Here is a 115343-nt window from a genome sequence, read left to right as displayed (position 1 = left end):
ATCAATATCATCGATTGAAAATACCTATTGGTTACGAGTATTGATAGGCAACTACGCGGTATTTTAAAGGTCAAATATAAGTATTTACTCAAGGTTGGTTCCTTATATTTCAATGTCTTATGTAGACATAATGTGTTCATTAATTATTTATAAATACCTTTGAAATAGTTTTAAAATATTTTCAAATGCATTTTAAAAAGGGAAGAAAATGAGATTTAAAAAGTCAATAATCATGTCTACGCTAGGATTATCGCTCACAGCTTGTGGTGGAGGAGGCAGTGATTCAGGAGGTAATTCTAATAATTCAACGGCAACGGATAAACCAACCAATGGTGATGGAGATGTGATTTTTGTACCCCCTACTGTGGAAAATAAAACCATTACTGTTGCGGGCTCTGTTTATGCGGGTAAAGATCATCTTTATGCTGTTAGTTTATGTTCAGGAAATATTTGTGAAACTACGGTTTCTGATCCTATTGATGGGTCCTACGAATTTGATGTTGATTTTAGCCAATGGCCGACAGATCAACCCGTTACATTGAGTGCAAATTTACAAAGTAATGAAGCAATTAAGCTCAGTAATAATTTGGGAAATTTAGCCGAAGTCGATAATTATGACGTTAATAATGACCAACTAATCGATTCTGATGAGTTTTCTGACTTGTTGCTAACACCTGTCACAATGGCCTTTAATTTAGTGGCTAAAGAAGTATTAGCTGCGGATGAGACTAATCGTTCTACTCGAACAGTGATCACTCCTGCAGAATTAAATCGTGCCAAGGAATTGATTGCCGAGCAAAGTGAAAATAGCGTTATAAACATAACAGAAGAGCAAGTTGTATTATTCAGAGATGTACTAGATCTTTTAAATGCAAGCAAAGAAAGCGATGAGTCTAAAGCTTACCCCGAGAGCTACAAAGTTAATTTAACAGCAGAACAAATAGCCAGTATTAGCGGAAAGCCTGAAGGCGGTAATATATTCATGCTTAGTCCTGATCTGATGAAACATATCTATGAAACTAAAAAGGGGGATAAAAACTTTGACATTAAACTCAACCACCAACAACTCAGTAAATACCGCGATAAATTAGTATTAAATCAAACGTTTGTACTCGAACTAACCGCGCTAGCATTAGCAACCCTGCCTGCTGAGAAAGTGTTTGATGAGCAAGGTGTGGAGATTGCAACCAACCCTTCTCTTCCTGTTATTAATACCGACATTAACAATTTACTTGAAGGGGTGATTAGTAAACTTAAAAGCCGTACTGTTAATTCTGTTTTTGACGCTTATACCTCCATAGCAATTGATAAAAGTATTGTTTTACCTGCCGTTGATGATCTACAGAAAAGCTTCCAAGGCAAAATAAGCGTGCTTGAAAATAGCGATTATGAATCGCCTTTAAAAGCGCTATTACTTACGCTTAATAACGAGAAAAAATTAACCATTAAAGGTAATTTTCCGGCTGTTTTTACTAATGCCAAAGTGAGTGTCTTGTTGGGTGTTAAACCCACCGTTACAGAAAAAGACTCTTATTATAATGCTGACTTTCCACCCAGGATTATTGAAGCGGTTCTTTTAGATAACAATAATCGACGTCATTTAAAAATAGATGTCGCAGGTAAAAGTACGTATCAATTAACCATTCCTTTATTTGATGACGCGGGCTCTTTTGAAAGCTGTCAACCGGGTAGTAAAGATGGCTCAAGTTTTCTCACCAACGATAATATGCAAGATACCTTAACGCTGGTTGTAGAAGATCCGGTGACTGGTGCCCAGGTTCGCTCAGTGCTTGGGTCATTCTGTGAAATTGCACAGCTGGATAATAATGCTGATGGTATTGTTGATAGCGATGAACATGCGCCGTTAAATGCAGGTTATATGAGCACAGCGCAAGCAGTATTATTGCTTAAAACAAATTTAGTTAGCTATGGCAGTATGTATGAGTTAACACCACTCACGTTACTTGAATTAAAAGAACAATCGGCCGCTTTGCCAAGAGAAGCGACTGAGTTTTTAGCGGGATTAACTGCATTGCAAGCTCAAGGTCATTTGTTTGGGCAAGATGTTGATTTAATAGAAGGTGTTGATTTTCACCAAACGCTATTATCAACCATTGGCATTAATATGAAAGCTAAATACGGTATGATATCCAATAATAATCAGGTGCCAGAATTACTAAAATTGTATGAAAAACTAAGCGAAAATTCAGGGCTAGGTGCTGTGATGCGTGAAAATCATGATAAAAACGTATCACATGTTGTTCAGGCCAGCATTGATCTTATTAATGACTCGCAGGTGGATAACCCCTTTTTCACGGATAATAACCAAGCGGGTAATTGGTTAACGGTTTATCCAAATTCACATTTATCGCCAGTTTGTATGAAAGAGGTATTAAATGATCAAGTGATTGGTTTAGGTTTATTAGGCCAAGGCATTGATGAACAAGGCATGCACTGGGTGACGGTTGGTTGGTCTGCGCAATCTAAAGCTAATAGCTATACGGTTGCATGGGCAACTGAAGCTTTTAACAATATTAACAGCGCGTCGGCGAGTATTGATATCAGTGAAACGCAAGCGACCATTACAGGGTTAACAAAATGGCAAGCATACCAAATTCGTGTGCAGTCAGATTCTGGCAGTATTAGTGCGCCTTTAAGTTATAAACCTGGTCAAAAATTTGTTGCTGATACGCGTGTGACTAGTGGTACAGGTGACGCCACACGTGGTCGCGATGTAAATAGTAACTGTGATCCATTATCTGGCTTAGCGACAAATAGTGATCGCGATGGCATAAAAGGGGCGCGTTACTTGAAGTTGGACAACAGCGGTGCACCAATCTCTCGCCAAGATTTATCACATAAACTCTTAGAGTTTTCTTGTGTCAGCGATTTAAATTCAGGATTGGTATGGGAAACGAAAAAGAAAGTAACCGAAGAGCATCCTTTTTCTTTGCATGATGATCAAAGTTACTTTGCACAACAACCTTTTAATATTTCTGAACCTGTCAGCCCATTTAACGGCAGCTGTTATAATCCTGAAACCGATGAGTTCTCGAGTGATGCACAGGTTTGCCATTCAGAAAATCAGGTGAAATGGGTTAATGAAAGCCAATTATGCGGTTTAACTAACTGGCGATTACCTACTATGGAAGAGTTATATTCTCTGGTTGATCATCGTGTTGAAAATAAAATCAACTGGGATACGCGTTACTTCCCATTTGATTCAGGCCTAGATTATACCTACAGCATCAAGTGGGTCGATATTAATGGCACGGATAAATACGAATCATATTATTACGGATTTTGGGCAAGTGATACTGCGACTCATCAGAGGTATTCCCAAACCCCCGCTTCAGACGCGAATCCACATCCCGCAGATCATTATCCTAAAATGCGCAAACTTAGACCAACGAGACAACCTATCGGGGATGCTTATGAAATATGGAAACCAGGTAGTGTGATGTTAGTGAGTGATGGATTTAAAGCCACCACAGAAGTGATCGCTGGGAGTGCACAATAATGAACAAATTAACATTGATATTACCTTTTGCATTGATTAGCCAAGTCGTATTTGCAGAAGTTGCACCCGTATTAGTGCCTGAATGTTATGAAGGTACTAGTGCATTAGATCAAACTGGTCGTTTTGAAAATACAATACTACCAACGGATGATGGTGACTTTAAAGTCGTTAACGACTTAGCAACTGGATTGCAGTGGGCTTACTGCCCTTATGGGCAAACAGTCACTGCAGAAGGAGCATGTTCAGGTTCGCAGCACTTGTTATCTGGAAATTGGAAAACCAATTACCCTCTTGAAGTGAGTAAGATAATTAACAAAGAAAATACGCGTTTAGGTGAGTACGCTCAACCTTGGCGTGCACCAAATTTTAACGAAGCAATGAGCATTTATAATAAAGATTGTACGCCGAATATTTATACTAACTTTTATTATTCACAGCTTAGCCAAGCAACGTTAGATGAAATGCTGGCGCTTAGGATTGCAGATAACCATCAATATAAAATGTGGTGGGTTTTGAGTAATCTATTTATCTTCGCGACGGAAACACAAAGTAAGGATGCCAAAAAAATTCATAGCATTAACTATGGATACTCAACTGGTGTTTTGGGTAACCAAAGTGGGGGTAATGTACGTTTGGTTAGAGAAATCCCAAGCGAATAATGAGCTTTAAATAACGCTAGAAAGGCATACATTATAAAATGCATGCCTCCTTATATACGTATTGTTTTTCAGTTTTCTATTTTTATGAAGAAGGTATTTCATGATAAAAAAATATACTTATATGACGCTTGGTTTTATGTCATTAACGATGGGAATCATAGGAATCATTGTTCCTGGTTTACCGACAACCTCATTTGCATTGTTAGCGCTGTTCTTTTTTAGTCGTAGTTCTAAAAAATTTCATGATAAATTACTGGCAAATAAAGTGATGGGTCCACTTATCGATAAGTTTAGAAGTGGCAATGGATTAACTAAAAAAGATAAAGTTAATATTCTATTATTAACTTGGTTATCGATTAGTATATCGGTTTATTTCTTTATCAGTAATATCCACTTGCAGCTACTTTTATTCGCTATTCTACTATTTAAAACCTGGTTTATTGTGCGTTATAAAAGTAAAAAAATAAATTTAGATATGGAAGCTAATAGTTAGCAAAGAATAAAGGTGGGGGGAAATCTCCCCTTTTTATAAAAGCCTTATTAAATCGAGATACTCGCTAATTTTACTGACCATTCAGGCAACTCTTGTTTGCCCTTTTTTGATAACTGATAGACACCTCTGTCTACTTTTTCAAACCATCCATAATAATCCTTACTTAAAAAACTAGTGGCTTGTTCTTCTCCAATTTTTTTTTTAATCTCAGCACCTTTGGCTGATGGTTTATCAACGAGATATTCAGCCACACGAATACATCGCTGGCGATAAGCCGTTAAGCCGGCTTTAGCGCGTGTTGAACCGCCTTTTTGTGTATCTCCAATACGTAATGAAAACTCTTTTAACAATGCGCCCTGCTTGCGTTTATTGGTTCTTGGCGTGTAATCCTGTGGGTCAAAAACAACTTCCACATATTGTGCTGTTTTTTGTATATCCACGATCATTAAACCAATGCCTAAACGTTTGATGAGTTTTTTTACCTGCTTACTTTGTTTTTTATATAAGGAGCACTGCTTAGGGATTGCTATATAGACGATATCAGACAGTGAAAAGCGATCCACAGCTTGCAATAACAGAGTGATATTAAGGTTTAATTTAAGCTCAATAATAATTAACTGATCATCTTTTTGAGCGACAATATCACAATCTTTTATTTCTCCTTTTACCTCAAAACCTAATTTTTCTAGGTGATCTTTGATAGGTAAATAGAGGTCACTCTCTTGCAGTTTATTAGGCATGTTAATCAATCAATAACAGTGAATAGAGGCGAATATTATGCAGCACTTTATGCATACTGGCTTTAGTTAATTAATGTTTTTAGCGGTTATGTTGAGCAACGTAATGCATTTTTTCGCAATCGTTACATCACCACTGACATAAGCGGTGCTAATTGCCCCCTCTTTCATCAGACATATCGCATCCAATAATGAAGCATCTTTATTTGTTAGAGACTGGCCAATAAGGTCACGGCATTGCTGTTTATGTTGCTTGCAAAACAATGAAATTTGACCACCTTGATCGCTAAACTCTGCTGAGCTATTAATAAAAAAACAGCCTCTAAAATCACCCAAAATAGGATCACAATGAGTGAACCACTGCGCTAGTGCAGTAAATAATTGAGTAATGACCTGTTGATCAGAATCTGCACCTTCTAGCTTTGAAGTTAACCATTCGATAAACAGCGTGTGCCGTTGTTCAAGTGTTGCAATGATTAACGCTTCTTTACTCTCAAAATGATTATAAAGTGTATTTTTGGCTACCCCTGAAACGCTAAGCACCTCGTTAATGCCAGTGTGATTAATCCCCTTTGCATAAAAAAGTGTTAACGCGGTATCAATCAATAACTGACGTTTTTTATTCATATTCTCATCCATAATCATGCAGTTGACAGCAGGTAATCATTTTGTTTATTCTAAATAGGACAAGTCTGTCCTTTTTTTTGGTTTTGTGGAGTTTCACATGAATAAATTATTATTACCACTTTTTTCGGGTGTTGGCGTGGCGCTAGCGATTGCAGTACTTTCATATTCAAATGAAATATTAAGCGATGCAGTGTTGCTGATGGCGCCTTTTGGGGCAACCGCAGTATTGGTTTTTGGCTTACCAGATAGCCCGTTGGCACAACCTAAAAATGTTATTTTAGGGCATTTAATTACTGCTTTTATTGGTGTGTTTTTTGTTCAGGTTGTAGGCGTTAATTCCTTTACATTAGCGTTTGCGACAGGGCTTGGCGTTAGCGCAATGTTACTATCAAAAACGACGCATCCGCCGGCGGGAGCAAATCCAATATTGATTATGATTGCAGGACAAGGTTGGATGTTTTTGCTAACTCCAGTCTTCATCGGCGCTGTGGTTATTGTCATTATGGGCAAGCTAATACAACCAATTCAAAAGCGATTAATAGAAAAATAGTATCATCACAAAATGTGATAAAGTGTGTTTTATGTCTGTTTTTTAGCCTGCCTACTCGTCTTTTAAGATTGAAAACATGGTATGTTTTGATAGATACATATCGATTTTAACTTTATAGGCAGGGAGCATGATGAGTCGTATTTATCTATTTGATTGGGGTGATACCCTGATGATTAATTTTCCCAATGAGCCGGGGCATATGAAAGACTGGCCTAAGGTAGAGGAGGTTTCTGGCGCATATGAAGTGCTTAAAACACTCTCGTTAAACGCTAAAATATTTGTTGCGACAGGTTCTCAAGGCACCTCATCTACATTAATGCAGATCGCCTTTGCTCGGACAAGGTTAGCGCCATATATATGCGCTTATTTCTGTCCCGATAATATTGGTTATGAAAAACCATCTGCCGATTTTTACAAGACGATTGCTAATAAAGTCGGCGCTGAAATGGCGGAGATTACTATGGTTGGGGATAATTTGGTGCGTGATGCTTTACCCGCTTTATCGGTTGGAATGAGTGCAATTTGGTTAAATACCACCCATCAAGAAAACACGAATAAAGTTGATGAAATTAGTGGCTTAATTGAGCTTGTTAATAAGCGTTAATCTGTTTTCTACTGCGTATATCAGAAATCATAGGCACGACTCTGGATATTTTAGACTTCTGGTTTTAGGGTGTTTTTATCGGGGCTTGGCACCCACAGTTGTAATTTTTCAACTAACAATGCTATATCCAATGGTTTGCTGAGGTAATCATTCATTCCCGCTGCAAAACATTTATCTTTATCCCCGACCATCGCATTTGCGGTCATGGCAATAATGGTTATTTGGCTATTTGATTGTCCCGCTTCGCCTGCGCGTATTCTTCTGGTTGCTTCATATCCATCCATGATTGGCATTTGGCAGTCCATGAACACTAAATGATAAGGATAAGCACGTAATTTAGTGATTGCTTCACCACCGTGTTCAGCGATGTCGACGGAAAAGTTATATTCTTCTAAGACCGCTTTTGCCACCATTTGATTTACTTTATTATCTTCGACTATCAATATATGCGTTGATTTTGTCCAGCTGGTTTTTGGTGTTGGCTGGCGCGGGGTTAGGCTTTTAATATATTGGCTGGTGACCAGTGGCTGAGCGCGCTCTAAAGTATCGCCACCTGCCATAATGATAGAGAGTGCAGAAAAGAGATCTGAGGTAGTGGTCGGTTTAGTAAAATAAGCACTAAATCCAATATTAGAAAAGTACTCGTTATCACCCTGCTCGCCAATTGAGGTCATCATCACTAATTTCATTTTTGCGAAATCTTTATTACTTTGTAATTTTTTACCTAAATCTGCTCCATCCATTTCAGGCATTTGCATATCTAAAAAAGCGATATCAAAGAATTTTTTATGGGCTTGTTGGCTACGTTGCTGGCAAATCTGTAAGGCTTCTTTAGCACTTACGGCTTCAACAATAATTGCCCCCCAGCTTTCTAATAACCCCTGTAATACCTCTCGATTAGTTTTATTATCATCGACAATTAATATTTCTAGGCCCTCTATATTAATATTAGGTATTTCAAGAGGTTGATTATGTTCAACTTCAAAGGGTATGTTAATCGTAAAGATACTGCCTTTTCCTGGTTTACTGCTGATAGAGACTTTACCTGACATTAATTCAGTTAGGCGCTTACAAATAGTAAGCCCTAACCCAGTGCCACCATATTTTCTCGTTGTTGAGGAGTCCGCTTGGGTGAATGAATCAAATAAAGAGCTTTGTTTGTCGCTGCTAATACCAATACCAGTATCGATAATATGGCAAGAGAATTGGATAGTATTATTATCGTTTTGCTCGGTTGTTGCACGAATGATGACTTCACCGATGGCTGTAAATTTAATCGCGTTACTGATTAAATTGGTTAAAATTTGGCGCAACCTGTTGCTATCACCTTTAATCTGAATGTGTTGCACTTTGGCAATATCGAGGACTAACTCGAGTTCTTTTTCGTGTGCTTGAAATCCGAGACTTTCAGCGACCTCTTCAAGGGTTTGTCGTAAGTTAAAAGGAATGCTTTCTAGGGTTAATTTATCCGCTTCAATTTTTGAAAAATCAAGAATGTCATTGATGATAGAGAGCAATGATTGTGCGCTTGATTGTGCAATTGAGGCTTTATGGTGCTGGTCTTTATTTAATCGAGTATTGAGCAATAACCCTAACATACCGAGCACACCATTCATTGGCGTGCGGATTTCATGGCTCATAGAAGCAAGAAACTCACCTTTACTTTGTAATGCGTTTTCCATTTCGTTAATAGAGTATTTTAATGACTGAGACATGTTATTAAAGGACTCTGCTAATAAAGAAAATTCATCCTGGCTGGAGACTTGAATCTCATCATCAAAGTCACCTTGAGCAATTTTTTCTGTGCCCTGTAATAATTTTTTAAGGTTATTTAATATATTGGCAGAGGTTAAAAATGCAATCAAGCTGGCTAAAAGAAAGGCTACTAACGTCCCAATAAGGATCACTTTCTTGGTTCTATCTGCAGCGGCTAAGGCTGTTTGTTGACGCTTACCGAGTAATTGATTTTCTTCTTCAATAAAACGAATGTTAATGGCGCGAATTTTATCCATGATACGTTTGCCTGTTTCGTCCTCCACCAGTTTAATCACTTCAGCTAATGATTGCGCTTGTTGTTGCTTGTGTTGCTTGGTTTTTAAATCAGTAGCACCGTTATAATGAGTGCTACTGGCTTCCATTCTGGCAGTAATAACAATGTCAGCCACCTCTCTTAGCCATTTTTTCTGTAACTGCTCTATTTCAATGACTCTAGCAACTTGAACAGGGTTATCTGCAACCTTTCTCTTTAGTTCCTCGATATGTCTGACCCAGGCTCTTTTTGCTTGGTTAAGGGGGGTGAGGAAAGTAGGGTTACTGGTAATTAAATAACCACGTATACCGGTTTCCATATCTAACATAAGTTTTACTAACTGATGGCCTTCCGCTGTCACAGAGTGAGTATGTTCAACCCATTTAGCCGTTGAAATTGTTTTTTCAATATTGATATAAACCATAGCCGCAATTATTGCCATGAGTAGCATTGGAATGAGCGCACTTATAATGATTTTATTGCGTATTGATAAATAGCCTATTAATGATTGCTTGGTCTTTTGCATGCTGGTTTACCTTAGAAATAATCACCGATTACAATAGCGGAATGTTTTGATAATTTTTTGATTTGCAGATGTTCATTAATCATAGTGAAGATTTTTAAATCATGGTGAATAAGGCGTATTTAAAACTCAATTTTTGGTTGAGTAGCTCTCATTTTCAGAGAAGGAGTGTGCATGCTGTTGAGTGACTTATCTGTCGTAGTGGTGAAATCGATGTCAATGTTCTTTGGGCTGGCTTGCTATCGTTGAGGGCTGTCTTTAATTCGCGTTAATACGAGGGAGCAAAAGGGATAAGACCCGCTATGTTAATTAATAGCGGGTCAATATTACTATTCTTGTAGTGTGCTAATCAGCGTTTGATATGAAATGATAAATTCAGGTAACAATGTTTTTACCTGGCTCTCATTTTCATTTTTTATGTGCAGCTCAAGTTCAGTGGTTTTATCCAACAAATCTAATCCACTCAGGTTAGCCGCATTACTTTTTATAATGTGCGCTATTTTACTCGCTTGTGACCAATTGTTTTCATTGATAGCGAGGGTTAATTGGTTGATATTATCCGGTGCTTCCTGGTGAAATTGATCAACAACGGCAAGTAATAAATCGTTATTATTTAATAAGCGTTGCATCGCTTGCTGTTTGTCCCAAATAACCACTGATGGCTTTTCAGCTTGTGCTATTTTCTCAACTTCAGGTCGGGTTGCACTTTTGTCGGTGATAGGAACCCATTGCTGTAATTTCTTTAATAATTGTTCAATATCGAGTGGTTTGCTCAGATAGTCATTCATACCGGCTTCAAAGCATTTCTCTTTATCACCGACCATCGCATTGGCTGTCATTGCAATAATGGTTATCTGGCTGTTTGATGTACCTGCCTCACCCGAACGTATTCTACGTGTCGCTTCATAACCGTCCATCACTGGCATTTGGCAATCCATAAAGACTAAGTGATAAGGATAAGCGCGCAACTTCGATATGGCTTCTCCACCATGCTCTGCAATGTCGACAGAAAATTTATATTCTTCTAATACCGATTTTGCGACCATCTGATTTACTTTGTTATCTTCGACGAGCAAGATATGCGTTGATTTTGTCCAGCTAGCAGGTTGTGTTGATTGGCATGGGTTTAAGCTTTTAATATATTGGCTTGTCACTAAAGGTTGAGCGCGTTTTAAGGTATCACCGTCTTCAATGATGATAGCTAATGCAGAGAACAGATCTGAGGTGGTCGTTGGTTTAGTAAAGTAGGCGCTAAATCCTATATTAGAGAAATATTCATTATCGCCCTGCTCTCCGATTGAGGTCATCATGACTAATTTCATTTTAGAAAAAGCAGCATTACTTTGTAATTGCTTACCTAAATCTGAGCCGTCCATCTCTGGCATTTGCATGTCTAAAAAGGCGATATCAAAGAATTTTTTATGGGCTTGTTGGCTACGTTGTTGACAAATTTGTAGTGCTTCTTTACCACTAACGGCCTCAACAACAATTGCGCCCCAGCTTTCTAATAAACCCTGTAAGACTTCACGGTTGGTTTTGTTATCATCAACAATTAAGATATTTAATCCTTTGATATTGATGTTAGGCACGGCAAGCGGTTGTTCATTTTCCACTTCAAAGGGAATTTCAATCGAGAAATCACTGCCTTTTCCTATTTCACTGCTAACAGCAACGTGACCTAACATTAATTCCGTGAGGCGTTTACAAATGGTAAGACCTAATCCTGTACCGCCATATTTTCGAGTTGTTGAAGAATCTGCTTGAGTGAATGATTCAAATAAACCACTTTGTTTATCAGCCTCAATACCAATGCCGGTATCAATAATATGACAAGTGAATTGCACATTATTAGTATCTATCTGCTTAGTAGAAGCACGAATAATCACTTCACCAGTGGCGGTAAATTTAATCGCGTTGCTAATTAAGTTGGTTAAAATTTGGCGCAGTCTGTTGGTATCGCCTTTAATGTGAAGATGTTCCACTTTGGCAATGTCGAGCACTAGCTCCAGTTCTTTTTCGTGTGCTTGGTAACCGAGGCTTTCAGCCACTTCTTCTAAGGTTTTTTGCAGGTTGAAAGGAATTTTTTCGAGAGATAATTTACCCGCTTCAATTTTAGAAAAATCTAAAATATCATTGATGATCGTCAATAATGATTGCGCGCTTGATTGTGCGATTGAGGCTTTATGATGCTGATCTTTATCCAGTTTAGTATTAAGCAATAAACCTAACATACCCAACACGCCATTCATTGGTGTGCGAATTTCATGACTCATTGAAGCAAGGAATTCACCTTTACTTTGCAATGCACTTTCCATTTCATCGATAGAATCTTTTAATGACTGCGACATATTATTAAAAGAGTCTGCTAATAAAGATAATTCATCCTTGTTAGACACTTCAATGATATGGTCAAAGTTGCCCTCGGCTATCTTTTTTGTCCCAAGGATTAATTTTTTAAGATTACTAAGAATATTTGCAGAGGTAAAAAAGGCGATCAAACTGGCTAAAATAATAGCAAATAAGGTGCCTACAATAATCATGGTTTTGGTATTGGTGGCAGCCACTAATGCAGCCTGTTGGCGTTTAACCAGTAATAGGTTTTCTGCCTCAACAAAGCGCTCTTTTGTCGCGCGAATATTATCAATAATGTCTTTGCCGGTTTTATCTTCAACCAGCTTCACCACGTTAGCTAAGGCTTGTGCTTTGCTCTGCTTGGCTTCATTTATTGCTGCGCTGTCACCTTGCTGGCTGATATTATTCACTTTGAGTCTGGCTGCAATAACAATGTCAGCCGCTTCTATTAACCACTGTGTTTGTAACTGATCTATTTTAGTAATTCTCGCCAGTTGTGGTGGGTTATCAGCCACTAACGTTTTTAGTTCATTGATACGTGCTACCCACACTCTTTTAGCATTATTAAACGGGGCTAAAAAAGCGGCATTACCGGTAATTAAATAACCACGCTCACCTGTTTCCATGTCGAGCATCAGTTTTATCAGCTCATTACCTTTTGCGGTAATTGAATGTGTCTGTTCGACCAGTTTAGCGGTGGAAATGGTCTTTTCTATATTGATATAAACCACAGTCGCAATCATGCTCATTAGTAACATTGGAATGGCTGCGCTTAAAATTATTTTGCTGCGTATCGATAAATTATTTATGGATGATCGCTCTGTCTTACTGTGCATGCTCGGTTTACCTTTCAAATATTCATTGATGACATAATGGTGTAATTTGACCACTGACGTTGTTGGAATGCTACGGACGCAGATTATAAGTTTTTAACTCACTCTTAAAACGCATCTTAACATTCAATGTATTTATATTAAAATAAAAACAATGCCACGGTTGTACTACCCAAGATCTTCATAAAACGCCTTTAATCGGGTTTATAACATGCTCGCTTTTTTAGCGTGAATAACGAGGAGGTTTATCCGTTATTTGACTGTTTCTCCTGTTTTATTGACGTCTTGCTGCACAGCTATTGTCATCATTTTTTTGCATGTCACTATGGTGTAACAACGCCAGGAGGCTTGTTATAGGGGAGCGCGAGGCGAAAATAGGAGTGTATTTCTCCTTGGGACGCTTGCAAGGTAGAGCTGGTTGTTGATCTAACGCCACGTAAGCTAAATGGTCATAATCTGTAGGGTTATAAAACGTCGATTTTTTTTAACGACAAAAAATCACGTGTTTTCATCGTTTTAGCGCAACAAGATTGAATGGCTTAATGACTCAATAGTTGTCATTTAATGCTTAACATATCAGCACAATTTGCCTTGCTGACTTTGCATCTGGCGGTATCAGGGGTATAATATCCACCAATTTTTCTAATCAACTCGAAGCCGAAATCATGCAAAAATTCGATACAAAAACATTCCAAGGGCTGATTCTTGCATTGCAAGATTTCTGGGCTCGCCAAGGTTGTGTCATCGTTCAACCACTCGATATGGAAGTGGGCGCTGGTACATTCCACCCACAAACATTTTTACGTGCGATTGGCCCAGAGCCAATGAGCAGTGCTTATGTTCAACCATCTCGTCGTCCATCAGATGGTCGTTACGGTGAAAACCCTAATCGTCTGCAACACTTCTACCAATTTCAAGTGGTATTAAAGCCATCTCCAAAGAATATTCAAGAGCTTTACCTTAAGTCACTTGAAGAGATTGGTATTGATACGTCTATCCATGATATTCGTTTCGTTGAAGATAACTGGGAGTCACCTACATTAGGTGCTTGGGGTTTAGGCTGGGAAATTTGGCTAAACGGCATGGAAGTAACACAGTTTACTTATTTCCAACAAGTTGGCGGCTTAGAGTGTTCACCTGTTACTGGTGAAATTACTTACGGTCTTGAGCGTCTTGCAATGTACATTCAAGGTGTTGATAGTATTTATGACCTTACTTGGGCTGATGGTCCAATGGGTAAAATTACTTACGGTGATATCTTTCATCAAAACGAAGTTGAGCAATCTGCTTACAACTTTGAACATGCTGACGTGGATGCATTATTTGCACAGTTCGATCAATGTGAAAAAGAAAGCCAGAAACTGATTGCCTTAGATCTTCCTCTACCTGCTTACGAGCAAGGCATGAAAGCATCACATGTATTTAACTTGTTAGATGCGCGCCATGCAATCTCTGTGACTGAACGTCAACGTTATATTTTACGTGTACGTGCTTTATCAAAAGCAGTTGCTGAAGCTTATTATGCGAAGCGTGAAGCGCTTGGTTTCCCACTTTGTAAAAATTTAGAGAAGTAGAGGCTGCTAATGTCAAATCAATCACAACAATCACAAGAAAATTTACTGATTGAGCTGGGAACAGAAGAGTTACCACCGAAATCATTGCGCCAACTTGCTGAGTCTTTTGCAAGCAACGTTGAAGCAGAATTAAATAAAGCAGAACTTAGCTTTGAAAAAGTAAGCTGGTTAGCTTCTCCGCGTCGTTTAGCGTTAGTTATTACTAACCTTTCTGACTCTCAAGCGGATAAAGTAGTAGAAAAACGCGGTCCTGCCGTTAATGTCGCTTTTGATGCTGAAGGTAATGCAACTAAAGCAGCACAGGGTTGGGCACGTTCAAACGGTATTACTGTTGAACAGGCTGAGCGTCTAGTAACGAATAAAGGCGAGTGGTTATTATTTAAAGCGGAAGTTAAAGGCAAAAAAGTTGCTGAATTAATTCCTGCTATTGCTGCAGAAGCACTTGCTAAGTTACCGATTCCAAAACCAATGCGTTGGGGTGCTACAAGCACTCAGTTTATCCGTCCTGTTCATACTGTGTGTATGTTGTTCGGAAATAAATTGATTGCAGGTGAACTTTTAGGTGTTGAATCTGATCGTGTTATCCGTGGACATCGTTTCTTAGGTGAAGCTGAATTCACGATTAACCATGCTGACGAATACGAGTCGTTATTGGATGTAACAGGTAAAGTTATTGTTGATTACGAACGCCGTAAAGCGATTATTCGTGAACAAGTTGAAGCATTAGCTGCTCATGAAAATGGTGTTGCAGCCATTGATGAAGACTTACTTGAAGAAGTGACTTCTTTAGTGGAATGGCCAGTAACATTAGCCGGTTCATTTGAAGAAAAATTCTTAGACGTTCCTTCTGAAGCACTTATCTACACAATGAAAGATCATCAAAAATACTTCCCAGTATTAGATAAAGAAGGCAACTTATTACCCCGCTTTATCTTTGTTTCTAACATTGTAAGTCGCGACCCAACACAAGTTGTTGAAGGTAACGAAAAAGTAGTTCGTCCTCGTTTAGCGGATGCAGAGTTCTTCTTTGAAACAGATAAAAAGAAAACACTAGAAAGTCGTTTAGAGTCACTTTCAACAGTACTTTTCCAAAAGCAATTAGGTACGCTAAAAGAGAAATCTGAGCGTATTGCTAACGTTGCTGAAACAATTGCTGTGCAAATTAATGCTGATACTAAACACGCACAACGTGCTGGTTTACTTTCAAAAACTGATTTGATGACTGAAATGGTTTTAGAATGTCCTGATGTTCAAGGCATCATGGGTATGTATTACGCACGTTTTGATGGCGAAGCAGAAGAAGTGGCTATTGCACTAAACGAGCAATATTTACCACGTTTCGCGGGTGATAAATTACCCACTTCATTAGTGGCTTGTGCTGTTTCTCTTGCTGACAAACTAGATACGCTTGTAGGTATTTTTGGTATTGGCCAAGCACCAAAAGGTGCAGCTGACCCATTTGCACTTCGTCGTGCAGCCATCGGTCTTTTACGTATCATCAAAGACAAAGAGCTGGATTTAGATATTGTTGAATTAGTAGAAATTGCTAAAGCACAATATGCAGATAAGTTAAGCAATGAGAATGTGGTTAACGATGTTGTGGATTTCTTATTCGCGCGTTTCCGTGCAACTTACCAAGCAAATGGTTTCTCTGCAGAACTTATTCAATCAGTGCTTGATCGTCGTCCTACAAAACCTGTTGATTTTGAAAAACGTATTCAAGCGGTTGCTAAGTTCCAAGAGCTTCCAGAAGCGCAGCCAATTGCTGCTGCTAATAAACGTATTTCAAATATCCTTGCAAAAGTAAAAGGTGAAATCAACGCCGTTGTTGATAATACTTTGTTTGAAGAAGACGCTGAAAAGGCATTAGCTGAAAAATTAGGCTCTCTAGAAAGCAAGCTAAGCCCTTTATTTGAAGCCGGAGACTACGAGGCAGCCTTGTTCGAACTTGCTTCTCTACAGGCTCCTGTGGACCAATTCTTCGATAACGTAATGGTTATGGCAGAAAATGAAGCGGTTAAGCAGAATCGTTTGGCATTATTAAACCGTTTACGTAACTTGTTCTTACAAGTTGCTGATGTATCGGTTTTATAAAAAGCTGCTTACTGAATAGGTAAGGTTGCGTTACTATCAAAAAGCTCAGTTTTTAACTGGGCTTTTTTGTTTCACGTGAAACATTATTGAGGCTAACCTGTGATTAGAAAACTACCGAGGTGGGTTGAATACAGTGCTTTTTTATTATCTGTTTTAGCAGGTAGTGTTAATGTCATTGGATTAATTAGCTTTGATCACCAGGCTATCTCACATGTTTCTGGCACGGTTTCACGATTAGGCGCAGACCTACTGGTTAATCCAACAAGCTCACTGCACTTATTATTTGTTCTGCTTAGTTTTTTATGTGGCGCTATTTTAAGTGGTATTCTTATTGAAAATACAACGCTGAAAATAGGTCGACATTACGGCTCTGCATTAATGATTGAATCATTTTTACTGTTGATTGCTTTTGCTACATTACGTCAAAACTTATCCCTTGGCAGTTATTTTACTTCAATGGCCTGTGGCTTACAAAATGCATTATTTACCACTTTTAGTGGTGCGACATTACGCACGACACATGTAACCGGTATATTTACAGACTTAGGTTTAATGATAGGACAACGGATAAAAGGGCAACCATTTGACCGACGTAAAGCTAGCTTGTTTTTACTTATATTAGCTGGGTTTATTGTGGGCAGTATTATTGGCTCTTGGTTATTTTCTGTTTATTTATTTAATGCCTTACTTTTTCCAATACTGCTTTGTTGTCTATTAGCATTTTCTTATTCGCTATTTTATAAGCATTTATAACAAACGTTCGTGCTGTTTTTACAAAAAAAATCACATTCATTATCACTTACTATTTCTAAATTTTGAATGGTATTTCGGTTAACAAAAAATTTAAACAGATTGTTTCACGTGAAACAATCATTACCCATAAAGGATTTTTAAGTGCCCTACTCAATATTTGGAAATAAATTCGCAAAGCATTCTGGCATCACGGAATTAATGGATGACCTAAATGCAGGTGTACAAGGTGGCGATGATATCCTGATGTTAGGCGGTGGTAACCCCGCTTCAATTCCTGCTATTCAAGAGCGTCTTACCGAGCTAATGCAAGAGTTATTAAACGAAGGTAACTTGATAAATACCCTGTCTAACTACGATGGGCCACAGGGTAAAAATACCTTTATCGAAGCATTAGCAGGATTGTTTAATGATCTTTATGATTGGGATTTAAGCGCCAAAAATATCATGTTAACCAATGGTAGCCAAAACGCTTTCTTCTACCTGTTTAACTTATTAGGGGGTAATTTTAGCGAAGGCAAAAAGAAAAAAATCCTATTCCCACTGGCGCCTGAATATATTGGTTATGCTGATGCGAGTGTTTCAGAAGATGCCTTTGTTGCGGTTCGTCCAAAAATAAGCGAACTTGAAAATGGTCTGTTTAAATACAACGTTGATTTTGATGCCTTAGAAGTTGGTGAGGATATTGGCGCAATATGTGTTTCTCGTCCAACGAATCCAACCGGTAATGTATTAACAGATGAAGAGATCATTCATTTGGATCAGTTAGCGCAAGCTAATAACATTCCACTGATTATCGATAACGCTTACGGCACACCTTTCCCTAATATCATTTTTGAGGACGTTACGCCCTTTTGGAACAGTAATACCATCTTATGCTTAAGTTTATCTAAATTTGGTTTACCGGGTGCACGTTGCGGTATCGTGATTGCTAATCCTGAGATCATTAAAGCGATGTCTAACCTGTCTGGCATTATGGCATTATCGCCAGGGGGTATCGGACCAGAAATCGCATTACCCTTGGTTAAAACAAAAGAGATACTTACACTCAGTGATGAGGTGATCAAGCCGTATTATTATAAAAAATCACAAACAGCGATTAAGTTATTACAGTCTCAAATCGATACGCCTAAGTTTAAAATCCATAAAGCAGAAGGAGCTTTGTTTTTATGGTTATGGTTTGAAGAATTACCTATCACGTCACACGAGTTATATACTCGCTTAAAAGCGAAAGGTCTGCTGATTGTTTCTGGGCATTATTTCTTCCCTGGTCTTGATCAAGAATGGCAACATACTCAAGAATGTATTCGTCTTAACTACGCGCAAGATGATGACGTGGTTGAACGTGGTGTTGCCATTTTAGCGAAAGAGATTAACGCGTTATATTCATAATATGGATTAATAAATAGAGAAAGTGTTTCACGTGAAACACTTTTATTATGAGTCGCTCAAAAGTTAAATGCTAAGAACGTTCAAAGTGATTTACCACGAAGGTACGAAGGTACGAAGGTACGAAGAAAGAAGAAGAAAAGCAATAACATTGCATTGAGCTTTCCTTCTTCGTGTTATCTATGTAACGCAATGACTTAGTGTGTAGTGGTTAAGTTTGTATTTATTTAAGGAGAAAGAAATATGAAAACGGATATAAAAGTAGATGGAAAAGGTATTCTTAATTTTTTAAAATCTCGTAAAGTAGTATTAGAAAACCGCAGTAATGAAATCATCTTTGATTTACAAATATTATGGTTTTTAATTGCGATGGTTTTTCTTTCGGGCTTTATTATTGTTGCTTTGGTGATCAGTTTATTTTTAGGCTGTAAAATTAGCATCGTTAATACCAGCCAAGGATTTATAGATAAAGACCATTTAAAATAGACGCCTCATGAAAACAAACCGAGTGACCTTAAGAACGTTAAAAACGACGGATGCAGAAGCGGTTTTTGAGTTGTTAACTGATCCTGAGGTGATGACTTTTCTGGGCCCAAGACGAGCGCTCTCTCGAAATGAAGCTGAGCAATGGTTTGAAGCTGAGTTAACTTCGCCATCTCGTTATGTCGTTGCGTTAACATCGAGTGATGAGTTAATCGGATTCTGTGGCATGAAGGTCATTGGTGATATTAGCGATTTTGGTTATTTTTTACGTAAGAAATTCTGGGCTAAAGGTTACGCCAGCGAGTCTTGTTTATTAGTGATTGCTAAGCTCAGTGAAGACTTTGATATTTCAACTTTACAGGTCTTTATCGCTAAACAGAACCACGCTAGTTTAGCACTTGCGAAGAAGCTTAATTGGTTACGACTTTGCGACACGATGAAAAATGACGAGCCCGGTTTTTATTTTCAACTTCGCCTTGGTGGTTAAATAGTTAAATAGTTAAATGGTTAGGCTTCAATAGAAGATAGTGCATTTTCCCTCACTAGATAGACCACTACAGCAATACCTATTGCAACAATACTTACAGCAATAATACAAGGCCATGTTTCACGTGAAACAGTTAAGGAAAACAAATGGAATTGAATGTGCAACACAAGTTTGAAACTTACCCTGTCAGTGTAAAACCGCTTTTATTAGCAGTGCGTGAAACAATTTTATTGGTTGCCGATGAGTTGTCGCTGACGGATGTACAAGAGACGTTAAAATGGGGCGAGCCAAGTTATATAACTAAATTAGGCAGTACGATCCGTTTTGATTGGAAAGAAAAACACCCTGAACAGTTTTGCATCTACTTCAATTGCAAAACATCTTTAGTAGATACGTTTAAAGAAATCTATGGGCATAGGCTCAAATTTGAAGGCAATAGAGCGATTGTTTTTAATGTAAATGAACCAATCCCTTGGCCAGAGTTAAAACACTGTATCGCGCTTTCTCTGCGCTATCATGAAATAAAACATTTACCCTTACTGGGTGCATAGTACACGACAAACCTGTTGCAAATATACGTAGACAGATTTAGTCGTGTTTAAATAAGTTCAAAAGCAATTAATCACGAAGGCACGAAGAAAAACAAAACTTAGTTGATTAAGGGCAATCGTAAACCGCCCTTTTCTTGTTCTGCTATAGGTTAGGCGATTAACGTTTTAACTGCGTAATGAGCGTGTTTAATACTTCACTTATTCCTTTGATCATCTCCCCTGACTCATCAATATCCTGCATGTTTTTACTCACCTTTTTGGTGTGTTGTTCAATCATTTTTGTATTGTTAGCCACGTCAGTAATGGTCATGGCTTGTTCTTCTGTTGCTGACGCAATGCTCGTATTATAGGTATAAATATTATCGATAATCAAAGCGACAGACTTTAATTCTTGCTGCACGGTTAAGCTATGTTGCGCACAGTCAATCGCCACCTCACTTTGCTGTAAAACATAATCGTTTGTCTGTTTCGCGGTATTAACCAATTGGTTGATGATCGCTTGTATTTCACTGGTTGAATCAGAAGTACGAATGGCGAGTGCACGCACTTCATCGGCAACAACAGCAAAACCCCGGCCTTGATCGCCAGCTCTGGCGGCTTCAATGGCTGCATTTAGGGCTAATAAATTAGTCTGTTTTGAGAGGTTATTAATAACGTCTAAAACATTATTAATTGAATGTGTATCGGCACTCAGTTGCTTAACCAATTTGCTCAAAGAGAGAATGTTATCGGAGAGTAATTTGGTTTTCTCTGCTTCAATCGCTAATGCTTTATCTGCTCGAGTCACCAATTTTACGGCTTTGTCTGTTTGCTGGCAGGTATCGGCAGCATTTTTTGTTACTTGATTAAATGAATTGGAAAGCTGACTAATCGCGACGCTCACCTGTTCTGTTTGTTGTCGTTGTTGTTGGCTACTTTCTTTGGCTTGCAAAGTACGTTTTTGTAATGCCGCGCTAGCGTTTAATGCCTGCTGAGACTGTTCTTGCAAGGCGGTTGTTAGCTCTTTTAAGTAGTTCTGTAAAAGCTGGCTACGTGCGCTGACGGCGGTAAATTCAGACAGTTTACTTTTGATGGTTAAGCATTGGCTAAAATCACCTACGGTTAACGCGTCGAAAAAAGGAAGTAGTTGCTTGATAAAACCTAAGCTTTTAAATTGTAAAGAAGCAGAGAGAGCGATCATGACCATAAATAAAAACAGAGAAAATGCGCCAATAAATTTAACCTGATTAGTGATACGTTGTTTTTCTACATCAACGACACTGGCATATAAAGCAAAGTTATTCGTTAATTTAGTTAATTGCGCGGTTAAATTTTCTCGACTGAGAATAACCGCCTGCAACATGTTTGCGGTATTAGATAACTCTTTAGGATAACGTGCTGTTAGGCTGATTAAACTATTGATATTCTCTTGGGTTAAATCGATTGTTTCAGGCTCATCAAAGCTAAATTCATCAACCTCTTCTGTTTCAATAATACCTAAACTTGGTAAATTTCTTAATTTTTGTAAGTCGATATTAATGGATTTATTTTCAGTTAATAATGCCGTATTTAAGGCCTTCTGGTTGCGCTGTAAATAGCGCTGACGGGAAACAGATATCTGTTGTAGCGTGAGACTAATAGACAGCAATGACTGCTGATATTGCATTTTAATGTCATCAGAGATAGTTGACTGCGCAATGAGTTTGCTCATATCTTCGATGATTGCACGTCTTTCCATCTCATTATTAATTAATAATATTTCTGGATCTGCTGCTAGTTTACCTGCACTTCTTGCTTGTTGAATCGCGCTTTGTAGTTGTGAAATAGCCACGCTAATTGTACTTTTCTGGTTTTTATTGAGCCAAGTAATCGGTGTGTTTTTCAGCTGAGTTAATTGGCTTTCAGCTTGCTGTAATTTACTGGCATTACCGGAGCCGAGATATTGCTCTAGAGAGAGTGCGATGTCTGTTTCGAGCTCAGATTTAATATCATGGTAAGACTGGTTTATTTGGTAGGGTTTATCCATTTCGTGCCAGGCCCAACCAATAAAAGCGCTAATAAAAAAGAGCAGTAAAGCAATCGTAATGGAAATTATTTTAGTGAGTAAATTTACTGACATGACAGGCTCATAAGATGAATTTTGAAGTGAATTATAGAATTCAAATATGTCAGTTATGTTTCAGCGTCTATCATTTTGCTTATTTTCAGTGGGTTTTCTAAGGCGGAATTCAGTTGTTTATATTTTACAGGCATAAAAAAACCAGCTTATAAGCTGGTTTTTTAGCGATAATATCGTGTCGATTAGATATCTAAGTTTTCTACACGTAGTGCATTTTCTTCGATAAAGTTACGACGTGGTTCAACATGATCACCCATTAATGTACTGAATAACTGATCAGCACCTACGGCATCTTCAATACGAACCTGTAACATATGACGAGAGTTAGGGTCCATCGTTGTATCACAAAGTTGATCCGGGTTCATCTCACCTAGTCCTTTGTAACGCTGAATGTAAAGACCACGTTTAGATTCGCTCATCAACCAGTTAACCGCATCGATAAAGTGTTCTATTTCGCGTTTACGCTCACCACGTTGGATGTAAGCACCCTCTTCAAGTAGACCTGTAATTTCAGCACCGACAGAAGCAACTGCTTTATAACCGTCAGATCCGAAGTACTCTTCATCAAATGTGAAGTAGTTTTCAACACCATGTTTACGAATCGTAAAGATAATATTGTTGCTCAGTTCATCTTCAGATTTCACAACTTCAGAGCTATAGATAGTCCCTTCAAAATCTTCAGCATTCAGCGTATCAACAATGTCTTTTGTCCAAGCTTGTGCAGACGTTTTATCAGCTAACTGCTCAAGACTTAAAGCAGGTTTGTAGATTAGTTTATCTAAAATTGCTGACGGGTAACGACGTTTTAAACGTTTAATTGTATCTTGTACGCTACGGTAACGTTGAATTAGCCCTTCTAACGCAAGCCCTGAAATACCAGGTGCTTCTGGGTTTACATGTAGAGATGAGTTTTCCATCGCTAATGTTGTTAGGTAAGTTTGTAATTCTAATTCGTCTTTAACGTAAGTCTCTTGCTTGCCTTTTTTCACTTTATAAAGTGGTGGCTGAGCGATGTAAATGTAACCATTTTCAATCAGCTCTGGCATTTGACGGTAGAAGAACGTTAATAATAGTGTACGAATGTGAGATCCATCGACATCGGCATCGGTCATGATAATGATGCGGTGATAACGGGTTTTCTCTGGGTTATATTCGTCACGACCGATACCACAACCTAATGCAGTGATCAGTGTTGCTACTTCTTGAGAAGATAACATTTTGTCGAAACGTGCTTTTTCTACATTAAGAATCTTACCTTTAAGCGGTAAAATTGCTTGGTTTTTACGGTTACGACCCTGCTTAGCACTACCGCCAGCAGAGTCCCCTTCCACAATATAGAGTTCAGAAAGTGCAGGATCTTTTTCCTGACAATCTGCTAATTTACCCGGTAAACCCGCTAAATCTAACGCACCTTTACGGCGTGTCATATCACGTGCTTTACGCGCCGCTTCACGTGCACGAGCAGCATCAATAATTTTCGATGTAATGATGCGTGCTTCAGACGGGTTTTCCATTAAGAATTCTTGTAACTTCTCACCCATCGCGCCTTCAACAATCGGGCGTACTTCCGAAGAAACTAAACGGTCTTTTGTTTGTGAAGAGAATTTAGGATCAGGTACTTTAACCGAGATAACTGCGGTTAAACCTTCACGTGAATCACCACCTTCAGTTGATGCTTTGTTTTTAGAGTTTTTAACTTTTGCTAACTCTTTTTCCATGTAGGCATTTAACGTACGTGTTAAACCACCACGGAAACCCGTTAAGTGAGAACCACCATCACGTTGTGGGATGTTATTAGTGAAACAGTAGATGTTTTCTTGGAAACCATCGTTCCATTGCATCGCGACTTCAACACTCATGCCGTCATCGGTATCAACAGCAAAGTGGAATATTTTTTGGTGTACGGGTGTTTTGCTTTTATTCAAATATTGAACAAAAGATTCGATACCACCTTCATAACAGAAGTGATCGGCTTTATCTTCTTCACGTTTATCAATCAGTTTAATTGATACACCTGAGTTTAAGAATGAAAGCTCACGTAGACGTTTAGCAAGAATGTCGTAGTGGAAAAGCACATCAGTAAAGGTTTCACTGCTTGGCCAAAAACGGATTTCAGTACCGGTATGGTCTGTATCACCAATAACGGCAATCGGTGCTTCTGGTTCACCGTGAATATAAGTTTGCTGATGAATTTTGCCGTGACGTTTAACGGTTAGGCGTAATTTTTTAGAAAGTGCGTTTACTACTGAAACACCAACACCATGTAAACCACCAGATACTTTATAAGAGTTATCATCGAATTTACCACCGGCGTGTAATACCGTCATGATAACTTCGGCTGCCGAAACACCCTCTTCTTCATGTAGATCAACGGGAATACCACGGCCATCATCACGTACTGAAACACTGCCGTCAGTATGAATGGTTGTGATAATGTCGCTACAGTGACCTGCTAATGCTTCATCGATTGAGTTATCAAGGATCTCAAACACCATGTGGTGTAGTCCTGTGCCATCATCGGTATCGCCAATATACATGCCTGGGCGTTTACGTACCGCGTCTAACCCTTTAAGTACTTTAATACTTGACGAATCATAACTATTTTCAGTCATAAAGCTTTCACCTATTAGTTTCTAGTTGTTCTGTAATCTGACCATGTTCCACGTGAAACACGCTATGTTGTTGCGAAAAAAGCTTATCAATATTATCTGGATCAATAACGCTGATAAACAATTGCGCATCTGATGCTGCAATATGTTTTGCTAATATCTGTTGTTTAGTCTGATCTAACTCAGAACTAAAATCATCTATTAGAAAAATACACTGTTTCTTGTCAATGCTATTTAGAAATAAACCCTGCGCAAGCTGCAAAGCGTAAACAAATAGCTTTAATTGCCCGCGTGATAAAACATCTGCGACGGGAAAACCTTCAATTTTAAAGCGAATATCTGCTTTTTGAGGTCCTGCCGTTGTGTAACCTAATTGGTTATCACGTGGAAAATTATCCTGTAGATAATCTGCCAATGGTTTATTCGTTTTGTCCCAGCCACAAAAGAATTGGCAACTGATATCAAAGTCCGGCAAAAAGTCATTTAAAGTGCTTTTTATCAGTGGCAATAACAATTCAAAATAGGATTGTCGTTGGTCGCTAATTTTATCACTTAAAAGACAAAGTTCATTATCCCATATTTGCAACTCATTGTACGTTTTACATTGCTTTAAAGCGGCATTACGCTGCTTTAATAGGCGTTTTATTCGAGCCCAATTGTGGTAAAAGAGTGGATCATGATAAAAAACGCCCCAATCAAGAAAAGCACGCCTGTTTTTAGGGCTTCCTGAGAGTAAAGTGCTACTTTCTGGGGTAATTAATTGCAAGGGTAAATAATGGGTTAGGTTGGCTAATTTCTTCGAAATAGCGCCATTTATTTTTAACGTCGAATCGCCATTTTTAGATTTTTGAAGACCAATGGGTGTGACTAAACCCTGTTGGTTTATTTCACTAAAAAGTGTAAATTCTTTGTGATCATGTTGCACGATACGACTGGTTAAATGACTACGAAAAGAACGCCCTAAACCCAGAAAATAGATAGCCTCTAAAAGTGAGGTTTTACCACTGCCATTTGGGCCAACAATGAGGTTTATTTTGTTCTTAAAGGTCAGTGTGGTGCTATTTATATTACGAAATTGATGGATGACTAATTTGCTAAGTGACATCAAACAACTCCGTTTATATTGAGAGGGGATTTTAAACTATCGAGGTAAATATTAGCAGCGGGACGCTTGTCCCACCGTCTTAATATATGCTTACAAGCGCATTGGCATTAGTACATATAGTGAGTCATCACTATCGGTAGACTCAATTAACGTACTGTGGTCTGAACTGCTTAATGTTATTTTTACTTGTTCACTTTTTAGCGTATTTAATACATCTAAAACATAACTTACGTTAAAGCCTATTTCTAGTGACTCAGATTGATAATTAACGTCAATATACTCTTCCGCTTCTTCGCGCTCTGGGTTGTTTGCGGTAATTTGCAATAGATTTTCAGATAACGTGAGACGCACACCGCGGAATTTTTCATTCGATAAAATCGCAGCACGGGTAAAGGCTTGTTTTAATGATTCACGGTTAGCTAATAGCTCTTTATCACCGTTACGTGGAATAACGCGACGGTAATCAGGGAAACGACCATCAACCAATTTAGTGGTAAAGATAAAACCACCAATAATTGCACGTAAGTTATTCTGACCGATCTGTAATGTCACATTATCTTGTTCATTATCGAGTAGCTTAACGAGTTCTAATACACCTTTACGCGGCACGATAATAGATTGTGTTTCAATTGTTTGCGGCAATGTTATTGCTGAAGAGGCTAATCGATGACCATCGGTTGCGACACTGCGTAAGCTGTTTTCACTGGCTTCAAAGTACATACCATTGAGGTAATAACGTACATCTTGGCTAGCCATTGCAAATTGTGTAAATTCGATTAACTTTTTAAATTCGCCCTGCAAAACATTTAGTTCAAGCAGGCTATTCCATGATTCAATATTTGGAAAATCAATAGCAGGTAATGATGAAAGTAAGTAACGACTACGGCCTGAACGGATTGTTACTTTTTCATTTTTAACTTCAAAGGTAATTTCACAAGGCTCTGACAAACCACGACAAATATCCAGTAACTTACGTGCAGGCACAGTGATTACACCCTCTTCAGCGGGTTGCTGAAGTGGAATCTGGGTGATCAGTTCAACTTCTAAATCGGTACCGGTTAGGCTTAACATGCCCTGTTTTACTTCGATTAAGATGTTACCCATGATCGGCAATGCGGGACGACCGCCAGCTACTGAGCCAACGACCAATTGTAATGGGCGTAAAAAGGCTTCACGTGAGATAGAGAATTTCATGGTTTATAACCTTACATCGATAATGTGCGGATCAGAATTTTGTAATCTTCTTGAATGTCATTGTTTTCGTTACGCAGTTCAGTCACTTTACGACAAGCATGCAATACCGTTGTATGGTCACGTCCGCCAAAAGCTTCACCAATTTCAGGCAAACTATGTTGGGTTAACTCTTTTGCTAGTGCCATCGCGATTTGACGCGGGCGAGCAACAGTACGAGTACGACGTTTTGAAGACATATCAGAAATTTTAATGCGGTAATGTTCAGCAACCACTTTTTGAATGTTATCAATGGTCGTTTGCTTGGTATGTACGGCTAACATATCACGTAGTGCGTCTTGCACTAATGAGATAGTGATGTCTTGACCTGTGAACTGCGCTTTTGCAGATATATTGGCAATGGCACCTTCTAAAACACGTACATCGGTAATGGTCAGACGTTTTGCTATAAAGAAAGCAACATCATCCGGTAAGGTTAAACCACGTTCTTCTGCTTTACTGATTAAAATCGCAACACGTGTTTCTAATTCTGGTGGATCAATGGGAATTGATAGTCCCCAACCAAAACGTGTACGCAGACGTTCATCAATGCCTTCAATCTCTTTTGGAAAACGATCACTGGTTAAAATAACCTGTTGATGACCATCTAACATTGAGTTAAATGTTTGGAAAAGGACTTCTTGCGAACGTTCTTTACCGGCAAAGAAATGGATATCATCTATTAATAATGCATCGAGTGACGCGTAGTAGTCTTTAAATTGCTCGATGGTATTGTTACGAATCGAGTTGATCATATCTTGTACAAAACGTTCAGAGCGAATATAAACCACTTTCGCATCTGGGTTGGCAGCCACAATCGAATTACCTACCGCATGTAATAGATGTGTTTTGCCTAGTCCTGGATGTGCATATAAAAATAGTGGGTTATAAACGCCACCTGGATTTTCTGCAATTTGCTGTGTGGTTGCGATCGCGAAGTTATTCGATTTACCTTCAACAAAGTTATCAAAGGTAAAACGTTTTATTAAATTACTTTTATGTGCGACATCTTGTGCTTTGTTCTGACCTTGCCACGGATGAGAGGTGCTGACTTGCGGTGCTGCAACGGGGGCAATACGGGGAGCGACATCAACAGTTTCAGGTCTGCCTACTAACAAGCGAATTTGAATAGTCAGATTTGGATCTTCAATTTGCGCTAATAATTGAATTTTACTTTCAATAACATCCATAAAATTATTGCGTACCCAATCACTGGTAAACTTGTTTGGAGAGTACAAAGAAAGGATAGAATTGTTATATCCAGCCTGTAATGGACGCAACCAAGTACTGAAGTCACTCTTTGACAATTCATCCTTTAATTGTGCTAAGCACTCTTGCCAAATAACGAGGGACATGACTAACTCCAGTTGTGAATTTCGGGGCGGATAATTCTACCGATAAGATCACGATCAATCCACAAGATCATGCGATCTTTTTGTAAAAAAAGATCATTAAATTGGTTGCAATAATATGCAATGTAAATATTGACCATAATAGAGCAGATTATTGCGTATTAATTTTAAACAAAAACCAGAAAGATCACAGATAGATCCTTGCTTATTAATGTCGCTTCTATATAATCCTCCCACCCAAACTTTCGAGTGTGGCAAGCAATTAATATCTACCTTATTTAAGCGAATGCTTTTTAAGGGAATTATTTAATGTGCGTGAAAGCGATATCTGTGATTGACTTTTAGTCAATCTAACCATAGAATCTGCTCTCTTTTAAATCGGCTAACCGTTTTACTTTGTTATTTAGATTAACTTTTTAAGTTTTTTGAAAATCACAAAATGAAAATATTAGCTACTGTACAGTACTTAACATAAGTGGAAAGAGCATGAAACGTACTTTTCAACCAAGCAACATTAAGCGTAAGCGTTCACACGGTTTCAGAACTCGTATGGCGACTAAAAATGGTCGTAACGTACTAGCTCGTCGTCGTGCCAAAGGCCGCGCAAGCTTAAGCGCATAATTTCCCAGACGTGGTGAATTATTCGTATTCTCGGGAGTTACGTTTGTTAACTCCTGAAGATTTTCAACCTGTTTTTAAGAATGCTGTTCCAGCAGTCTCCCCGCATCTAACACTTCTTGCTCGAAAAAATACTTTAGAACATCCCCGTCTTGGCATGGCTATACCTAAAAAGCATATTAAACATGCTGTTGGGCGTAATCGTATCCGTCGTGTAGTAAGAGAACAATTCCGCCATCAACAACACCAGCTTCCAAATATCGATATTGTAGTTATTGCAAAAGCCGGTATTGCTGATTTATCTAATGAAGAAATTAATAAAGTAATGGATAAATTATGGCGAAAATTAGTGCAGCGTTGCAGTGGATAGCAATTAAGTTCATTCGTGGTTATCAATTAATCATCAGCCCTATGATCGGACCTCGTTGTCGTTTTACGCCAACTTGCTCCCATTATGCGATCGAAGCGATAAAATTACATGGAATCGTTAAAGGATGTTGGCTAGCAGCTAAACGTCTTATAAGATGCCAACCTTTAAGTGAAGGTGGTTACGATCCTGTGCCTGCTTGTTGTCAGCCAATGAGTCATAAAACAGATTCAATCAATAAAAGAGATTAGTAAACGTTATGGAATCCCAACGCAATTTATTGTTACTTGCCCTACTGTTTGTAAGTTTTTTACTTTATCAAGCATGGGTTGTAGAACAAAATCCTCAGCCTGTCGCGGCACAAACGACTGAACAAACAACTAATAATACCTCTTCAGTTCCTTCAAGCAGTAACTTTAGTGCAGATGTACCTGCATCAACAGAAACTAGCGCTATTAATAATGAAGTACCTGCACAATTACCAACAAATGAATCGGTAATTTTAGAGAACGATACGTTACGTCTTGCTATCTCATTAGTCGGTGGTGATGTTTTATCTGCTGATCTACTTGAACATGATACTGAGATGGACTCAGGCAAGCCGTTCCGCATTTTAGATAGCGGTAATGGTTTCACTTATATCGCGCAAAGTGGATTAATCGGTCAAGGTCCTGATGCAAATAAGAAAGGTCGTCCTTTCTATAGTGCACAATCTGTTGAAACAATTCTTTCTGAAGGTGAAACACAAGTTTCTACTTCATTACGCTTTGTGGCTGAAAACGGTAACGTGTTTACTAAAACATTCACACTTAAGCGTGGCGAATATGTTGTTAACGTAAATTATCAAGTTGAAAACAAATCTGATAATGCATTAAACGTTCAACTATACGGACAGCTAAAAGAAACAATCAAAGATACCGGCACTAATATGATGATGCCTGTATACCGTGGTGGTGCGTTCTCAACATCTGATACGCGTTACCAAAAATACAGCTTTGATGATATGCAAGATGGTGCTTTAAGCAAGACAACAGAAGGCGGTTGGGTAGCAATGCTTCAACATTACTTCGTTTCTGCTTGGATTCCAGCAACGGATCAAAACAACTCGCTGTACAGTAATATCATTCAAGGTAAAGATGCTGCGATTGGCTTTAAAGCGCCAGTGCAAACTATCAATGCCCACAGTACTGCAAACATTGAAGCGAACCTATGGGTTGGTCCTAAACTACAAGACGAAATGTCTCAAGTTGCTAAACACCTAGATTTAACCGTAGATTACGGTTGGTTATGGTTTATTGCACAACCATTATTCCAACTACTACTGTTCTTCCAAAGTATTGTTGGTAACTGGGGTGTTGCAATCATCTTGATTACCTTTACGGTTAAAGGTGCCCTTTATCCGCTAACAAAAGCGCAATACACGTCAATGGCGAAAATGCGTTTGTTACAACCTAAGATTCAAGCACTACGTGACCGTTTCGGTGATGACAAACAGAAAGTGTCAAAAGCGATGATGGAGCTGTACAAGACTGAGAAAGTAAACCCACTTGGCGGTTGTTTCCCAATTCTTCTACAAATGCCTATCTTCATTGCATTGTACTGGTCATTAATGGAATCAGTTGAATTACGTCACGCGCCGTTTGCGTTATGGATTCAAGATTTATCAGTTCAAGACCCGTACTACGTGTTACCTATTTTAATGGGTGTGAGCATGTTCTTCATTCAGAAGATGTCTCCAACACAAGTGCAAGACCCGATGCAGCAGAAGATCATGAAGTTTATGCCAATAATCTTTACCTTCTTCTTCTTATGGTTCCCAGCAGGTCTAGTACTTTACTGGCTAGTAAGTAACATCGTTACCTTGATTCAACAGACTTATATTTATAAGCAGTTTGAAAAAAAGGGCTTGAGCGAAAAGAAAGTATCGATTGAGAAGAAGTAACTCTCTCACTCGTTAACCATAAAAAGGCGACTTAATAGTCGCCTTTTTGCTTTTAATTATTTGTATCTACTCAGGGCTTGGCCATGAGCATTTACAGCTTCTTTTGTACAAAACACCTTAAACTTAATCGTGTTTATAGGTATTGCTTCGAAATGCAAAGTACAAAGGTGAAGCTAACGTTATATAACTGGTGGTTTTTATTATGATTGAAGTAACAGATACAATTGTTGCACAGGCGACGGCAACAGGCCGTGGTGGCGTAGGTATTATTCGTGTTTCTGGTCCTGATGTAGGAGCGGTTGCACAAATTATTCTCGGTAAAATCCCTAAAGTACGTTATGCGGAATACCTGCCTTTTAATGATCAACATGGTGATGTATTAGACCAAGGCATCGCCCTGCTTTTTAAAGCGCCAAATTCATTTACTGGTGAAGATGTTTTAGAACTACAGGGGCATGGTGGTCCGGTTGTGATGGATATGCTGATTAAAGCGATACTCACCATCAAAAACATGCGTAGTGCTAATCCTGGTGAGTTTTCAGAACGTGCATTTATGAACGATAAGCTCGATTTAGCACAGGCTGAAGCGATTGCTGATTTAATTGAAGCGACATCTGAGCAAGCTGCAAAAAGTGCTCTGCACTCTTTACAGGGGGAATTCTCTAATAAAATAAATGAGTTAGTTGAAAGTTTAATTTACCTTCGCATCTACGTAGAAGCATCAATTGATTTCCCTGAAGAGGAAGTTGATTTTTTAAGTGATGGAAAAATTGCCAAAGACCTTTACCAAATTATTGCTAATCTTGATTCTGTTAAAGCACAGGCTAAGCAAGGCGCTATTTTACGTGATGGTATGAAAGTCGTAATTGCTGGTCGTCCAAATGCCGGTAAATCGAGCTTATTGAATAGCTTAGTGGGCAAAGAAAGCGCAATTGTGACAGATATAGCAGGGACAACACGTGATGTCATGCGTGAACATATTCATATTGATGGTATGCCATTGCATATTATTGATACCGCTGGATTACGTGAAAGTGCCGATGAAGTAGAGAAAATAGGCATCGAACGTGCTTGGGCTGAAATTCAAACGGCTGACCGTGTTCTGTTTATGTTGGATGCAACCACCACTGATTCAGCAGATCCCCATGAAATCTGGCCTGATTTTATTGATAAATTACCAGACTCGGTCGGATTAACCGTTGTGCGTAATAAGGCAGACCTGACTGGTGAAACATTAGAAGTCACAGAAGATCATCAGCACCCTGTTTATAGAATCTCAGCAAAAACGGGTTTAGGCATGGATCCATTAAAAGAGCACCTGAAAGAAATAATGGGTTATCAAGGCTCTACTGGAGGTGGCTTTATGGCACGTCGTCGTCATTTAGAAGCGATTGATAATGCGGAACGTCATTTATTAGAAGGTAAAATACAGTTAGAGGAATATAAAGCGGGAGAGTTATTAGCGGAAGAATTGCGTTTAACACAGCAATATCTCAGCGAAATAACCGGTGAATTCACCTCTGATGATTTATTGGGACGCATTTTTTCAAGTTTTTGTATTGGTAAATAAGGATAAAGTTCCCTTGGAAGTCATTTAAATACTATTTTATTTCATTTTTTTGCTAAATAACCTTGATATTGATAGCTGTTCTCACTATTATCAGTCGCAAAAGAGTAATTAGTTTACTTTTTGATAGAAAATGATGAGTTGTCACATATTTGTCATATGAAAAAGTTAAGCTCTTTTTTGTCTGCAGCGGCAGCGTTGCAAAATATAATTGAACCGAACCTTAAATAATAATAACCTTTAAATAAACCATGGAAGAATCATGAAAAAAACTTTATTAGCAACAGCAATTGTATCTGCCCTAGTCTCTGCAACAGCAGGCGCGGCAACAGTTTATGACCAAGACGGAACAACACTGAAAGTTGGCGGTCGTGCTGAAGTTCGTGGTCTATTTAGCGATTCAGTTGACGGCACAATGGAAGATAAAAGCCGTGCACGTATTAACTTTGGTGGTGAAACGAAAATATCTGAAAACCTAACGGGTTTTGGTTTCATGGAATATGAAATTAAATCAGGTGCATCTGAAGTTAAAAACCGTTACTTATTTGCTGGTATCGGTACTAAAATCGGTGATTTCTCTTACGGTAAACAAGATAGTGCAAATGTTCAGGTTTCTGATTTCACAGATATTGCGTCTGAGCATTCTGGTCAGCAACAATATGTTGGCGCGGCAAAAGATAAGCGTGACAATAACTTCTTATACTCAGGTACATTTGCAGATGCATTAACAGTTCAAACTAACTACATTGCAAATGGTGTACAAGAGTTTGATAAAGACGGCAATGCACAAACTGCTTCTGAAGATGCATTTGGTATCTCTGCTGTTTACGCATTTGACTTTGGTTTAGACCTTGGTGCATCTTACTCTGATCAAGATGAAGAAAATCAAGCAACATTAGGTGCTACTTACACATGGAATGACTTGTACGTTGCTGCTACATACGCAATGGGTGCTACTGATGCAAACACTGACTTTACTTCTTTAGAAGCTGCCGTGCAGTACAAATTTACCAAAGAATTCCGCTTAATGGGTATTGTTGGTATGGCTGAAGAAGATGACGGTGCGACTATGGATACAGAAGATTTCTTTGCACTTGAAGCGCAATACCGTTTCAATAAATCTATCCGTACTTTCGCTTCTTATAAGTTAAATAACTTAGATGAAAAAGAAGTGGGTAAGGCTGACTCTGAAAACGAATTAATGGTTGGTCTACGTTACAACTTCTAATCATTTTTTTTCATAAAATGATACAAAAAGATCCCGGCTTAGCTGGGATTTTTTTTGTCTATTTTTTAGCTGGCTTATTAGTTGTTGATTCGCCGTAGAAAGATCTTTTTTGAATGAAAAATAGCCTGTGAGAGATCGACCATTTTATAGTGGAGACATAGTGGTAAAAAGTCCTTCAGATCAACCTTAATAGTCCACTGTTTTTATGTAAGTCGTTGATTTTGTTTGTTTAACTTGTTTTTAATGTTTAAGTGAATGATTTTTATTGGTTTTTGTCGACTAAAATTCTTTGTTAGCATCGTATTATAACTTTCGTAAACACGCAGTCACTTACAGGATATAAGCTTCAGCGGATTACATTGTCAGGATGACAACTTGGACATTCTCAGGATGAGAAGTGATAAAACAGGATGTTTTATCGTTAAGGAAGACAAAGGAACAAACTACAGGATGTAGTTAAGGAACACCTTTCAGGATGAAGGGAATATAATAACTAGGATGGTTATTATTAGTCAGGATGATAAGTGAAGGACACCCCCTAAGGAAAGGGAGATGATTGATAAACAGGATGTTTATCTTATACGGATATATAAATGGATGTGCCCAATGGATTGGGAAGAGGAAGCCTAGATAGGCATAGTCAAAAGGATGCGAAGCAGGGAGCACCAACTATCAAGGATTGGATAGAGTGACTAAATTAAGGGCAGCTTCGGCTGCCCTTTTCATATCTGAAAGAAAGTTAAACGCCCCTAAAAACGTGACTAGCTTAAGTATTCAGTCAGCTTCGGCGGCCCTTTTCATTGCCTGAAAGAAAGTTTTTAAGCCGTCAGCTATTAGCTGTCAGCCTTCAGTTTAAAACCTTAAAACCTTAAAACCTTAAAACCTTAAAACCTTAAAACCTTAAAACCTTAAAACCTTAAAACCTTAAAACCTCAAGCTATCAAGCCGTCAGCTATTAGTTTAAACCTTCAGGCCTTCTTGCACTCAAGCTTTCAGCGTCTTACTTCTCTTGCGTTTCTTCGTGTTTCTTCTGGTAGGCTTTTGCTTTATTGATCAATGGCGTAATGGTTGAGCCTTGAACTAATATAGAGAAAAATACCACTGAGTAGGTCATCACTAAGATGATTTCACGTACATCAATATTCTTTTCCGGAATAATCATTACGCCAGATGGAATCGCCATTGCCATGGCTAATGCTAACCCGCCACGTAAACCACCCCAGGTTAAGATTTTTACTGAATAAGGATTATATTCACGGAAAAATCCAAAACCAAAATAAGAGATGCGAATACTTAGGTAGCGTGCAATCAATACCAGTGGAATCGCGATAACCATCAATATCCAATCTTCTTCATGGAATCCGTATTGAAGCATGCTTAAACCAATCAATAAAAACAGAATACCATTGAGGAATTCATCTACTAACTCCCAGAAATGGTCTAAATTTTCTTTACTCTGTTTAGAGAAACCATTTTTTCTGGTCCAGTTACCAATCATGATACCTGCAACGACCATAGCTAGCGGTCCTGAAACATGAATAATATCGGCAAATACATAACCTGCGGTAGGAATACCAATGGTTAATAACAGCTCCATGGAGTGATCATCGGTGGCGCTAATTAAATAATGGAATACTAGACCTAACGCAAAACCATAAATAATACCGCCAATCGCTTCATGTAAAAACAGTTCTGAAACGCTAGCAAAGCTCGGGCTTTCGCCTGAGAAGGCAATGGCAAATAAGGTAACAAAAATGACTAAGCCAAAACCATCGTTAAACAGTGACTCGCCTTCTATTTGTGTTGATATTCGTTTCGGTGCATCGAGTTTTTTTACGATGGCTAATACGGCGATAGGATCGGTGGGTGATATTAACGCACCAAATAATAGGCAATAAATTAGATCAAATTGAAAACCGATGTATTGGCAGATATAAAACAGTGCATAACCAATAAAGAAGGTTGAAAACAACGTTGCACCGAGTGCTAATACGGTAATTTCCCATTTTTGGTCTCGTATATTGTTCAGCTTAATACCCAGGCCACCGGCAAATAATAAAAAGCCTAAAATTCCTTTCAATAAGAAACTATTAAAATCAATTTTATCGAGTTGTAGGGCTGCTTCATGGCCCAATGATTCAAATCCATTTTTACCTGCAACGATAATTATCAGCGATAGAATCAGTGATCCTGCTGTAATTGCAATCGTGCTTTGCATCTTCCCTATCTTACTGTTGATAAAAGCAATCAACATTGCCGCTGCCGCGACAAAACATAAACTGGCGTAGACAGACATAAAAAACCTTATAGCAAATTAAAAACTGCACGAATAATATGCCTTCCCATTAGAATAGCTAGCAATAATTGTTAAGCGGTTGTTATCTCTGTAGCCCCTGTATCAGTGATTTGTTAAAGAAGTTAAGTGTTTTAGCGAGACTGTTTTATATTTTCACCATTAAAGTACAGCGTCTTAAAATGTTAGCGTGTTTTATGCTCTCTTCTATAAGGATCAGTCATTCACTTTTATACGTTTTTAGGCTTTGATTATTTGAATTTAAGGAGAGATAAAAGAGGGTTATTCGTTATTATTAATGAAACTTATTTTTAAAATAGAGCTTACTCTCCTTTTCATGTTACCTCTGTCACACTTATTTCGCGGGGGAAATTATGATTGAAATGACCTTGTGAGAGATCGACCATTGTAGGTTGGGGCGATTGTTCTAATATAAAATAAATTTCACTATTCAAAAAAACAATAACATCGTAACTAAATGAAAAATAAGACTATATTATTATTTGATGTTCTTTGGACTGAATTGTTTATGCCTTATCGTAAAATTTTTCTCGCGCAAACAGGTATTATTTGTTCCGTAGAGAGCAGATACGGTTTTACAGGATGTAGAACAATAACGAATCAACTCTTTGCAAATGTCAGGATGACACGTTGGACACTCTCAGGATGAGAAGAAATAAAACAGGATGTTTTATTGTTAAGGAAAACAAAAGGACAAACTACAGGATGTAGTTAAGGAACACCTTTCAGGATGAAGGGAATATAATAGCTAGGATGGTTATTATTGTTAAGGAAAACAAAGGAACAAACTACAGGATGTAGTTAAGGAACACCTTTCAGGATGAAGGGAATATAATAACTAGGATGGTTATTATTAGTCAGGATGACAAGTGAAGGACACCTCCTAAGGACAGGGAGATGATTGATAGACATGATGTTTATCTTATATGGATGTACAAAGGGAAGAGCCCAATGGATTGGGAAGTGGATGCCTTGAACGGCAATTAGTCAAATGGATGCAAGCAGGGAGCATCAACTATCACGGATTGGATAGAGTGACTAAACTTAGGGCAGCCCAGGCAGCCCTTTCCTTTGCCTGTAATAAAATAATTCCTCCTCAGATACTCAACGTTTCAACATTTCAATAAAACCCTCAGCACAAAAAATACTTATACACCGCCATTTTTCTATTTACTCTATCTATGTTTTCTTCTCTCATATCAAACATTATTCTTATATCTCAGCGCTTGATTTAAGTGACGCAGTAAACAAATTGAAGGATCTATACAGAAACAAGTTAAAAATGGTCAATACTTATCTCTCTTCTATTTTGCTTTGCTTTGGGTGATATATGTATAACATTAATCAGTTTGATAACTTACCGCTATGGCTTTTGTTAATGCTGCTAGTGTTATTAATACTTTTGATGCTTGAAGTGGGTTATTTAGTCGGAAAACAAGCCTTTAAAGAAAAACCCAACGATGGCTTGAGCACCATGGCAACAGGCGTTGCAAGTCTGCTCGCCTTTATTTTAGCGATCACCTTTAATATGTCTGCCGGTCGTCAAGACGCGCGTAAACAACTTGTTGTTCAAGAAAGTAATAGCATTGGCACTGCTTATCTACGTTCTGATTTAATCCCCCAGCCTCTCAGGTTACAATCCAAAAAACTACTTAAAGAGTATACAAATATTCGTTTAGTTGGTGTTGATGATGCACTTGTGGTTAATCAGATGATGGCTAAAAGTGAGCAGATTCATATTGAGCTGTGGCAAATAGCGATTAAGGTTAACGACCTTGTCTCTGGTAGTGCTGCAAAAATGTATATTGAATCGATTAATGATGTTATCGATATGCATACCGTACGCACTCAACGTGCTATCAAAGGCAGAATACCGGTGACAATTTGGATGACGCTGTTTTTACTCATTAGTTTTGCGATGATATTAAGCGGATTACAAAATGGTGCCAAACAGAAACCGCGTATGATGTTGGCGCGTATCCCTTTTTCCTTGGCGTTTGCTATTACGCTGACGTTAATTATTGAGCTTGATAGGCCCGCTCGTAGCATTATTGATGTTGACCAAAGCGCGATGATTTCATTGCAAAAAAGTATGCAATGAGATAAAAAGTAAGGCGCTATTGATGAGTGATCTGACCTATGTTGAGAACATTTAAACAGCGCTGTGGCAAAGTTTTGAATGAGACCTTTAGAATAGACTTACTTTAATAGCGGTATATCTTGTTGCCGTAGAATCCCCCTTTTAAAGCCTCACTAATTCTCTTATACTCTGCTTTAATATTCTGATTTTCATTATCTTTATTAAGAGATCTCATGACTACAAAAACAATCCGTATTGCAACTCGACACAGCCCACTTGCTATGTGGCAAGCTAACTTTGTAAAAGCTGAGCTTTTGAAGTTTCACCCTGATTTAATCGTTGAGTTATTACCAATGAAAACCAAGGGCGATATTATTCTAGATACGCCATTGGCTAAAGTTGGCGGTAAAGGACTTTTTGTAAAAGAGCTTGAAGTCGCTATGTTAGAAGGGCGTGCTGATATTGCCGTTCACTCAATGAAAGATGTACCTGTGGATTTTCCTGAAGGGTTAGGCCTGACGGTTATTTGTGAGCGCGAAGACCCACGTGATGCCTTTGTCTCTAATAACTTTACTTCTATTGATGAATTACCACAGGGCGCGATTGTGGGGACTTGTAGTCTTCGTCGTCAATGTCAGCTTCTTGAGCGTCGACCTGATCTGATTGTTAACGATTTACGCGGTAATGTGAATACACGTTTACGTAAATTAGACGAAGGACAGTATGATGCGATTATTTTGGCCGCGGCAGGACTGATGCGCCTAGATATGCATGAGCGTATTGCCAGCTTTATTGAGCCTGAAGTGAGTTTGCCCGCAGTAGGTCAAGGCGCTGTAGGTATTGAATGTAGGTTGGATGATGAGCAAACGATCACTCTATTAAAATCACTTGAGCATATCCCTACTCGTCAGCGAGTAACAGCAGAGCGTGCGATGAACCTTGCGCTTCAAGGTGGTTGTCAGGTGCCGATTGGTAGTTATTCTATCTTTACCGATGAAGGTCTGTTTTTACGTGGTTTAGTGGGCAGTGTTGATGGCAAAACGATTATCCGTAAAGAGATAACAGGAAAGCCAGAAGATGCAGAGCAGATGGGACTTTACTTAGCACAGCAACTATTAGATTGTGGCGCCAAAGAAATCCTTGAAGAAGTATATAGAGATAATGCCTAAACCGCGTTTATTGATCACGCGTTTTGCACCCCATGCAAAACGCTTGGCTGATTTACTTAATGAGCAGGGCATTTATAGTCTTGCTCAGCCATTGCTTGAAATAAAAGCAGTGGCAAGTTCTCTTTACCCATTCCACAAAAAGTACGACGACATTATTGCCATTAGTGCCAATGCCGTTGAATATACAGATCGTGTATTGAAAGGGGAGCAATGGCCGTTAGCCCGTTATCTAGCCGTTGGAGAGTCAACCAAATCGTTATTAGCGCAAAAGGTGGGGCAATCTGTTTTTCTTCCCTGTGAAACCTTTAATAGCGAAGGTTTGCTAGCACTTTCACAATTACAACAACTGAAAAATCGCTCGATATTAATTTTACGTGGTGTTGGTGGTAGAGAATTTTTAAAAGAAGAGTTAATTGCACGCGGGGCAAGTGTTGATTATTATGAATCATATCAGCGTGTTGCTATTAACTTTTCCAGATCAACGAGTATCCAGAAATGGCAACAGCTAGCAATTAATGGTGCTATTATCAGCAGTGTAGAGTTGCTTGAGCAGTTAATAATAGTAGCCAAAGACGATAAAAATTGGTTATTGTCACTCACTATTTTTACTGCAAGTGAACGTATTTTAGAACATGCAATTGCTTTAGGTTTTCAAAAAACAGAGCTATTGCCAAGTATATCAAATCAAAAGATTATTGATTATTTTACTGATGAGGGTAGTTATGACCGATACTGAAAATAAGATAGAGAATAAAAAAACGCCGTTAAGTGCTAAACAAAAGGGCATTAGATCCCAGAGAATCGCACTCTTTAGTGGTTTATTATCTCTGATTTTAATTGTGGCATGTGCGCTTTTTGCATTCACTATTTATAAGCAAAATAAAGCCTCTGTTGCCTCTCAACAAGTCCAGTTAACCGAGTTAACGACTCAATTAAACGCACAATCCTCTGAACAAAGCAGCCAGCTTCGCCAAACCATAAAAATTAAAACCACCTTAGAAGCACAACTTGAAAAAGTGACTTTGCAACTGCAGCAAGCGAATAACGATAACAAAATTTCTAAGACAGATATTCAATCTTTACAACGCAGTTTTGCAGCCACCAATATACGTCACCCTAACGATTGGATTTTAGCGGAAGTTGAATACCTATTGACGCTAACCGGTAGAAAAATTTGGTTAGAAAAAGACATAAAAACAGCTATCTCATTATTAATTGCCGCTGACCAACGCATTGTTGAACTTAACGATGCAAGTTTAAGCCCGTTACGTGGTGCACTACTTGAAGACATCAATGCCCTAGAAGCATTGCCTAAGCGTGACCCTGATGGCGTTATTTTAGCGCTAACAAGTCTCGAACGCCGTGTTGATAAACTACGTTCAACCAGTTTAATCATGCCCGATGCTGATGAAAATAAAGCCACAGAAGTTTCTACGGATATTAATGAGTGGGATGACAATTTAATTAAATCTTGGAATGTATTTGTTGATAGTTTCATTACCGTTAATAAACGTGAATCGAAAATTAAAGCATTACTTTCACCTGAGCAAAGCTGGTACTTACAAGAGCATCTACGCAATAACTTAGCAAAGGCTGAGTTTGCTATTTACCGTGAGCAGCAGGATGTCTATGACATTGCATTAGAGAATACGCTGACATTACTGAATAATTATTATGATTTGAAAGATAACGAGACAGGTCATTTTTACAAGTCGATAAAACGCCTAAGTAAACGTAAAGTCTCGATAAAATATCCAGATCAATTAAAAAGCGCACCGTTATTGGAACGTGTCATAGAACAGCGTTTACAAAAATCACTTGCTAGCTCAACGCTGAAATAGGAGAAATATCATGTTTAGAATGATTTTGATTATTTCAGCCCTTATTGCAGGATTGATTTTAGGGCCTGAAATTAGTGGTAACAAAGGTTACATTCTTATCTCTTTTGATAGTTACACAACCTATGAAACGACGATTATTAATGCCGGGTTTATTGCAGTAATTTTCTACTTTTTATTGTTGCTTGCGGAGTGGATTTTACGTCGTTTGTTATCGATGAGTAAGGTCACGCGCGGCTGGCTTGGGCAACGTAAAACCAAGAAAGCACAGAAAAACAGCTTATTAGGCATGTGGGCGTTGTTTGAAGGTAAAAATAAACAGGCACATAAACTGCTTTTACAATCAGCAGAACGTAGTGAAGCCCCGGCGTTGACCTATATTGCAGCGGCAAAAGCGGCACACCTGCAAGGTTTATACGATCAGCGTGATGATCATTTATTACTGGCTTGTGAAAGTAATAAAGGCGCACAGCTTGCGGTGGGTCTTGTTTGGGTTGAACTACAGCTTGACGTTAAACAATACGAAAATGCACTGGCGACCTTGCGTGAATTAGCGCTGAAATTTCCTAATAATAAACGTATCGCACAACTGTATTTAGATATTTATCCCGCTTTAAGTGAGTGGAAAAGATACATTAAAGTATTAAATGAGCAGCGTAAAACATTAAACTATAACGCGCTTGAATTTGCTGCGGTTGAGTTAAATGCTCACCAACATTTCTTTAAGCAGTTAGCCGCAGACAATGCAGACAGCTTAAAATTATTTTGGGATAAACAAGCACCTCGCTGGATGCGTAAAGAATTAAATTATCAAAAAGCGCTATTAGATGCGTATATCGCAACCGATAATGGTAAACATGCTCAGGCGCTTCTCCTTGAAAAATTAAATAAGCAGTTCTCGCTGCCGTTATTAGCTTATTTGGATAAAATCGTAGTGACGGATCATTATCCGCTGATTATGTTATTAGAGAAAAAGCTGAATAAAGGCGCGGATAGTGGTTTGATTAACCAAGCATTAGCGAAGCTGAAATTAAAAGAAAACAATCCTATCGCAGCCATTAAGCATTTACAGCTGAGTTTACAAACAGAGCTTAATGCTGATGACTTTGCTTTAGTTGCACGTTTACTTGAAGAGCAAGAAAGGTTTGAGGAAGCCAATAACTATTATCGCCAAGGATTATTATTTGCAACAGACACGGCGACTGATGTCGTCAAGGTGTAATAAAAAAGCGGTAATATTAACTAGCAGGCATCGGCCTGCTTTTTTATATCAGTCATTTATATAGGTTATCAATATGTCAGTTCATCCCCTTTTTACACTCGCGATTAAAAATAGCGATGCAAAAATAATTTTAACGCCTTGTCCTGGTACTAAAGAAGCCGATCTAACTACTTCATTAAATGAAATAAAAGCAGCGGGTGCGCAAGCCATTCTTACTTTTATGACCCAAGCAGAATTAGATAAAAACAATCTGTCTGATATTGGCGAGTCCATTAAAGCGAAAGGTATGTCGTGGTTTCATCTTCCTATCGTGGATGACGAAGCACCAGAAGCGCCATTTTCAAGCGAGTGGAAAACAGCAGGTCCTGCAATACATCGTTTAATTGAGCAAGGTAAAAGTATTGCCGTGCACTGTAAAGGTGGATCAGGCCGTACGGGGCTTATCTCTGCGCAGATATTATTAGAGCGTGGCGAAAAAATAGAACCTTTGATGAAACGTATTCAGCGCTTACGTCCCAATGCGTTTACACATGCTTGTCATCGTGACTATTTGCATAACCTCGCGAGTAAACTTTAAACTTCATTCCGTTGTAATTGCTTCTACCTAAGCAGTTACAACTCGCTATTTCCTTCTTCTTTGATCGTCATCTACTTGTCATAAATGACAGATAGTATATATTTCCAGCTTATATATGCGTTTTTTCATATGTGCGAATTAGGGAATGTATATTGTAATGCAAGCGATTCAGTTTTTTAAAGCTCTTTCAGATGTCACACGTTTAAAGATAGTGATGCTCATTCATTTAGAAAACGAGCTGTGTGTCTGTGAATTAATGGCGTCAGTAGAAGATAACCAGCCGAAAATATCCCGCCATTTAGCGCAATTAAAACGCTTGGGGTTATTACTCGATAGAAAACAAAAACAGTGGGTTTATTACCGCTTAAACCCAGAGCTGAAAAGTTGGATGTTACAAGTGATTGCAGAGTCTTGCGCCGACAGCGAGTCGTTGTTGACTGAAAATAAAATAAAACAAAACTAAGTGCAATGACAGATCGCCCGAATAGTTGTTGTTAATAGAATTTAAAATAAATGAAAGGATTTAAACATGAAAATTAAAGTAGGTATTAACGGTTTTGGTCGTATTGGTCGTCTCGCATTACGCGCAGCCTATGATTGGCCTGAGTTAGAGTTTGTTTTAATTAATGATGTTGCCGGTGACGCTAAAACACTTGCACATTTGTTAGAGTTTGATTCAATTCAAGGTCCGTTGGCATCACCAAGTTGATAGTGATCAGCAACAAATCGTGATTGGCGAGCAGAAAATCAAGTGCACACAACAGCGCGAAATAGGGCAAGTAGACTGGTCTGACTGTGACGTCGTGATTGAAGCAACAGGTGTTAATCGTGATGCTGCTTTATTACAAACTTATTTAGACCAAGGCGTAAAACGTGTTGTTGTTTCCGCACCCGTTAAAGCTGATGGCATTGCTAATATCGTAGTGGGTGTTAATGATGATATTTACCAGCCTGAGTTGCATAAAATTGTAACAGCAGCTTCTTGTACAACCAACTGCTTAGCGCCTGTTATTAAAGTCATTAATGAAAAAATTGGTATCGAGCAGGTCGCTTTTACAACGATTCATGATTTAACCAATACACAAACTATCTTAGATGCGCCCCATAAAGACTTACGCCGTGCCCGTGCTTGTGGCATGAGTTTGATTCCAACCACCACAGGTTCAGCAAAAGCTATCGTAGAAATATTCCCTGAATTAGCGGGTAAAATAGATGGTCATGCAGTGCGCGCCCCACTGGCGAACGCTTCATTAACCGATATCATCTTTAACCTAAAAGAAGATTCAACGGCTGAGCAAGTGAATGCGTTTCTAAAAAGCGCCTCTGAAAACGAACTTAAAGGCATTCTTGGTTTTGAAGAAAAACCATTAGTGTCGATTGATTACCGCGGAGACCAACGCTCTACGGTTATAGATACCTTATCCACTATGATGGTTGGTAAACGCATGTTGAAAATATACGCTTGGTACGATAACGAAATGGGCTATGCAACACGTACTGCCGAATTAGTCAGAACTGTTGGTCTATCAGATAAATAATATTTTTAAAAACCTCTCTAGTGAATTAAAACAATACCTGGTTATTACCGGGAATTATTGGGCATTTACGCTAACGGATGGCGCGTTACGTATGTTGGTGGTGCTGTATTTCCATCAGCTTGGTTACGATGCACTGCAAGTTGCTTTGTTGTTTATTTTCTACGAGTTTTTTGGTGTTATCACTAATTTACTAGGAGGGTGGTTAGGCGCAAAACTGGGTCTTAACCGCACCATGAACATTGGCCTGTTTATACAGGTCATTGCTTTGTTGATGTTGGCTTTACCCAGTGAATATTTAAGTATTGCTTGGGTGATGTTAGCGCAAGCTTTCTCGGGTATCGCTAAAGATCTCAATAAAATGAGCGCTAAAAGTGCCATTAAGTTATTTGTAACAGACGATAATCAAGGGCAGTTATATAAATGGGTTGCCATTTTAACCGGCTCTAAAAATACTCTGAAAGGCATTGGTTTCTTTTTGGGTGGTTTGTTATTGACTTTAATTGGATTCCAATCTGCGATGTTATTGATGGCGGCTCTGTTATTGGTGGTTTTCATCTGCAGTTTGCTGTTATTAAAGCAGGATCTTGGGCGTGTTAAACGTAAGATAAAATTCAAAGAGCTGTTTTCAAAAAGTCCTGCTATTAATCGTCTTTCGGCTGCCCGACTATTTTTGTTTGCTTCCAGAGATGTTTGGTTTGTGGTGGCATTACCTGTTTATTTCAGTGAAACTTATGGGTGGAATTCCTGGTCTATTGGCGCTTTGATTGCAGCATGGATTATTGTTTATGGCGGCATTCAATCTATCGCGCCTTACTTAACAGCTGGAAAAAAATCGGATAACAAATCAGTACGAGTTCCAAATGGAAAACATGCTGCATTTTGGGCGCTTGCATTAACCTTTACGCCATTATTAGTGCTTATCAGCCTTACTGTTTCAGTTTGGTTGGTGATCGCTTGTTTGTTCCTCTTTGGCGGTTTATTTGCCATTAACTCTTCATTACATAGTTATTTGATTGTGAGTTATGCGCAAAAAGAGGGCGTTTCATTAGATATTGGTTTTTATTATATGGCTAATGCGATGGGCAGACTGATCGGTACACTATTATCAGGTTGGGTATTTGTGAGTTTTGGCTTGCAGGCTTGTTTAGTGGTTTCTTGTCTGTTTATTTTAATCGCCACGATTATTTCATGGCGATTACCTGTTAATGAATCGATGCAAAATAGCTAAGAGTCAGTAGGCGAAGTATTATTATGCGGGGCCTGTTGTGGTGCAATAAGGGTTAAGTTTTCATCAAACATCGCATTCAATAACAGTTCACCCTGTGCCGTCACTTTGAACTCGCCATAACGTGCTTTTTCATAAGCTTTAGCTGTCCCTTCTTCAAAGAAAAACGCATTACTGGCTATCTTTATTTTATTATCACGCACGCGGTAATTCAGCGTTAACTCATTTTCTTGTAGTGGCTCACCTTGGTGAATTTGTTGGTAAGTCGCGATGTTTTTCGAGTCCAAACTGACTACAATTTTTCCATCATGTGCTTCGATAGATTGTCGCCATTCTCGCTCTTCTTTGTTTTTGGGTAACGCCTTATAAAGAGCATTACTGACAACATAACGTAATGCCATATAGTCGCCTTGCATTAGTGAGCGAGGATCAACAGGCGCTAATTCTAAATACACAGTTTGGCCATGTTTTAGGTGTTGTTCTTTGTTATAAATTGAAAAATTAATGACAGCGAGAATAACCACTAACATCATGATGACGAGTTTATGCCTCATTGTTCACTCCTGGTTTTAGTGGGTTGGCGAAGGTTAATAAAAGGTAACGCAGTAATAACAGGAATAAACCGACGACTAATAAGCTGGCCGATTTTTGCAGTAGGGTGAAGGTTAATAAATAATAATAACTGCCAATATAATAGAGCAAAGCACAGGTGCCTAACCCTTGTAATACTTTATTACTATTGGAAAAACCCAGCACTAAAATAGCCAAGCCGACGGTAATGCCCGGCGCTTGCATCGATAACAAGCAAAAACAGATCGTTGTACCAATAATTGTTATACGGCTAAGCAGGGAAAACGCCATCGCACTGCGTTTAATGAGCGTGATCACGAGGTAAAGCATAACCAGCAGTAATAATGTTTCATCTAAATAATGGTTAATTGTTTGCTCTCCATTATGCTCACTCAGCCAGTAAGTTATTTCATAACCCAGTGTGTTAGAGGCTTGTAGTGCAATCAGCACGATCACAATACCGTAACTGAGCGCTTCAAATGATGGTTGGTATCGAGGGAATCGCCATTCATTTAGCACTAATGTTGTCACTGCAAAGAGCAAGGTTGCACTACTTAGCAGGGAAATCTGCAGGTAATGAAAACTGATTATTAATGCGATGCTAGCAAACAAAGCGGAACAAACCCTATGTATGTAATGAGGCATGAAAATCGCTAATACACTTTGTAATGCAAACAATATAAGCCAGCTTACTAACGGTGACGATGCCCAGTTATTGGCGAATAATGCCCATGCAATCAACGCTTGGCCTGCAAGGCTTGTTGCTAACATTAAGTGCTCTAGAAACTCGTGCGGATTACTTCTTAATAAAAAGTAGGCCAGTACAATAAAGCCAGACCCAATTAAGAAACAAGCAACACTATCACTAATGGCATCATGTAACGTAAGTAAGAAAAAGCCCAATATAAATAATGAGGCGACCCAGCCAGAAAAGGCTAATAATAATTTTACAAACCAAGGTGAATAAACCGTTTCGTTGGCCTGATATTCACCCGAGACGATATTTTTTTGTTGTAGTTGTTGCCATGTTTTTTGTTGGATATTCATAGCGACATCTCCTTATGCACTTTTTTCAGCCACAAAGCCGCTAAGCTAGTGAGTCCAATAATGACTAGCGCAGTTAATAACAATAAACCGCCATTTAGATGATTACTGGTTTTATGAATAAACAGCGTGGTGATAATCACAATGCTTGAGAAGCAGCCTCCCGCGAGCATAAATAAGTCTTTTTTCAGATAACGATAAACGATTAAAAGAGCAATCATAAAGCTAAGCCACAATATCAAGGGTAAGTCGCTTGTATCTCTTGATGAGGTAATATTTTCAAAGTAAGAGAGGGTGATCATAAAGCCACTTAAAGTAGCAATCGTGCGTGCAATCCATCGTGGTGATAAATAATCAAAACGTGTGTTATTGAGCTCTAATACAATGAGTGCACAACTATTGAGAATAAAAATAGTCAGGAAGTGCTCATGTCTTGCATCAAACATAAAGGGCCAAGGAGAACCAAAGCTGTCGGTATAAAGGCTAAGCGCGATATTGAGTAAGGCAAGCCAACTTAACCACAGTGAGGCAAAGCGGGCGATAATAACCCAAGGGGTAATTAGCATTGCCCAATAAAAAAACAGGGTCCACGGATCAGCACCGGTTTGATAGGTTTGCCCAAAAAAGGCCATTAACACACCCACAAATAGGGCACTTAATGATAAGCAGATTTGCCCATTGAAGCTGTTTTTAGGTGCTCGCCAATAAGCAAAGACAGATCCTACAAGTAGTACTTCTACGAGCGTGAACTTTGCAAAACGGCCAAATTCATTCCAGTTATAGGCAATAAAAAACAGTGCCGCAAAACCAAGCGCTAAGACACCTAAGCTCAGTAATAATCGGTCGATAAACTTAAACCAACTGTGTGTATTAGGCGATACCTGCGTGCAGATTAAGGCATTGTTAACCTGCTCTGGTTTTATATCGCCTCGATGAATAAATTCGCTAATAACTTGGCGTACTGATGACATTATTTCTTCCAGTGAAATTTTTGTTTGGTTTACATCAAAAATAAACATTGTTAGAGACCTTGATCTCGGTTAATAAGTATCTCAATCTTAATGGTACGTATTGTATTTTTGTTGACTGTTAATATTTATAGATATATTGTGATTGATAATTAATATCACTTACGTTTTAGGAGAAACTTATGACAGGACTTAGCCCTTTATTTCAGTGGATAGCTATTTCGTCGTTTTTATTTTTGTTAACCCTTTTATTTATGGCTCAAATAAAAATTATTTAGATATTTTCTACAATAAAATTAATCTGTTACGGTCAATTATAATTTTACAATAAAGTCCATGCATACCCGCCACAAACGGTGTTTAAACAACAATAACCCTCAATCGCTAGACCCTAAACAAAGAGTGTTATATTATAACAATCTTTTTTTTAGCTAATTTGGTTGAGAGTATTATTATGTTGCTGTTTTTGAGTGTCCTAGCCCTGTTTCTTGGGCCTATTACTTATCGCTTATTTCAGCGCCAGCCGGGTTGGTTAGACTTCCTTGATGCGTTTATTTTTGTCACTATCTCTGGTTTAGTGCTTTTCCACATTCTTCCCGAACTATTACACAGCGGTGGCTTAATCGTTTTGCTATTAATGGCGATCGGTTTGTTAATACCAAGCTGGATAGAAAAATACTTCCACAAAGTTGCTAATCAAGCACACCAAACAACCCTGTTCTTAGGTGTTTTAGGCCTTGTTTTACATGCAACGATTGATGGCTCTGCGTTATTAGTGGAAACGGGTGACCATACTGCATGGCTGCTGGCGTTAGGTGTTTTATTGCATCGTTTTCCTGTTGGGTTAACGGTTTGGTGGTTATTACGCCCACAGTACGGACGTACTTTACCCTTAGTTATTTTAGCCTGTATGTCTCTGGCAACCATAGGTGGTGCGCTGTTTGCTGATTATTCTTTTGCGCAGTTAGATGGCGAATTAGTGACATGGTTCCAAGCCTTTGTTATGGGCTCGATCATGCACGTGGTATTGCATCGTCCTTATCTTAATAAGAAAAAACACTCTCATTCTCATGACGAAGCAGAAAAAGAAGAACAAGCAGAAAATCGTTATGCTGCGGGGGCTGGTAGTATTTTAGGTCTTATTGTTTTAGCTGCTGTGTTATTACCACATTGGTTAGGTTATATAGAACATAACCACGATCATGAGGCGACACATGAAACTCATTCAATCGTGGCGATTAATCACGAAGAAGCTGGCCACGAAGGACATGATCATGAAGTTGTAGGACATGAAGCGCACGAAGAAGCGGGCCATGAAGGACATGATCATGATGCTGTAGGCCACGAAGCGCACGAAGAAGCAGGCCATGAAGGACATGATCATGATGCTGTAGGACACGAAGCGCACGAAGAAGCAGGCCATGAAGGACATGATCATGATGCTGTAGGGCATGAAGATCACGAAGAAGCAGGTCATGAAGGACATGATCATGATGCTGTAGAGCACAAAGAAACGGGCCATGAGGGACATGATCATGACGATGCAGAACATGAAGCGCACGAAGAGGCTGGCCATGAAGGGCATGATCATCAATCACATACTGAAGTGGCAGAAGACGAGCATCGTTCTAATACAGCGCTAACGCTTATTAATGTGACTAAAATTGCTTTATATAGCGCACCGATGTTGTTATTCGCCTACTTCTTAAGTGCGTTAATGCATTATTTTAAACCGAAATTTTCTATTATGCCGATGCAGGGCAGTCAAAACTTCTTTGCCGATAGTTTGAAAGGGGTAACTTATGGTTTGCCTTTACCTGTGTGCTCACCAAGTGCCAGTAAAATGCATCAGCAACTACTGCAATTAGGCGCAAATCAAACCTTCGCGACAGCATTTTTAATCGCAACACCGATTATTGGTTTTGATGCATTGCTTATTTCTCTGCCTTTATTAGGCGAGCAAATGTTGTTATTACGCCTTAGTTTAGCTGCCATTTTTGCGCTTTCTATTGCGTGGTTATTAGGGCGACACTTTAAAACACCTATCTCTTTGATTGCTGCGCATAGCTGTCAGGGTGGTAAACCCACTTCACGCTTTATTAGTGCTATTAAACAAGGTTATCAGCATCAGCTTGATCACACTGCACCTTGGGTTTTATTAGGTTGGGCACTGGCTGCTACATTATCAACTTCGCCAGCATGGTCATTCTTTGAACAAGCATTATGGTTACAAGTTTTGGTGATGATTGTTATTGCTTTCCCGTTTGCACTTTGTGCCACGGGTATTACCCCGGTGCTTGCTGTGTTGCTAATGGCTGGTTTGTCTCCTGGTGCTGCGATTGCTTTCTTCTTAATTGCGCCAACAATAAGTCTGGAACTATTAAAAACACTCAGCAAACAACAGGGATTTTTCGCCGCTATGAGTTTGGCGATGTTGATGACCGCGGGCGCTTTTTTAACCGGACTGTTATTAAATCAATATATTAATGTGCTTTCACCAGCATGGCTTGAGCAAAATATTACTGATTACGGCCTCTGGCAGATGATCAGTTTGGCTGTTATTTTAGTACTCTACTTCAGTTCATTATTACGCCGTGGCGCACGCTGTTTTATTGCTGAATTAGTACCAAAGAGCTTTCTAAAACATAGCCATAGTCATTAATAAGCACCCCTGTTGTTCGCTCGGATAACAGAAGCAGATACCCACTCTTTATCGGCATAATTAACCACAAATGGTTAATTATGCCGACTGCACATCCGCTCTCTCCTAAAATAGACGTACTTATAATGGTATTTTAATATTGTCAGCCTCAGAGCGTATTTAAAGCTTTCTCATTACTAGTTATCCTCATGCACTACATGGCAAGTGCATTATAATTGAAAATGCTTTTAGCACTCCAAAATACGTATTGCTATCGCGTTGTTCCCTATTATTTTAATAAAAAACGACCACGAAGCCACTTCGTTCCACAGAGAACACGAAGAAACCAAGAGCAAAAATTCAATTTGCTCTTTAACCTTCTTTTTCTTCGTGCCTTCGTGGTTAATTTCTTTTGAATTTATTTAAATTGTTTAATCGCATTTATAATGCGCTTGCCCTGTCATGCACTACGCTTTGCTTACTGTATTGGTTGATAAAGTGAGGCTTAATATGAAAAAGTTGTACTGGGTCCTGATTGCAATTGTCATCGCCGTTGCGCTGGCCGAAGGTTATGCGTTATATCAAATCCCTAAGTCGGAAACGATTAAAGGGGTGTTAAATTATGATTCGTCGATAGAAATTAAACCAGGAACAAGCTTTAAATTAAGCCTAGAGTCTCGTGAACAAGGGGAGAGTAAATTTGCTATTTTAGCTGCCTCTGAAAGTAATGATTTTACGCAATTCCCACAGCATTTTAGCTTACCTGTTTTAAGTAAATCTTTAGCAAATGTGGGCATTTACCAGTTACGCGTAAAAGTAACTCATCAACAGGACGTTTTATTTGTGAATAAAGGTCTATTACCTTTAACACGTGCCGACTTAAAACAGCCTCTTAATATTGATCTACAAATACCGGTGATACCACGCGCAAAAATAATTATTACCCCCAGCGTAGCCCCCACTGCGATAGTAGAAGAGATTATTCAGCCAACACCTATGCCAATCCTGCTTGATGTGGATAAACTATTGGCCAATAAACGTTGGTTATTACAAACCAAAGAAAGCAGCGAAGCGTATATTATTTTTGATATGAAAAAGCAGTATGCGTTTGGTAGCGGAGGGTGTAATAAGTTTCAAGGAGGATATCAAGTTGATCAAAGTACCATCGTATTTAATCAGTTTATTGCATCTTCTAAGTATTGTGAGCAGTTAATGGAAGTGGAAACTTACTTCTTAAGCGCGTTACCTAAAGTGACTAACTGGTTGGTAAAAGAGGAGGGTGAAACACTTTATTTTTACGATGATAACAAGCAGTTATTACTTCAGTTTTCCGCTAAATAAAAATAAATGGGTTATTCATCTATCAATAACCCGTTATATATACCCATGCTACTTCAAGATGCTTTGTCAGGCACAAGCTCGATAACCAGAGCAAGGCACAACATGAGGTAACCTATCGAATGTTAACTACGTGAACCTTCTAACGGTAGGATTAAAAAAAGACGTTACTCCCTTATTGTTATTCACTTTTCGCTTGTTGTAACACTGGGCTGCCATGGTTGAATAATAAGCGAGCTTGCGCCCCGTAGGGCAAGGTAACTTGCACTCATCTACGTCGTTATAAAATATCGACTTAGAATGACTAGGCTTCAATTTTATGCCTAGTATCTAGGCACAACTTTCCTTGCTGACTTTGCATCTTGAAGTTGTATGGATAGGCTTTATGCAAAGCGCTCGTTTAGGTAATTGCTAATGGCAGATGACTCGTACATCCAACTTACCTTGTCACCCTCTTCAATACGTAAACACGGTACTTGCACTTTGCCACCTTGTGCTAATAACTGCGCTTTATGATCTGCATTTTTTGCATCAATCGTATTGATATTAAGGCCTTTACGGCGAATATCACGACGTACTTTCACACAGAATGGGCAAGCTTCGTATTGGTATAATTGTAGTGATTGAGTTTGTGCATCAACGGCTTGTTGTGCAGAGCTTTCACGTTTTAGTTTTTTAGGGCTAAAGATAAAGTTAAGCACTAAAATAATGCGGCCTAAAATCCAACGAATAATAAACATATGAGCTCTCTCTGTTATTGTTATAAAATTGTAGCGCAGTGTAACGGATGCAGAAGTCACACTCAATTCTGAATGTGGGTATAAATTTAAAGAGTCAAAAATGAATAAAGTAGAGAGTCCTTGCGTGGGCAGTTGTTGTTTAAATCAAAAAGATGTTTGTATGGGCTGTTTACGCAGTTTAGAAGAGATAAAAGAGTGGGGACAAGCAACGGATAAGCGTAAAAAAGAGATAATAATACGTATAGAGTCTAAAAAAACAGCACTAAAATAAACACTATAAACTGACTACTGAGCCATTTGAAATCGGTTGAGGGATGCCTTTACATAATATTCTTAGTATCATTCGATCGTGTGCAGCCTTTCTTTTTGCTATTGCACAGTGTTGATCTTTAGGCTGATCAATAACTTGCATGTTTAACTCTTCTTTAGATGAAGTATGCAGCTGAAAAGTGAATCGATCATAGGGGCTAAGTGTTAAAAACTTATCTTCAATATTAAGCACTACTGTGCCTTGTAAGCCCTGTACTTTCCCATGTATTTGTACTTTTGTCGTTTGGATATGCGTGGAATTATGTGATTGTATCCAATACCAAGCGACTGAAAATAGAATCGTCACGCTAATAATAATGTATTTCATTTTGGTCCCCATTTTTTCATTGGACCATACAATATTTATCAACTACACATAACTACCTACCTGGGTAGTTATGTTAAATAACTAAGTTTATTTTTAACATCTTGCAATTGAAACTGATTAAACACAAAAATTCCATTGTCACGTAACAAGGTGGTTGTTTGACCTTGCCCCTCAATAACTCTTCGAGAAAAACTACCATCGTATATTTCGCTACTGCCACAAGAGGGACTTCGCTCGGTTAAAATCGCTATTTTAATGTTGTGTTTAAGGCAAGTGCTAATGTTTTTTCTGCTCCCTGCTCGAAAGCCTCAGTGACATCTTCATCTTGAGCCGTTTTTATTCTGCCATTAACCATTATCTCGGCTGCCGGGCGAGGTGTTGGTAAACCGCCTAATACTTCCGGGCAAGCGGGTAATACAATACCTGCAGCTAACCATTCTGCGAGTAGAGGGTCTTGTAGGTTTTTAATTTTGGCGTCATAACGAACTTTCTGACCTAGTAGGCATGCACTTATTAAAATTTTGTAACCAAAGTTGTTCATATTTGTAACCCATTCTCGTCAAAGTGTAATTTTAAAACGTAAAAATGTTGCTTGTATGTTGTTTGTTTAAATAAAAGTGTCGATTTGTTGTGTTTTTGTTACGGGTTTCTGGCTGTTTTTTATCCGAAAAAGGCCGTTTTGTTGCATTTATGTAACTTCATTTGATGTCCATCAATGTAATTAAATTACATTTTAGTAATATAGCCTCAATTAAAAAATTCAGTTATTTGATTGAGGGTACTATGAGTAAACAAAAATTAGTGATTATTGGTAATGGCATGGTTGGTCATCGCTTTATTGAAGACTTTGTTGAAAAAGCCGATTTAGAGCAATTCGAGATCACCGCTTTTTGTGAAGAGTCACGTGTCGCTTACGATCGTGTTCATCTTTCCTCGTATTTCTCTCATCATACCGCAGATGAACTTTCTTTAGTAAAAGAAGGTTTCTACGAAAAACACAATATTAATGTATTGATTGGTGAGCGTGCTTTAACCATTAATCGCCAAGAAAAAGTGATTCACTCTCAAACTGGCCGTGCTGTTTATTACGATAAATTAATCATGGCAACCGGTTCATACCCTTGGGTACCTTCTATTAAAGGTAATGAGAGCAAAGACTGTTTTGTCTACCGTACTATTGAAGATCTTAACGCCATTGAAGCAACAGCACGCCGTAGTAAAAATGGTGTAGTTGTCGGTGGTGGTTTATTAGGGCTAGAAGCCGCTGGTGCACTTAAAGCACTGGGTGTTGAAACACACGTAATTGAATTTGCACCTGTATTAATGGCTGAGCAATTAGACCAACAGGGCGGTCAGATGCTTCGTAATAAAATCGAAAGCATTGGTGTAAACGTACATACGGGTAAAAATACCCAAGAAATCGTAGTTGGCGGTGAAACTGCACGTAATACCATGAAGTTTGCTGATGGAACTGAATTAGAAATCGACTTTATCGTTTTCTCAACGGGTATCCGCCCGCAAGACAAACTGGCAAAACAATGTGGCTTAGCAACAGGTCGTCGTGGTGGTATCACCATTGATAATCGTTGTCAGACCTCTGATCCTGATATCTACGCAATTGGTGAGTGTGCTTCTTGGAATGAAAAATTCTTTGGTCTAGTGGCACCGGGTTACAACATGGCTAAAGTCGCTGTGGATAATATTTTAGGCCGTGATAATGAATTCACGGGCGCCGATATGAGCGCAAAACTAAAATTGTTAGGTGTTGATGTTGGTAGTATCGGTGACGCTAATGGCCGTACACCAAACTGTAAAAGTTATGTTTATTTAGATGAAAACACCTCTGTCTACAAACGTATTATTGTTTCTGAAGATGGCAAACATCTATTAGGCGCAGTATTGGTAGGTGATACAGAAAGCTACAGCGATTTATTACAATACACATTAAATGATATCGAATTACCGAAACACCCTGATTCATTGATTTTACCTGCACATGCAGGTGGCGAAAAAGTAGGGTTAGGTGTTGATGCCTTACCAGAAACGGCGCAAGTTTGTTCTTGTTTCGATGTTAAGAAATCTGATATTGCAGATGCAGTGGCCGCTGGGCATTGCACCATTGGTGCGATAAAAGCTGAAACGGGTGCTGGTACGGGTTGTGGTGGTTGCATTCCACTGATTACTCAAGTATTAAACTCAGAATTGAAAAAACAGGGCATGGAAGTTAAGAACCATCTTTGTGAACATTTTGAATATTCTCGCCAAGAGCTTTTCCACCTTATTCGTGTTGAAGGCATTAAAACCTTCAAGGACCTACTGGCTAAATACGGTCAAGGTTACGGTTGTGAAGTGTGTAAGCCGACTGTGGGTTCTATTCTTGCGTCATGCTGGAACGAATACATTCTTTCACCAGAAAATAATGGTCTACAAGATACCAATGATATCTTCTTAGGTAACATGCAAAAAGACGGTACTTACTCGGTTATTCCACGTATGCCAGGTGGTGAAGTAACACCAAAAGGCCTATTGGCTGTTGCGAATGTTGCACAGCAATATGAGTTATATACCAAAGTAACAGGCGCACAACGTATCGGCCTGTTTGGTGCTCATAAAGGTGATTTACCTGATATCTGGCAACAACTCATTGATGCCGGTTTTGAAACGGGTCATGCCTACGGCAAGTCATTACGTATGGTGAAAACCTGTGTAGGTAGCACTTGGTGTCGTTTTGGTGTGCAAGACAGTGTTGGTTTCGGTGTTGAATTAGAAAACCGTTATAAGGGTCTACGTACGCCTCATAAAATTAAGTTCGGTGTGTCTGGTTGTACGCGTGAATGTGCAGAAGCGCAGGGTAAAGATGTAGGTATTATTGCGACGGATAAAGGTTGGAACTTATACGTTTGTGGTAATGGCGGCATGAAACCTAAACACGGTGAGTTACTGGCTGTTGATTTAGATAATGAAACACTTGTGAAATACCTAGATCGCTTCATGATGTTCTACGTACGTACTGCGGACAAATTAACACGTACGTCTGTTTGGTTACAAAACTTAGAAGGTGGTATTGAATACCTTCAAGAAGTGATCATTAATAACAAACTAGGCATCAATGAACAGCTAGAAAAAGAGATGGCTGATGCGATAGATAGCTACGAATGTGAATGGACTAAAACCTTATCAGACGATAAACAGTTAGCGCGTTTTGCTCACTTCATTAACAGTGATGCGCAAGATGACAATGTTGTGTTTACGCCTGAACGTGCGCAAAAACGTCCGGCATTTTTCGAAGAAAAAGCACCCATTTATAATATCTCTCTGGAGGACGCGTAATGAGCAAGTGGATCCAAGTTTGTGAATTAGAAAAAATCTATCCATCTACCGGTGTATGCGCATTGGTTGATGGCAAGCAAGTGGCTATTTTCCGTCCAAGTGAAGAAAGCATCGTTTATGCAATTAATAACATGGACCCATTTGCACGCTCAAATGTGCTGTCTCGCGGTGTTATCTGTGAGCATCAAGAGCAATTATGGGTGGCTTCACCGCTTAAAAAACAACGCTTTAATTTATTAGATGGCAGTTGTTTAGACAACAGTGAAGTCTCTATTGAGGCTTACAAAGCACGTGTTAAAGATGGCCAAGTTGAAGTGCAACTTTAGCCACCACTGAAATTTAATAGCTTAAAAGTTTCTTGCTTACCTTGCTTGTTCATTAAGTAAAAAAGTAAGTAAGAAGCCTTTCACTATTCAATTTTAATTTTAACTTTAACCTAAAGGGACGTAAATATGTCTTATAGTAAACCTGCCGAGTTAGTACAAACCATGATTGATGTTGGCGAAGCCAAAGTAAACACGGGTACGCGTGATCTTATTCTACGTGGCACCATGGCGGGCATTATTTTGTCGCTTGCTGTTGTTGTTGCCATTACAGCGATTACTCAAACTGGCAGTGGCCTTGTTGGCGCACTTGTCTTCCCTGTTGGTTTTTGTATTTTAAGCTTGATGGGTTTTGACCTTGTTACTGGTGTATTCGGTTTAGCGCCACTGGCTAAATTTGACAATCGTCCCGGTGTTACTTGGGGCCGTGTTTTCCGTTGTTGGGGACTAGTTGGTTTAGGTAACTTGATTGGCTCATTAATTGTCGCTTATTTAATTGCTGTCTCACTAACCATGAACTTTTCTATCGACCCAAATGCAGTGGCACAGAAATTTATTGCCGTTTCAACAGCACGTACCGTTGGTTTTGAAAACTTAGGTGCAGATGGTTGGATTACCGTATTTGTTCGCGCTATATTTTGTAATCTAATGGTATGTTTAGGTGTGATTGGTAGCATGACGTCAAAATCTGTTGCGGGTAAAATTGCAGCAATGTGGTTACCTATCTTTATCTTCTTTGTTTTAGTCTTCGAGCATACAGTCGTAAACATGTTCCTATTCCCACTAGGTATGATTCTAGGTGCTGATTTTGGTATTGCGACTTGGTTGAACTTCAACCTTATCCCAACCATTCTAGGTAACATTTTTGGTGGTTTATTACTTGCAACAATTCCTCTTTACCTAACACATAAAAAAACGTCTGCTCCGTTAGATGCTAAATAAAATGTAATCTTTAATAATATTTTATAGATACAAAAAAGGCGCTAAAGTTAATTACTTTAGCGCCTTTTTTTGATTTTTAGAACCGCTTGAAATGACGGTTTAAGCCATATCAGTAAATAGCCAGATCATATAAGCAATGTAACCTGCTAATAATAATCCACCTTCAAAGCGACCTAAAATCCCTGTTTTTCCTTTACGCCATGCAATCGAGAAGATCATTAGTGCGATGGTTAAACCTATCATCACAGGGTAATCACGTGTTAACACTTCAGCATCAAAGCCCGCGGGATGAATCAAACCAGGTAGCGCCATCACGCCTAGAATATTAAAGATATTCGACCCGACGATATTACCGACGGCTAAATCAAACTCTTTTTTACGTGCTGCTGCAACGGTTGCAGCCAGTTCTGGCAGGCTAGTGCCAATGGCAACAATGGTTAAACCAATAATGAGGTCACTGATTTGGAAGTATTCTGCTATTTCGACCGCGCCCCATACTAAAATACGCGAAGAGAGGATCAACACAATAATACCGATGATTAACCACTTTAGTGCAGTGCCTTTGCATACTTCTTCCGGCAGTTCATCTAAAATTTCTTGCGGTAATTGGTCATCTCCATGGCTTTTCGCTTCCCAGATGGTGTAACCGAGCATGGCAAACATCATGATCAGCAAGACTAGCCCGTCAAGGAAGCTTAGGTGTTGATCCCACAGAAGAAAGTAGCTCAATGCAATAATGGCTAATAATACCGGTATTTCACGTTTAAGCAGTTTTGAGTGGATATGTAGGGGGTAAAATAATGCAGTGATACCTAACATTAAACCGACATTAGTAATGTTAGAGCCAATCGCGTTACCAATTGATAAACCAGTATTGCCATCTGCAGCTGCCATCGCTGAGACTAACATTTCTGGTGCTGATGTCCCTAAACCAACAATGACAACACCGACAATAAGCGGTGAAATTGAAAAACTACGTGCGGTATTTGATGCGCCCAAAACAAACTTGTCTGCGCTCCAGATAAGTAGTGCAAAACCGATAACAATCGCTAATGCTGGGTATAATAAAGTGATCAAAGTGGTTCCTTAAAGCTATGCCATCGTAATAGTCGGGTATTTAATCTTGCTGGTTAAATGAGAGATTTTTGCGTTGAAAACCTTGCTAATAGCATCGCCATTGACTGAAGCTTTCATCTTGAATTTACTCATTTTTCCAGTGTGATAGTAGACCGTGGTATTACTGGATATATTTTAAATATAAAAAAACGCCGAGCATTTTCATGATCGGCGTTTTTTCAGAATTGGTAAAGTCAGTCGGTTATTAACCGCGACCTTCTGCAATTGCTGCTACAGCTGCTAGTTCAGCTGCTTGCTTTTCATGCATTTCTTGACGATCTTGAACATCCATTAAATCGTTAGTAATTAAATTCAGTTCAATTTCACGTAAAGCAATTACTGTTGGTTTGTCATTTTCAGGATCAACTAAAGGCGTTTTACCTCCAGTAGCAAGCTGACGAGCTCGACGAGATGCCATTAAGATTAGATCAAAACGGTTACCAACTACATTTACTGCATCTTCAACGGTTACACGTGCCATTGCTGAACTCCAAAAGTTAATTACATAAAAGCGGGCGCTTATTATACAAGCTTAAAAATATTTGATCCAGCGCTACTTTAGCAACGCAGCGATCATAGTTTGATGTACAAGAGATTGTTTGCTTTGTTTATTGCGTAATGCACTCACAATGTTTGATAACTCTTTGCTTGCAAGCTCAAAATCATCGTTAATAATCAAATAATCATACTCATTGTAGTGTGACATTTCTGATTGTGCCTGTGCCATGCGTTTAGCGATAATTTCGCTACTATCTTGGCCTCGTTTATTAAGGCGAGATTCTAATTCATCACGATTCGGCGGTAAGACAAAAATACCGACCGCTTCTGGCATCATTTCACGTACTTGCTGCGCGCCTTGCCAATCGATATCTAAAAAGATATCTGTACCTTGTTGCAGTGCTTGCTCGATAGTGATGCGTGATGTGCCGTAATAGTTACCAAATACTTCTGCCCATTCAAAAAAGGCATTCTCTTTGATAAGTGACTTAAAGTTATCAACATCAACAAAGTGATAATGTTCTGCATTGTTTTCACCAACACGAGGTGCACGTGTTGTATGTGAAACAGAAACTTGTACATCCCACGAACGCTCTTCTGCCAGTAATGCATTAATAAGGCTAGATTTTCCTGCGCCACTTGGAGCTGAAATGATGTATAGAGTACCGAGTTGAGGCATAGTTTCTGTTCCTGAAAAATATTGAAGCGCGGATTATCGCTTATTTTTTAATTAATGACAGCGTTTTTAACTGCTAGACAGTGTTAGATGCATGGTAAGCGCATTATAAATATAACTAGACAGGTTTAGTGAGCTTAAATAACTGATGTTACGCAGTTGAAGCCTGCATCTTTTTTCAGGCTTTGAGTGCTACTTTTTGAGCTTTTATATAAAGCTTGGTTTTCAATCCAAAGGTCGTTAAGCTTTTTTTAATACTTAACCCCTCCAGCTTGGCTGTCGCAAGCAATGACATGAAAATATGATTGCTCTGCATTTTCTCTTTTTTAGCCGGGGATTTCGCAAGACCCGTATTCGATTTGATATTTTTATTCATGGTTCATTTTAACGGTTTTAGACCTGAAAGTTTAGCCCTACTGCGTAACATCAGTTATCAGGTAATACTTAATTTGGCAGTGACAGTTAGGCACGTTTTTAAGGGGGTCTCTTAATCTCTATTTATTGGCTTGTTGTGGTTAACGGGTGTTAATGATTATCTAGCAGGTTTAGCTCATCAATAGCAATATTTTTGTAACGGTGTTCATTACAAAAATATAGCGTGGGCATCTTCAAATTAATTAGCCAATCGGGAGATATTAAGCGGTTACCAGATCTTCTTGTGTCGCTTGGTACCATTCCTCGAGCGTGTTCTTTTTTACCATATCGGACAAGTCGATATTGAACCCTTGCTTCTTCCAGCGATCATGTAATGTCATGACGCGAATGGAATCAAGGCCGATAAAGATTAAATTTTCCTTAACATCCACTTCATCTAAATCGATATCAAGAATGCCTGCCACGTCCTTGCGCATGCTCTCTAGGCTAAGTACTGCAGAGCGAGTAGTACGCGAGATCTCATTGCTCAATTGTGTAATGGATTTCACACTGCCACTTCTACCCGCCACGTATTTGAGTGTGAAGGCATGATCCTCGGCTGAAAAATCCGCTATCGCATCGCCTATGACGAATGGCTTGATGTCGAGCATAAAAGCGTCCAGCGCCGTAGATAAGATACCGATATGCCCATACACACCAACAATGATCAGTTGATCACGTTGGTTTTCTTTCATCCATTTGAGTAAGGGTGTTTTTTTGAAAGCACTATAGCGCCATTTAGTGTAAAGAATATCACCTTCTTGTGGCGCAACGTCAGGGGCTATCTTTGTATCTTGTGTCAGCCCTGAGCCCCAAAAATCGGTGAGTAATCCCCGTTCTTGCGGATCTTGATTAGCTGGCTGTGCCGTGTAAACAACTGGAATAGCAGCTTTTGCAGCCATATTTTTAACTCTTTTTACATTGGCTAGCAGCCCTGGTACAGGAGTCTGATTTCTATCAAAGAAATTAAGAAAATACTCTTGTAAATCATGTACAAGCAGTACGGCTCTTGTCGGGTCAACACTCCAATTCACCGTGTTTTTGGGGAATGATGTTGGGTGAGGAACTTCATACGAAGTTATCTTGGGAATCGTCATATCTTAATCCTTTTTACGATTTTTTTATCAGGGAAATTCAGTGTTTTATTTTAAAAAATAACGCTTTATCTTGTGCCGTTGAAAGTAAATATTAGTGCCCGTAACTTTAAAACACATTGTCTAAAAAAGTCAATCAATAGTGATAACTATTCGCAATTGGTTGAGATGTGCTGATTGTATTATGGGACGGCAGTAAAGGAGAGGACGCCTCTATTTACTTGGCTAGTGATAGGTACACATTCTTTTCCCTTCAACCTCTATGATGTTGAATGGTGTCTCGTAAATACCACTAAGAATATCTGCTTGAATTACTTTTGCTACCGACCCACTTGCCACCACTTTTCCTTTTTTCAACGCTACAATCACATCGGAATAACAGGCAGCGAAGTTGATATCATGAATAACTAAGACCACCGCTTTATTCATATCTCTTGCCAATCGCTGAATATTTTTCATGATTTTAAGTGAATGTTTGATGTCCAAGTTGTTAAGTGGTTCATCCAAAAAAACGTAATCCGTATCTTGTGCGATAACCATCGCAATATAAGCGAGCTGACGTTGGCCACCACTTAATTCGTCCAAATATTTATTTTGGATGTCGCTTAACGCTAAGTAGTCAATCGATTGATCTATCACGGCTTGGTCTTCTGTGGTTAATTTTCCTTTGGAATAGGGAAAACGCCCAAAAGAGACTATTTCTCTGACCGTAAAACGCATGGTCACCGAGTTCGATTGACGCAAAACAGCGAGGTGTTTAGCCAGCTCTGCTGTATCCCACTCGCAAATTTCTTTGCAATCTAATAACACGCTCCCACTGTCTTTCTCTGCAAGTCGAGAAGCCATGGACAATAAAGTACTTTTCCCAGCACCATTTGGGCCAATAATCGATGTCACTTTGCCCTTTTTGAATTGAACATTCACCTTATCAACGACCTTAGTACGTCCATAATTCTTTGATAGATTTTCAATAATAATCATTCTTTACACCATCTTATTGACACTGAAATATATAATAAATAGCAGTCACCAATGAAGTTGATGATCACACTAAACGTAGTTTCAAACTAGAACACTTTTTTCACTAGCCACTGCGAAGGCAAAAATAAAACGAGCCTCTGGATCCATGTGTAAAGTTAAACGGCACATATAAATTAGGCAGTATACCTATGAGGGATTGTTCCTTGACAAACTATGTTATTTAACACAAAATCCACACTTTAAACGCAAATGATTTTCATTCTCATTTGGTGGGTGTTGGGGGTGGGGGAGGCCACCATTCATGTCGATTAAGCTAATTATCCAAAGTAGCGCCACCGTCAACACGCAAGTCGTGCATGGTGATATGGCCAGCGGCATCAGAAAGGAGAAAAATAACGGCATGGGCAATATCTTTGGGTTGGGCAAGTTTGTTTAAAGGTATTCCCAGACGGAACTGACTAGCGTCACCTGCGATAACTTCTGGTTCACCGTAATCGTTGGTCCACAACTGTCTCTGCATCGGTGTATCTGTAGATCCGGGGCTAACAATATTGCAGCGGATACCAAATGAAGCTAATTCGATGCCAATACATTTAACCATGAGATGCAGTGCCGCTTTTGACGCCGCATAGGCACCAATTGATTGGCGTGGGGTGTTGGTAGCATTGGAACCAACGATAACCATACTGCCCGAACGCTGGTTTTTCATCGTTTTGGCGACAGCCTGTATCAGCGCAAGTACTCCAAAGGTATTGATATCGAAGGTGCGTTTAATTGTTTCTAGTGGAAGCTCGTGCAAAGCGCCTATATGCAGGACTCCTGCACAACAGACTAAGTGGTCGAAAGCGCCTTGTTCTTGCCAGGTATCAACACAGCGGGTAATACTATTGTGATCGGCAAGGTCCAGATAGTGACATTGAAAATGCTCACTGTACTGAGGAGAAAGTGACTCACAGTTTTGTTTAAGTAAGTCGATTTGTTTATCGGCGATAGTCACGTTTGCTCCAGCGGAAAGTAGGCTATCCAGTACTGATAGACCAATACCAGACGCGGCACCGACGAGTAAAATATTTTTGTTTTTTAATGACATAGTTTGTTCAAGCCTTAGGTGTGATTTGTGAGGTTCGTATATCGACCCGTGAATTATGAATAAGGATTTTGCATAAATCAATATGATAATAATAATTATTCGTATCTGTAGGTTGGGTAATTAGGTAAGAAAAAACATAATGTTAACCTTATATTAGAGGAAGTTTTAATGAAGCGTAAAGTGGTCGGATTCTCACATATGTCAGAAAAATTGATCGAAAAAGAGCTTGTCTCATCACCCTTTTTCTTTGCCTCAGCAGATTCGTCGATGCTCGCTTCTGGGATTGAACAATCTTTTCGGCAGTCGATACCATTTTCAGCACTGGCGGATAAAGCGAAAGAGATGCTTGAATCTGCAAAAATAGATGAGTGTGATAACCCGGTTTTGTTTGGCGTTGTGCCATTTAATCAAGATTACCCGACGCAACTGATTATTCCTGAAACCTTGTATGTTTCTAGCAGCCCACGAGCACAAAAAAAACCATTAGCGCTTCTTTCTCAGGCAAATGTGGTATCTCAACCAAGCGGTCATCACTACAAGCAAGGGGTTGCCAATATTTTAGAAATGTTTAACCAGAACATATTATCGAAAGTCGTATTATCGCGAGCCGTTGAAGTGGCGACGGAACTGGAGATCAACCAGTCAGATCTATTACACAACCTACTGGCCATTAATTCACGAGGTTATACTTTTGCCGCAGATCTGGCATCTGGCAGTAAGCTGATGGGAGCCAGTCCGGAGCTATTGATTGCTAAACGTGGCAGTCATATGATTTCTAACCCCTTAGCAGGTTCAAGGCCGAAGTCCCTTTCGGCAGCAGAAAACCTGACCGCGAAAGAGTCGCTCCTCAACACGAGTAAGGATCTTCATGAGCATGGTTTAGTGGTGGAAGAAGTAGAAAAAGTGATGAGTAAGTATTGTCGCAATTTATATACTCCTATGGTTCCAAGCGTCATTGAAACTGAAAGCATGCTTCACTTGTCTACTGTTTTGGAAGGACAAGTAGACCAGGATGATCTTAGTGTGCTGCAAGTGGCTGCAGAATTACACCCCACCCCAGCTGTATGCGGGCACCCTAGACACTCGGCATATGAGGCTATAAAGCACTTAGAAACGTTTGAACGAGGCTACTTTACGGGCATGATTGGCTGGTGTGATTCTCGAGGTAATGGCCAGTGGGTGGTCACGATACGGTGTGCGGAAGTAAAGTCTAATCAAATGAAAATATTTGCCGGCGCAGGCATCGTCAGCGAATCGCAACCTCAGAGCGAGCTAGACGAAACCGGTGCAAAAATGAAAACCATATTATCCGCAGCTGGCATCCAATTTGATGAACAACTTACCGCTTAATGAGTTAACTATGCTTTATAACAACGATTTAATATCATGGCCTACCGCCCTCGAACAACAATACAGAGCGCTTAATTACTGGCAGGACAAAACTCTTTTCGATTACTTGACTGACACTGTCAGGTCTTCTCCGCAGGCCACTGCCGTTATTTGTGGCAACCGGACATTGTCTTACGAGCAGCTAAGTCAGCGTAGCGCCAAACTTGCGCAAGGCTTTTTCGCACTCGGTCTATCCAAAGGTGATAATGTTGTCTTGCAGATGACCAATGTCGCTGAGTTTTACGAATGCTTTTTTGCCTTGCTCCAAAAAGGTATACGGCCAGTGCTCGCATTACCTGCACACCGAGCTGCAGAGATTCAGTATTTTTGTCAGCATACAAACGCTAAGGCCTATATTATCGATGGGGATACCCAGGTGTATAATTTTCAACAACTTGCACTGGATGTGCTCGATGCCTGTCCTACCATTGAGCATGTTGTTGTGAAAGGAGAGGCTAATCATCATCCTCAGTTTGTATCACTGAGTTCTTGTTATGAGCAAACCGCGGCAACTCAGAACGCTGTTGCTGATGATATCGCGTTCTTTCAACTTTCCGGCGGAACAACCGGGACCCCAAAGTTGATCCCGAGAACACATAATGACTACGCCTACAGCATTACCGCAAGCGTTGAGATCTGCCAATTCGACCAATCCACTTGTTATCTTTGTGCTTTACCTGCGGCTCACAACTTCCCACTTAGTTCACCCGGTGCGCTAGGAGTTTTTTGGGCTGGGGGTACCGTCGTCCTAACGCAGGATCTTGCACCTCAGAACGCATTTGGTTTGATCGTGCGCCACAAGGTAACGGTATCTGCACTTGTGCCTCCGTTAGCACTGCTTTGGATGGAGTATGCCGAACATTCACCGCTGGATATCTCGAGCCTGTCGTTAGTTCAGGTGGGCGGGGCAAAGTTCAGTGAGGCTGCAGCTCGAAGGCTGCCGAAAGCGCTGAATTGTAAATTGCAGCAGGTATTTGGTATGGCTGAAGGTTTAGTCAATTATACACGACTTGATGACTCCGACGACGTGATATTCACAACTCAGGGCAGGCCGATATCCCCACTGGACGAACTGGTCGTTGTTGATGAACAGGGTCAACCGGTCACTGCAGGAGAAGAAGGCGTATTACTAACGCAAGGGCCATATACCATTCGTGGTTACTACAAAGCCCCTGAACACAATAACCGTTCTTTTAATGCCCAGGGCTTTTATCGCACGGGTGATATTGTGAAAATAACCGCCGCTGGTAATATTATCGTTACCGGTCGGGACAAGGACCAAATCAACCGTGGGGGGGAAAAAATTGCCGCTGAAGAGGTTGAGAATCAAATACTGTTATTTAATGGGGTTCATGATGCGGCACTGATCGCGATCCCTGACGACTACCTTGGGGAGCGTAGCTGCGCTGTTGTGGTTAATAAACCTGACATCAGTATTAAGCCATTAGAACTAAAGCGTTTTTTACGGAGTAGTGGCATAGCCGACTACAAAATACCAGACAAAGTTGTGTTTGTAGAGCGCCTACCTAAGACTTCGGTTGGCAAAGTAAACAAGAAAGCACTTCGCGAACAATTCTCCTGAAATAGCAAACCAGATTGCCTGTGCAATCTGGCATGAATAGGTTTTGACGAGAAACTCCATGGCCATTCTAGAAGTTAAAATTGGCCATGTTTTTAGTTATTGTTACTACATGGTTTCGACAGTTGGCGATTCAAAAACGTGATCTGTTATAAGCGCTGCTCTCATCGCTTGACCTATTTTTAAAATCTGTTTTTTGTTATAGCGAGCCGTCTGATAAGTGACAATTAAACGCAACGTGCGTTGCTCATCCACCACATTCTCCATAATTTCAAAATGTAGCCCGAACAAAGATTCTGTCTTTTTCGGCAAAATCTGCTGATACGAAACTTTGTGTCCTTGTGGTTTTTGCAAGGCACCGTAAAGCGCGTTGTGTGCATGAATTTGCACATAAACATCAAACAGAAGGCCATTTTCAGCAGGGATTTCTAATTTTCGCTGAACAAGGTTAATGGGTACCGTGGCATGGACCATACTCTCATTAATCGTACCGGTGACATGTTCAATCAGACGACCAAAGGCTTGTTCAGGTTCAAAAACAACGCGGTGAGCGACCATAGTCGTGAAATAACCAACCGCATCATAATACTTCGGATCATCACGACCAGACGCTGATGTGCCAATCACCAATTCATCTAGGCTACCTAAGCGCTGTAACGCTTGCGCGATAGCCGAATAGACCACGCTAAAGGTTGATGAACTGTGCTTTCTTGCCAAGGCTGTGACCACGTTGTGAGCATTTTTTCCTAAATCCAGCTCTATCCATTTTGCCTCAATTGAATTAGGCGTCGGGTTTGTGTCCTCCAATGATTTATTCTCTAGCAGTGTCAAACCTGGCGTTGCCTGTTGGAGATGATTAACCCAATAGTTCAAGTCTTCTTGGCGAGGTCCACGGCGCTGCTGAGTAACCGCATATTCATGCATTGTATTTGCCGGTTTATCCCAAATTGGCTCTTCTCCTTGAAGTCTCGCCATGTAAGCTTGAGAAAGTTCTGGCATTAATGTGTTGAGTGACCATTCATCAATGACCATATGGTGGATAAGGAAGGACAATGTTTGTTGCTTCGTGTCTTGGTCTTTAAAGAAGCGTATTCGTAGTGGTAACTCTCTAGATAAATCAAAAACATAAGCAGCTTCAGATGCTAAACTGGCTGCCCCCGTGTCTGCACTACTCCAAAACCAGAGATAGTCACCGAGCTGTGTCTCATCAATGACTTGTTGCTGGACCTGACTATTGTGATTCACAAAGAGTGTTCTTAACCCAATATGTCTTAATAACAGATCGGTAAAAGCTTGCTTGAAAACGTACTCATCGACTTCACCGTCAAAACGAATGGCAAAAGGTAAGTTAAATATTGCTCCCATCCCTGTTGCAACGTGTGAATCCCATAGAAATGATTGGGCCATCGACAGTGGATATTTTTCGTCAACCATGGCGGGATTTGAGTGAACATTTGCTCCCTGTGTTGCTGGTTTCAGCTCTGCATTGGTATTTTTTATCGAGGCACATTTAGCTAAATCTTGTGCTGTTGGACTCTTAAAGAAGTCATTGAAGCTAATTTCGATATTATGCGCGTTCACCAAATTGCCGATGATCCGGGTAGCCAAAAGTGAATGTCCACCCATTTCAAAAAAGTCATCATCTAGCTCAACATCGGGATCATTGAGGCTTTCTTTGAATGCCGTTAATATTGTGTCGGCAATTTTATCAATAGAATCGCTGACTTCAACGGTGTTAACCCCGACTATTTCAGCGGGGTGCAAAATCAGAATTTCTCCTTCCTGATTGAATAATTGATAGTTGCTTGAAAGCTGAGAGCTTAACGTTTCCTTGTTTATTATCTCGTTTAATATTGGGTGCAGACCTAAACAAAGATATAAATCTTCCGCTGTGTGTAGCAAGGTGGCAAAAAATGGGGCCTGAGATTCAGACTGCCAATCTCGCTTCTGTAAAGCTGCGGCAAGACCACTAAGCGCAGCGCGCTCTGTTATTTTTATCTCTAACGCTGGAAAGCCATTGGTTATGAGTTGCTTTTCTAATTCATAGCTCTCAGTGAAACAATAGCGTAAATTTAACTGCGCATCTTCCATAACAAACTTATGGATTGCCTTTTCAAGGTATTCAATTTCACATCGACTATCCAGAGTATAAAATGCTAAGACCCACTCCATACTGTGTGGTTTTTGTAATTGTTGCATCCATATTTTTTCTTCATATTCACTGACCGGCAATAGGTTTTTCTTTTCAGTTTGTTGGTTAAACATAATCATCCTGACTCTTCGTTGAGCATTTTAATTTTATATGTAGCGCTAACTTATTAAAATGCGTATGAATTTATTTACAACTTGTTATGATACTGTTACGATTGATTATCATTTAGATTGACCTCCTAGGTCAAGTAAATCATTTAGTTAATAAAACGTTGAGATTTAGTTGTAATGAAGTTACGTGTATTTGGTGTTTTTTCGTCCCTGTGCTTTATTTCTATATTTGTTGGTGCGAGACAAATAGATTGGACGCTTCTTCTCGCATTGAATGAACAAGCTTGGCTACCTGTCACGGCCAGTCGCTTACCTCGGCTTGTCGCTTTAATACTGACTGGCGCTGGATTAGCAATGAGTGGGGTCATACTCCAGCACATTGTCAGAAACCGCTTCGTAGAACCTGGCACCACGGGGGGACTGGATGCGGCGAAACTTGGCATTTTAGTTTCGATGGTGTTCCTCCCTTCTTCAGACAAGCTCGATAGAATGTTTTTTGCCGTTATATTTTGTTTCGCTGCAAGCTTAATTTATATCGCTATCATTCGAAAAATAAAATTCAGTAACACCGCGTTACTACCCGTTATTGGGCTCATGTTTGGCGGAATGCTAAGTGCATTTGCTGAGTTTTATGCCTATCAAAATAACATGTTACAAAGTATGCAAGGATGGTTAATAGGCGACTTTTCTAAGGTAGTGGAAGGGCACTATGAGATCATATTTTTAATTTTCCCCATCACCTTGCTGACTTATTTTTTTGCTCACCGATTCACCTTAATGGGGATGGGTGAAGACATGGCTGCAAGTTTAGGTATCAATTATACGGTAACCGCGGCACTTGGCCTTGTTCTCGTTGCCATTACCGTTGCAGTTACCGTGGTGACTGTCGGCGCTATTCATTTTGTCGGTTTAGTCGTCCCGAACATAGTGGCACTGAGGTATGGCGATAATTTGCAAAAAACGCTGCCAATCGTGGCACTGGGTGGCGCTTCGTTACTGATATTTTGTGACATCATCAGTCGACTGGTGCTCTTTCCTTTCGAAGTGCCTATTGGCCTGACTGCTAGCGGTATCGGTGGGGTTATGTTCCTCGCCTTAATTATCAAAAGGAGTCGCGCATGAGAGCAACCAACACGACTTTTATTTTAACGGTGATGACCATCGTGGTTTTACTGCTGTCTGTCGCTTTTATATTTGTCGGTTCCGGATTTGATTTTGATTACATCATCCCTAAAAGATTGGCGAAACTAGCGGCTATATTTATTGGCGGATGCTGTGTTGCGACCGCCGCCATCACCTTTCAAACCTTGGCAGGAAATCGGATTCTGGCCCCTTCCATTATGGGGTACGAATCTATTTATCTCGTTTTCCAGGCTCTGTTGTTATTTTTTCTCGGCACCGGAGGCATTGCAATAGTAGGCGTTGTCGGTAATTTTTTTATTTCTATGGTATTGATTTTTTTCTATTCGTTGGCGATTCAATATTGGGTAATACAAAAGTTCCAGCGAGACATGTACCAAGTTTTATTGATCGGTTTTGTCCTTACAATGGTGTTGACCACGTTGGCACAATTTATTCAATTAAGGATTAGTCCGGGCGAGTTTTCTGTCTTCCAAGGGTTGAGTTATGCCTCTTTTGACCGAGCTAAACCCGCCATATTACTTTGCGCTGCGGGTACATTGGCCGCCACTGCGATCATAGCTAAAAAATGTATTCGCGAGCTCGATGTTGTCGGATTAGGCCGCGATCAAGCTATATCACTTGGACTTAATGATGCTAATTACATCCCCAAGTATTTTGCACTAATTGCCATTTTAGTAGCTGTTTCCATAAGCTTAATCGGGCCAACTGCATTTATGGGGATCTTTGTCGCTAACATCGCTTATTCACTTGCGGGAACGAGTCAGCATCGCGTGACATTGCCGATTGGTTGCGCTGTCGCCATCATCATGTTCATCGTTGCTCAACTCATCGTTGAGCATCTATTCAATTACAAAACAACCGTTACCATACTCGTTAATATCCTATGCGGAGGATATTTCCTCGCCATGACGATGCGTGCACGAAGACAATTGTAAATTAACATTCCACCCACAATAAAGGAGATTATTCATGTTAACGAGAACCCTCAGTCTGGCTATCGCGCTGGCTTTCAGTACGCTTGTGACCTTAACCGGTTGTGAGCAACAAACGACTCAGCCTGTCATCATTCAGGAGTTAGATACCCCCATTGTGGTTGATCACAACCTAGGGCAAACCGTGATTTCCCATCGGCCACAACGAGTTGCAGCGCTGGATATGAATGAAGTGGACTTCTTAGATCAACTCGGCGTGCCCATTGCTGGCATGGTTAAAGACTTTGTGCCTCACTTTTTGGCGAAATATAAAAACGATGACAATGTGCGAGATCTCGGATCCATCGTGCAGCCAAATATGGAAAAAATATACGCCCTTAAACCCGACCTGATATTAATGACTCCGCTTCATGCTAATCAGTATCAAGCGCTTTCTGAACTTGCTCCCACGCTACACTTTGATGTGGATTTTAGAAACAGCCAAAGTAATCACCTTGAGGTTATAAAGCAGCATTTATTGGATCTTGGTGAAATTTTTGACAAGCAAGCATTAGCGCAGCAAAAAGTGGCTGAAATTGATGCTAAGGTCGAGCAAGTGCTTGCGGCCACGTCTGACCGTCCTGAAACTGCTTTAGTGGTCATGCACAACAATGGCTCATTCAGTTCATTTGGTCTTGAGTCTCGCTACGGTTTTGTATTCGATGTTTTGGGGGTCAAACCCGCCAGTACAGAAATAGCGACCAGCCTCCATGGTCAGCCAGTTTCGAGCGAGTTTATCAACCAAGCAGATCCCGACATTCTTTACATCATCGATCGCACCGCGGTAATGGAGGGCATACCTAACATTGATGTAGAACGTTTGGCTAACCCACTCTTGCGCCAAACTAAAGCGTGGAAAAATGGCAAGGTGATTTTGGTTGACGCGGATGCTTGGTATATCACAGCTGCAAGTGTGACGTCATTGAAAATAGTGATCGATGACATTATCAAAGGTTACCAAAGCTAGCTCATCTTATTTTCTAACAGGTTGGGCTTATAGCGCCCAATTAAACAATAACTATGACTCTATAATTCATTTTAATAAAATTAAGGAAGGTACGACAATGACCCATTACTCCCTACAGACGGAGGCTTCTGCCCTATCGGTTTCATGCGCTCAGTCTAAAAGGCCTCGAGCCACAAAAATTGCGCTACTCGTTGGTCTCCAACTCGGCTTGGCTGCTCTGCCTCTTGGTATCACATATGCGGAAGAGCAAGTCACGTCAGAAACCACTGTATACACTGTGTATGGCGAAGCCGATGAAACCTTTGCCTCTGGTCAAATTTCAATTAATGGCAAAATGGGTATGCTGGGTGACAAAGATTTGATGGACACGCCCTTTAACACCATCAGCTATACCGAGAAATACATTGCCGACCAACAGGCACAGGATATATCTGATGTTATTTCTGCATCCGACCCATCGGTGTTTACCAGTGGTGTCACCGGGGAAAACATTGAAAGTATCACCATCCGCGGATTTAGATCTGATATTGGCGATGTTATGTTTAATGGCTTGTATGGTATCGCTCCGTATTATCGCAGCACTCCCGAGATGTATCAGAGCATTGACGTACTAAAAGGTCCTTCTTCGCTACTTAATGGTATGTCACCCAATGGTTCGGTAGGCGGTTCAATTAACCTGAAGCCAAAACGAGCGGGAAATATACCCAATACCTCACTCACCGGCACTTATATGTCAGAATCCCAGTACGGTGTCCACGGGGATATCGGTCGCAGGTTTGGTGATAACGAACAATTTGGTATCCGCGTAAACGGCATGTTAAGAGATGGCGACAGCGCTATCGATGGGCAAGACAAACAAGCTAAAATGGTCTCGTTAGGCTTTGATTGGCGCGGTGACAATGCCCTGCTAGAAGCTGACTTTTACATGACTGAAGAACACGTAAACGGGCCAACACGAGGTTTGACGATCGCTTCCGGAGTGGATATTCCGCCGCCACCAGATGCTGACACTTTGCTTAACCCTGACTGGTCATTTAACGATGAAAAAGATAAGGGGATGATGATCCGCGGTGAGTTGAACATCAACGAACACATCACCACGTATGCAGCTGCCGGGGCGAGTCGTACTGAATTTGAATCCAACGCTGTTAGAACAGGAAAAATTATTAACAATGCTGGCGATCTAGAAACGACGCTTGGGTACGTAGACTTGAATCTTAAGCGCTATTCCGGCGAGGTAGGAATAAGAACGAATTTTGAAACTGGGCCAATCGGGCATGAACTGGTGATTAACTCCACCTATTATCGAGAAGATAAAGAGGATGCTGTCGCAGGTAATCGTACACCAGCGCCTTGGGTGACCAATATTTATAATCCGGTATGGGGTCCAAGCAACAGTAATTATGAAGCGTCATTTCTGATGGCTACGGATGCAACATTAGTCAGTTACGGTATTGCAGACACGCTTTCTTTCGCCGATGGTGACCTTCAGATAACGTTGGGGATCCGCCTGCAAAATGTGGAGTATGAATTCACCTCATTTTCGACAGAAAAATTGGATGAAAGTGCATATACGCCAGCGGCCGCCATACTGTACAAGTTATCACCGTCCGCCTCCCTGTATGCTAACTATGCCGAAGGTCTGACTAATGGTAAGTCAGCCCCTCGTGGGACCGCTAATATTGGTGAGACATTTGCACCACAAAAAACCAAGCAATCAGAGGCGGGTATCAAACTTAGGTTTGACGACTTTTCTCATACTGTGAGTATGTATGAAACCAAGCAACCGAATAGTTATACTAATCCAGACACAACCGTATATTCCTTTGGCGGCGAGCAACGAAATCGAGGCGTTGAATGGGGCTTTTATGGCACCGTACTCGAAAATTACTCACTGACAGGTGGTCTTTCTTATGTAGATGCGGAAATCACCAAGTCGACAAAATCAGAAGAAGAAGGGAAAAAAGCGACCAGCGTACCAGAGTTTCAAGCTAAATTGGCATTGGAGTGGAACATCCCAGCCCTTCGTGAACTGACTTTGATCGGCCAAACTAACTACATGTCCAAGCAATACATTGATAAAAACAATGCGAGGTCCTTACCGGGGCAAACCATTTTTGATGTTGGTGCGCGATACGAATCTGCAATCGCGGATCAAAAAGTCACGTGGAGACTCGCGGTTAAAAACGTCGCTAATAAAGCATATTGGACAAGTACGCATTATAACCAAATGGGACTGGGCGCACCACGCACAGCCATGCTTTCCGCCACGGTAGATTTTTAACTTTAACTCCCTTTCATAAGCCATTAACTACAAGTTAATGGCTTAACGATGGCTCCCTTTATATTCTAGCCCCGCGTTTTATCACGCTAGCATGCTCAAATTAAAAAATGAGAACGACATCATGACCCAATCAGATGCTCAATCCGTTGAGAAAAGCATAACCTTAGCGCTAACACCCAGACAAGTTTGGCAGTTATCCAATCAAGGACAGTGGCCTGATAACCACTGCCCTTCTAATCTTTTTTATCAAGAATTCAATGGCGAAAATATTAATGTCTCGACGTTAGAGCACTGTATTACTATTTTAGTACAGCGTCATCCTATGCTCAATGCGTTATTCACCGACGACTTTTACCTACAAATAAACAGTGATAGCCAACCCTACAGATTGCCTATATACGATTTACACTCTTACTCGGAAATTGCCGCAGCGGAGCATTTAGCGCGTACCCGAGCGACACTGACTCACTCAAAATCAAAGTACCCTTTTGAAGTGCATCTATCCTTGTTACCAGCAAATAAATACCGGTTGCATATTCGGTTTACTAGCATCGCCATTGACCACACAAGCGCTAATCTGTTTTTCAACGAACTCTGTCAGCTTCAACGTGGATTACTTTTGCCTACGTTGGCTACACATTCGCAAATATTGGAGGCGCTCACACAGCACATTAAAATTCGACAAGAAAAAACAGGACTAAACACACGTTTTTGGGACGAACAGTTATTGCAGTTACCCTGTCCGCCTAATCTGCCACTGAAATGTGAACCCGAGCAAGCTCGAGACACCGGTTTTAAACGACGCTCTGCCACCATTACTGGCGCTGAATGGAAGCAATTTCAATCTATTGCCAAGCAATATCAAGTAAGCTCTGATATCGCACTCGCCAGTATATTCAGTGTTGTATTATCGCGTTGGAGCAATCAAAAAGACATGCTCATCCGTTTTGACCTCAACGAGCGTAATAGTCAAACCCCCAATGTAGCCCATCTTATTGGCGATCTTACTCAACCGCTACTTGTTGGCCTGAACGGTTTTGGCGCTCACTTCCACACTTTAGCCAAAGGCAATCAGGCAACGTTTGACACCGCTTACCCATTCAGACAAATACCTATCTTTGATCTTGTTCGCGATTTACGTGGCATATCGCAAGAGCACCGGTATACAGCCGCTGTATCCTTCTCTAGCCAACTCGACGGTAATCAAGACCACCACTGTAAATCGATTAAAACTACATTGGGCACATCTGGCTGGGGATGCACGCAGTCACCGACGACTTGGCTTGCACTCCATGCTTTCGTTTCGAAAGGAGGCATCATCTTACAGTGGGACAGTCTCGATGCTCTCTTCCCTGATGACATGATCGACGACATGTTCACTGCATATATAAAATTAGTGACTGAACTCTGCCAATCGAGCGGTTTGTGGAATCAATCTTTGTCCGATTTATTGCCCGCTGAACAGCTGCGTGTGCGAAGTCGACTCAATGATGTGAGTGACAACCTTCTCCCAAATGGCTTGCTCTACGATAGTTTTTGGCTGCATGCCGCGCAGTCGCCAATGGCTCCAGCAGTCATCGACGGTAGTCGCACGCTGGATTATCAAACACTCGCGAGCCAAGCTCGTCGCTGTGCTGGTACGTTAGCTTCTATGGGGGTTATGCCTGGCGATCGTGTTGCGGTGAGTATGGACAAAGGTATTGGCCAAATAGTATCTGTTTTCGGCATACTGTTCGCGGGAGCCGTCTACGTACCAGTATCGCTTGATCAGCCAAAAGAAAGACGCGAACTAATCTACCGAGAGGCGGATGTTGCTATCGTGCTTACAGCGGGAAATGGTACCTCAAACGCCGCCGAAAATGCGCCGCGCACGACTGCCAGTTTTACTTACTTAGATTGGGAAAATGCAAGTTTGGGCCAACCGATGCCGAAGGTTCAGCGTGTCGATCCAACTCAACCTGCTTATATCATCTACACCTCGGGATCCACTGGTACGCCTAAAGGCGTCGTTATTTCACATCAAGGCGCCCTCAACACTTGCTTAGCATTGAATCAGCGTTACAGTGTAAACTCTGATGACCGAGTGCTGGCCCTATCTGCCCTACATTTTGACTTATCGGTCTACGATATTTTCGGACTATTATCGGCTGGGGGCGCTATCGTGTTAGTTGATGAATTGCAGCGCCGCGATCCAAAAGCGTGGAGTGAGGCCATCGAGACGCATCAAGTTACTATGTGGAACAGTGTGCCAGCGCTGTTTGATATGTTGTTGACCTATGCAAGCAGTTTCAAATCCAACGCCCCATCGAAACTGCGTTTAACGATGCTCTCTGGTGACTGGATTGGTTTAGATTTACCTCCGCGATATCGAGAATTTCGTGAACATGGCCAATTCATTGCAATGGGGGGCGCCACTGAAGCGTCTATTTGGTCCAATATTTTTGATGTTCAGGACGTTAAACCTCATTGGCGCTCTATCCCATATGGTTACCCTTTGCCAAGGCAGCAATATCGCGTGGTCGATGACTTTGGTCGCGACTGCCCTAACTGGGTAGCTGGTGAGCTATGGATTGGCGGTGATGGTGTCGCACTCGGGTATTTTAACGATCCTGAGAAAACGGCGGCACAATTTATTCGTATTGATGGTCAACCTTGGTATCGCACTGGCGATATGGGCTGTTACTGGCCAGACGGTACCATTGAGTTTTTGGGGCGCAAAGATAAACAAGTGAAAATAGGTGGCTACCGCATCGAATTGGGAGAGATTGAGGCGGCCCTAAATAATATTCCTTATGTACAAAGGGCTATCACCATGGCCGTCGGTAATAAAGACAAAACGCTGGCTGCATTTATCGTCGGGGATACTGCATCACTCGACGCCGATCAAGTTAACGGTTATTTGATTCAGCAGTTACCAGCTTATATGGTACCTAAACGTTTATTTTTCTTGGCAACGTTACCGCTTACAGCCAATGGTAAAGTGGATCTTAAAGCGCTAGCGCAATTGGCAACGAGCAAAAGGAGGAGAAAAACAAAAAAAGCAGACCAACCACTTGATACGAATAGTGAACGCATTCTAAACAGTATATGGGCTGCTATTTTGGACACGACTGACTTGCATAAAACCAGTCACTTCTTTCAGCTTGGTGGGGATGAATACGCTGCGATCAAGGTTATCAGGCAATGTCATCAGTTGGGTTTTTCGATCAATATATCGACGCTATACAGCCATCCAACTCTTGAGGCATTGGCCTTGGTTTTAGACCAAAGCCAACTGTTTACCCAGCACCTTAAAGAGATTCAGCTATGAGTAATTTGATCACACTCAGCGCCCCCTCGGAGGGGCAAGCTTACCATACGCATTTTGTGTTGTGTCCTTTTGCGGGAGGCGGGATTAGCGCATTCAGAACGTGGCGAAAGCTTGATTTAGCGGATAGTAAAGTGTCTTTAGTTGCCTATCCTGGAAGGGGTTCTAGAATCGAGGAACCTAAGGTTAACGACATTCATACACTTGCTAAAGATCTTATTCAGACGCTAATTGACAGTGGTGAAACGATGAAAAATGTTGTACTCATCGGTCATAGTATGGGGGCTCAAATTGCTTATGAGGCATGCAAATATCTTGTTAGCCAAGGCTCGTTCCCTAAAGGATTGGTTATTTCAGGCTGCCAAGCACCACACATAAAAAGTCGACGCACTATTAGCCATTACGATGACAACAGCTTTGTTGAACAGCTTATTAGCATCGGCGGTTGCGATCCCAGTTTTGGCCAGCAACCAGAGTGGTGGCCCGCTTTTTTACTCATATTAAGAGCCGATTTTGAAGCCACTGAGCGTTATTTCTTCAGGTCAAAACCAAAGACTAACGCGTTAATTAAAGTACCCACACTTTTAGTGTCAGGAAACCACGATGAAGAAGCGTACTTTGACGAGGTTAACCAATGGGAGTGTTGGTTGAGTTGCGTTATCGATCATAAAACGCTTGCAGGCGACCACTTCTATATCACCGCAAACCCACAACAGTTTATGGCATGCTTAGAGCCGTTTCACGCGAGTGATATGAGGTGGACGGTATAAACAATGGGCTTCTGTTGCAAACTCAGATTGTGCGGCAGGTTACGGATGTTATTCGTCACCTTGTTTCTAATCCACATTAATTCCTTAACATTAAGATAGTTTATGAAATAGAAAATAAGTAAAACATTAATATTAAGTATTATATGTTCAGTTTTTTATATCTCGGCTCAAGTTAATGCCGAGCCAATAGACGAAGTACCTAGTCATCGTTTCGATACAGCATGGCGGCTTCACTTTGTACGTGACTACGCCGAGCTGATGAAAACAATCCCAGATCCGCTTGCTGTTACGTCCAAAGAACTCAAAAGGGCATTAACGAAACATGGCTATTCAAACATTGACCCTGACAATCTTTTCTATAATGAATTTAGAGGGGCGATGAGCAGTTCACGCAGTTATAATGGGTGGGCGCATCGTAAACCGCCTTCCAAATCTTACACTGTAACTCAAGCTGTCATGTTAAATGTCTTTAATGAGTTTAGAGACACATTCCCTGATACGATCAACGTAGATACGGGAATATATACTGAAGGCGCAGATGGTGTCATTTTTGATGAACGTAATGATGTACGCCTGCTTTCGTCTGCATTATGGGATATCACCTATTCAGATCTGGATATTCAAGCTTCTTACACTGCTGAATTAACTCGGTTTTGGGCTAATAATAGTGAACGTTATACTCAACTGATGCGTGACAGCTTTGCTTTTTCAGCACATCAACAGTATCAACTTGGCTTACTAGAACAAGATAATTACCAACTCGCTTTGACCCTATTGAAACCGGCTCGCCCTACAAATATTCACGTTTACCGATTCGATATTTATGGGTATGACGCTACGGATATGTTGTTGATTGAGCAAGATGGACAGTCTGGAGGCGTATTATACATTCCGGGAAGTGAGCAACCTTTTGTTGCTTACAATACAGAGCGTCAATTGAAAAAAACGCTGTATAAACGACTTCGTGATCCAGCGAGTAAAGCAGCGTTACTCAATCATTTCAGCCTGTACTTACGTCAAGATGGAGCGACTTATTCTGGTGTAGACAGTGCATTAACTAAACTTATTAACGGGCACTGGAATGACCGTTATTTTATGATGAAACACCATCCCGTAACTGGTAATGTCTTTGCCAGAATGACTGAATTTCGAAAAGCACGCATGAGCAGTGATGGAGACACCATGATAAAATCGAATGCGGAGTCTCAGCGTGATTATATCTTGTCTATTGCTAACAGCTTGGTCATTCTTTTCCCTGTCGTCGATATATTAATACCTGAACTTGGTATTCCGTTAACGCTTTCTTTGAGTAGTACGCAATTTGGACTTAGTTTAGATAAAGCTGTCAATGGCGATACGTTATCTGAGCGGCTGAAAGGAACTCGCATGAGTGCCGTTAATGCCGCTGTCATCGGCACAGCGGCAATACTTCCTGTGATGGTCAAATATGGTCAATCTCTTGCCCTTTCTGCTGAAAAAGAAATTAGCTTACTGCCCAACCGCATTCTTTTAAATGATGGCGTTCCTGCGCATACTTTGAATAATTTTACGGCAATGCCTAGAATAGTGATTCACCCTCAAACAGGCGAGGAGTTAATCGGTGTTCAGTTAACAGACAGTGGAAGGAATACATTATTAAGAGCGGATGGGTTTGGTTATTTTAGAGAAATAGATCCGTTAAGTGGACGACTGATTAGTGATAGCCGTGTAATACGAGCGCTTAATATAGAGAATAACGAACCTCAATGGCTTGAACGAGGTGGCTTAAGAGGAGGCCATGGTGGTAGTGGAAATATCGAAACCAATGAAATATATTCAGACTATACGCCAAATTATAGCCAACAATCGGAGATCCTTCTGCCAGAAGATCTACCTGAACCTCAAGGCATTGGGGGCTCTGGATATGCAGATATGACCGGGGGACGTGATGTTGAAGCTTACGAATTAGAGCTACAAATCAACCCTTATGGTTACCTCTCCGATACTAAAGCATTACACCGTTTAAGCACTGAGGCGCAAAAAGAAATTCAGAACATCCCTTTTTACAAAGGATATCAATCTGAATTGAATGGCTCACGCGTGTTCCGTGGTGATACTCGATTACCTGATGAAATATTCCATTCCGGCTTCAATCGTAGAATAGAACCCGTTGCTTACGTAGAACTCGCTCATCATACTCGCGGTATTCGCGGTATTATTTCAACCAGTACAGAGCAATCTGTAGCAGTGAATTATGCTTTAGATAGCCAGCGAGGGTATGTTTACGCGATAGAACTTAACCATGGCGGGAAAATGGTCAATACACTGTTACGAGGAGAGTCGTTGAGTGAAATAGCCACACTGAACATTCCCCCAGAAGACATCATGTTTGCTGTTGGGCCATTTAACAGTGTGAATTCAAGCTATAGAGAAGTGGTTGAAGACGCGGCTTATCGCACCGCAGAAGTAAGAATAAACCCGCATTCTACTGCTTCAACAGCAGCCGCTGAGCAGGCTTTTGAGCGTATGAAAGACACGCTGAAATATAAACTAAGTTCAGGCATGTCATTTGCTGAACGATACGAAAATCGTAGTGACTTGTTATGGTATGAAGATGAAATACTTGAAAGTGGTACTGTCGCAACGTCGACGAAATAAAGCGACATGTTGATAATGCAACGTATATCAAGGTAAGGGTAAGTGGGTCTGATATTACAGAACCAACCATGGCCATCATTGCTTGATGGCCATTTTTTATTTTAGATAAAACAGTTACCCACGAGGCGCTCCATAGCTTTGGAACGCTGACTTTTCCGGTAAACGGTAAACCACTTTATCCAATACCTGATTAATGATGGACGCATTACGATACGCACCTAAACCGAGATCTGGGGTCCCAACGCCATGTTGGAAAATCTCTGAATTTTGAATAAATACGCGGCCTACACCTTGATCGCAACGTTGCGCAATGAAGTTCTCTTCAACAATACAATCACCATGCTCATCTGTTTCTAACACTGAATTCTTTAGGTTTTCAAACCAACTTGGCCACTGGTGAGTGTAGCCAGTAGCAACGATGATTGCTTCTGTACGTAGAGTAAAAGATTGTTCTTGTTGTGTATGTAAGCACTCGATCTCGATAACATCGGTCTCATTTTCAATAGTAAGCTTATTCACCTGGCTATTGGAATACAAGTTTAACCCAGGTTCACGGCCACCAATCGAGCGTTCATATAGCAAATCAAAAATATCGGTGATCGTGTAATCACTAATGCCTTTGTAAAGTAACCCTTGTCCCTTAACGACTGCTCTGCGCTTTTCGCGAGGCAGGGTATGAAAATACTGCATGTACGCGGGCGTGAAACATTCTTGTCCTAGTTTAGACGCTTCCATCGGATGGAAACCTCCAGAACGCGTCAACCAGTTTATTGTTGCCCCCGCGTCGATTTGTGCAGGGGTCAGATCGCGGTAAAGATTCAGCACACATTCTGCAGCGCTTTGGCCAGAACCGATCACTGTGACGCTGTTACAACGCGCCAATTGTTCTCGCATATGAGCGAATTCGGCGGAGTGCTTGATCTGTGGGTGGTTCATGTGTTCCGCCCAATTTGGTAGCCAAGGCACCGTGCCCACTCCTATAGCGATATCGTGACTATAACGAGTACGACTTTCTCCAGACTTCAACTCACTGTTAATCACAAAACGTTCTTGCTCTGTTTGATACTGAATGTCTGTCACGGTTTCTCCGTAAGCACAGTTTTTCAGTTCTTTCGATGCCCATTGACAATAGTGGTTATATTCACTGCGTGGGACGAGAAAGTTTTCGTAGTAATAAAACTGGTAAAGTCGATCGTGATGCTTAAGGTAATTTAAGTAGCTCAGGGGATGGCAAGGATCCGCCATCGTAACGAGATCTGCTAAAAAGGGGACTTGTAGTGTCGCGCCGGGTAACAGCATCCCGTTGTGCCAACTGAATTCAGGCTTACGCTCTATAAACTCAGCATCTAATTCAGGGTGATGAGAAACTAAGGCCGCTAAGCCCAAGTTAAACGGTCCAATACCGATGCCGACGATGTTCTTTTTCTTAGTGTGCATTCTTCGTCCTCCTAGGGTAGTAAAGTACTTCTAATGTGATGGATAAAAAGCACGGTTTGTTATTGTTATTGTTATTGTGAGTGAATATTTTTAAACCGTTAAGAAAGTCGTCGTTACTCACTGAGCACTCGCGAATGGTCAAGTAACGCTGCTACTTCACTTGCGTCACTGCAACTAATAAGCTGCATTATTGGCAGTGCCACTGAAAATTCAGATAACAGCTCCGCACTTATCTGTTTAAGGTGGCTAGGCCGCAACCCAAGCTGGGTAAATGCTGTTTTTTCATCAAGGTGATCTTTCGGTTCAGCTCCCAGCGCCTTACAATAAATGGCAAATATTTTGCGTTTAGTTACGTCGGCGGGTGTTGATTCGACGACTGGTACCACGTCTTTAAACAACACTACACGAGAGCGAACATTGGCAAGATCAAGGGCATCTTCGGGTGGTGACGTAAACGTTTTTGTCTCCGCCATATGAGTCATTACAATATCGATTCGCTCAAGCAACGCTGCAACCAAGTGCTCAGATACTGCGTCAATGGCATAATCAATACTGAACATCACGGCACCATCGGCTTGCGCGACAAAACGCACATCGATCGCCACTTGGGGTGTTTGAGTCAGGCCGCGACACAAGGTCATCGGGGCACTCTTGCTCAGGGTAGGCCAAGACAAACCACTGGTCACCACAATCGGTAAAGTGGGGGCTGGTCCATATTTATCGAACAGTATTCTTGCTAAATCGACGCCTGAAAACGCGAGGTGCTCAAGCCCTTCGAAAGTATCTGATTGAAGCTGCTTTGCACGGTCAACAAACGGCTGTTGGTTGGCATCCCATTGCAGCGCGATAAAGGTTGACTGACTCGCGTAAGTACTACTGTTAAGTGGTATCACTGGCACTGCGACACATAATTTTCGGTCGTCAATATGGTGGGAAATTACTTCCATTACCGTTGCCATGATGACCGTGTTTTTAAACAAGTTCTGCTCTCCACCGACTCGACATAGTTGTCGCATTGTCTCTTTGCTTATTTCGAGACTTTGGCGCTGATAGCGCGAACTTGATATAGATTCTAATGGTTGATGCCAAGGAAATTGCATCAACCCAGTGACGTGATTTAGTTTTTCGAGCCAGTAATGCTTAGCCTTCGCTCTTAGTTCTTTCTGATCACTGCCATCTGCGGTTATTTCGATATTCGGAAGGTAAGGCGCTTGTCCTTCAAAGAGTTCCACCATAAGGGAGGCTATTGACCTTGCATCTAAAATTAAGGCATCAAAACGAGCAAAAACATGCAAAATACCATTGCCAAGAGAGAATAGGGTGATATCCCACAATGGCTGCTCAAGCTCGAAAATATGGTGGCTATATGCGTAGCGGCGTCGGCTGAGTTCAGATTCAATCTGTTCTGGTGACATTAGGCTTAAATCAACATGAGTCACATTGACTTGCGGACAATGACTGGTGCGCAGTTTTAACGTTTTACTATCCACAAAAGTACGTAAACAAGGATGCTTCACCACCATTTTAGACAAGCGTAGGCGTACGATCTCTGGCGACAAAGCACCTCGGTATTCAAGTTGTTCCTGCATTGCAACGCCGCCAAGTGGCATCTGCGTTGTTCTTCCCAATAAGTAAGCGCGCTGCATCGCGGTCAAATCGGTCGTGAGAGTTTCTTCGCAAATAAGGCGTGACTGCAGTTTCCCTAAGGGGGATGACAACAGTTTAGGCGCTTCAATTACCGCCTTAGTCAGTGCGACAAAGTGTTCAAATACCGCCGACACCCACTCTTTTGGCAATGCTTCATGACGGACATCCCAATTGATCATTATGCCGCCATCAATGCTCACCACTTGTGAGTCTAATGCGACTTGTGAGCCTTGAGATATCGTCCAATTCATCCGGCCAAACTGTTTGTGTACTCGAGGTGAAAACAGGTCTCCACCGGGCAAATCTATAGCTGATGTAAATACAATGGGCGCTAATTGTGCGATGCCGTGGTAGAGAGATAGATCGCGCATCACGTTAACGCCAGCATAACTGCTGTGAGACAACAGTGACGTCATATCCGTCGCTATCTGGCGGCAGAAGTCAATCAATGTCGGCGCCCCGTGCATCTTAATATTGAGCACGACAAAATTGACGAAGTCTCCCACTATACGGTCAGTCCCTTCGCAAATAGGCGGACGCCAGAAGGTCGGTACACTTAATCTAAACTCGTGGTCACCCGTTGCTTTCCCCAACGCTCTGGCAAATAACCCCAGCATTAAATTTGATGGTGTGATGGCATGTTGTCGAGCAAGCGCGATCAAACCACTACGCTGTTCTGCGTCTAACCAAGCCGAGTAATGATGACTTTCTGCTTGTGGTTGTGAGGTGTCTAGAAATGGTAACGAAGGCGCAGGGGCGATCTGATTGAGGCGTGATTTCCACCAAGCTCGGTCCGCCTTGCGTTGTAATTTTAGTTGTGGATCCGATTTTTCCATATCGTGCCAAGAGAAAAATGTTGGTTTGGACGGAAGTGCTGAAGTTGTGTCCTGATAAAACATCGCTAAATCTTCAATCAAAAGTCGGCAACTATCTGGGTCGATAGCGATCATATCGGTATCAATATGGAAACGAAAAGCATGATTTGGCAACAAGCTGATAGAGAACCTAGCCGCTTTGCCCTGGCTTAAATCGAGTGCCTGATGTGCCCACTCTTGTCGCTTCAGTGTCAGTTGCTGTTTTACAGCCTCAAGAGGCAGTAATGTAAAATCATCAATTTCTAACGCACATAGGCTGGGTTTATCGGCGATGGCAGGATTGCCTGCACGATCAATTTTTAGCCGCAACATTTCGTGAGTCAGAAAAAGCTTACCTAACGCTGCGCGCAGTTTTTCAAGGTTGATGCTTTCCCCATCAAACTCACTATAAAGATGTGATGCGACACCACCAAGCTTGGCATTCACTTCGCGCCCAAACCAACATGCAGCTTGCATTGGCGTTAATCCACTCATTATGTTCTCACTTTGTTGACAATGTTAACGTTAGGCGTCATTATTTTGTAAATGCGAATGATTTTCAATAACTTTCGCAATATATTTTTATTATTAATTTTTATCTATCAAATAGATATAAAAAAATAGCGTGAAAATCAGCTAAGAATAGTCGATTTTAATCATACCTTTGGCATGAATAAAAGACGATGTAATGCTATTGATACGTAGCGGTAAATAGGATTTTAAGGAATAAAGTGATGCCACTAGCGAAGAATATAAGCGAGCAGACACCCAGAGATACTTTGTTTATAAACACAAAGGATAAGCAATTTGAGTCTGAACCTGAACTAAGTTATCAATGGCTTTACGATAAAGTCCAAGCTCTGATTGGAGGTGATGAAATCGATCCAGAAGAGAATTTACTTCTCTATGGTCTCGATTCCTTAAGAATGATGCGACTGGCCTCTGAACTCAACCAGCGGGGTATAAAAGTCACCTTTGAAGAGCTCGGCCATGAACCCACGGTCGCAAACTGGTGGATACTATTGCAGAAAAAACAAAAAGCCATATTTATCAGCTAATTCAAAAATATAAACTAAAAAATCAAACCAGCCCAATGAACGTTACCGCGAGTCACGTGTGGGCTTTCATTGTAATAGATCATATATATAGGAAATATAATGAGATTATCTAATGTGGATCGCAATCGCATTGACGAATTTTGGCTTTATTGCAAGGAGAACCAATATTTTAATGTCGGTTATCCTGAATCTGCTGATTTTGATTACTCCTTTCTAGAGAAGTTCCTTGAATTCTCGCTCAACAACTGTGGAGATTGGAGCGAGGAAAGTAACTATAAGCTCAATACTTTTGAATTTGAAAGGGAAGTCATGACTTTCTTTTTTGAATTATTCAAAATACATAGTGCAGACAGCTGGGGGTATATTTCTAATGGTGGGACCGAAGGAAACATGTTCTCCTGTTACCTCGCTCGAGAGTTATTCCCTACCGGGAAAATATATTATTCAGAAGAGGCTCACTATTCCGTAGATAAGATTGTGAGGATGCTGAATATGCATGGTCAGAAAATTCCATCGTTAGAAAACGGTGAAATAGACTACCGTCAGCTCTCTTCACAAATTCAACAAGACCAAGAAGCTCATCCCATCATCTTTGCTAATATCGGTACAACTATGCGAGGTGCAGTTGATAATATTAAACGTATTCAAGATGATATTGAACAGTTGGGGATCAAGCGTGAAGACTATTATATTCACGCGGATGCTGCGCTTAGCGGTATGATTATGCCCTTTGTGGACAATCCAGACCCCTATTCGTTTGAGGATGGTATCGACTCTATCAGTGTTTCTGGACATAAAATGATTGGCTCCCCTATCCCATGCGGGATCGTGATCGCCAAGCGTAAATACGTGGAAAAGATTTCGGTAGAGGTGGATTATATCTCTTCCAAAGATCAAACCATAAGTGGTTCAAGAAATGGGCATAATGCTTTGTTTATGTGGGCTGCAATAAAGAGCCTCTCGACCGACGATTGGAAAAAGAAAGTAAACAACTGCTTAGAGATTGCTCAGTATACAGTTGATAGATTTCAAGCTGTCGGTATTGATGCTCGTCGAAATGAAAATTCAAATACAGTCTTTTTCCCATGTCCTTCAGAATCCGTGTGGAGAAAATACTCATTAGCTAATTCTGGCAATACTGCGCATATCATTGTCATGCCTCATTACGATAAAAATATTAAAATAGATTCGCTCATCGAAGATATTATTGACGACTTGAAACCTGGTTATTACATGCAAAGAGCCAGTGGTGAGAACTAGTCAGTCAGTCAGTAATTTTCGGTTGGTCAGCAATATGAATAACCAATTAAACGTTTCACCACCAAATGGAATAAGCTTAATATGAAATCTAGTGAGAGCATTATATGCTTAAAATATCAATCCCACGCCACCTACTTTAATAAGTGGAGGGAGATAGCATGATAAATAAAATCAGCCAGCACTATCTCACTGCTGCGCTCATGCCTGCTTTGCAGCCAGCCATCGGCAAACTCACGCTGGGCACCTGTGCTGAAGTGCTTGCTGCACTCGCCAAAATAGGCGCACTACTGTGTTTAATTCAACTCGTTGACGATCCTTCGAGTAAATGGGTTTACAGTGCTATCGGCCTTTGGATCGTGAGTGCTGCCGTCTCTTCATTAGCGTCTTGGTGGGTGCATGAAGCTGAAGCCAAATTTTCGTCTCAGGTACGTCGTCAAGTGGCTCAGCATCTCGCGAGGTTGCCAAGTAAAACAGTGTCTCGATATGGGGATAATCAGCTTCGCCGGTTGGCTTCAGAGGACATTAATACGCTGCACCACATGGTTGCTCATTTACCGTCTGAATTTGTCACGTTCATATTGGTGCCATTCACGTCCATTATCATCATGTTGAGCCTAGCTGGGTCAATTGCACTTTTAGCCCTGATTCCCGGTCTTCTCGCGTCACTTTATTATCTGGTTTTTTTACCCAAGTATGCGGCCAAACATGGCGCTGAACGCATGCTCATTATGGGGGAAATTGTGACGGCAGTGAATGATTACACAAGGGGCATCCGAGTCAACCGTATTTATGGTACTCAATCGGGCGCCATTGCGGATTATCGACATGCCACGCAACGTTTTACCGACGGTCTCGTAAAGTGGGTGGGTAATGTCGCTCTCGCAGCCGCTATTGCTATCGCGCTGCTACAAGCGGTTGCTACTTTAGCTATCGCTTACACGATTTCCTATCAGTTAAGCCCTGCAGCTATGGCTTCGGTTTTCTTTTTTGGCCTTGCCATTGTGACGCCGGTGCTAAAGTTAGGTCACGGCTTAGATTATGTGACGGCAGGTAAGAATGCTGCCAAACACATCGGCGACTTTTTACAAGAAAGCACCATCGCTTCAGGCCAAGTAAAACGAGAGAGTAAATCAGATTCGTTACACGCCGAAAACATCAAGGTCGTTACCGACCAGAATACGATCATCAACGGCCTTTCTCATACCTTTATTCCCGGTTCTTGCACGGCTATTATGGGGCCAAGTGGCGTTGGGAAAAGCACCTTGTTACGTATCTTATCCGGTTACGAACAGCCTTCATCTGGGACCGTTACCCTAGGTGATGATGATATATCAGACCTTGATGAAGTCTCGCGACATAATGCCATACGCTACGTTCCCCAAAACACTGGGGTGCTGAAAGCAACGGTACGAGAGAATCTGCAATTAGCAACACCTGATGCTACCGACGAGACGCTCTGCGATGCACTGAACCAAGCTCAGTTGATGATAGATCTTACCGCGAACGCAGCCTCTCTCTCTGGTGGAGAGCAGCAACGCATTGCGCTTGCTAATGTGTTCTTAAGTAACGCCAACATCATCTTACTTGACGAGCCTACTAGCGCGCTTGATAAAGAGACCGCGTTGGTGGTGATGACAAACTTACGTGCACTGGCTCATCAACAAGGGAAAACCATTATCGTGGTGACTCATGACACCGACCTCGCTCTACAAACCGATCTTACGTTGACATTAACTCGAAACGCTGAAAAAAAGGACGATAAAGTATGACGACGAACAACACTAATTCCGCCAGTAAACCACTGCCAGAACAGGTAAAACGTCGGTTGTTTCTTGTTGGCTCTGGTTGGGTATTGGTTGCCATACTAGAAGCGGCTGCTTATATTGTTTTGGCCCTAGCCATCGTTGACAAACAAGCTCCGATGTATGTTTTGGTGGCTGCAGGTGTCGCTATCTTGGCGACCGTCATTGTCACTCGATCTGGCTTTTTGTCCGGCGCGAAACTTACTGGTGATCTCTATTCCGCGCTCGGTAAAGCACTTAGCCAAGCAAAACTATCTTGGTTTACCGAACATCACAGAACGCAAACAACTCACCTGGCTGAGCGGGGCATTCCTGGTTTTATGAGCATACCAGCCCACCAACTGCAAACCTTCCTACACGCACCATTCCTCCCTTTATTTCTCGTGGGGGGCATTGGTTTAGTCGGGGGCATAACTATCGCAATGCTGAGTGCAATATTACTCGCTGGCGCGTTATTCATTCAATATAAAGCGCAATTAGCACTGATCCATACTGATAGTGAGCGACACATCGCAGATGTGAATACGACCAAGTACACACTTGAACTGATCGACCACCTCGACTTACTGCGCGCGACAGCGGGTCCAAAGCGGGCGGTTGAACGCATTGAAGCAAGTTGGACTAAGCAGGAGGACATTCACAAAACTATCAACCGTTCGGCATCTAAAACCACATTTTTATCGACGCTCGCAACAATACTGCCGTTGGCTGGCATGGCGAGTTACTTGGTTGTCTCTGGCACCACTGAACCACTATTAATCTTATCGTTGTTGATTCTTATCACCAGAGCATCAGCGCCTTTGGGCGAGTTAGCACTCGCTGGATTTGCGATTAATGATGTGCGCGCGACGATTAAGGATTATATGCAGTTAACCACGGTTCCGAGCTTGCCGGAGCCTAAACCAGAAAATGCTCAGCTGCCCAATCATCACCAGTTACAGCTACATTATGTTGGTTTTTTAGATATTTTCATCGGTGCAAACGCTGACATTATAGAAGGCGCTAAAGTTGTTATTAACGGGCCAAGTGGTGGTGGCAAGAGTACGCTGTTAGGTTTGCTAATGCGATTTGATGACCCTACGCAAGGTCTTATTACCCTGGGTGGAGTCGATATAAAACAAATCCGTTACGACGTGCTTACGCAATATTTTGCTTACGTTGCACAAGATCCTATCGTTTTCACAGGGACTTTGGCTGACAACATCCGCTTGGGTAAACCTGATGCGAGCGATGAAGAAATCGAGCTATGTGCAAGGGATGCTCAGTTAAGTGAGGTGATAGACCGCTCAGATCTCGGGATCCATCAGCTTGTCGGGCAAAAAGGCGAAGCGTTATCTGGTGGTGAGGGACAAAGGTTGGCCATCGCGCGCGCGCTCATCAAGCAAGCACCGATACTGATTCTTGATGAAGCCACTTCGGCACTGGATGATGCCACCGAGAGACTTATCGCTGCACATGTTCATTCGCTAAACACGACGGTTATCGTGGTCACACACAGGGAACCAAGTATCTGGCAGCCGACAATGGAATTTAATATACAAAATCAAACCGTCAGCCATCGGATCCACAGTGTTCAGCCCAACGCAAGAAAGGCGATTGCATAAAAGTCAGCATCGTTGCGATGTTTTGGCACAAGCATTTGTGGCCATACTGAATAGCCTCGACCATAGCGAGGCTATTTTTTTGCGCTAGTTACAGCCGTTTCCTTAATATCATTGCGATGTTCTATTCGAGCCTAAAATATTGGGTAATTTAAACACGCAGTACGACGCATGTAATTGAATAAAGCAGACCAGTTTTTACCATGTAAGGTATTGACAAGTAATACGCATTATTACATGATGCCCACCCTTGCATGTTAATGATAATCATTTCGGTTTGGGTGTTTGTTTAGTGCGACTTTACGGATAGTGTCCATGAAAATGTTAGAAAATATCATAAATGCATCATCAGTGATGTTGCTGCCTAGTCTTGAATCCATTCAGCGCGAAACTCGCTTGAATGAGCAACTTCAACAATTTATTGAACAACAAAGAGCAGAAATTAAAAGTATACTTTTAGGCGAAGACCCTCGGCTATTAGTGATCATCGGCCCATGCTCAATACATGATCCCCACGCGGCAATAGAATACGCAACTCGGTTAGTCAAAATGCAAAAACAGTACCGCGGAACCTTAAAGCTGGTGATGCGTACTTACTTTGAAAAGCCACGTACAAGAGCTGGTTGGAAAGGTTTTATCGTCACGCCAGATCTGAATAGTGAGTTTAATTTTCTCCAGGGTGTAACTCGCAGCAGACAACTGATGAAATCAATTCTAGAGCTCGGGATGCCAATCGCCACTGAGTTTTTAGACACTAACATCGCGCCCTACATTGCCGATATGGTTTGCTGGGGTGCTATAGGAGCGCGTACAACAGAGTCTCAGCCTCATCGTCAACTGGCTTCAGGACTTCATTGTCCCATTGGCTTTAAAAACGGCACGGATGGAAATGTCTCTATCGCCATTGATGCTATACACGCTGCAAAAGATCGCCACCTTGTGCTTGCACAAAGCGAAAACAACCAAACGTTTGCTGTAGAAACGCAAGGGAACGATCACTGCCATATCATTTTACGAGGCGGCGCAACACCAAACTATTCAAGTCGTGACGTGAAAAACGCAGCCTACCATCTTCAATATAGTCACCTGACTCCTCGATTAGTGGTAGATTGCAGCCATGGAAATAGCGGGAAAATAGCTAAAAACCAACTTTCTGTTGCTGACAATATAGCTGAACAAATGATGTCGGGTGAGAAGAGCATTGCTGGTGTCATGTGTGAAAGTTTTTTACTCGGAGGCAACCAGAAGATAAATTTGGATGGGCTTAATTACGGGCAATCGATTACCGATGAATGTTTATGCTGGGACGACACATTAGTCTTTCTTGAATGCGTGAGTAAAGCGATAGAACATCGACATTCAAAGGCGAAAAAGCAAGCTGAGGTTGCATAAAATGTTACCCGGCTATCGACTTGAAAATAAGGTTCTGTCGCAAACTCAGATTGTGGGTTCTAAATTAAAAAGGCACTTTTCCTCAGATACAATTATGCAATTAAAGAAGAAAACTGCTCCCATGACGTTATTTTTCTGTGTTAATCATCTGTCCTTGCTTAATCATGGAGCAGACTTCAATACCTGCCAAGGTTGATTATTCACCCATCCAAGACTTCCATCCTAAACATTGATGCATTTTACCTTTCACTTTTCGATGACTTTGTTCAACAATATTGTTGAGGTATTTAACTGCCAATACTTCGATCATGCGCAACATGTATCCACCTAACCAAAGGCTAATATTGATGGTATCTAACGCAGCTACATTCGCGCCACTTTTATCGATAACAACTTTATTTAGAAATCCACTACTGCCTATCGCTTTATCAAAGAAGGCCCGTGCATCCTGTTCATTACGTGTTTCACTCAAATAGAAATCAATAATAGCGCCATACTTATCTACGGCTCTATAGTAGTAGACCCACTTACCTATGACCTTAATATAGGTCTCATCTATACGCCATGAATCAGCTACTTTACGTTTTATTTTTCTGAAATTGGCTTCAAGTAATGGCGCATATTTTATCACCCAACGATTTAATGTTGAGTGGTCAAAGCGGATATTTCGCTCAGAAAAAATCTCTTCTATTTCACGGCAACTTAATTTGTACGCTAAGTAATAACGAAGTGCTGCATGATGATCTCTTGTGGGAAATGGCATCCTGAAAAGCTAAGCTTCATGTTAATAATACTCAGCTATTGTGACGTTGCATTATCAATATATCGCTTCACTTCGTCAACTTTGCGACAGAACCCTTTTTTGTGCTCTCTGAGTAACGCAGTGGCTTCGTGGTTATGTTTGGTTATTTATCTTATTTACCTAAATTTTTGTTCTCTTTTAAAAAAGCTATTTTTTGATCAAAATAGTTGTCATCTAACCAGCCTTTAGCAACTGCAATATCAATATGCAAACCGATTAACCATAAATGACGGATAGAAACCAAGCTGTCTATTAACATAATATCATCACCTGCTAATGGGCGCTGTTGTTGGTAGGCATGTAAGAACCGCTGCCAGATGGCCTCTTCTTTTCCCTGTGACTTTAATGACCACTTGAAAACCGCTAAATCATAAACACGTAAGCCGATTGCGCAGCAATCAAAATCAAAACTCACCAGCGATGTTCCATCATAATGTGCATTCCCCCCATGCATATCAGCATGGCAAAAGCCGATATCCTGTGATTCATCGAGTGCTTTTTGTAGGGTAATAGCGAGCTTGTCAGCTGTGTTTTTAATAAATAACCAATCATCTTGGCGATCTATCAAAAAAGGTTTAATACGCGCTAATGGCTCACTAATCAGATGCTTAACATCCAATTGAAAGCGTTGCTTAGAGGTTTTCAATTGTTCAGAGCAAAAATGAATTTGCGCAAGGTGTTGGGCGTATAACGCCGAATTGTTAGGAATAGAGAAGTCGAGCTCATTACCGGCAATATAACGGGTTAGTATGATATAACGCAGACCCTCAGGCGCATTCAACGGGACAATATAATCCCCTTTTTTTGTCGCGATAGGATAAGCAATGTCAGCGCCATTTTCCTGTAAATGAAGCAATGCTTGTATCTCAAAGTTGATCGATGCTAAATCTCGCCAGCCATAACGATAAATACGTAATATAAAGGTATCGAGCTCTGTTTTTACTTTATACGTATCATTCAGGCCCTGACACCAGAATTCACAGTGCACTGCTTTGTCTATTTGAAATTGTGGAATGACATCGAGCAATAACGCATGGCTACAAGTAACGGAATAGGTGACGGGCAGTGTTAACATATTAAGCTCTCTGACTAATTTTAGTTATACTATCGTTAATTCACGTATTAACCAACGAGTCGCTTAATGAACTATCTTGCCCATCTACATATTGCACAGCATACCCAGACTAGTTTGTTGGGCAATTTTTTAGGTGATTTTGTAAAAGGTAATCCCGATGGTTCATATAACCCAGAAGTTGTAAAAGGCATTCGTTTACATCGATTTGTTGATAGTTATACCGATGCGCATCCATTAATAAAAACGGTAAAACCTTTATTTTCAAAAGAGTTACGTCGATTCTCGCCTATCAGTTTAGATATGTTTTGGGATCATTGTTTAGCCAAGCACTGGTTAACTTTTCATAGGCAGTCGTTAAGTGATTTTTCAATACAAGCGCAAACGATTATTGCTGAAGAAACAAAAGTATTAACAGAGCCATTACCTGAGCGATTTGAGAGGGTGTCGACATTAGTCTGGCAGGGTAGGTGGTTTGAACATTATGTCGATTTAAAGAATATTGATTTTGCATTGCAGCGTATTGCATCACGTAGTCCTCGAATGACTCCTCTCGCTGATACGTTTGTTACTCTAGCTGATCATTATGAAGAATTAACAGAGACCTTTTTTAAGTTGTACCCTGATGTGCTCGAAGCAACACTTACAAAAACAAAAAAGGAGACTATTTAGTCTCCTTTTTACTCACCATGTTACGTAACCGAGCTTAAGACTCCTCTGTAAATAGGTGTTTGATATTTTCAAAGTCACTTTTACCGTTTGCGATTTCTTCAATGCTTAAACCTGATATTTCATGTGGGAAAACTAACCACTCTTCAGATTCATGAATAAAGTAATCTGGTACCATTTCAACGGCTTTATTTTTAGGTTTGTAATAAGGCGTTGCGATACGTACGTCGCGTGGCATATTCAAACGCATTAGCTCAGAAAGTTTTTCTTTTAATGCAACAACACTACGGCCTGAATCAAATACATCATCAACGATTAATAGACCGTCATCCGCATTGGCATTCTCGATAATGTAATGTAAACCATGCACTTTAATGGTTTTACTTTGTTTACCGATACCGTAATAAGACGAAGTACGTACAGCGATATGATCCGTTTCTACTTTCTTGTAGTCAAAGTATTCTTGTACAGCGATACCAATTGGTGCACCCCCACGCCAAATACCAACAATAAACTGTGGGCGAAAGCCACTGTCGTAGACTTGTGCAGCTAGGCGGAATGAATCTTCAAGTAGCGTTTTCGCGGTGATAAATACTTTGTCTGACATAGGACCTCTCCTGTTAATTGTGGGCAAAGTTTAGACTAACGTCACAAAATTTCAATGACTAATATCAATCCTAACGCGCATCTCTATGTATGGTCGATTTTAGGTTAAACTAGCCTTCTAATATATTGTCCCCTAAAGGAAACAGATGCCTGCTTCACCACCCTATGAGCGTTTTGATCAAGTACATCTAAAACTGCAAAAATTACTTAAAGAAACAGTAACCAATACATTATTAGAAAATAGAATTCCGCTGGCTGTGGCGGATAAGTTGGCGCGTCAAGTTGCTGACAACCTAGATGTGGCACACTTCTATGAAATAATTGAACAGAATGTGCAAGACACGCGTTTTCCTAAGCAACGTATTCTCGATCGTACTATTGTGCACATGTTTGAAGTGTTATATCGCACTGTGAATATACCGCTAGAAGGTAAAAAAATAACCGAGGAAAAAGAATTTTTTAGCATTGTTCCCCGCGGTGAATGTTTAGATCTTTTTTTACAGTTAGTTAAAGAGTACTGCATGGGCGATGCTGAGATAGAGAAGCATACTCAACAAATAGGGCCAATGATCAGAGAAAACCATGATGGTGCAGTGATTGATTGGCAGGCTATTTATGAGAGTGAGCAGTTTAAGCATTATTTAGATGGTTTATTGAAGCTGATTTTAAGCCGTTTAAGAAAAGATCAAAGACCGATTCCTGCACTTGAAAATAAGATTCCGCTGAAGTATCAACCTTACCGTATCAACTCATTTTTGAATCAAATATGCTTGATGTGGGAAAAACAGCAATAACAGTTAAGCACTTTCCACTGTAAGAGTCTAAATACTAAAACATAACCACGAAGCGACTTCGCGGTTATGTTTAATTAACGTTTAAAGCGTAACAAACTCTCAACACATGCGGTTGCTTCGATTGCACTGTTCAAGTTACCTTGTACCAATGCCCCATTAATCACGCCTTCTTTTAATAAGAAAATGGTATCAACAAGAAATTGATTTTTTTCAGGCTTTTGCTCAAAGGAATCAACATGTGTCTGAATAATACTTTTAACCGCGATTTTATGTGCCTGACAGGTTTCATAAAGTAGTGGATTTGTTTGTGCATATTCAGCACAACTATTATTAAAATAATCTCCTCTAAAGTCACCCAGCGTGGCGTCGTGATTATTAATAAAATCATGGAGTAGTTCAAACAAAGCAAGCAACGCATCTTTACCAATTTCAGCACTGGTTAGTTTAAACTTTAAATGGTTTACCTCTAACTGATCGCGGTAGATAAGCGTGGCCACAATTAACTCATCTTTACTGACAAAATGGTTGTAGAGAGTCTTTTTAGCAACGCCTGCCGTTTTAATAATTTCATTAATGCCCACCGCATGAATACCTTTTTGGTAAAACAGCGAAAAGGCGACTTCGATGATATGACGCTTTTTAATATTCATATAAACTACCTCTGATTTGAACAGTAATCATAGAACACTTTGTCTACTCTATCTCGCTTAAAAGGCCCTTTCATGAAAATTGCTATTATTGGATTAGGGGATATCGCTCAAAAAGCCTATCTGCCAGTGTTAACTCAACTGGAAAACATAGAGTTAGTTTTTTGCACACGTAATCAAGCCACATTAACCCGATTAGCTAAACAGTATCGTGTTAAATCGACATTCCAAGATTACCGACTGCTCAATAAGCAAAATATTGATGCGGTCATGATTCATAGCAGTACGACTTCACACCCTGCGATTGCGTCCTATTTTTTAGAGCAAGGCATTGCCACTTTTGTAGATAAACCATTGGCTGATAACGCCTTTGATTGTGAAAAACTGTATGAGTTGGCTGAAAAACGCAATGTACCGCTGTATATGGGCTTCAATCGTCGTTTTATCCCGCTTTATAATCAACACTTAAGTAATGAAAAATTACTGTCTTTACGTTGGGAAAAAAACCGTTTTGATTTACCGGGGGCATTACGCACTTTTGTTTTTGATGATTTTATTCATCCATTAGACAGCGTTAATATTCACGCTAAAAATAATATTGATGATATTAATATCGTCACTCAATTCAAAGGTGATCAACTAGGGCGTTTAGATGTGCAGTGGCTGCAAAATGGCACGTTATTACATGCTTCTATGAACCGTTTATATGGGATTACCAATGAAGTGGTTTCGTTTAACTATGAAAACGACAGTTACCAATTTGACTCTTTTGTCTCCGGGACACAGTGGAAAGCGAATCAGAAAACAGAATTACGTTTAGCCGATTGGACACCTATGTTAGCCAGTAAAGGTTTTAGCGCCATGATTGATGATTGGTTAACTGTGGTTGCCAGCGGGAAAATAGCTACCGAAGTGGTTCAGCGTAACTTAGCTAGCCATCAGTTGGCTGAAGCTATTTGTCAAAAAATAGGAAACCGATAATGCATCTGTGCTTTTCTATTACCGCGCATGGTTTTGGTCATGGTGCGATTTCATGCTCAGTGATTAATCGTTTAATGCGCTTTTATCCGCACATTAAAATATCGCTTATGACGCTACTACCAAAGTCTTATTTGGATTCTCGTTTAACCGGGGGTTTTGATTATTATGAGCTTGGCTCGGACTTTGGCATGTTGATGTCTTCTCCTATCGGTATCGATATTGAAAATAGCCGACAGAAATATCAACTGCTTTTTGATAATTGGCAGTCTTGTGTTGATAGTGAGAAAAAACTGTTAGCGACAATAAAACCCGATATGTTGATCAGTAATATTTCTCCCATTAGTCTTGACGCCGCGCATCAACTGGGTATAAAAACCGCCTCTGTCGCACCTTTTAACTGGGCACAAATTTACCAAGCGTACTGTTTAGATAATAACGCCGAGACAAAAGCCGTTTATCAAAAAATGCACTCTGTGTATCAAGCTGTTGGACAGGTTTTTAAACCGCTGCCTTTTGTGCCATTAAATGATGCTAATGAGATTGAAATTTCCAGTATTAACGATCAGCCTAAGGCCGACTTAGCCGCTTTATTAAAGCAATTGCCTATTAATACTAAAAAAATAGGCCTGATTGCACTTGGCGGTTTACCTTTCCCATTAGATTTACAAAATTGGCCTAAAAAAGAAGGGGTACATTGGCTGGTGGATCAAGCGATTCCGGCTTTACGTACTGATATGACTCAAATAGGCGCGTTAAAAGTGCCCTTTATACAATTAGTTGCCGCCAGTGATTTCATTATCACTAAACCGGGTTATGGCACTTATTGTGAAATTGCTGCTATCGCAAAATACAAAAAAATTAGAGTGATGAGTTTAGTGCGTCCCGATTGGCCTGAAACGCCTTACTTAAATCAATTTTTAAGGGATCGTGTTCCCTTTGTTGAGATAGAAGAAAAGCAACTCGCAGGGCCGGTCTTAAACGCGATTATTGAAAAGTTAACTGACAGTGACTACCCCGATGAACTTCCCTGTGAAGATGGAGCAATGCAATTAGTTGAGCAACTGTTACGTATTAAATAAGAGCGTTAAATAGTGAGCAGTAAAGAGTAATTATTAGCTTTGTTGCTGAAGAGGTCGTATTAGAGAGTATTAAATTGGCAGGGGTAAAAACAAATCGCGCTTATTGTCAGTAAGCGCGATGTAAAGTCTAAACTAGGTGTTTACTGAGTTGTGGTCCTGCACTAACCAGGTCTTTTCCCTGTTGCTTATCGGTATAACGTGCAAAGTTATCGATAAACAATTGTGCAAGATTCTCCGCTTTCTCATCCCACTCAGCAACATTGCTGTAAGTATCACGTGGATCAAGAATACCACTATCAACACCCGGTAAGGCTAATGGCACGGTTAGGTCAAACAGTGGAATCTGTTTGGTTTGTGCACTTTCAATCGACCCATCTAAAATCGCATCGATAATGCCACGTGTATCCTGAATAGAGATACGTTTACCCGAACCATTCCAACCGGTATTCACTAAATACGCTTCTGCACCGCAGGCTTCCATACGTTTTACCAATTGCTCTGCATACTGCGTTGGGTGCAATGATAAAAATGCAGCGCCAAAACAAGCGGAGAAAGTAGGTGTTGGTTCAGTGATGCCGCGCTCTGTTCCTGCTAATTTAGCCGTGAAACCAGAAAGGAAGTGATACTGTGTTTGCGCTTTAGTCAGTTTTGACACCGGCGGTAAAACACCAAAGGCATCCGCTGTTAAGAAGATAACTTTTTGCGCATGCCCACCTTTAGAGATAGGTTTTACAATGTTATCAATATGATCAAGCGGGTAAGAAACACGTGCGTTTTCAGTTTTACTCGCATCATCGTAATCAACGACACCCTGTGCATCAATCATCACATTTTCAAGTAGTGCATCACGGCGAATAGCACCAAAGATATCCGGTTCAGCTTCTGCGCTTAAACGAATTGTTTTTGCGTAGCAGCCTCCTTCAAAATTAAATACACCGTGATCATCCCAGCCGTGTTCATCATCACCAATTAAGGCACGTTTAGGGTCTGTAGACAGTGTTGTTTTACCTGTGCCAGACAAGCCAAAGAAGATTGCCGTATCACCAGCTTCACCGACATTAGCGGAACAATGCATAGACGCCATTCCGTTAAGTGGAAGTAGGTAGTTCATCACAGAGAACAAACCTTTTTTCATTTCGCCGCCGTACCAAGTACCACCAATGACTTGTACTTTCTCAGTCAGGTTAAAGGCAACAAAATTTTCAGAATTCAATCCTTGAGATTGCCAATCAGGATTCGTTGTTTTAGAACCGTTCATAACAACAAAGTCTGGTTCAAAATCGACAAGTTCCGCCTCGGTTGGGCGAATAAACATATTTTTAACGAAGTGCGCTTGCCACGCCACTTCCATGATGAAACGTACTTTTAGACGAGAACTTTCATTCGCACCGCAATAAGCATCAATGACAAATAATCGTTTGTTTGATAGCTCTGTGCTCACTAAGTTTTTTAAGTGTGCCCAGGTATCTTGCTCAATCGATTTGTTATCATTTTTACCTTGTTCGCTCCACCAAATGGTGTCACGCGTGGTATCGTCTTTTACAATATATTTGTCTTTCGGAGAGCGGCCTGTAAATATGCCTGTGTCAACAGCTACCGTGCCGTTTGATGTAAGAATTCCTTTCTCAAATCCAACTAGTTTGTCGTCCATTTCTTCACTGAAGAGCACGTCATAGCTGGGGTTATACACAATCTCAGAAACACCGGTAATGCCATATTCGCTTAATGTATTAATTGCTAATGTAGTCATACTCAGTTCCTCTTAAATGATTGAAATTTCATTGTTGAGAGTAAGGTATTATCTGATAAATAGGTGAGATCTAGGTCATGTTATCGATTAAAAATTAATCGTATATGTAAAATAATTGCAGCAATTATGTGACAGGCGTTTTTGTGGGTTTTTTAAATAAAAGATAGAAAGGCGCAACACTAAATTATTTTAGCGTTGCGCAACAAATTAGTGTTGCTGGTTATGATCATCGCCAAGTAAAATTTGTAGATCATTTACTTCAAAACGGTAATCACTGGCACAATATTCACAATGCATTTCAATAGCGCCACTTTCGTTGATGATATCCATAATCTCTTCAGGTGCAATAGAAGCAAGAGATGATAAACAACGTTCTTTTGAGCATGAGCATTTGAAAGTAATAGATTGCTTTTCAAATAAACGTAGCGCGTCTTGATGATATAAACGGAATAACAGGTCTTCTTGTGTTAGTTCATATAACTCTTCAGCTTTAACTGTTTGTGCAAGCGCTGATACATGTTGGAAATCTTCTTCATGTGTATCACTTGTCGCGGGTAACGTTTGAATCAAAAGACCTGCTGCACATGATTTCTCACCATGTTTTGCGTGTAAAATAACACGTGTCGGTAATTGTTCAGATTGTTCAAAATAATTTTCTAAACAAGCGCTTAACGAATCATGATTGATATCAACGATACCTTGGTAACGCTCGCCTTCATCAGGCGTAATGGTGATCATCATATGACCTTTACCCACTAACTCAGAGAACGATAAACCTGTTGTATCGCCATCTACGCGTGCGGTGCCACGTACTTGTAAATCTTGGTTGGCATTAATAACTGCCATTTTTACAGGGCCGTCACCTTGAAGCTGTACTGCAATTTTACCTTCAAATTTCAGCATTGCTGTTAGTAGCGTGGTCGCGATTAATAATTCACCGACCAAATTAGCGACTTCAGGGCTGAAGTTGTGATTTTTAATAATTTCACTAAAGCTGTTATCGGCATTGGCTATTTCGCCACGAATTTCAAAGTCATCAAAAAGGAAACGCTGTAGTTGATCTGTCATTAGTTTTGTCTCTATTAGTCAAAATTAGCGCTGTTACGTTGTGCTTTCGCTTGTATCAACTCTCGGCGCTGTTTTTTATTGGGTTTTTTGTCTGGGTGCGGGGCATTTTGTAAACTCAGTTTACGTAACACTGAATAGGCTTCGCGTTTCTTTATACTGTCGCTTGTTTCTTGGTAAAGGGTCTCTGCGATTGGCGCGCCACGGCGTTGGTCTGATAGTAGTTCAATGCTCACCTGTTTTGAAGTATCGCCTTGACGAATGGTTAATAATCCGCCCAATTCGACGACTTTACTCGCTTTGGCGCGTTGACCATTATAATGCACTTTACCGCCGTTAATCATATCACGGGCAATGCTACGAGTTTTATAGAAACGTGCCGCCCATAACCATTTATCTAAACGAATTTTTTTATCGGATTGTTTATCAGACATCGGCATACTCACTTGTATAAAGAGTTATTATATCAAAGAAGAATTAAACGCTAGTTCATTTTTTGCAATTAGCAATAAAAATATAGTCAAATTTCTGTCGTAAATACACTGTTTCTAGGCGTTTAATCCCTCAATAGCACATAATTAGTGCTATTTTCTTGTTGCTAAGCTCACCCTAAGGTAGCATAGTAAAACTATTATATTTGTATGAAAACAGGGTTGTTATCAGTGCCATTCGCTACTTTTTTACAAAAATCACCCATGGTCATTTTGGCTGTTATTGCCTCTTTATTAGCTTATCAACTCGCGTTGTTAACATGGGCATTTGTGCCTGAAAATAAACCGGCACTGTTGTGGAAACCTGCCTCAGCTAAAAATAATCAAGATAGCAGCCAAATTAATACCCGACAATTACAACAGCAGCATCTCTTTGGTGAAAAAGCGCAAGAGGTTAAAACCGTTGTGCAAGAAACTACGATTGATAATGCACCTAAAACGCGGCTGAACTTAAAACTAGTTGGTGTTGTTGCTTCTTCTGACCCGCAGAATTCAAGTGTCATTATTGATAACAAAGGGCGTCAGGGTAGCTACTTTATGAATTCTAAAATTGATGGCACCAGTGCCGTTATCAAGAAAATTTATCAAGATCGTATTATTTTAGAAGTCAATGGTTCACATCAAACCTTAATGTTAGATGGGGTCGAGTCTCTTGATAAACAACACCTGAGCCATGAAAAAAAAGGCCAAACAACAAAATCTCAGCAAGTTGTTAAAGCAGAGGTTAAAACGGTCAATCTAAACCGTAAAGAATTACTGAAAAACCCTGGGAAGTTAACCGATTACATTCGTATTTCACCAGTAAGAGAAAACGGTAAAGTAAAAGGTTATCGTGTTAAACCAGGTAAAAACAGAGCGCTATTTGAACAAGCGGGTTTAAAAAGTGGAGATTTAGCCGTTGAATTAAATGGAATTGATTTAACAGATACGCAACAAGCATTTACGTTAATGAAAGCGTTCCCAACCATGACTGACATGACATTGTCTGTTGAGCGAGGTGGGCAGTTACATGAGTTGTATTTTAGTATCCCATAATAGAGTAGAAACGCTTTTGTTAAAAAGTAACTTTAAAAAATTAAGTGAACGTTGGAGTAGTATTGAATGATATTTTTAGGGATGAAAAACAAAGTAGGCAAGCTACTTAATTTAGGGCTTTTAGCGACTGTTTTAAGTGTTAGCCATATTAGTGCCGTATCGGCCGCTGAATACTCAGCCAGTTTTAAAAATGCTGATATCAATGAATTTATCAACATTGTTGGTAAGAACCTCAAAAAAACCATTGTCTTAGATCCAACAGTACGTGGCAGCATTAATGTACGTAGTTATGACCTACTAAATGAAAAACAATATTACCAATTCTTTTTAAATGTTTTAGAAGTTTACGGTTTTGCCATTGTTGAGATGGAAAGCGGTATCATCAAAGTCATTAAAGCCAAAGATGCAAAGGTATCAGCGATTCCGGTTGTTGATGATGGTCAGCAATTCAGAGGAGATGAAATGGTTACCCGCGTTGTGCCGGTAACAAATGTTTCAGTGCGTGAATTAGCGCCTCTATTACGTCAGCTAAATGATAATGCGGGTGGTGGCAACGTGGTTCATTACGATCCATCAAACGTTATTATGATCACCGGCCGTGCTGCCGTGGTAAATCGTTTAGTTAAAATCATCCGCCGTGTTGATAAAGCCGGTGACCAAGAAGTTGATATCATCAAGCTCAAATATGCAAGTGCATTAGAGATGGTGAAAATCGTAAGCTCTATTCAAAAACCAGCTGCCGGTACTAAAAATACGACGCCAAGCATTTTAAAACCGCGTCTAGTCGCTGATGAACGCACTAACTCATTGATTATTAGTGGTGAAAAGAAAACCCGTGCACGTATTGTTAAGTTAGTGAAAACACTAGATGACGAACTTAAAAATAGCGGTAATACACGTGTTTTTTACCTTAAATATGCGAACGCAAAAGAAGTGGTATCGGTATTAAAAGGCGTTAGTAAAAGCATTGAAAATAAAGATGGTAAAAAAGCAGGCAGTAAATCGAGTCGTTCAGAATTAAGCATTGAATCGCATGAGGGAACCAACTCTATTGTTATTTCTGCTCAGCCGGCTTTAATGTCTTCGCTGAGTAGCATTATTCGTCAGTTAGATATTCGCCGTGCGCAAGTATTGGTTGAAGCGATTATTGTCGAAGTATCAGAAGATGACGGTATTAACTTAAGTGTGCAGTGGGCAACCCCAGCCGGTGGCACGCAGTTTAAAGATAATGGCGTAACCACAGGTGATGTCATTGGCGCCGCTTACCAGGTACGTAATGATGAAGATGATCTTGATGCAGTTGTTAATGTGATTGGTAAACTAGCGGGTGGTGTTGCCGGTTACGTAGGTGATGATTGGGGGGTCATGTTACAAGCAATCAGTACTAACTCTTCATCGAATATTTTAGCAACACCGAGTCTTACGACACTGGATAACGAAGAGGCAAGTTTTGTTGTGGGTGATGAAGTACCGGTACTAACAGGTGCGACTTCAAGTTCGTCAAATGATAATCCTTTCCAGACTATCGAACGTAAAGAAATTGGTATTAAGTTAAAAGTAACACCACAAATTAATGATGGTGATGCGGTTCAGATGGTGATTGAGCAAGAGGTTTCCACTATTAACGGATCTACTTCTGTCGATATTATTTTTGCGACACGTTCTGTTAAAACGACAGTCTTAGCAAAATCGGGTGAAACCATTGTTATTGGTGGTTTAATTGATGAGAAAGTGACTGAAACGGTCCAGAAAGTGCCACTTTTAGGGGATATCCCATGGCTTGGTCATCTTTTTAAATCCACCAAAAGTAGCACTGAAAAACGTAACTTAATGATTTTCTTACGCGCCACGATTATTCGTGACGATGAAACAATGAGGAACCTAAGTACACGTAAGTACGGCTTGATTCGTGACGTACAGCTTGGAAAAAATGAGGGCGGTATCAATCTCATGCCAAATAGTAATGCACCAGTTTTACCTGAATGGGGCAAGAGCCAAGAAATTAACCCTGCTGACTTTATGTCTAACAAGGAACGTAAAAAAGCAGAAAAAGCTTTAAATGAAAAAGAACAGGCAGCGCTTACTGAATCAACTGATGACGCAGATAAATCTGCGCAGGAAGAACAGTAATGAGCACGTTGGATGGCGAATCATTAGAGGGCATCATTGAGAGTCAAGAAGATCACTCTGACGTGACACCTCGTGGGCAGCTACCGTTTCCATTTTCAAAGAAACACGCATTAGTGATTTTTTATGATGGAGACAAAAGCGAGCTGTGTTTTAAAGCGCAACCTAGCGCTGATATTTTACTCGAAGTACGCCGCGTTTTAGGGCATACCTTCACACTGACACAAGTAAATGATGAGCGTTTTGACCAATTAGTTGGCATTGCTTATCAATCATCGTCATCGGAAGCACAGCAGTTAATGGAAGATATCGGCAGTGAAGATTTCTTTACACTGGCTGAAGAGTTACCCGGTGATGAAGATTTATTGGAAGCAGAAGATGATGCGCCAATTATCAAGCTTATTAATGCCATGCTCGGTGAAGCGATAAAAGAAGAAGCGTCAGATATACACATAGAGACCTTTGAAAACTCGCTGGTGATACGTTTCCGTGTTGATGGTGTTTTACGTGAAATTCTTAAACCACAACGCAAATTAGCGACACTGCTTGTTTCGCGTATTAAAGTCATGGCTAAACTGGATATTGCAGAAAAACGTATTCCACAAGATGGCCGTATTTCATTGCGTATCGGTGGACGTGCGGTTGATGTACGTGTGTCAACGATGCCAGCCAGCCACGGCGAACGTGTTGTATTACGTTTGTTAGATAAAAATGCCATTAAACTCGATCTAGACACGTTGGGTATGACTACGCAAAACCATCATTTACTGCGTGACCTAATCCATAAGCCACACGGTATTATATTAGTGACTGGGCCAACTGGTTCGGGTAAAAGTACCACGTTATATGCAGGTCTTTTAGAGATTGATGCCAGAGAACGTAATATTTTAACCGTCGAAGACCCAATAGAATATTCCATTGATGGTATCGGTCAAACACAGGTTAACAGTAAAGTAGACATGACCTTTGCACGTGGTTTGCGTGCCATCTTACGTCAAGATCCCGATGTTGTGATGATTGGTGAAATACGTGATTTAGAAACCGCACATATCGCAGTACAAGCCAGTTTAACCGGGCATTTAGTATTATCAACTTTGCATACTAATACCGCCGTGGGTGCTGTGACACGTCTACGTGATATGGGTGTTGAACCTTTCCTATTATCATCGAGCTTATTGGGTGTACTTGCGCAGCGCTTAGTACGACGTTTATGTAAGCATTGTAAAGAAGCACATCCATCGACTGAAAAAGAAAACCAAATACTGGGCTTAAATGCAGCTGAACATCCTCTGGTATATCGTGCCATTGGTTGTCCTAAATGTAATAACAGCGGCTATAAAGGGCGTACCGGTATTCATGAATTATTAGTGGTGACCGATGAAGTGCGTGAATTAATTCAAAATGGCGCAAGTGAGCAAGCGGTTGAGAAAGTGATTCGTCAAACCTCTGCCAGTATTCGTGATGATGGCCTGGCTAAAGTCTTAGATGGACAAACCACACTGGAAGAGATTCTGCGTGTAACAAGAGAGGATTAGCGTGGCGACTTTTGCTTATAAAGCCATTGATAACAATGGCAAACAAAAAAAAGGCACCCTAGAGTCTGATTCTGCTCGTTTATTGCGCCAGCAATTACGCGCGATGGGGCTGACTCCTGTTGAAGTTGAGCCGGTGGCGAATAAAGCCACTAAAGCGGGTTCAAACATATTACGCAGTAAAATAAAAACCGCAGAATTAGCGCTGTTGACACGACAGCTTTCCACCCTTGTTGCTTCCTCTATTCCGCTTGAAGAATGTTTACAGGCGGTTTCTGAACAGTGTGATAACCCTAAAATAAAAACCATGATCTCCTCTGTGCGCAGTGGCGTGATTGAAGGGCATACACTCTCTGACAGTATGCGCGGTTTTCCCCTTATTTTTGATAACCTATTTTGTTCGATGGTGGCAGCCGGTGAAAAATCGGGACACCTTGATAAAGTATTAGATCGTTTGGCGGATTATGCAGAGCAACGCCAAGAGATGAAAAGCAAGATGATGCAAGCGCTGATCTATCCCATCGTATTAACGCTGGTGGCTATCTCAGTTGTCGCTATTCTTTTGACTTCTGTAGTACCGCAAGTGATTGGCCAGTTTGAGCATATGGGCGCGGATTTACCGACACCGACTAAAATTTTAATTGCTGCAAGTGATGCACTGAGTAGTTATGGCCTTTATTTTGTCATGCTAGTGATTGGTTTTATTTTCTCATTCAAAGTGTGGCTGAAGAAAGAAAAAAATCAGCTTAGGTTTGATCGCTACCTATTAAAATTACCCGTATTAGGGCGTGTGGCGAATGAGCTTAATACCGCACGTTTCGCACGTACGTTAAGCATTCTCAACAGCAGTGCCGTGCCTTTGTTAGAAGCGATGGGTATTGCCGGTAATGTATTAAGTAATCAACATATTCGCTTGAAAGTCAGCGAGGCAACCAACCTCGTTAGGGAAGGTACCAGCTTGGGTCGCTCACTCGAGAGTACTAAGTTATTCCCACCGATGATGTTACATATGATTGCCAGTGGTGAAAGAAGTGGTGAATTAGGTAATATGTTGGAACGATCTGCGGATAATCAGGACAAACAGTTCTCAGCACAAGTTACTGTCGCGCTGGGAATTTTTGAACCTGCGTTAGTTGTTTCGATGGCAGGTGTTGTGTTGTTTATTGTGTCCGCTATTTTACAGCCGATTTTACAGCTTAATAATATGGTATCAGGATAACTACCTGGTATAACTATCTGGGATAATTATCTGATATAACTGGAACGATCTGCGCATAATCAAGACAAACAGTTCTCAGCACAAGTAATTCTCTGCAAAAGTTACTGTCGCGCTGGGAATTTTTGAACCTGTGCTGGTTTTTTCAATGGCATGTTTATTGTGGGCGCTATTTTGCAACCCATTTTACAGCTTAATAATATGATTTCAGGGTAAAATGACACTGAGATTGTGACGTTTATATTTAATTTTAATAAGGAAATATCGTGAAAAATAATAATAAAAAACAGAGTGGTTTTACACTACTCGAAATCATGGTTGTTATCGTTATCCTTGGGGTACTAGCATCGATGGTCGTGCCTAATTTGATGGGTAATAAAGACAAAGCGGATCGCCAAAAAGTGGTATCTGATGTGGTTGCATTAGAAAACGCATTGGATATGTATAAATTAGATAACAGCCGTTACCCAACAACAGAACAAGGTTTAGAAGCATTACAAAACAAACCAAGTGGCGATCCAGAGCCACGTAATTACCCAGAAGACGGTTACATTAAACGTTTACCTGAAGATCCTTGGGGTAATGAATACGTATTAAATAGCCCAGGCGAACACGGAAAAATTGATGTGTTCTCTGTTGGTCTAGATGGTGAAGAAGGGACTGATGATGATATCGGTAACTGGAATTTAGATGGTAAGAAAGACTAAGTATTTAGACGGTGTTTAAATACTCCGCTAAGGCGCGTTTCCAAGCAGGTTTTACCCTGCTGGAAATCATGCTGGTATTAGTGCTTATCGGTATGGCCTCTGTGGGTGTGATGATGGCAATGCCACAGCACGCTAACGAAAATGACAATGTGGATTGGCAATCACAGCGTTTTAGTACGTTATTGCAGTTTGCAGAAGACGAGGCGTTAATCTCTGGTAAAGAGTTAGCGCTGGTCTTTAAAGATAATACTTACCGTTTTGCTTTTTATGATTACGAAAGTAAAAAATGGTTAGCGTTAGAATCTGAGCAAATTGGAAAATTAATCGAAATTCCTGAATCAATGACCTTTGAGCATACTTTACTTGGGTCTGTGTGGGATGAGATTGAAGCAGAAGATGAGGATGTGTTCCTCGATGAAGATTATTTAGTGCAGATAGATAGCGATGAAGACGAAGTTAAAAGTTATTCACCGCAGGTTTATATTATGTCTAGTGGTGAAGTGACACCTTTCCGTGTGTTGTTTTCAGAAACAGGCACCAGCGCGGATAAACGCAGTAGTTTATTAGAAGTGAGTATGAGTGGCGCTATTAAGCGCACTAAGTCAGGTGATGAATGAATTTTCTGACAACACTCAAAAAACAGCAAGGCATGACATTACTCGAAGTGATGCTGGCGCTTGTTATCATGGCAACATCCGGTGTAGCGGTAATGAACGCGGCATCAGGCGCATTAAATGGCCAGGCGCATCTACAAAATAAAACCTTTGCTTTGTGGGTAGCGAGTAATAGCTTAACGGAATTGAAATTGAAGAAAGTATGGCCGGCAGCAAGCTGGCGATACGATACCGCCGACTTAGCGGGTGTGACTTGGTATCTGCGTTATAAAAGCGTAGAAACGGGCGATAATAATTTTAAAGCATTAGATATTGAAGTGAGTGATGTTGAACGTGGTCGTGCACTTGCTTATATGAGGACTTACATTGCAAAACCGTAATGCCTACCGTGCAACGCAAGGTTTCACCCTCTTAGAAGTATTGATCGCCATTTCTATTTTTGCCGTGATGAGCATGGTTTCTTATCAGGTATTACAAGGCGTGATTCGCAGTGGCGAAATCAGTAAACGACACAGTGATGAATTATTAAAAATTCAACGTGCGATGCTCATCATTGAACAAGATTTTACGCAAATAATTGCCCGTGCATCAAGAGATGAAAGTGGCGACAGTGACCAAATTCGCGTTTTAAGTGTCGGAAAATCATTGTTCGAATCAGAAGATGAAGGTATTGAGTTTACCCGTTTAGGTTGGGCTAATCCGCTTGGTTTGTTGCCTCGCTCTAACTTATTACGTGTGCGTTACCGTTTGTTTGATGGGCAACTGCAACGATTATACTTTTTGTACCCTGACATTGTTGCAGGGCAAGTGCCTGAGACGCAGGTTTTATTAGAAAATATAGAAAAATTAAGTTTTCGTTTTTGGTCTGATGGTTGGAAAACCACTTGGACTGAAAAAAGCAAATTACCTTCAGGTATTGAGACCACCTTTACCAGTAAACAGTTTGGTGAGATTAACCGACAATTTTTGGTTTCTGAAAGTGAGGTATTAAGTAAATGATGCTTAATTCTCCTCAAAAACAGCGTGGCATTGCGTTAATCACTGTATTAATGATTTTAGCGATTATGGTGACTATCGCCTCAACCATGACCGGACGGTTAACACTTAGTTTAAAGCGTACAGAAGGGCTTATTTTCTCACAAAGTGTGTACTGGTATGGCCAAGCCGCCGGAGATTTCGGGCGAATGGTCTTAAACCAAGACTTTGCCGATAGTGATGTCGTCAGCTTAGATCAAAACTGGGCATTGCCAGAGATGGTTTTTCCCCTTGAGAATGGCAGTATTACAGGTGAATTTAAAGATTTACGCAGTTGCTTTAATCTTAATGCCTTAGGGGTTAAAGACAAAGGCACGATACGTGCAACACCGGTGACTCAGTTTCAAGCCCTGCTAGAAGGCATTGGCATCAATGATTACGCGGCTGAAATGATTGCTGAGTCAGCACGTGATTGGGTTGATAAAGACGATCAAAGTAATGCTGCACAAGGCGCTGAAGACAGTATTTATCAAGCACGTTCAGTTCCTCATTTAGCAGGAAACAACTTGATGGTTGATGTGAGCGAATTACGTGCAGTACAAGGTGTTGGTCAGAAGGTTTATGACCGTATTGCCCCTTATTTATGTGCTATTCCAACGGTTGACCAAAAAATTAATATCAACACAGTAAAAGTAGAACAAGCCGCTGTGTTGTATGCACTTTTTGAACGTGATTTTAACCTTGCGTTAAGTGATTTTACTAAAGTATTAGAGGACCGACCGGTTAGTGGTTGGAACAACGTCGATGATTTTTTAGCATTAAGTATTTTTAGTGAGTCGAAACCCTCAGCAGAAATAAAAGCACAGTTAAGTGTCAGTAGCGAGTATTTTCAACTTAATGGCAAAGCCGAGTTTGAAGATCGTATTATTGCGGTGCAGCTACTATTTCAAATGGATGAAAAAAAAGCCAAAGTGATCCGATACCAATCGGGCGGGCTTAAATAGATGGAGAGTGTGGGTGAGTGAACGATTAATAATCCGCCTAGCAAGTGAAGCTTCGCAAAAACAGCATTGGCTTATCTGGTCAGAGGGCGAGAAAGAGATCATCGCTTCTGGTGATATTGATAATGCCGAACAGTTAAAAACATTAACTGAAAAAGCCGCATCACGTCATGTCATCTGTTTATTACCAGGTGTCGATGTTTGCATTAAAGAAGTGCCCATTAATGGCACTTTTAATCGTCAGATGCAAAAAGCACTGCCTTATTTAATTGAGGAAGAGCTGGCGGGTGATGTTGAAAAATTACATTTTTCCGTGATCGCAAAACGCACTGATCTTGTGCATGTTGCCGTGTGTGATAAACAGCGTATGTATAACTGGTTAGGTTGGCTCGCTGACGCACAAATTAGTTGTAAGCAATTTATTCCCGAAGGATTAGCACTGCCAACGCCAGCGGATAGAAACTGGCAAGCGGTGCAACTTGATAACCACTGGATAGTACGTGAAAGCAAAGAGCTTGCCTGGAGCAGTGAGCTGTCAATGTTTGATGTCTTTCTTTCCTGCAAAATTGAGCAAGATAGCCAGCAAACAATCGAAAGTTACAGCCCTCTTTTAGAAGAGCGTCGTGGTGATTGGGTTAATGATCTGCCTACATTACCAATGGAATTGTTATCGGTTGGCGCACTCAGTTGCAAAGTAAACCTGTTAAGTGGCGAATTTAAAGTAAAAAAAGAGACCAATCAAAATATCGTTAAATGGCGTTTACCTGCTATTTTGGCTGCTTTGTTCTTTGTGATTAGCTGTGTCAATTTGTACATGGAAAATCGAAAAATGGAAGCTGAGGTCATCTTAGTTAAGGGCCAAGTTGAGAGTGTTTATAAACTCGCTTTTCCAAGTCAGAAAAAACTACGTTATACCCGCGTTAAGAAAAAATTGAAAACCATGCTTTCTGATATGAACAATAGCAATGGTGCATCTGGCTTCTTAGTGATGTTAGGTGAATTAGCGCCGACTTTTAAAAGTAATAAGGCGCTAACACCGAGCAGCCTCAAGTACGATGAGAAGAAACAAGAGATGCGTATTTTAGGTATCGCGAGTAATTTCCAGGCTTTCGAAAAATTCTCCACTTCATTGCCACAGCAATATTCCCTAAAGCAGGGCGCGCTTAACAGCAGTAAAAACCAAGTAAGTGGTTTATTAACAATAAGGAAGAAATAACCATGGAACAGTTTAAAGAGTGGTGGGAAAGTATTACTCAAAGAGAGCAACAACTAGCGATAGCAAGCGCCGTGGTGATTGGCATTGCAACGTTATATTGGGGTATTTGGACGCCATTAACGGATCAGCTTGCTGAAAGTAAAAAACAATTAACACGTGCTGAAACCACACTGAGTTGGACACAAGAAAAAGCGACTCTTTTATTACAGGCTGGCGCGGGAAAACCACAAGCAAGACGTGGAAATTTAACGCAGATTTTAAATAGCAGCGCACGCAAGAGTGGCATTACCTTTTCTCGTATTGTGAATAAAAACGATAAAATTGAAGTGTGGATAACCAATGTAGAGTTTGAGTCTTTTCTTAAATGGCTAACCACCCTGAGTAATCAGTATGGTGTGTCCGTATTGAATGCAGACTTAGCAAAAACCAATCAAAAAGGTTACATCAAAGTTAACCGTCTATTACTCAGTCATTAATCACTTAGACACAGATTAGAGAAGTCTTATGAAAGTAAAAATTAGTTTGGCATTTATTGCCATATACCTGTTTTCGTTAGTGTTAACGGCTCCGGCTAGTATGATCACACGTTTTATCCCAGATAATGCCGGTGTTCAAATCGGCCATATTTCCGGTACGCTTTGGAATGGTAAGTTATCTCAGGTCGATTATCGTAACCAATTTCAATTACAAAAAGTCACTTGGAAAATGAATTGGCTAGCGCTGTTTACCCTTAAACTTCAAGCGGATGTTAAATTCAGCAATGGGCGTAAAGTCATGAGTGGCGCAGGTATTGTCGCTTATAGTTTGTCTGGTATGACACTTTCGGATGTGAATGTTGATATGCAAGCAAGCGCATTATTACCTTATTTAACCTTGCCTGTGCCGGTCGATTTATCGGGGAAATTCACCTTAGTGATTGAAAATGGATCACAAGGCGCGCCTTACTGCGAAGAGCTAGACGGTTATTTAGTGTGGCATGATGGCAAGATTGGCACACCAATGGGTAATATTGATTTAGCGACACCGAGCATGGACTTAAGTTGTGTTGAAGGTGGCTTCGTGGCTTCGCTTAAACAGCATTCTGAGCAAATAACAACAAACGCAAATATCTCCTTAAAAGAGGGAGGTAGCTATCAGCTTGAAGGTAATATTATTGGTCGTGAAAAATTAGACCCTTCTATCTTGCAGGCGTTGTCATGGCTCGGTCCAAAAACGGCAGCCGGTGAAACTGTATTGAACTTTAAAGGGCGGTTATAACGTAATGAACAACGCAACGAAGAAACTGTTTTGTTTATTACCGCTTTTGTTGCTTTTATCGGGCTGTTTTAATGATAATAATGCACAGTTAAATAATCTTTATAGCGATGGTGATAGTGAATCTGATTCTTTATTAGCGGGCGCGGATCATATTGAGTTTTTATATAAGCAACAACGTGGTGGTTCAAAGGTTAGTAGCATTGGACGTATTGCGAAACTGTTTGCAGATCAACAATCTCCCTATGTAGCGCAAATGATTTTGATTCGTTTGAGCTCAGGCAGAAAATTATTAATTAAACACAATATCGAAAAATCAATACCACTACCTAATCTGCTGGTGGGGGAAATGCTGACCTTTAGCGGTACTTACAGCTGGAATAGTAAAGGTGGAATGGTTCTATCAACCCACCTACAGCCTGAACAACCACAGCGCTCTGGCTGGCTTAAATATCAGGATGTTACCTACCAGTAAGTTGCCTATAGCAAGTTAAATCACGGCTAGCGCATTTTAATCCCTGATTCTATAAGGGTTGAACGATAGTCATCATCTAGTGCTGCCATCTTCTTTTTAGCTTTGATACTTGCCGACTTTGTCTCATCCTGTTTAAACC

93 protein-coding genes and 4 pseudogenes are annotated in these 115343 nt (G+C 40.5%); 64 read left to right on the top strand and 33 right to left on the bottom strand.

All coding sequences use genetic code 11. From position 1 onward, the window contains the following. Positions 1-208: 208 nt before the first annotated feature. The 3 genes from CXF74_RS04915 to CXF74_RS04905 all read left to right on the top strand — a co-directional run bounded on the left by CXF74_RS04915 (position 209) and on the right by CXF74_RS04905 (position 4672). On the top strand, positions 209-3520 hold the full coding sequence (locus CXF74_RS04915) for an Lcl domain-containing protein (protein WP_101081280.1): 3312 nt from the start codon (positions 209-211) through the stop codon (positions 3518-3520). Continuing rightward, on the top strand, positions 3520-4179 hold the full coding sequence (locus CXF74_RS04910) for a DUF1566 domain-containing protein (protein WP_101081279.1): 660 nt from the start codon (positions 3520-3522) through the stop codon (positions 4177-4179). The genes CXF74_RS04915 and CXF74_RS04910 overlap by 1 nt, the downstream gene beginning before the upstream one ends. 100 nt (positions 4180-4279) lie before the next feature. After that, entirely contained in the window at positions 4280-4672 is a 393-nt protein-coding gene (locus CXF74_RS04905) for a YbaN family protein (protein ID WP_101081278.1), read from the top strand. Positions 4673-4719: 47 nt separating this feature from the next. Here CXF74_RS04905 and CXF74_RS04900 read toward each other — a convergent pair whose 3' ends face one another. Together CXF74_RS04900 and CXF74_RS04895 are read right to left on the bottom strand one after the other, a co-directional pair. After that, complete coding sequence (locus CXF74_RS04900) at positions 4720-5412, bottom strand: DUF2161 domain-containing phosphodiesterase (RefSeq protein ID WP_101081277.1); 693 nt, start codon at positions 5410-5412, stop codon at positions 4720-4722. A gap of 66 nt (positions 5413-5478) precedes the next feature. After that, on the bottom strand, positions 5479-6036 hold the full coding sequence (locus tag CXF74_RS04895; protein ID WP_101081276.1) for a TetR/AcrR family transcriptional regulator: 558 nt from the start codon (positions 6034-6036) through the stop codon (positions 5479-5481). 97 nt (positions 6037-6133) lie between these two features. Between CXF74_RS04895 and CXF74_RS04890 the strand changes: the two genes are divergently transcribed. After that, positions 6134-6586: an HPP family protein gene (locus tag CXF74_RS04890; protein ID WP_101081275.1), complete on the top strand. Its 453-nt coding sequence runs from the start codon at positions 6134-6136 to the stop codon at positions 6584-6586. Between the two features lie 127 nt (positions 6587-6713). Then, the gene (locus tag CXF74_RS04885; RefSeq protein ID WP_101081274.1) at positions 6714-7190 is read left to right on the top strand and encodes an HAD family hydrolase; all 477 of its coding nucleotides are present in this window, start codon (positions 6714-6716) and stop codon (positions 7188-7190) included. Between the two features lie 50 nt (positions 7191-7240). Here the strand turns inward: CXF74_RS04885 and CXF74_RS04880 are convergent, their stop codons facing one another. Continuing rightward, a complete protein-coding gene (locus CXF74_RS04880; protein ID WP_101081273.1) occupies positions 7241-9745 on the bottom strand; it encodes a hybrid sensor histidine kinase/response regulator in 2505 nt (834 codons plus the stop codon). A 326-nt stretch (positions 9746-10071) separates the two neighbouring features. Continuing rightward, positions 10072-12930 (bottom strand): response regulator, encoded by a 2859-nt coding sequence (locus CXF74_RS04875; RefSeq protein ID WP_101081272.1) that lies wholly within the window; start codon positions 12928-12930, stop codon positions 10072-10074. Positions 12931-13592: 662 nt separating this feature from the next. Here CXF74_RS04875 and glyQ point away from each other — a divergent pair. The 7 genes from glyQ to CXF74_RS04840 all read left to right on the top strand — a co-directional run bounded on the left by glyQ (position 13593) and on the right by CXF74_RS04840 (position 20255). Next, a complete protein-coding gene (gene glyQ, locus CXF74_RS04870) occupies positions 13593-14501 on the top strand; it encodes a glycine--tRNA ligase subunit alpha (protein WP_101081271.1) in 909 nt (302 codons plus the stop codon). A gap of 9 nt (positions 14502-14510) precedes the next feature. Then, positions 14511-16595, top strand: coding sequence for a glycine--tRNA ligase subunit beta (gene glyS / locus CXF74_RS04865; RefSeq protein WP_101081270.1), 2085 nt, complete (start codon positions 14511-14513; stop codon positions 16593-16595). Between the two features lie 99 nt (positions 16596-16694). Further along, complete coding sequence (locus tag CXF74_RS04860) at positions 16695-17348, top strand: YoaK family protein (protein WP_101081269.1); 654 nt, start codon at positions 16695-16697, stop codon at positions 17346-17348. A 141-nt stretch (positions 17349-17489) separates the two neighbouring features. Beyond that, on the top strand, positions 17490-18737 hold the full coding sequence (locus CXF74_RS04855) for a valine--pyruvate transaminase (RefSeq protein WP_101081268.1): 1248 nt from the start codon (positions 17490-17492) through the stop codon (positions 18735-18737). A gap of 240 nt (positions 18738-18977) precedes the next feature. After that, the gene (locus tag CXF74_RS04850; protein WP_101081267.1) at positions 18978-19220 is read left to right on the top strand and encodes a hypothetical protein; all 243 of its coding nucleotides are present in this window, start codon (positions 18978-18980) and stop codon (positions 19218-19220) included. 7 nt (positions 19221-19227) lie between these two features. Next, complete coding sequence (locus tag CXF74_RS04845; RefSeq protein WP_101081266.1) at positions 19228-19704, top strand: GNAT family N-acetyltransferase; 477 nt, start codon at positions 19228-19230, stop codon at positions 19702-19704. Between the two features lie 146 nt (positions 19705-19850). After that, entirely contained in the window at positions 19851-20255 is a 405-nt protein-coding gene (locus CXF74_RS04840) for a DUF1801 domain-containing protein (protein ID WP_101081265.1), read from the top strand. A 157-nt stretch (positions 20256-20412) separates the two neighbouring features. On the opposite strand, the gene CXF74_RS04835 is transcribed toward CXF74_RS04840, so the two are convergent. The 5 genes from CXF74_RS04835 to dnaA form a co-directional block, all read right to left on the bottom strand. Then, the gene (locus CXF74_RS04835) at positions 20413-22353 is read right to left on the bottom strand and encodes a methyl-accepting chemotaxis protein (protein ID WP_101081264.1); all 1941 of its coding nucleotides are present in this window, start codon (positions 22351-22353) and stop codon (positions 20413-20415) included. Between the two features lie 182 nt (positions 22354-22535). Further along, positions 22536-24965, bottom strand: coding sequence for a DNA topoisomerase (ATP-hydrolyzing) subunit B (gene gyrB / locus CXF74_RS04830; protein ID WP_101081263.1), 2430 nt, complete (start codon positions 24963-24965; stop codon positions 22536-22538). 7 nt (positions 24966-24972) lie between these two features. After that, entirely contained in the window at positions 24973-26067 is a 1095-nt protein-coding gene (gene recF, locus CXF74_RS04825) for a DNA replication/repair protein RecF (protein WP_101081262.1), read from the bottom strand. 90 nt (positions 26068-26157) lie between these two features. Then, positions 26158-27261, bottom strand: a complete 1104-nt coding sequence (gene dnaN, locus CXF74_RS04820; protein ID WP_101081261.1) for a DNA polymerase III subunit beta — start codon at positions 27259-27261, stop codon at positions 26158-26160. Positions 27262-27272: 11 nt separating this feature from the next. Continuing rightward, a complete protein-coding gene (dnaA, locus tag CXF74_RS04815; RefSeq protein ID WP_101081260.1) occupies positions 27273-28652 on the bottom strand; it encodes a chromosomal replication initiator protein DnaA in 1380 nt (459 codons plus the stop codon). A 483-nt stretch (positions 28653-29135) separates the two neighbouring features. Between dnaA and rpmH the strand changes: the two genes are divergently transcribed. From rpmH to CXF74_RS04785, 6 genes are all read left to right on the top strand, one after another. After that, positions 29136-29270, top strand: coding sequence for a 50S ribosomal protein L34 (gene rpmH / locus CXF74_RS04810; RefSeq protein ID WP_015466401.1), 135 nt, complete (start codon positions 29136-29138; stop codon positions 29268-29270). A 10-nt stretch (positions 29271-29280) separates the two neighbouring features. Beyond that, positions 29281-29637, top strand: coding sequence for a ribonuclease P protein component (gene rnpA / locus CXF74_RS04805; protein ID WP_101081259.1), 357 nt, complete (start codon positions 29281-29283; stop codon positions 29635-29637). Then, positions 29604-29885, top strand: a complete 282-nt coding sequence (yidD, locus tag CXF74_RS04800; RefSeq protein WP_101081258.1) for a membrane protein insertion efficiency factor YidD — start codon at positions 29604-29606, stop codon at positions 29883-29885. The genes rnpA and yidD overlap by 34 nt, the downstream gene beginning before the upstream one ends. Before the next feature lie 8 nt (positions 29886-29893). Continuing rightward, complete coding sequence (gene yidC, locus CXF74_RS04795; protein WP_101081257.1) at positions 29894-31576, top strand: membrane protein insertase YidC; 1683 nt, start codon at positions 29894-29896, stop codon at positions 31574-31576. A 202-nt stretch (positions 31577-31778) separates the two neighbouring features. After that, positions 31779-33146 carry a tRNA uridine-5-carboxymethylaminomethyl(34) synthesis GTPase MnmE gene (gene mnmE, locus CXF74_RS04790; protein ID WP_101081256.1) on the top strand — a complete coding sequence of 456 codons (1368 nt, stop codon included), beginning with the start codon at positions 31779-31781 and terminating at the stop codon, positions 33144-33146. A 259-nt stretch (positions 33147-33405) separates the two neighbouring features. Next, positions 33406-34371, top strand: coding sequence for a porin (locus tag CXF74_RS04785; protein ID WP_101081255.1), 966 nt, complete (start codon positions 33406-33408; stop codon positions 34369-34371). Positions 34372-35371: 1000 nt separating this feature from the next. Here CXF74_RS04785 and CXF74_RS04780 read toward each other — a convergent pair. Continuing rightward, positions 35372-36667, bottom strand: coding sequence for a cation:proton antiporter (locus CXF74_RS04780; protein WP_101081254.1), 1296 nt, complete (start codon positions 36665-36667; stop codon positions 35372-35374). Positions 36668-38015: 1348 nt separating this feature from the next. On the opposite strand from CXF74_RS04780, the gene CXF74_RS04770 reads away from it, so the two are divergent. The 9 genes and pseudogenes from CXF74_RS04770 (at position 38016) to arsJ (ending at position 46337) form a co-directional block, all read left to right on the top strand. Then, complete coding sequence (locus CXF74_RS04770; protein WP_101081252.1) at positions 38016-38786, top strand: bestrophin-like domain; 771 nt, start codon at positions 38016-38018, stop codon at positions 38784-38786. Positions 38787-38998: 212 nt separating this feature from the next. Further along, positions 38999-39934: a hydroxymethylbilane synthase gene (gene hemC / locus CXF74_RS04765; protein ID WP_101081251.1), complete on the top strand. Its 936-nt coding sequence runs from the start codon at positions 38999-39001 to the stop codon at positions 39932-39934. Next, on the top strand, positions 39906-40670 hold the full coding sequence (locus CXF74_RS04760; RefSeq protein WP_232772439.1) for a uroporphyrinogen-III synthase: 765 nt from the start codon (positions 39906-39908) through the stop codon (positions 40668-40670). Before hemC ends, CXF74_RS04760 begins: the two co-directional genes overlap by 29 nt. Next, complete coding sequence (locus CXF74_RS04755; protein ID WP_232772438.1) at positions 40657-41775, top strand: uroporphyrinogen-III C-methyltransferase; 1119 nt, start codon at positions 40657-40659, stop codon at positions 41773-41775. Before CXF74_RS04760 ends, CXF74_RS04755 begins: the two co-directional genes overlap by 14 nt. A 10-nt stretch (positions 41776-41785) precedes the next feature. Then, positions 41786-42994 (top strand): heme biosynthesis HemY N-terminal domain-containing protein, encoded by a 1209-nt coding sequence (locus tag CXF74_RS04750; protein WP_101081248.1) that lies wholly within the window; start codon positions 41786-41788, stop codon positions 42992-42994. Between the two features lie 73 nt (positions 42995-43067). Continuing rightward, positions 43068-43571 carry a cyclin-dependent kinase inhibitor 3 family protein gene (locus CXF74_RS04745; protein ID WP_101081247.1) on the top strand — a complete coding sequence of 168 codons (504 nt, stop codon included), beginning with the start codon at positions 43068-43070 and terminating at the stop codon, positions 43569-43571. A gap of 145 nt (positions 43572-43716) precedes the next feature. Next, positions 43717-44034: a metalloregulator ArsR/SmtB family transcription factor gene (locus CXF74_RS04740; protein WP_442965913.1), complete on the top strand. Its 318-nt coding sequence runs from the start codon at positions 43717-43719 to the stop codon at positions 44032-44034. Between the two features lie 66 nt (positions 44035-44100). Beyond that, positions 44101-45109, top strand: a pseudogene (locus CXF74_RS04735) (ArsJ-associated glyceraldehyde-3-phosphate dehydrogenase). Continuing rightward, positions 45090-46337 (top strand): organoarsenical effux MFS transporter ArsJ, encoded by a 1248-nt coding sequence (arsJ, locus tag CXF74_RS04730; protein ID WP_232772437.1) that lies wholly within the window; start codon positions 45090-45092, stop codon positions 46335-46337. Before CXF74_RS04735 ends, arsJ begins: the two are co-directional and overlap by 20 nt. Here arsJ and CXF74_RS04725 read toward each other — a convergent pair. From CXF74_RS04725 to CXF74_RS04715, 3 genes are read right to left on the bottom strand one after another with little or no spacing between them, the layout of a single operon-like run. Then, a complete protein-coding gene (locus CXF74_RS04725; RefSeq protein WP_101081245.1) occupies positions 46334-46888 on the bottom strand; it encodes a GDYXXLXY domain-containing protein in 555 nt (184 codons plus the stop codon). The two genes, arsJ and CXF74_RS04725, sit on opposite strands and share 4 nt — an antisense overlap. Next, positions 46878-47951 (bottom strand): DUF4401 domain-containing protein, encoded by a 1074-nt coding sequence (locus tag CXF74_RS04720; RefSeq protein WP_101081244.1) that lies wholly within the window; start codon positions 47949-47951, stop codon positions 46878-46880. Before CXF74_RS04720 ends, CXF74_RS04725 begins: the two co-directional genes overlap by 11 nt. Further along, complete coding sequence (locus CXF74_RS04715; RefSeq protein WP_101081243.1) at positions 47948-48967, bottom strand: DUF2157 domain-containing protein; 1020 nt, start codon at positions 48965-48967, stop codon at positions 47948-47950. The genes CXF74_RS04720 and CXF74_RS04715 overlap by 4 nt, the downstream gene beginning before the upstream one ends. Before the next feature lie 403 nt (positions 48968-49370). Between CXF74_RS04715 and CXF74_RS04710 the strand changes: the two genes are divergently transcribed. Continuing rightward, a complete protein-coding gene (locus CXF74_RS04710) occupies positions 49371-51578 on the top strand; it encodes a permease (protein WP_101081242.1) in 2208 nt (735 codons plus the stop codon). Positions 51579-52067: 489 nt separating this feature from the next. Then, positions 52068-52898 (top strand): META domain-containing protein, encoded by an 831-nt coding sequence (locus tag CXF74_RS04705; protein ID WP_157822330.1) that lies wholly within the window; start codon positions 52068-52070, stop codon positions 52896-52898. A 380-nt stretch (positions 52899-53278) separates the two neighbouring features. On the opposite strand, the gene CXF74_RS04700 is transcribed toward CXF74_RS04705, so the two are convergent. Continuing rightward, positions 53279-53635 carry a glutaredoxin family protein gene (locus CXF74_RS04700; RefSeq protein WP_101081240.1) on the bottom strand — a complete coding sequence of 119 codons (357 nt, stop codon included), beginning with the start codon at positions 53633-53635 and terminating at the stop codon, positions 53279-53281. Between the two features lie 100 nt (positions 53636-53735). Between CXF74_RS04700 and CXF74_RS04695 the strand changes: the two genes are divergently transcribed. Then, positions 53736-53906 (top strand): DUF1289 domain-containing protein, encoded by a 171-nt coding sequence (locus CXF74_RS04695; protein ID WP_101081239.1) that lies wholly within the window; start codon positions 53736-53738, stop codon positions 53904-53906. A gap of 3 nt (positions 53907-53909) precedes the next feature. Here CXF74_RS04695 and CXF74_RS04690 read toward each other — a convergent pair whose 3' ends face one another. Both CXF74_RS04690 and CXF74_RS22985 read right to left on the bottom strand, forming a co-directional pair. Continuing rightward, positions 53910-54272 carry a hypothetical protein gene (locus CXF74_RS04690; protein WP_101081238.1) on the bottom strand — a complete coding sequence of 121 codons (363 nt, stop codon included), beginning with the start codon at positions 54270-54272 and terminating at the stop codon, positions 53910-53912. 176 nt (positions 54273-54448) lie between these two features. Then, a pseudogene (locus tag CXF74_RS22985) lies at positions 54449-54813 on the bottom strand (DUF523 domain-containing protein); the annotation flags it as partial. 242 nt (positions 54814-55055) lie between these two features. Here CXF74_RS22985 and nirB point away from each other — a divergent pair. From nirB to CXF74_RS04670, 3 genes are all read left to right on the top strand, one after another. Next, positions 55056-57602, top strand: a complete 2547-nt coding sequence (gene nirB, locus CXF74_RS04680; RefSeq protein ID WP_101081315.1) for a nitrite reductase large subunit NirB — start codon at positions 55056-55058, stop codon at positions 57600-57602. Further along, positions 57602-57928: a nitrite reductase small subunit NirD gene (nirD, locus tag CXF74_RS04675; protein WP_101081237.1), complete on the top strand. Its 327-nt coding sequence runs from the start codon at positions 57602-57604 to the stop codon at positions 57926-57928. The genes nirB and nirD overlap by 1 nt, the downstream gene beginning before the upstream one ends. 126 nt (positions 57929-58054) lie before the next feature. Further along, the gene (locus CXF74_RS04670; RefSeq protein ID WP_101081236.1) at positions 58055-58867 is read left to right on the top strand and encodes a formate/nitrite transporter family protein; all 813 of its coding nucleotides are present in this window, start codon (positions 58055-58057) and stop codon (positions 58865-58867) included. A 99-nt stretch (positions 58868-58966) separates the two neighbouring features. Here the strand turns inward: CXF74_RS04670 and CXF74_RS04665 are convergent, their stop codons facing one another. The 7 genes and pseudogenes from CXF74_RS04665 to CXF74_RS04635 form a co-directional block, all read right to left on the bottom strand. Next, entirely contained in the window at positions 58967-59944 is a 978-nt protein-coding gene (locus tag CXF74_RS04665; protein WP_101081235.1) for a calcium/sodium antiporter, read from the bottom strand. A gap of 244 nt (positions 59945-60188) precedes the next feature. Then, positions 60189-60464 (bottom strand): DNA-directed RNA polymerase subunit omega, encoded by a 276-nt coding sequence (gene rpoZ, locus CXF74_RS04660; protein ID WP_101081234.1) that lies wholly within the window; start codon positions 60462-60464, stop codon positions 60189-60191. A 72-nt stretch (positions 60465-60536) separates the two neighbouring features. After that, on the bottom strand, positions 60537-61160 hold the full coding sequence (gmk, locus tag CXF74_RS04655; protein WP_101081233.1) for a guanylate kinase: 624 nt from the start codon (positions 61158-61160) through the stop codon (positions 60537-60539). A 175-nt stretch (positions 61161-61335) separates the two neighbouring features. Continuing rightward, positions 61336-61530, bottom strand: a pseudogene (locus tag CXF74_RS04650) (IS701 family transposase); the annotation flags it as partial. Positions 61531-61792: 262 nt separating this feature from the next. After that, complete coding sequence (locus tag CXF74_RS04645) at positions 61793-62668, bottom strand: isochorismatase family protein (RefSeq protein WP_101081231.1); 876 nt, start codon at positions 62666-62668, stop codon at positions 61793-61795. Between the two features lie 222 nt (positions 62669-62890). Continuing rightward, positions 62891-63646: an iron chelate ABC transporter ATP-binding protein VctC gene (gene vctC / locus CXF74_RS04640; protein ID WP_101081230.1), complete on the bottom strand. Its 756-nt coding sequence runs from the start codon at positions 63644-63646 to the stop codon at positions 62891-62893. A 313-nt stretch (positions 63647-63959) separates the two neighbouring features. After that, entirely contained in the window at positions 63960-64736 is a 777-nt protein-coding gene (locus CXF74_RS04635) for a 2,3-dihydro-2,3-dihydroxybenzoate dehydrogenase (protein WP_101081229.1), read from the bottom strand. A 168-nt stretch (positions 64737-64904) separates the two neighbouring features. Here CXF74_RS04635 and CXF74_RS04630 point away from each other — a divergent pair, with 168 nt between their 5' ends. Beyond that, positions 64905-66086, top strand: coding sequence for an isochorismate synthase (locus CXF74_RS04630; RefSeq protein WP_101081228.1), 1182 nt, complete (start codon positions 64905-64907; stop codon positions 66084-66086). Beyond that, positions 66067-67707 carry a (2,3-dihydroxybenzoyl)adenylate synthase gene (locus CXF74_RS04625; RefSeq protein ID WP_269800761.1) on the top strand — a complete coding sequence of 547 codons (1641 nt, stop codon included), beginning with the start codon at positions 66067-66069 and terminating at the stop codon, positions 67705-67707. Before CXF74_RS04630 ends, CXF74_RS04625 begins: the two co-directional genes overlap by 20 nt. A gap of 105 nt (positions 67708-67812) precedes the next feature. Here CXF74_RS04625 and CXF74_RS04620 read toward each other — a convergent pair whose 3' ends face one another. Further along, entirely contained in the window at positions 67813-69969 is a 2157-nt protein-coding gene (locus CXF74_RS04620) for a condensation domain-containing protein (protein WP_101081314.1), read from the bottom strand. A gap of 174 nt (positions 69970-70143) precedes the next feature. On the opposite strand from CXF74_RS04620, the gene CXF74_RS04615 reads away from it, so the two are divergent. From CXF74_RS04615 to CXF74_RS04585, 7 genes are all read left to right on the top strand, one after another. Continuing rightward, positions 70144-71088: an ABC transporter permease gene (locus CXF74_RS04615; RefSeq protein WP_101081226.1), complete on the top strand. Its 945-nt coding sequence runs from the start codon at positions 70144-70146 to the stop codon at positions 71086-71088. Then, complete coding sequence (locus tag CXF74_RS04610) at positions 71085-72044, top strand: iron chelate uptake ABC transporter family permease subunit (protein WP_101081225.1); 960 nt, start codon at positions 71085-71087, stop codon at positions 72042-72044. Before CXF74_RS04615 ends, CXF74_RS04610 begins: the two co-directional genes overlap by 4 nt. A 34-nt stretch (positions 72045-72078) precedes the next feature. Further along, complete coding sequence (locus tag CXF74_RS04605) at positions 72079-73047, top strand: siderophore ABC transporter substrate-binding protein (RefSeq protein WP_101081224.1); 969 nt, start codon at positions 72079-72081, stop codon at positions 73045-73047. Then, complete coding sequence (locus tag CXF74_RS04600; protein WP_198552784.1) at positions 73019-75331, top strand: TonB-dependent receptor; 2313 nt, start codon at positions 73019-73021, stop codon at positions 75329-75331. The genes CXF74_RS04605 and CXF74_RS04600 overlap by 29 nt, the downstream gene beginning before the upstream one ends. A 121-nt stretch (positions 75332-75452) precedes the next feature. After that, positions 75453-78641 carry a non-ribosomal peptide synthetase gene (locus tag CXF74_RS04595; protein WP_101081223.1) on the top strand — a complete coding sequence of 1063 codons (3189 nt, stop codon included), beginning with the start codon at positions 75453-75455 and terminating at the stop codon, positions 78639-78641. Then, complete coding sequence (locus tag CXF74_RS04590) at positions 78638-79408, top strand: thioesterase II family protein (RefSeq protein WP_101081222.1); 771 nt, start codon at positions 78638-78640, stop codon at positions 79406-79408. The genes CXF74_RS04595 and CXF74_RS04590 overlap by 4 nt, the downstream gene beginning before the upstream one ends. 258 nt (positions 79409-79666) lie before the next feature. Next, positions 79667-82045, top strand: a complete 2379-nt coding sequence (locus tag CXF74_RS04585) for a dermonecrotic toxin domain-containing protein (RefSeq protein WP_198552783.1) — start codon at positions 79667-79669, stop codon at positions 82043-82045. A gap of 114 nt (positions 82046-82159) precedes the next feature. Here the strand turns inward: CXF74_RS04585 and angU are convergent, their stop codons facing one another. Together angU and CXF74_RS04575 are read right to left on the bottom strand one after the other, a co-directional pair. Beyond that, a complete protein-coding gene (gene angU / locus CXF74_RS04580) occupies positions 82160-83482 on the bottom strand; it encodes an anguibactin biosynthesis histamine N-monooxygenase AngU (protein ID WP_101081221.1) in 1323 nt (440 codons plus the stop codon). A 113-nt stretch (positions 83483-83595) separates the two neighbouring features. Beyond that, the gene (locus CXF74_RS04575) at positions 83596-86478 is read right to left on the bottom strand and encodes a condensation domain-containing protein (protein ID WP_101081220.1); all 2883 of its coding nucleotides are present in this window, start codon (positions 86476-86478) and stop codon (positions 83596-83598) included. 239 nt (positions 86479-86717) lie between these two features. Here CXF74_RS04575 and CXF74_RS04570 point away from each other — a divergent pair, with 239 nt between their 5' ends. The 5 genes from CXF74_RS04570 to CXF74_RS04550 all read left to right on the top strand — a co-directional run bounded on the left by CXF74_RS04570 (position 86718) and on the right by CXF74_RS04550 (position 93096). Beyond that, positions 86718-87041, top strand: coding sequence for a phosphopantetheine-binding protein (locus CXF74_RS04570; RefSeq protein ID WP_101081219.1), 324 nt, complete (start codon positions 86718-86720; stop codon positions 87039-87041). Between the two features lie 99 nt (positions 87042-87140). Then, positions 87141-88301 carry a histidine decarboxylase gene (locus CXF74_RS04565; protein ID WP_101081218.1) on the top strand — a complete coding sequence of 387 codons (1161 nt, stop codon included), beginning with the start codon at positions 87141-87143 and terminating at the stop codon, positions 88299-88301. A gap of 158 nt (positions 88302-88459) precedes the next feature. Beyond that, entirely contained in the window at positions 88460-90070 is a 1611-nt protein-coding gene (locus tag CXF74_RS04560) for an ATP-binding cassette domain-containing protein (protein WP_101081217.1), read from the top strand. Further along, the gene (locus CXF74_RS04555; protein WP_101081216.1) at positions 90067-91707 is read left to right on the top strand and encodes an ATP-binding cassette domain-containing protein; all 1641 of its coding nucleotides are present in this window, start codon (positions 90067-90069) and stop codon (positions 91705-91707) included. Before CXF74_RS04560 ends, CXF74_RS04555 begins: the two co-directional genes overlap by 4 nt. A 312-nt stretch (positions 91708-92019) precedes the next feature. After that, a complete protein-coding gene (locus CXF74_RS04550) occupies positions 92020-93096 on the top strand; it encodes a 3-deoxy-7-phosphoheptulonate synthase (protein ID WP_101081215.1) in 1077 nt (358 codons plus the stop codon). A 196-nt stretch (positions 93097-93292) separates the two neighbouring features. Here the strand turns inward: CXF74_RS04550 and CXF74_RS04540 are convergent. Together CXF74_RS04540 and CXF74_RS04535 are read right to left on the bottom strand one after the other, a co-directional pair. Continuing rightward, a pseudogene (locus CXF74_RS04540) lies at positions 93293-93879 on the bottom strand (IS6 family transposase). Positions 93880-94010: 131 nt separating this feature from the next. Next, entirely contained in the window at positions 94011-94973 is a 963-nt protein-coding gene (locus tag CXF74_RS04535) for a phosphotransferase enzyme family protein (RefSeq protein ID WP_101081213.1), read from the bottom strand. Positions 94974-95039: 66 nt separating this feature from the next. Here CXF74_RS04535 and CXF74_RS04530 point away from each other — a divergent pair, with 66 nt between their 5' ends. Continuing rightward, complete coding sequence (locus tag CXF74_RS04530; RefSeq protein WP_101081212.1) at positions 95040-95642, top strand: acyl carrier protein phosphodiesterase; 603 nt, start codon at positions 95040-95042, stop codon at positions 95640-95642. A 34-nt stretch (positions 95643-95676) separates the two neighbouring features. Here the strand turns inward: CXF74_RS04530 and CXF74_RS04525 are convergent, their stop codons facing one another. Continuing rightward, the gene (locus CXF74_RS04525; protein WP_101081211.1) at positions 95677-96246 is read right to left on the bottom strand and encodes a phosphoribosyltransferase; all 570 of its coding nucleotides are present in this window, start codon (positions 96244-96246) and stop codon (positions 95677-95679) included. A gap of 145 nt (positions 96247-96391) precedes the next feature. Here CXF74_RS04525 and CXF74_RS04520 point away from each other — a divergent pair, with 145 nt between their 5' ends. Continuing rightward, positions 96392-97039 carry a hypothetical protein gene (locus tag CXF74_RS04520; protein ID WP_101081210.1) on the top strand — a complete coding sequence of 216 codons (648 nt, stop codon included), beginning with the start codon at positions 96392-96394 and terminating at the stop codon, positions 97037-97039. A gap of 74 nt (positions 97040-97113) precedes the next feature. On the opposite strand, the gene CXF74_RS04515 is transcribed toward CXF74_RS04520, so the two are convergent. Beyond that, a complete protein-coding gene (locus tag CXF74_RS04515; RefSeq protein WP_101081209.1) occupies positions 97114-97689 on the bottom strand; it encodes a TetR/AcrR family transcriptional regulator in 576 nt (191 codons plus the stop codon). A 72-nt stretch (positions 97690-97761) separates the two neighbouring features. Here CXF74_RS04515 and CXF74_RS04510 point away from each other — a divergent pair, with 72 nt between their 5' ends. Together CXF74_RS04510 and CXF74_RS04505 are read left to right on the top strand one after the other, a co-directional pair. Then, a complete protein-coding gene (locus CXF74_RS04510; protein ID WP_101081208.1) occupies positions 97762-98667 on the top strand; it encodes a Gfo/Idh/MocA family protein in 906 nt (301 codons plus the stop codon). Continuing rightward, positions 98667-99746 (top strand): hypothetical protein, encoded by a 1080-nt coding sequence (locus CXF74_RS04505; RefSeq protein WP_101081207.1) that lies wholly within the window; start codon positions 98667-98669, stop codon positions 99744-99746. The genes CXF74_RS04510 and CXF74_RS04505 overlap by 1 nt, the downstream gene beginning before the upstream one ends. 127 nt (positions 99747-99873) lie before the next feature. On the opposite strand, the gene pckA is transcribed toward CXF74_RS04505, so the two are convergent. The 3 genes from pckA to hslR all read right to left on the bottom strand — a co-directional run bounded on the left by pckA (position 99874) and on the right by hslR (position 102995). After that, positions 99874-101496, bottom strand: a complete 1623-nt coding sequence (gene pckA / locus CXF74_RS04500; RefSeq protein WP_101081206.1) for a phosphoenolpyruvate carboxykinase (ATP) — start codon at positions 101494-101496, stop codon at positions 99874-99876. A 207-nt stretch (positions 101497-101703) separates the two neighbouring features. After that, positions 101704-102564, bottom strand: coding sequence for an Hsp33 family molecular chaperone HslO (gene hslO / locus CXF74_RS04495; RefSeq protein WP_101081205.1), 861 nt, complete (start codon positions 102562-102564; stop codon positions 101704-101706). A gap of 14 nt (positions 102565-102578) precedes the next feature. After that, on the bottom strand, positions 102579-102995 hold the full coding sequence (gene hslR / locus CXF74_RS04490) for a ribosome-associated heat shock protein Hsp15 (RefSeq protein WP_101081204.1): 417 nt from the start codon (positions 102993-102995) through the stop codon (positions 102579-102581). A 228-nt stretch (positions 102996-103223) separates the two neighbouring features. On the opposite strand from hslR, the gene gspC reads away from it, so the two are divergent. The 13 genes from gspC to CXF74_RS04420 all read left to right on the top strand — a co-directional run bounded on the left by gspC (position 103224) and on the right by CXF74_RS04420 (position 115204). Next, positions 103224-104087: a type II secretion system protein GspC gene (gspC, locus tag CXF74_RS04485; protein WP_101081312.1), complete on the top strand. Its 864-nt coding sequence runs from the start codon at positions 103224-103226 to the stop codon at positions 104085-104087. 81 nt (positions 104088-104168) lie between these two features. Further along, positions 104169-106217: a type II secretion system secretin GspD gene (gene gspD / locus CXF74_RS04480; RefSeq protein WP_101081311.1), complete on the top strand. Its 2049-nt coding sequence runs from the start codon at positions 104169-104171 to the stop codon at positions 106215-106217. Beyond that, positions 106217-107749: a type II secretion system ATPase GspE gene (gspE, locus tag CXF74_RS04475; protein ID WP_101081203.1), complete on the top strand. Its 1533-nt coding sequence runs from the start codon at positions 106217-106219 to the stop codon at positions 107747-107749. Before gspD ends, gspE begins: the two co-directional genes overlap by 1 nt. Before the next feature lies 1 nt (position 107750). Further along, a complete protein-coding gene (gene gspF / locus CXF74_RS04470; RefSeq protein WP_101081202.1) occupies positions 107751-108965 on the top strand; it encodes a type II secretion system inner membrane protein GspF in 1215 nt (404 codons plus the stop codon). Between the two features lie 260 nt (positions 108966-109225). After that, on the top strand, positions 109226-109669 hold the full coding sequence (gene gspG, locus CXF74_RS04460; protein WP_101081201.1) for a type II secretion system major pseudopilin GspG: 444 nt from the start codon (positions 109226-109228) through the stop codon (positions 109667-109669). 11 nt (positions 109670-109680) lie between these two features. Then, on the top strand, positions 109681-110286 hold the full coding sequence (gene gspH / locus CXF74_RS04455) for a type II secretion system minor pseudopilin GspH (protein ID WP_157822328.1): 606 nt from the start codon (positions 109681-109683) through the stop codon (positions 110284-110286). Further along, complete coding sequence (gspI, locus tag CXF74_RS04450) at positions 110283-110663, top strand: type II secretion system minor pseudopilin GspI (RefSeq protein WP_198552781.1); 381 nt, start codon at positions 110283-110285, stop codon at positions 110661-110663. Before gspH ends, gspI begins: the two co-directional genes overlap by 4 nt. Then, complete coding sequence (gspJ, locus tag CXF74_RS04445; protein ID WP_101081199.1) at positions 110650-111282, top strand: type II secretion system minor pseudopilin GspJ; 633 nt, start codon at positions 110650-110652, stop codon at positions 111280-111282. The genes gspI and gspJ overlap by 14 nt, the downstream gene beginning before the upstream one ends. After that, positions 111279-112262 carry a type II secretion system minor pseudopilin GspK gene (gspK, locus tag CXF74_RS04440; protein ID WP_101081198.1) on the top strand — a complete coding sequence of 328 codons (984 nt, stop codon included), beginning with the start codon at positions 111279-111281 and terminating at the stop codon, positions 112260-112262. The genes gspJ and gspK overlap by 4 nt, the downstream gene beginning before the upstream one ends. 13 nt (positions 112263-112275) lie before the next feature. After that, complete coding sequence (gspL, locus tag CXF74_RS04435; protein WP_101081197.1) at positions 112276-113475, top strand: type II secretion system protein GspL; 1200 nt, start codon at positions 112276-112278, stop codon at positions 113473-113475. Between the two features lie 2 nt (positions 113476-113477). After that, on the top strand, positions 113478-113951 hold the full coding sequence (locus tag CXF74_RS04430; protein ID WP_101081196.1) for a type II secretion system protein M: 474 nt from the start codon (positions 113478-113480) through the stop codon (positions 113949-113951). Between the two features lie 28 nt (positions 113952-113979). Continuing rightward, complete coding sequence (locus CXF74_RS04425; protein ID WP_101081195.1) at positions 113980-114732, top strand: type II secretion system protein N; 753 nt, start codon at positions 113980-113982, stop codon at positions 114730-114732. Positions 114733-114736: 4 nt separating this feature from the next. Next, positions 114737-115204 (top strand): DUF3465 domain-containing protein, encoded by a 468-nt coding sequence (locus CXF74_RS04420; protein ID WP_101081194.1) that lies wholly within the window; start codon positions 114737-114739, stop codon positions 115202-115204. Positions 115205-115343 lie beyond the last annotated feature (139 nt).

The organism is Psychromonas sp. Urea-02u-13, from assembly GCF_002835995.1.
Classification (GTDB): Bacteria; Pseudomonadota; Gammaproteobacteria; order Enterobacterales; family Psychromonadaceae; genus Psychromonas.
The sequence above is the reverse complement of the archived record's forward strand: the minus strand, read 5'-3'. Positions and strand labels throughout refer to the sequence as shown.

Excerpts from the sequence above, each read along its gene's own strand:
- rpoZ (WP_101081234.1), bottom strand. The coding sequence starts at position 60,464 with ATGGCACGTGTAACCGTTGAAGATGCAGTAAATGTAGTTGGTAACCGT.
- CXF74_RS04635 (WP_101081229.1), bottom strand. The coding sequence starts at position 64,736 with ATGTCATTAAAAAACAAAAATATTTTACTCGTCGGTGCCGCGTCTGGT.
- CXF74_RS04625 (WP_269800761.1), top strand. The coding sequence starts at position 66,067 with ATGAACAACTTACCGCTTAATGAGTTAACTATGCTTTATAACAACGAT.
- CXF74_RS04710 (WP_101081242.1), top strand. The coding sequence starts at position 49,371 with ATGTTGCTGTTTTTGAGTGTCCTAGCCCTGTTTCTTGGGCCTATTACT.
- CXF74_RS04705 (WP_157822330.1), top strand. The coding sequence starts at position 52,068 with ATGAAAAAGTTGTACTGGGTCCTGATTGCAATTGTCATCGCCGTTGCG.
- gyrB (WP_101081263.1), bottom strand. The coding sequence starts at position 24,965 with ATGACTGAAAATAGTTATGATTCGTCAAGTATTAAAGTACTTAAAGGG.
- mnmE (WP_101081256.1), top strand. The coding sequence starts at position 31,779 with ATGATTGAAGTAACAGATACAATTGTTGCACAGGCGACGGCAACAGGC.
- yidC (WP_101081257.1), top strand. The coding sequence starts at position 29,894 with ATGGAATCCCAACGCAATTTATTGTTACTTGCCCTACTGTTTGTAAGT.
- CXF74_RS04575 (WP_101081220.1), bottom strand. The coding sequence starts at position 86,478 with ATGAGTGGATTAACGCCAATGCAAGCTGCATGTTGGTTTGGGCGCGAA.
- CXF74_RS04700 (WP_101081240.1), bottom strand. The coding sequence starts at position 53,635 with ATGTTTATTATTCGTTGGATTTTAGGCCGCATTATTTTAGTGCTTAAC.
- CXF74_RS04420 (WP_101081194.1), top strand. The coding sequence starts at position 114,737 with ATGAACAACGCAACGAAGAAACTGTTTTGTTTATTACCGCTTTTGTTG.
- CXF74_RS04695 (WP_101081239.1), top strand. The coding sequence starts at position 53,736 with ATGAATAAAGTAGAGAGTCCTTGCGTGGGCAGTTGTTGTTTAAATCAA.
- CXF74_RS04560 (WP_101081217.1), top strand. The coding sequence starts at position 88,460 with ATGATAAATAAAATCAGCCAGCACTATCTCACTGCTGCGCTCATGCCT.
- gspD (WP_101081311.1), top strand. The coding sequence starts at position 104,169 with ATGAAAAACAAAGTAGGCAAGCTACTTAATTTAGGGCTTTTAGCGACT.
- CXF74_RS04670 (WP_101081236.1), top strand. The coding sequence starts at position 58,055 with ATGTCTTATAGTAAACCTGCCGAGTTAGTACAAACCATGATTGATGTT.
- CXF74_RS04570 (WP_101081219.1), top strand. The coding sequence starts at position 86,718 with ATGCCACTAGCGAAGAATATAAGCGAGCAGACACCCAGAGATACTTTG.
- recF (WP_101081262.1), bottom strand. The coding sequence starts at position 26,067 with ATGTCACTTAGCAAATTAGTCATCCATCAATTTCGTAATATAAATAGC.
- CXF74_RS04505 (WP_101081207.1), top strand. The coding sequence starts at position 98,667 with ATGCATCTGTGCTTTTCTATTACCGCGCATGGTTTTGGTCATGGTGCG.
- vctC (WP_101081230.1), bottom strand. The coding sequence starts at position 63,646 with ATGATTATTATTGAAAATCTATCAAAGAATTATGGACGTACTAAGGTC.
- CXF74_RS04605 (WP_101081224.1), top strand. The coding sequence starts at position 72,079 with ATGTTAACGAGAACCCTCAGTCTGGCTATCGCGCTGGCTTTCAGTACG.
- CXF74_RS04590 (WP_101081222.1), top strand. The coding sequence starts at position 78,638 with ATGAGTAATTTGATCACACTCAGCGCCCCCTCGGAGGGGCAAGCTTAC.
- CXF74_RS04510 (WP_101081208.1), top strand. The coding sequence starts at position 97,762 with ATGAAAATTGCTATTATTGGATTAGGGGATATCGCTCAAAAAGCCTAT.
- CXF74_RS04595 (WP_101081223.1), top strand. The coding sequence starts at position 75,453 with ATGACCCAATCAGATGCTCAATCCGTTGAGAAAAGCATAACCTTAGCG.
- nirD (WP_101081237.1), top strand. The coding sequence starts at position 57,602 with ATGAGCAAGTGGATCCAAGTTTGTGAATTAGAAAAAATCTATCCATCT.
- CXF74_RS04715 (WP_101081243.1), bottom strand. The coding sequence starts at position 48,967 with ATGTTTATTTTTGATGTAAACCAAACAAAAATTTCACTGGAAGAAATA.
- CXF74_RS04535 (WP_101081213.1), bottom strand. The coding sequence starts at position 94,973 with ATGTTAACACTGCCCGTCACCTATTCCGTTACTTGTAGCCATGCGTTA.
- CXF74_RS04515 (WP_101081209.1), bottom strand. The coding sequence starts at position 97,689 with ATGAATATTAAAAAGCGTCATATCATCGAAGTCGCCTTTTCGCTGTTT.
- CXF74_RS04785 (WP_101081255.1), top strand. The coding sequence starts at position 33,406 with ATGAAAAAAACTTTATTAGCAACAGCAATTGTATCTGCCCTAGTCTCT.
- CXF74_RS04620 (WP_101081314.1), bottom strand. The coding sequence starts at position 69,969 with ATGTTTAACCAACAAACTGAAAAGAAAAACCTATTGCCGGTCAGTGAA.
- CXF74_RS04840 (WP_101081265.1), top strand. The coding sequence starts at position 19,851 with ATGGAATTGAATGTGCAACACAAGTTTGAAACTTACCCTGTCAGTGTA.
- CXF74_RS04430 (WP_101081196.1), top strand. The coding sequence starts at position 113,478 with ATGGAACAGTTTAAAGAGTGGTGGGAAAGTATTACTCAAAGAGAGCAA.
- CXF74_RS04915 (WP_101081280.1), top strand. The coding sequence starts at position 209 with ATGAGATTTAAAAAGTCAATAATCATGTCTACGCTAGGATTATCGCTC.
- CXF74_RS04750 (WP_101081248.1), top strand. The coding sequence starts at position 41,786 with ATGTTTAGAATGATTTTGATTATTTCAGCCCTTATTGCAGGATTGATT.
- CXF74_RS04725 (WP_101081245.1), bottom strand. The coding sequence starts at position 46,888 with ATGAGGCATAAACTCGTCATCATGATGTTAGTGGTTATTCTCGCTGTC.
- CXF74_RS04600 (WP_198552784.1), top strand. The coding sequence starts at position 73,019 with ATGACATTATCAAAGGTTACCAAAGCTAGCTCATCTTATTTTCTAACA.
- CXF74_RS04520 (WP_101081210.1), top strand. The coding sequence starts at position 96,392 with ATGCCTGCTTCACCACCCTATGAGCGTTTTGATCAAGTACATCTAAAA.
- CXF74_RS04745 (WP_101081247.1), top strand. The coding sequence starts at position 43,068 with ATGTCAGTTCATCCCCTTTTTACACTCGCGATTAAAAATAGCGATGCA.
- CXF74_RS04885 (WP_101081274.1), top strand. The coding sequence starts at position 6,714 with ATGATGAGTCGTATTTATCTATTTGATTGGGGTGATACCCTGATGATT.
- CXF74_RS04890 (WP_101081275.1), top strand. The coding sequence starts at position 6,134 with ATGAATAAATTATTATTACCACTTTTTTCGGGTGTTGGCGTGGCGCTA.
- CXF74_RS04425 (WP_101081195.1), top strand. The coding sequence starts at position 113,980 with ATGAAAGTAAAAATTAGTTTGGCATTTATTGCCATATACCTGTTTTCG.
- gspI (WP_198552781.1), top strand. The coding sequence starts at position 110,283 with ATGAATTTTCTGACAACACTCAAAAAACAGCAAGGCATGACATTACTC.
- yidD (WP_101081258.1), top strand. The coding sequence starts at position 29,604 with ATGGCGAAAATTAGTGCAGCGTTGCAGTGGATAGCAATTAAGTTCATT.
- hslO (WP_101081205.1), bottom strand. The coding sequence starts at position 102,564 with ATGACAGATCAACTACAGCGTTTCCTTTTTGATGACTTTGAAATTCGT.
- CXF74_RS04780 (WP_101081254.1), bottom strand. The coding sequence starts at position 36,667 with ATGTCTGTCTACGCCAGTTTATGTTTTGTCGCGGCAGCGGCAATGTTG.
- CXF74_RS04835 (WP_101081264.1), bottom strand. The coding sequence starts at position 22,353 with ATGTCAGTAAATTTACTCACTAAAATAATTTCCATTACGATTGCTTTA.
- CXF74_RS04770 (WP_101081252.1), top strand. The coding sequence starts at position 38,016 with ATGTATAACATTAATCAGTTTGATAACTTACCGCTATGGCTTTTGTTA.
- CXF74_RS04585 (WP_198552783.1), top strand. The coding sequence starts at position 79,667 with ATGAAAACAATCCCAGATCCGCTTGCTGTTACGTCCAAAGAACTCAAA.
- hemC (WP_101081251.1), top strand. The coding sequence starts at position 38,999 with ATGACTACAAAAACAATCCGTATTGCAACTCGACACAGCCCACTTGCT.
- CXF74_RS04905 (WP_101081278.1), top strand. The coding sequence starts at position 4,280 with ATGATAAAAAAATATACTTATATGACGCTTGGTTTTATGTCATTAACG.
- CXF74_RS04525 (WP_101081211.1), bottom strand. The coding sequence starts at position 96,246 with ATGTCAGACAAAGTATTTATCACCGCGAAAACGCTACTTGAAGATTCA.
- CXF74_RS04610 (WP_101081225.1), top strand. The coding sequence starts at position 71,085 with ATGAGAGCAACCAACACGACTTTTATTTTAACGGTGATGACCATCGTG.
- gspK (WP_101081198.1), top strand. The coding sequence starts at position 111,279 with ATGATGCTTAATTCTCCTCAAAAACAGCGTGGCATTGCGTTAATCACT.
- CXF74_RS04550 (WP_101081215.1), top strand. The coding sequence starts at position 92,020 with ATGAAAATGTTAGAAAATATCATAAATGCATCATCAGTGATGTTGCTG.
- nirB (WP_101081315.1), top strand. The coding sequence starts at position 55,056 with ATGAGTAAACAAAAATTAGTGATTATTGGTAATGGCATGGTTGGTCAT.
- CXF74_RS04565 (WP_101081218.1), top strand. The coding sequence starts at position 87,141 with ATGAGATTATCTAATGTGGATCGCAATCGCATTGACGAATTTTGGCTT.
- pckA (WP_101081206.1), bottom strand. The coding sequence starts at position 101,496 with ATGACTACATTAGCAATTAATACATTAAGCGAATATGGCATTACCGGT.
- rpmH (WP_015466401.1), top strand. The coding sequence starts at position 29,136 with ATGAAACGTACTTTTCAACCAAGCAACATTAAGCGTAAGCGTTCACAC.
- CXF74_RS04755 (WP_232772438.1), top strand. The coding sequence starts at position 40,657 with ATGACCGATACTGAAAATAAGATAGAGAATAAAAAAACGCCGTTAAGT.
- dnaA (WP_101081260.1), bottom strand. The coding sequence starts at position 28,652 with ATGTCCCTCGTTATTTGGCAAGAGTGCTTAGCACAATTAAAGGATGAA.
- CXF74_RS04630 (WP_101081228.1), top strand. The coding sequence starts at position 64,905 with ATGAAGCGTAAAGTGGTCGGATTCTCACATATGTCAGAAAAATTGATC.
- CXF74_RS04615 (WP_101081226.1), top strand. The coding sequence starts at position 70,144 with ATGAAGTTACGTGTATTTGGTGTTTTTTCGTCCCTGTGCTTTATTTCT.
- hslR (WP_101081204.1), bottom strand. The coding sequence starts at position 102,995 with ATGTCTGATAAACAATCCGATAAAAAAATTCGTTTAGATAAATGGTTA.
- CXF74_RS04645 (WP_101081231.1), bottom strand. The coding sequence starts at position 62,668 with ATGACGATTCCCAAGATAACTTCGTATGAAGTTCCTCACCCAACATCA.
- CXF74_RS04740 (WP_442965913.1), top strand. The coding sequence starts at position 43,717 with ATGTATATTGTAATGCAAGCGATTCAGTTTTTTAAAGCTCTTTCAGAT.
- gmk (WP_101081233.1), bottom strand. The coding sequence starts at position 61,160 with ATGCCTCAACTCGGTACTCTATACATCATTTCAGCTCCAAGTGGCGCA.
- CXF74_RS04530 (WP_101081212.1), top strand. The coding sequence starts at position 95,040 with ATGAACTATCTTGCCCATCTACATATTGCACAGCATACCCAGACTAGT.
- CXF74_RS04845 (WP_101081266.1), top strand. The coding sequence starts at position 19,228 with ATGAAAACAAACCGAGTGACCTTAAGAACGTTAAAAACGACGGATGCA.
- CXF74_RS04910 (WP_101081279.1), top strand. The coding sequence starts at position 3,520 with ATGAACAAATTAACATTGATATTACCTTTTGCATTGATTAGCCAAGTC.
- CXF74_RS04900 (WP_101081277.1), bottom strand. The coding sequence starts at position 5,412 with ATGCCTAATAAACTGCAAGAGAGTGACCTCTATTTACCTATCAAAGAT.
- CXF74_RS04690 (WP_101081238.1), bottom strand. The coding sequence starts at position 54,272 with ATGAAATACATTATTATTAGCGTGACGATTCTATTTTCAGTCGCTTGG.
- CXF74_RS04880 (WP_101081273.1), bottom strand. The coding sequence starts at position 9,745 with ATGCAAAAGACCAAGCAATCATTAATAGGCTATTTATCAATACGCAAT.
- glyS (WP_101081270.1), top strand. The coding sequence starts at position 14,511 with ATGTCAAATCAATCACAACAATCACAAGAAAATTTACTGATTGAGCTG.
- CXF74_RS04555 (WP_101081216.1), top strand. The coding sequence starts at position 90,067 with ATGACGACGAACAACACTAATTCCGCCAGTAAACCACTGCCAGAACAG.
- angU (WP_101081221.1), bottom strand. The coding sequence starts at position 83,482 with ATGCACACTAAGAAAAAGAACATCGTCGGCATCGGTATTGGACCGTTT.
- CXF74_RS04895 (WP_101081276.1), bottom strand. The coding sequence starts at position 6,036 with ATGAATAAAAAACGTCAGTTATTGATTGATACCGCGTTAACACTTTTT.
- gspE (WP_101081203.1), top strand. The coding sequence starts at position 106,217 with ATGAGCACGTTGGATGGCGAATCATTAGAGGGCATCATTGAGAGTCAA.
- CXF74_RS04850 (WP_101081267.1), top strand. The coding sequence starts at position 18,978 with ATGAAAACGGATATAAAAGTAGATGGAAAAGGTATTCTTAATTTTTTA.
- CXF74_RS04875 (WP_101081272.1), bottom strand. The coding sequence starts at position 12,930 with ATGCACAGTAAGACAGAGCGATCATCCATAAATAATTTATCGATACGC.
- glyQ (WP_101081271.1), top strand. The coding sequence starts at position 13,593 with ATGCAAAAATTCGATACAAAAACATTCCAAGGGCTGATTCTTGCATTG.
- CXF74_RS04720 (WP_101081244.1), bottom strand. The coding sequence starts at position 47,951 with ATGAATATCCAACAAAAAACATGGCAACAACTACAACAAAAAAATATC.
- dnaN (WP_101081261.1), bottom strand. The coding sequence starts at position 27,261 with ATGAAATTCTCTATCTCACGTGAAGCCTTTTTACGCCCATTACAATTG.